Raw genomic sequence first — 111,627 nt, forward strand, 5'->3', positions numbered from 1 at the left:
GCTTCGAGCTGGACCTGTTCGGCCGCGTGCGCAACCTCAGCGAGGCCGCGCTCGAGCAGTTTCTGGCTACCGAGGAGGCACAGCGCAGCGCGCAACTGGCGCTGATCGCCGAGGTCGCCAACGCCTGGCTGACGCTCGGCGCCGACCGCGAGCTGCTGGCGATCGCCAACGAAACCCTGGCCAGCCACCAGGCATCGTTCGACCTCAACACCCGGAGGCACGAGCTGGGTGCGATCTCCGGGCTCGACCTCAGCCAGCTGCGCACGCGGCTGGAGACGGCCCGTGCCGACGCCGCGCGCTACCAGGGCCGGGTCGCGCAGGACATCAACGCGCTGACCCTGCTGGCGGGTGCGCCGATCGACCCGGCGCTGCTGCCTGAGCGCTTCACCCCGCAGGTCAGCGGCCTCGCGCCGCTGCCGGCCGGCCTGCCATCGGAGGTGCTGCTGCGCCGGCCGGACGTGCTGGCCGCCGAGCACCTGCTGCTTTCGGCCAACGCCAACATCGGCGCGGCGCGCGCGGCCTTCTTCCCGTCGATCACGCTGACCGCCGGCATCGGCAGCGCCAGCAGCGAGCTGTCGGGACTGTTCGACAGCGGCACGATCGGCTGGAGCTTCATGCCGAAGCTCAACCTGCCGATCTTCCAGGGTGGCCGCCTGCGCGCCGGACTGGGCGTCGCCAGCGCCGACCGCGATATCGCGCTGGCCCGCTACGAGCAGGCCATCCAGGCCGGTTTCCGCGAGGTCGCCGACGCGCTGGCGCTGTCGCGCAGCCTCGCCGACCAGCGGACGGCGCAGGAGGCGCTGCTGGACGCCGCCACCCGTACCCACGAGCTGTCGCAGGCGCGCTACGACGCCGGCCTCGACAGCCACCTTGTGCTGCTCGACGCGCAGCGGACGCTGTACGCCGCGCAGCAGGCGGTGGTCGCCACCCGCCTCGCCGAGCAGGCCAACCGGGTCACGCTCTACAAGGCGCTGGGCGGAGGCTGGACGGAAGGACCATGAGCGAGCCCACCGACAAAACGCAGGACCGCGCCGAGAAGCAGCGTGGCCGCATCCTCGACGCGGCCCAGCAGTGTTTCATCGAGCATGGATTCCACGGGGCGAGCATCGCCAACATCGCCGAGACGGCCGGCATGAGCGCCGGCCTGATCTACCGCTATTTCGAGAACAAGAGTGCGATCATCCTCGCGATCGTCGACCGGCAGCTGCAGTTGCTGCGCGAGGACATCCGGCTCAACCGGCGGGTCGACCTGGCCGGGGAGATGGTGCAGAACTACGGTCGCTCCTGCACCGCCGACGCGCGCGGCATGAACGCCGCGCTGCTGCTGGAGATCTCCGCCGAGGCCACGCGCGACCCGCAGGTGGCCGCGGCGCTGGACCACTACGACGCCACCGTCCGCGCGGCACTGGTCGACTGGCTGACCCGCGGCACCGCGTCCGGCGGCCACGGCCTGCCCGCCGCCGTGGCGCCCGAACGCGCGCTGCTGCTGCAGTGCCTGTTCGAGGGCCTGAAGCTGCGCGAGACCCGCGAGCCGCAGCTGGACCGGCAGATGCTCGCCAGCGCCCTGCGCTACATCGTGCCGCTGGTGATCGAACCCTGAGCCGACCGCGGCGACGGGGCCGGCCGGCGCGTCCTGTTTCCCCCCGGTTTCCGCGTTAAGCCGGATATCCGGGGGAGCCGGAGACCGCCATGCACCACCCGGAACGCCGCAAGACGCCTCCCTCCAGCGCCGAGCAGATGCGCGAGCGGCTCAATCCGCCGCAGCGCTCGGTGCTTCGCCTGCTGGAATATTTCGGCTGGGAGTTGCGCTTTGTCCGCCAGCCGCCGTTGCATCCGCCGGTACCGGTGATCTTCGCCGGCGACGCGACATGGGCGGTGATCGCCCCGGACGGCAAGGTCGACGATTCGACCCGCCTTCGCGTGCGCCACCCCGGCTTCGAGCGCCGCCAGCGGCCGCCGGCTGGTCAGGACGTGGGCAGCGACCAGCGACCCAGCTCCGTGTAGCGGCTACGCGCGCCACCCACCACGCTGTGGATCAGCACGAAGCTGTCGACCCGCCACGGGATCGGTGTGACCGCGATGGGCGACAGCGGCCGCGCGGCGTCGCGGACGATGGTCACGTGCGGCACCAGTCCCTTGCTCGACCGGACCCGCACGCCGCCACGCGCCAGCGCGTCGCCGAGTTGCCGCCACAACTGCTGCAGGCCCGCCGGCACGTGTTCGCAGCCGACCCACCACGGGATCGAACGGTTGCGGAAGCTGCCCGCGCGGTTCAGCACGAGGTCGAACGCGGGCGCCCGCACCGATGCCGCGGCCGCGCACGCCTCGCCCGCCAGCGAAGGTGGCAGGGCCTCGAAGTCGCCGAGAAACTGCAGTGTCAGGTGGTAGCGGTGCGGGCCGATCCGGCGGCCGCGGGGTGTGTGTTCGTCGACGATCCGGTCGGCCGCGGCGGCGATGTCGCGGCGCAGGTCGTCACCCGGCCACAGGGCGAAGAACAGCCGTTCGATGCCCGCGGAAGGTGTGCCGAAGCCGAGGCCGGGCTGGTGCACGACTCAGCGCGCCCGGCGCAGCGAGGCGGCGCTGGTCGCGTCATCGGGAGTGAGGTCGCAGTACATCGTGTCTCCGGTCGGTTGCGGCACAACCCGTGTGCGATACGGAAGATCGCATGCTCGCCTCCGGGGAGTGCGCCGGACAATCATGATTGGTGATGGCATTCAAACGCAGCCGCCGGGTGACGCGGGTGGCTCCCGCTCAGCCGTCCAGCTCGCCCCAGCGCAGGTAGGCGGCGTCGAGCGTGGCCTGCGTTTCGGCCAGGACGCGGTTGTGCTCGGTGATGCGGGCGCTGTCGCCCTGGTAGAACACAGGGTCGTTCATCTCCGCGGTCATCGCCGCGATCCGGGCCTCGAGCGCCTCGATGGTCGCCGGCAGCTGCTCCAGCTCGCGCTGCTCCTTGTAGCTCAGCTTGCGGGCGGCGGTCCTGGGCGGCGCCGCAGCCGGGACAGGCGCCGGCACGGCCACGCCGGCCACCGGTTCGAGCTTGCCCGCCGCCGGGCGCGGATCGCTTGCCGGCCGTTGCCGCAGCCAGTCGCTGTAGCCACCGACGTACTCGCCGACCCGCCCCTCGCCTTCCATCACCAGGGTCGAGGTCACCACGTTGTCGAGGAAGTCGCGGTCGTGGCTGACCAGCAGCAGGGTGCCGGGGTAGTCACCCAGCAGCTCCTCCAGCAGCTCCAGCGTCTCGACGTCGAGGTCGTTGGTCGGTTCGTCCATCACCAGCAGGTTGGACGGCTGGGCAAACAGCTTGGCCAGCAGCAGCCGGTTGCGCTCGCCGCCCGACAGGCGGGTGATCGGCGCGCGGGCGCGCTCGGGGGTGAACAGGAAATCCTGCAGGTAGCCGATCACGTGCTTCTGCTTGCCGCCGACCTCGACGAACTCGCGGCCCTCGGCGACGTTCTCGATCGCGTTCCAGTCCTCGCGCAGGGTCGCGCGGTACTGGTCGAAGTACGCGACCTGCAGGTTGCTGCCGAGCTTGACCTCGCCGCTGGCCGGCGCGAGTTCGCCGAGCAGCGCCTTGAGCAGGGTCGTCTTACCGCTGCCGTTGGGGCCGATCAGGCCGATGCGATCGCCGCGGAACACGGTGGTCGACACGTCGTCCAGCAGCAGCCGGCCGCCGTAGCCGAAGGTGACGTGCTTGGCCTCGATCACCTTCTTGCCCGAATTCTCGGCCTGGGCGAACTCCATCCGGACGTTGCCGGTGCGCTCGCGTCGCTGTGCACGCTCCTCGCGCATGGCCTTGAGCCGGCGCACGCGGCCTTCGTCGCGGGTGCGACGGGCCTTGATGCCCTGCCGGATCCAGACTTCCTCCTGCGCCAGCAGCTTGTCGAAGCGCGCGTTCTCCTGCGCTTCGGCGTTGAGGCGCTCCTCGCGGCGGCGCTCGTAGTTGGCCCAGTCGCCGGGCCAGCTGGTCAGCTGGCCGCGGTCGATTTCCACAATCCGCGTCGCCAGCGCGCGCAGGAAGCGGCGGTCGTGGGTGACGAAGATCAGCGCGCCCTGCCAGGACTTCAGGAAGGCCTCGAGCCAGTCGATCGACTCGATGTCGAGGTGGTTGGTCGGCTCGTCCAGCAGCAGCAGGTCCGGCGCCGAGACCAGCGCGCGGGCCAGCAGCACGCGGCGCTTCATGCCGCCGGACAGGCCGGAGAACGGCGCATCGCCGTCGAGGCCGAGCTTCTCGAGGGTCTCGGCCACGCGCTGGTCGGCGCTCCAGCCCTGGGCGGCGTCGATCTTCGCCTGCACCGCGGCCATCGCGTCGGCGTCGAATTCGTCGGCATGGCTGAGGTGGTGGAACTCGGCCAGCCACTTGCCCAGCTCGCCCATGCCGTCGGCGACCACGTCGAACACGTCTCCGTCGGCACCGGCCGGTACTTCCTGCTCCAGCCGGGCGATGCGCGCCCCGCCCTCGCGCCGGATCTCGCCGTCGTCGGGGTGGATGTCGCCGGACAGCAGCTTCAGCAGGGTCGACTTGCCGGCGCCGTTGCGGCCGATCAGCGCAACGCGCTCACCGGGTTCGACCGCGAAATCGACGCTGTCGAGCAGCAGCGGGCCGCCGACGCTGTAGTCGACGTTGTTCAGGGTGATCAGGGGCATCCGGCCATTCTACGTGGCCGGCCGGCACACTCAGTAGCGCGATCGCACGTCGATCTCGACCCAGATGCGCTCGGCGATCCAGTCGTTGCCATAGGGCCGGGCCTGGATGCGGATCACGTCGCCCGGCTCCAGCGCGTCGGGGCGCAGCAGCCGGCCGCGGTGCTCCACCCGGGTGCGGCTGTCGTAGCGGACCCGTTCCTCGCGACCGCTGTAGCCGCCACGGGTAATGCCGATCACCTGGGCGCGCGGGTCGACCCAGCGCACCGAGCCGCGCAGGTCGCCGCCGTAGTAGTTGCCGCCGTAGCTGTCGCGGACGTTGTGGACGACCTCGATGTTGCGCGCCCACAGTTCGCCGCCCGAGCGCACGGCCTCGACGCTGATGCGGTCGCCTCGCTCCAGCCCCGCGGGGTCGTGCAGCTGGCCCTGGTAGACCAGCCGGGTGTTGCGGTCGTAACGGATCGCGACCTGCGAGACGCGGCCGCCGTAGCCGCTGTCGGCCGTGAGCACGATCCGGCCGTAGCGCGGGTCGACGTCCTGCACGGTGCCGAGGACGCGCTCGCTGCCGTAGCCGTAGCCTTGGCCGTAGCCACCCTGCCCGTAGCCACCGGGCGTTCCGTAGCCGGTCACGCAGCCGGCCAGCAGCAGCGCCGCCGCGGCGAGCAGCAGCCAGCGGACGGGGTTGCGCCAGCGCCGCGGGGAATCGGTCGGGATGGTCATGGCTCGGCTCCTGATCGCAGGGCTCCGAGCATCGTTGGCGGGAGGTGAACCGGGGGTTATCGGGGCGGGAGGTCGTTCAGCGAACCGCTGGTTGCTTCAGGAGCTGCACGACAGCATCGAGCAGCCTGCCCGGGTCCGGGCCCAGTCGGGACGCCGGGCGGCAAACCGCTCCCGGCCCGGCTGGTCATCATACGGACGGCGCATCACGTCGAGCAGTTCCATCACCGCCTCCGGCTCGCCTGCGGTGGCGCGGTCGATCGCCTGCTGGGCGAGGTAGTTGCGCAGCACGTAGCGCGGGTTGGCCAGCCGCATGCGCTCGCGGCGCCCGGCCGGAGCCAGCGGGTTGTCGCGAAGGCGCCGGGCGTAGCGCGCCAACCATTCGTCGAACGCGGCCGCAGAGGCATCGCGCTTCCCGGCGTCGTAGAACGCCGAGTCGAAGGCGTCGGTGAACGTATTCGACTGCGGGCCCAAAGCGTCCTCGGCACCGGAAACACCACCGGGCTCGAAGGCGAGCAGTGCGCGGAACATCAATGTCATGTCGACCTCGGCCACCCGCATCAGGTCCTGCAACGCCTGCATCAGCTCGACATCGTCGTCGCGGCATTCGGCCAGGCCGAGCTTGCGGGCGGTGTTCTCGCGATCGGCGGCGGTGTACGTGTCGATGTAGCGCTGCAGCCCGTCCTGCAATCGCTCCACGCCGTCGAACAGCGGCGACAGCGCGGCGGCCAGCCGGCCGAGGTTCCAGTACGCCACCGCCGGCTGCTGGCCGAAGCGGTAACGGCGGTGCTGGCGGTCGGTGGTGTTGGGGGTCCAGTCGGGGGCGTAGTTGTCGATCCAGCCGTACGGCCCGTAATCGATGGTCAGGCCGAGGATCGACATGTTGTCGGTGTTCATCACCCCGTGGACGAAACCGACCCGCATCCAGTGGCCGATCATCACCGCGGTGCGCTCGCAGACCTCGGCGAACCACGCCCCGTACAGCGCCTCGCCCTCGCCCTCGCCGCGAAGCTGCGGATGGTCGCGGGCGATGCAGAAGTCGGCCAGCCGCCGCAGCAACTCGAAGTCGCCGCGCGCCGCCGGCAGTTCGAAGTTGCCGAAGCGCAGGAACGACGGCGCCACGCGGCAGACGATCGCGCCGGGCTCGGGCGCCGGGCGGCCGTCGTAGAACATGTCGCGCACGACCGCCTCGCCAGTGCCGACCAGGCTGAGCGCGCGGGTGGTCGGCACGCCGAGGTGGTGCATCGCCTCGCTGCACAGGAACTCGCGCACCGACGAGCGCAGCACCGCGCGGCCGTCGGCGCTGCGCGAGTACGGCGTCGGGCCGGCGCCCTTGAGCTGCAGCTCCCAGCGTTGCCCGGCGGCGTTGACGGTCTCGCCGAGCGTGATCGCCCGGCCGTCGCCGAGCTGCCCGGCCCAGTGGCCGAACTGGTGGCCGCCGTAGTTGGCCGCGTACGGCTGCATGCCCGGCAGCAGATCGTTGCCGGCGAAGACGCGGGCGAAGCGGTCGGAGGCGACGTCCTCGGCAGTGAGGCCGAGCGCGCCAGCCATCTCCGCGGAATGGGCGAGCAGCCGCGGCGCCGCGACCGCCGTCGGCTCGACCGCGGACCACGCCTGCGCGACCTCGCGCACGCCCGGCCCGATGCGCGGATCGCCGGGGAGCTCGCGGATCAATGCGTTGTCGAAGTCGAATCGCAGCATCGTCAGATCGTAGCGCTACAGCCGTAATGGCCCCGTTCGCTGGCCGACCCGTTGCAGGAGCGACGTCAGTCGCGACCGCGCAACGCGATCGGAAGGCGAACAACCCGGAGACCGGCGCTACGTCCCGAGCCTGCCTGCCGCAAATGGTCGGAACATCTCCCCGCTCGCGACTTACGTCGCTCCTACAACGGCAGGCAGCCGTGGCAGCAGCAGGTTCACGGCGGATCGAGCATTTGCGACGCCCATGACAGGCGGACGGATACAATTGCCGCCCCCCGACCGGCCTCGCCGGCGCCAACGAGAGTAGCGATGAGCGCCGAAACGCCCGCGACCCCCAACACCCCGCCCGCCGACGACCCGGCCGCCGACTCCATCAGGTTCACCGACCTCGCCCTGCCCGAGCCGCTGCTGCGCGCGCTCGCCGACGTCGGCTACGAGTCGCCCTCGCCGATCCAGGCCGCCACCATCCCGCCGCTGCTGGCCGGCCGCGACGTGCTCGGCCAGGCGCAGACCGGTACCGGCAAGACCGCCGCGTTCGCGCTGCCGGCACTCGCGAACATCGACCCCGCGCAGAAGACCCCGCAGGTGCTGGTGCTCGCGCCGACCCGCGAACTGGCGATCCAGGTCGCCGAGGCGTTCCAGAAGTACGCCCACCACCTGCCCGGCTTCCAGGTGCTGCCGATCTACGGCGGCCAGAGCTACTACCCGCAGCTGCAGGCGCTCAAGCGCGGCGTGCAGGTCGTCGTGGGTACGCCCGGCCGCGTGATCGACCATCTGGAGCGCGGTTCGCTGGACTTGTCGCAGCTGCGCTGCCTGGTGCTCGACGAAGCCGACGAAATGCTGCGCATGGGCTTCATCGACGATGTCGAGGCGGTGCTGAAGAAGACGCCGGAGACCCGCCAGGTCGCGCTGTTCTCGGCGACCATGCCGCACCAGATCAAACGCATCGCCCAGACCTACCTGAAGGATCCGGTCGAGGTCTCGATCAAGGCGAAGACCAGCACCGCGGCCAACATCCGCCAGCGCTACTGGTCGGTCAGCGGGGTGCACAAGCTCGATGCGCTGACCCGCATCCTCGAGGCCGAGCCGTTCGACGCGATGATCGTGTTCGCCCGCACCAAGCTCGGCACCGAGGAGCTGGCCGACAAACTCGCCGCGCGTGGCATCGCGGCGGCCGCGATCAACGGCGACGTGCAGCAGGCGCAGCGCGAGAAGACCATCCAGAACCTCAAGGACGGCAGGATCGACGTGCTGGTGGCGACCGACGTCGCCGCCCGCGGCCTCGACGTCGAGCGCATCAGCCACGTCCTCAATTACGACATCCCCTACGACACCGAGAGCTACGTCCACCGCATCGGCCGCACCGGCCGCGCCGGACGCAAGGGCGAGGCGATCCTGTTCGTGACCCCGCGCGAGCGCGGCATGCTGCGCGCGATCGAGCGCGCCACCCGCCAGCCGATCGAGCCGATGGAGCTGCCGAGCATCGAGACCGTCAACGAGCAGCGCGTCTCGAAGTTCCTCGGCCGCATCGACGAGGCGCTGGAGAGCGACGAGCTGGCGCTGTACCGCGAGCTGGTCGAACGTTACGAGCGCGAGCAGAACGTGCCGGCGGTGGAGATCGCGGCCGCGCTGGCAAAGCTGGTCCAGGGCGACAACCCGTTGCTGTTGACCGCACCGGCCCGTCCCGAGCGCAAGCCGTTCGAGCGTCCCGGGCACGGCAAGGGGTTCGAGCCGCGCGGGCGGCCGTTCGACCGCGAACCGCGCGACGACCACCGCGCCACGCGTTCCGCCGCCGCACGTCCGCCGCGCCGCGATGACCGCGGCACCGCGCCGCCAGCCGCCACCGGCAACGCAGGCGAGATGCTGTTCGACGACGCGCCCGCACCGCACCACGAGCAACGCGAGCGCCCCGCCCGCGGCCCACGCGAGGCCGATGTCGGCATGGAAACCTTCCGCATCGAGGTCGGCCACCGCCACGGCGTGCAGCCCGGCAACATCGTCGGCGCGATCGCCAACGAGGCCGACCTGGAAAGCCGCTACATCGGCCGCATCGACATCCGCGACGAATACAGCCTGGTCGACCTGCCCGAAGGCATGCCGCGCGAGCTGATGGAGCACCTCAAGCGCGTCTACGTCGCCGGCCAGCCGCTGAAGATCCAGCGCGCCGGGCCGGGCGATGCGGAGGGTGGTCGCGGACGCCCGGGCGGACGGCCCGGAGGTCACCGCGCGGGCGGTCCCGGCGGCCCGCGCCGCGGTGGTCCGCACGGCGCGGGGCCGCGCAAGCCGTTCAAGCCGCGCTCGCCGCGCTGAGGTCGCTCCTACAACAGCCCGGCGTCGACGACACCGGCGTCGCCACGCCACTCCAGCGATAGCCCGCTCTTGAAGTGCCGCGCCTTCCCCGACAGGGGATCGTCGAACGACAGCGAGCGGGCGAGCAGCTGCAGTGGCCGCGCCGGGTCATCCTCGCCCTGCTCCCGCAGCCGCGGATAGAACGGGTCGCCGACGATCGCCGCGCCGAGCGCCGCCATGTGCACGCGCAACTGGTGCTTGCGCCCGCTCACCGGCTGCAGCGCGTAACGCCAGCACGCGTCGCCGCGCTCCAGCACGTCGATCCGGCTCTCGCTGTTCGGCTCTCCCGCCACCTCGCCCATCCGGAAGAACGGCTCGCCGCGCTCGAGCCGGCTGCGGCGCACTAGCGGGAATGACCGCCCCGGCAACGGCGGGGCCAGCGCCTCGTAGGCCTTGTCGATCCGCCGTTCGCGGAACAGCGCCTGGTAGGCGGCGCGCGTGCCGGGGTTGGCCGAGAACATCACCAGCCCGGCGGTGCCACGGTCGATCCGGTGCAGCGGCACCAGGTCGGGGTTCCCCAGCCGCCGCACCAGCCGCCCGAGCAGCGTTTCGGTCACGAAGGCGCCGGCCGGCATCACCGGCAGGAAGTGCGGCTTGTCGGCCACCACCAGGTCCCGGTCGACGTGCAGCACGGCCTCCTCGAACGGGATCCGCGGCTCGTGCGCCACCTCGCGGAAATAGCGCACCTCCAGCCCGGTCCGGTAGGCCGCGTCGGGCGCCAGCGCCACGCCGCGCGCGTCGGTCACCCGGGCGCGCGCGAACCGGTCCAGCCAGCGCTCCCGCGACACCCGCGGGAACCGCGCGCACAGGCCCTCCAGCAGGGTCGTCCACGGCCCCGGCGGCAGCTGCAGGCGACTGGCGGGGACGGCGTCCGGCGGCGGGTTCGAGGTCATCCGCACACGCTAGCAGCCCTGATCCATGTCATGGCGGGCGCGGCGGCGCGGGCCGACAGTGGGCGTCCCACCCGCAAGGAGCCCGTCGATGGCCGACGCATCCGATCGCCCTGCCAGCGGCGGCAAGTACACCACCCCCGAGGGCATCCGCGCGGTCAAGGGCGGCATCCGCCCCAACGCCGAAAGTGGCCGCGGCGACACCGGCGCCAAGCCATCGTGGTTGCGCGTCCGGCTGCCGGCTGGCGAGCGCTACCAGCAGGTCCGGGACATCGTCTCCGAGCACAGGCTGCACACCGTCTGCGCCGAGTCGCGCTGCCCCAACATCGCCGAGTGCTGGGGCCGCGGCACCGCCACGCTGATGCTGATGGGCGAGGTCTGCACCCGCGCCTGCCGCTTCTGCTCGGTCAGCACGGGCAACCCCAACGGCTGGCTCGACCCGGCCGAGCCGCTCAACGTCGCCCGCGCGGTGGAACTGATGGGCCTGCGCTACGTGGTGCTGACCTCGGTCGACCGCGACGACCTGCCCGACGGCGGCGCCGGTCACTACGCCCAATGCATCCGCGCGATCCACCACCGCGTGCCCGAGGCCGCGGTGGAGGCGTTGACACCGGACTTCGCCGGCGTCCACGAGCATGTCGCCACCGTGCTCGACGCCGGCCTGGTCACCTTCGCGCAGAACATCGAGACCGTCGAGCGCCTGACCCGCCGCGTGCGCGACCCGCGCGCCGGCTACCACCAGACCCTCGACGTGCTCGCCTTCGCCAAGCGCCACGCACCGCAGACCCGCACCAAGACCAGCCTGATGCTCGGCCTGGGCGAGACCGACGACGAGATCGAGCAGGCGCTCGACGACATCCGCGCCGCCAACGTCGACATCGTCACCCTGGGCCAGTACATGCGCCCGAGCGAGCATCACCTGCCGGTGGAGCGCTGGGTCCACCCCGACGGGTTCCGCCGCTACCGCGAGCTGGCGCTGTCGAAGGGCTTCGTCGAGGTCGTGGCGGGGGCGCTGGTGCGCTCGAGCTACCGCGCCGAGCGTGTGCTGGAAGGCAACAACGCCGGCCTGCCGGGATAGAACCCGCACGTGCCCCATCGCGGGCACGCCACCGTTGCAAATGCTAACAATTCGCATTTACGATACGGGACTGCCGGCCATGCCGGCTCCAGCCCGTTTCGCAGCGCACGCCGCCGCCAGCTGCCGCGATCCCCCGAGACGTCCCGACGGTTCCCGTCGCGGATGCAGACGAGATCACCGCAGATGCCCTTCCGCACCACTCCCGCCGGCCCGCGCCGGCGCTCCGCCGTTTCCGCCGTTTCCGCCGTCCTGCCGCGCACCGCGCTGGCCCTGGCCCTCGCCGCCGCGCTTGTGCCGCCAGCACTTGCCGACGAAGCCGCGACGGCTGCCCTGAACGCCACCGACCTCGATACCGTCCACGTCACCGGCAAACGCCGGGAGCAGACCTCGGCCAGCGCAACCCGGCTCGACCTGACCCCGCGCGAGACCCCGCAGTCGGTCAGCCGCGTCACCCGCGAGCAGATGGACGACTTCGGCCTCGACAGCGTCAACGAGGTGCTCGCCACCACCACCGGCGTCACCGTCGAGCAGGTCGAGACCGACCGTACCTACTACACCGCGCGCGGCTTCGACATCACCAACTTCCAGGTCGACGGACTGGGCATCCCGCTGCCGTACGGCATCCAGAACGGCGATATCGACACCGCGGTGTACCAGCGCGTCGAGGTGTTGCGCGGCGCCAATGGCCTGCTGTCGTCCACCGGAAATCCGTCGGCGACGGTCAACTTCATCCGCAAGCGGCCGACGGCGACGTTCCAGGGCGACGCCGGCCTGACCGTCGGCAGCTGGAACCTGCGCCGGATCGACCTCGACCTGTCCGCACCGCTCAACGCCGCCGGCAGCGTGCGCGGCCGCGCGGTCGCGGCGTGGCAGCAGGACGAGAGCCACCTCGACCGCTACAGCCGCGACAAGCAACTGCTGCACGCGGTGATCGAGGCCGACCTGTCGCCGACCACGCTGCTCACCGCCGGCGCATCGCGGCAGGAGAACCGTCCCAACAGCCCGATGTGGGGCGCGCTACCGATGTACTACAGCGACGGCAGCCCGACCGCTTACGACACGTCCACCAGCACCGCCGCCGAGTGGTCGTACTGGGACACCGACCACACCCGCGCCTTCGTCGAACTGCAACAGGCCCTCGGCGGCGACTGGAACCTGCGCGCCGCGTTCAACCATGAGGACAAGCGCGAGGACAGCGAGCTGTTCTACACCTTCGGCGTGCCCGACCCGGTCACCGGCGAGGGTCTGATGGCCTACCCGTCGCAGTACGGCGGCCGCTTCAAGGCTCGCTTCGCCGACGTCTACGCGACCGGCACGATGGCGCTCGGCGGGCGCCGGCATGACGTGGTGCTTGGCGGCAGCTGGGCGCGCGGCGAGAACCACGAGCTGTCGTGGTACGGCGACGACATCGGCACCCCGATCGGGCGGCTGGAAGACTTCGACGGCCGCTATCCGAAGCCGGCGTTCGACGCGTACGCCGACGGCTCCGACTTCGACTACGCCCGCGAGAGCGTCTACGCGACCGTGCGCTGGAACCTGCACGACCGCTTCAAGCTGATCACCGGTGTCAACCGCAGCCGGGTCGAGACCGTCGGCGCGAGTTACGGCGAGCCGGTCGACACCGAGGAGCGGCGCACCCTGCCGTTTGCCGGCGCCGTGCTGGACCTGGGCGCCCACTACTCGCTGTACGGCAGCTACGGCGAGATCTTCAGCCAGCAGGGCGAAACCGGTATCGACGACCGGCCGGTCGGCCCCGTCACCGGCAGCAACGCCGAGATCGGCCTAAAGGGCGAGTGGCTGGACGGTGCGATGGACGTTTCGCTCGCCCTGTTCCGCGCGCGCCAGGACAACCTGGCCGAGTACGCCGGTTTCAACCCCGACACCGGCCGCAGCTACTACGCGGGCACCGACGCGGAATCAGCCGGCTTCGAGCTGGACGTGTCCGGGCGGATCCGCCCCAACTGGTGGATCGGCGGCGGCTACACCCGGTTCGATCTGGAGGACGCGGCCGGCAACGAGGCCCGTACCTACGTGCCGCGCCAGACCCTGAGGCTGTCCACCAGCGTGCGCGTGCCACGGGTCGACGGGCTCAAGCTCGGCGCGTCGCTACGCTGGCAGGACGGCATCCACCGCGACATCGCCATCCTCGACCCGGCCGGCAACCCGTACCGGATCGAGCAGGATGCCTACGCGCTGCTGGGCCTGATGGCCGGCTACGACTTCAGCCCACAGTGGAACGCCACCCTCAACATCGACAACGTCACCGACGAGAAGTACATCCCGAGCCTGTACTGGGAGCAGGCGTTCCACGGCGCGCCACGCAACGTGTCGCTGTCGATCAACTACCGGTTCTGAGCATGGCGACGACGACGATCCAGACACTTCGCGGCGCCCGTTGGCGCGTACGCATGGCGGTGGCGGCGCGGGTTGCCGCGGCGCTGTTCGCCGGCTACTTCCTCGCCCATGCCGCCACCGCGTTCCTCACCCTCGCGTTGCCGCTGGCCAAGGCCGACCGCGTCATCTTCGCCAGCCTGTTGTCGTTCGTGGTCTGGACCGTCGCCGCGATACACGCGTTCGCCGCGCCGTCTGCCTGGCGCGCATGGTGGCTGCCGCTGCTCGCCGGCGGCGTCCTGCTGGGCATCACCCTGCTGTTCCCCGGCACGGCCGCACGCCCATGAAAGAGACCTTCCTCAAGTCGATGGCCTGGCTCCATACCTGGGCCGGCCTGCTGGTCGGCTGGCTGCTGTTCGTGATCTTCGTCGGCGGCACCATCGCCTGCTTCGACGCCGAGCTGGACGACTGGATGCGCCCTGCACTGCACGGCAGCACCGTGCCGACGCAAACTCGGTTCGACGACGCCTTCGCGATCTCCCGCGAGCAGGCACCGGACGCGCACGTCTGGTGGGCCCATCGCGGCAACGAGCGCGACCGGGCGATCGAGTCGTACTGGACGCTCGACGACGGCACCGGGGGCCGGACCACGCTCGACCCCGCCAGCGGCGAACCGATCCCGGGCACCGCCGGCGGCGACTTCTTCTTCACCCTGCACTACAACCTGCACGCGGGCTTCCCGGGCATGTACCTCGTCGGCCTGGCGGGGATGCTGATGCTGGTGGCGCTGGTCGCCGGCGTGCTGATCCACAAGCGGATCTTCAAGGACTTCTTCACCTTCCGGCCGGGCGCGCGCGGCCAGCGGGCATGGCTGGACGGCCACAACATCACCGGCGTGCTGGGCCTGCCATTCCACCTGATGATCGCCTACACCGGCGTGGCGATCTTCACCGCCAGCTACATGTTCGGCGGCATCAACGCGGCCTACGGCGGCGATGTCGAGCGTTTCTTCGAGGATGCGGGCGACTTCTACGAGCGGCCCGAAACCGGCGAGCCGCTGCAGCGCCTGCACTCCACCGACGCACTGGTGGCCGACGCGGAACGGCGGCTCGGGGTGCCGGTGGACTGGGCGGCGATCCACCATCCGGCCGACTCCAGCGCGGTGATCGCCTTCGGCACCGACCACAGCCGGCGGGTCGCCTGGGACATGCGCCAGGTCAGCTACGACGGCGCGACCGGCGAGTTCCTGCACCTCGGCCGCGAGCCGGGCGCCGGCTACGCCAGCTACGCCTACCTCGGCGGCATGCACATGGTGCAGTTCGGCGGCAGTGCGCTGCGCTGGTTGTACTTCCTGATGGGCGTCGCCGGCTGCGTGATGATCGCCAGCGGCATGCAGGTCTGGGTGCGCAAGCGCGAGAAGCGCGTCGCCGCGGCGGGCGTGCTGTCGGGTTACGGGCTGGTGCTGGGGCTGAACGTCGGCGTGGTCGCCGGGATGCCGCTGGCCACCGCGGCAATGCTGCTGGCCAACCGCCTGCTGCCGGCCGACCTGCCCGACCGCGCCGGCGCCGAGGTCACCGTGTTCTGCGCGAGCTGGGCCGCCGCGGCGTTGTGGGGAGCCTGGCGCAGCCGCGTCGGCCGGGGTTGGCGCGAGCTGTTCGGCGCCACCGCGGTCGCGTTGCTGGCGGTGCCGGTGGTCAACCTCGCCGCCACACCGTACAGCGCCCTGCCCGCCACCCTCGGCCGCGGTGAACTGGCGCTGGCGGCGGTCGACCTGACCGTGCTCGCGTTCGCCGCCGGGTTCGGCTGGCTGGCCCTGCGCGACCGGCGCGCCGCCACCGTCGCCCGCCTGCAGCCGCAGACGGAGGGCAGACGATGATCGCGCCGGTGATCCTCGCCAGCCTGCTGGGCTGGGCGCTGCTGAGCCTCGGCCTGCCCCGGCACCACGTCGCGGTGTTCGGCAGCGAGCCCGGCCCCGCGCGTTCGCGCCGCCTGCGCGGTACCGGCTGGGTGCTGCTGGCGCTCGGCCTGCCGGCCTGCATCGGCGAGTACGGCTCGGGCCAGGGCCCGGTTTTCTGGGCCAGCGCGCTGGTGGTCGCGGCGATCGCGTGGGTGCTGCTGATGACGTGGCTGGGCGAGCGCCGGGCGCGGACCGCTTCCGCCGTGCGCCGCTGAGGTCGTCCCGAACGGCACGCGTTGCGGACGATCCGCCACGACCGTGCTAGGCTCGCCGGCCGAAGGGGAGTAGCTCCCGCGCTGTCGCCGTCAATACGGGTCCAGACCCCGGTGCAGCGGTGTCTCCACAGGAGGCACGAGCAAGACCTTCGCGAGGCGCCGGCATTCCGCCGGCGTCGTCCATATTCGCGAAGGAAAAACCGATGGAAGCGCTTGCAAACCCCGAGATCTGGGTCGCCCTGGCCACCCTGACCGCCCTGGAACTCGTCCTGGGCATCGACAACATCATCTTCATCTCGATCCTGGCCTCGCGCCTGCCCGCGCACCAACGCGACCGCGCCCGCAAGCTGGGCATCCTCGGCGCGGCGGTCACCCGGCTGGGGCTGCTGTTCATGATCGCCTGGATCATCGGCCTGACCGCGCCACTGTTCACTGTCTTCGGCAACGCGTTCTCCTGGCGCGACCTGATCCTGATCGGCGGCGGCCTGTTCCTGATCGGCAAGGCAACCCACGAGATCCACCAGAAGCTGGAAGGCGCGTCCGAGCACGTGCCGCAGGGCACGGCGGCGGCGAGCTTCATGGGCGTGATCGCGCAGATCATGGTGCTCGACATCGTGTTCTCGCTGGACTCGATCATCACCGCGGTCGGCATGGTCGACGAGCGCTGGGTGATGGTCACCGCGATCGTCGCCTCGATCGTCTTCATGCTCGCTTTCGCGCGGCCGATCAGCGAATTCGTCGAGCGCCACCCGACGGTGAAGGTGCTGGCGCTGAGCTTCCTGATCATGATCGGACTGGTGTTGATCGCCGATGGCTTCGACCTGCACATCCCGAAGGGCTATGTCTACGCGGCGATGGCGTTCTCGGTGTTCGTCGAGATGATCAACCTGTGGATCCGCCGGCGCGAGGCGCGCAAGACCCCGCCGGTGAAGCTGCATGAGAAGTACGTCGAGGCCGGCGACACCGGCGTGTCGTCCGACCGCGCCTGACCCCCGCTCCGCCGCCCGGCCACCGCGCCGGGCGGCCGGATGCCGGCGACGCGCTAGACTGCCCGGCTTTCCCGTCCGGCACCGCGCATGGCCCTCAACTCCACCGTCGTCAAAGCCGAGCTCCAGGTCAGCGACATGGACCGGCACTACTACGCCACCCACAACCTCACCCTCGCCCAGCACCCGTCGGAGACCGACACGCGGCTGATGGTGCGGCTGCTGGCGTTCGCCCTCTACGCGGACGAGCGGCTGGAGTTCGGCCGCGGACTCAGCGACGAGGACGAGGCCGCGCTGTGGAAGCGCGACTACACCGGCGAGATCGAGCTGTGGATCGACGTCGGCCACCCCGACGAGACCCGGATCCGGAAGACCTGCGCGCGTGCGCGCCAGGTGGTGGTGCTCAACTACGGCGGCCGCGCGTCGGACCTGTGGTGGGAAAAGATCGCCAACTCGCTGACGCGGCTGAAGAACCTCACCGTGCTCGACCTGCCGGCCGACGTGGTCGACGCGCTGCCGGGCATCGGCGAGCGTGGCATGCGGCTGAACGCCCTGATCCAGGACGGCGAACTGCAGCTGATGGGCGAGCGCGGCAGCATCGAGGTGCGACCGGCCGTGCGGATGGCCGCGGCCGACTGAGCCGGGCCGCCACGCCGTGACCACGCACGCCGACGTCATCGTCATCGGCGCCGGCGCCGCCGGACTGATGTGCGCGCTGACCGCCGGCCAGCGCGGGCTGCGCGTGCTGGTGATCGAGCACGCCAACAAGGTCGGCAAGAAGATCCTGATGTCCGGCGGTGGGCGCTGCAATTTCACCAACACCGGCACCACGCCGGACAATTACCTGTCCGCCAACCCGCACTTCTGCAAGTCGGCGCTGGCGCGCTACACGCCGTGGCACTTCATCGACATGGTCGAGCGCCACGGCGTTGCGTATCACGAGAAGGAACTCGGCCAGCTGTTCTGCGACGTTTCGTCCAAGCTGATCGTGAAGATGCTGGTGGACGAATGCGAGGCGGCAGGCGTGCGCATCGAGACCCATTGCGGGGTCGAGCGCGTGGTGCATGCCGACGACGGCGGTTTCCGCCTGCACACCACACGCGGCACCTTCGCCTCACCCGCGCTGGTGGTGGCCTGCGGCGGCCTTTCGATCCCGTCAATGGGGGCGTCCGGGTTCGGGTACGAGCTGGCGCGGCAGTTCGGCCACGCGCTGCTGCCAACCCGCGCCGGGCTTGTGCCGCTTACCCTCAGCGGCCGGCACCAGGAGCGGCTGGCCGACCTCAGCGGGGTCGCGCTGCCGGTCACCGCGTCGTGCAACGGGCAATCCTTCAGCAACCGGATGCTGGTCACCCACCGCGGTGTCAGCGGCCCGGCAATCCTGCAGATATCGTCCTACTGGCAACCCGGCGACGACCTGCGGCTGGACCTGCTGCCCGGCACCGATGCACTCGGGACGCTGCAGCGTTGGCAGGCCGAACGACCGGCGGCGGAACTCAAGACCGTGCTCGCCGAAGTGCTGCCCAAGCGCTTTGCCCAGCGGTTGTGCGAGGCGTGGCTGCCGAACCGGCCGATGAAGCAGTACAACGCACCGCAGCTGCGGGAGATCGCGGCGGTACTGCAGGACTTCGCGCTGGTCGCCAGCGGTACCGAGGGCTACCGCACCGCCGAGGTGACGCTGGGCGGCGTGGACACCGACGGTGTGTCGTCGGCCACCATGCAGTCGCGGCGGGTGCCGGGCCTGCATTTCGTCGGCGAGGTGCTGGACGTCACCGGCTGGCTGGGCGGCTACAACTTCCAGTGGGCGTGGGCGTCGGGGCACGCGGCTGGCATGGCGGTGTGCGACGCCTGACGCCGGTCAGGACAGGATCCGCTCGATCTCGGCCAGCGGCGTGTTGGTCAGGGTCTTGGCGACCTCGCCGCGCAGGCGGCCCTGGACTTCCTTGTGCAGCAGCGGGCGCATCTCGCCGAGCGTCCGCTCGTCCGCCACCAGCACCAGGTCGCGGTACTCCTGCTTGAGCGCGGCGTCGTTGAGGCGCAACGCGAGCTGCTTGGCGAAGGTCGCCTTGTCGATGCGGTAGCCGTCCGAGCCGTCGGGCATCGAACCGGCGGGGCCGTCGTCGTTCATGTTCATCAGCTCGAGCAGGTCGTACTGGTGCAGCGAGACCCGCCGCTCGTCGCCGCGGTTGCGGAACACGCGGGCGCCTTCGCCGTCGGCGACGATGACCAAGGCTTCGTTGGGGATCTGCATGGCGGCTCCTTGTGGGGTGGAGGATTCGGGGCGGATGTTCAGGGGCGATGCCCGCACGGTAGGTCGATCGCGGTTACGCACGCGTGTGTCCGCCGTCAACGCGCCGACGCGCGGGGCGTATCGGCTACGCTTCCGCCTCCTTCCCGCCGGACCCCGCCATGCGCAAGCTACTGACCGCCCTGCTCGCCCCGCTGCTGCTGGCCGCCTGCGCGGAGCCGGGCCCGCCGCCGGGCGGCCGCGTCGACGAGCTGCAGCGGATCGACATCGTCGAGGGCGACGGTGCGCTCGCCTCGCCGGGCGACGAAGTCGACGTCCACTACACCGGCTGGCTGTACGACGAGGACGCGCCGCAGCAGCGCGGCACGGAGTTCGACAGTTCGCGCGGGCGCGGCGAGCCGTTCACGTTCCTGCTCGGCGCGGGGCGGGTGATCCGCGGCTGGGACGACGGCGTGGCCGGCATGCGCGTCGGTGGCACCCGGGTGCTGATGATCCCGCCGGAGTACGGCTACGGCCGCAAGGGCGCCGGCGGCGTGATCCCGCCCGGCGCGTCGCTGGTGTTCGAGGTCGAGCTGGTCGCGGTGCGCGAGGGTGGTTGAGCCCCCTCCCACGCGGCCTGCAACAGGATCGGGGCGCGTGTCACAACGGCCGCGGCAGCCCCAGCATCGGTGCCAGCAGCCAGTACACGCCGAACAGCACCAGCGCCCACATCGCCAGCCTGAGCGCGAAGCCGGCGACCTTCAGCGCCAGCCACAGACCGACCACGATCAGGGCGATGCCGACCCAGCTCATGCGCCCTCCCCGGCGTCATCGGCGTCGACCGGCACCAGCCGCAGGTGATGGAAGTCGAAGCTGAAGTCGGTCAGCGGCGAGATCGCCTCCATCCGGGCCGCGCGCACCTCGCCGTCGGGGTCGAGGTCGAAGGTCAGGAACGCGTCGGCGTTGAGCCAGCGCTGGTCCCAGCGCACCACGAAGGTGTCGTGCTGCCAGTGCGCCAGGCGGCCGACCAGCGCCGGGCTGCGGGTGAAGCGGATGCGCAGGCCGTCGTCGCCGCGCTCCACCACCACGTCGCCGTACCACGGGTCGCGGTAGGTGGCGGCGTAGCCGTCCAGCGGCAGCGACGGCTTTGAGCCGGCATCGCGCGCGGCGACGTGCCTGCGCCAGTCCTCGTCGGCCTCGTCCTGCTGGTTGCCGCGCGAGGCGAGGTAGGCCGCGGTCCAGTCGGTGGCCGGCGCATCCAGCATCGCGTCGAGCGCGCGCATGGTCACCGAATTGAAGGCGCCGTCGACCTCGGCGCTGGTCAGCACGATGATGCCCAGCTCCTGCTCCGGTACCAGGGTCACGCGCGAGAAGAAGCCCGGCCAGCCGCCGGTGTGCCAGACCAGCCGTTCGCCGCGGTAGTCGGAGACGTTCCAGCCCTGCGCGTAGCCGCGGAAGTTGGGCGCGGCGGCGGCGAGTTCGGGCACCTTCGAAGGTTTGCCGAGCGGGATCGGGGTCAGCACGTTCCACATGTCGCGCTGCTCGTCCTCGCCGAACAGGCGCCGGGCATCCTCGCCCTCGCCCTCGATCACGCCCTGGTCCAGCTGCACGCGCACCCACTCGGCGAGGTCGTGCACGCTGGAGTACAGCCCGCCGGCGCCCGACACGTTGCCCCACGACATCCGCGGCGCGGCGACGAGGTCGGTGAAATCCGCCTTCGAGTAGCCGGTGGCGACGTTGTCGCCGGCGCGCAGGTGGTCGCTGTTGAAGCGGGTCTCGTCCATGCCCAGCGGCTGCAGGATGCGCTGGCGCAGGAACGCCTCGAAGGTCTGTCCGCTCGCCGCCTCGATCACCAGCTGGGCGACGCCGAACAGGATGTTGTCGTAGGCGTACTGCTCGCGGAAGCCGCCGTCGACCGGCACGTGTGCGAGCCGGCGCGCCACCTCCTCGGTGGTGTAGTCGGTGCCCGGCCAGTACAGCAGGTCGCCGGCACCCAGCGCGAGGCCGCTGCGGTGTGCGAGCAGGTCACGGATGCGCATCTCGCGCGTGATGTACGGGTCGGCCATGCGGAACCACGGCAGGTGGTCGATCACTCGGTCGTCCATCGCCAGCTTGCCGTCGCGCGCCAGTATCTGCAGCGCGGTCGCGGTGAAGGCCTTGGTGTTGGAGGCGATCGCGAACATGGTGCGGGCGTCGACCGGTTCGCGCGATTCGAGGTCCTTGACGCCGTAGCCGCGCTCCAGCACGACCTCGCCGTCCTTGACGATGGCGACCGCGATCGCGGGGACGTCGAACTGCTCGCGGGCGTTCTCGACGTAGGCGTCGAACCCATGCAGCGGGGTGGTGGCGGGTGCGGTGGTCGGCGGCTCAGGAGCTGGCGCGGGCGATGGGTCGGCCGCGGTCGAAGCTGGCGGCGTTGTCTGCGCAGCTGTGGCGGCGGTCGAGACTGGTGCCGCCGCCTGGGCGACGGCGGCAGTGGCCAGCGACAGGCCGAGCGCCAGCACGGTCGCGCGCACGAGGGTGATGTTGGACATGGAGGATTCCCCTGGAGCGAAGCGCCGACATTACCGCAGGCTGGCATCCCGCCGCCCGCGCCGGATGCCGCCCGTAGGAGCGACGTGAGTCGCGACACACTGACCACCGGAGCACACGTTGACTCGGGCCCACCAGCCGCCGCGGTCGCGCGAACGTCCTTCGCGCGTTCACCGCGCCAGGACCGGTCTGTCAGCGGGTCGCGACTCACGTCGCTCCTACACAACGCCCCGTTCGGCCGGGCGTGCGATGCTTTGCGGTCGCACAACACACGCACGCCCATGCCCGACCCCACCACCCTCCCCGGCCTCGCGATCATCGGCGGCGGCCCCGCCGGCCTGATGGCGGCCGAGGTCGCGCGGGCGGCCGGGATCGAGGTCGACCTGTTCGAGGCCAAGGGCTCGGTCGGGCGCAAGTTCCTGATCGCCGGCAAGGGCGGGCTGAACCTCACCCACGGCGAGCCGCGGCCGGCGTTCGATGCGCGCTACCGCGAGCGTCGCGCCGAGGTCGCCGACTGGCTCGACGACTTCGACGGCGAAGCGCTGCGCGAGTGGGCGCGCGGACTCGGCGTCGGCACCTACGTCGGCAGTTCCGGCCGGGTGTTTCCCGACGACCGCAAGGCCGCGCCGCTGCTGCGCGGCTGGGTGCGGCGATTGCGCGACCAGGGCGTGCGCTTCCATGTCGGCCACCGCTGGCTGGGCTGGGAGGCGGACGGCGCGCTGAAATTCGTTGCGCCCGACGGCGAACGGTCCGTCCATGCCGCGGCCACCGTGCTCGCGCTCGGCGGCGCCAGCTGGCCGCAACTGGGTTCCGACGGCGAGTGGCAACCGTGGCTCGCGGCGCGCGGGGTCGACGTGGCGCCGCTGGTGCCGGCCAACTGCGGCTTCGACATCGGCTGGAGCGAGCACTTCGCCACACGTCATGCCGGCGCACCGCTGAAGCCGGTCGTCGCCCACTGGCACGAGGACGGCCGCGAGCACGCGTTGCAGGGCGAGTGCGTGGTGACTGCGACCGGCATCGAAGGCAGCCTGGTGTACGCGTTGTCGGCGCCGCTGCGCGAAGCGATCGCCCGCGACGGCGTGGCGACGCTGTGGCTCGACCTCGCCCCGGGCCGCGACCTGTCCCGGTTGCAGCGCGACCTCGCGGCACCACGCGGCGGACGCAGCACCAGCGAGCACCTGCGTCGTCACGCCGGCCTTGCCGGCGTGAAGGCGGCGCTGCTGTACGAGGTGCTGGGGCGCGACGGGCTGGGCGATGCGCAACACGTGGCCGCGACGATCAAGCGGTTGCCGCTGGTACTGAAGCGCGCGCGCCCGGTGGCCGAGGCGATCAGCAGCGCCGGTGGCGTGCGGCTGGAGGCGCTGGACCGGCAACTGATGCTGCAAACGATGCCGGGCGTGTTCGCCGCCGGCGAGATGCTCGACTGGGAGGCGCCAACGGGGGGTTACCTGCTGACCGCGTGCTTTGCCAGCGGGCTGCGCGCCGGACGAGGCGCAGTGGAGTGGCTGCGGCGATAGCGGTGGCGGCGATAGCGGTGGCCTCATCCCTCCCCCGCGCCGCTCCGGGCGTCTGTAGTAGCGACGCAAGTCGCGACCCACTGACAAATCGACCCGGTCGCGTTCAACGCGAAGCTCCCGTTTCGGCGGTTCCAGCGCGGCGGGATTCGCGTTGAACGCCAGTGAGTCGCCGGGTCAGTGGGTCGCGACTTACGTCGCTCCTACGGAATCCGGCCCCGCCAGGTCATCGAGGATCGGGCAGTCCGGCCGGTCGTCGCCGTGGCAGCGGCGCGCCAGTTGCTGCAGGGTGCGCTGCATCGCCTGCATCTCGGCGATCTTCCGCCCCAGTTCCTCCGCGTGCGATTCGGCCAGGCGCTTCACCTCCGAGCTGGCACGCTCGCGGTCGTCCCACAGGCCCAACAGGATCCCGATCTGCTTGACCGGGAAGCCGAGCGAGCGGCTGCGCTTGATGAAGCGCAGCCGGTGCAGGTCGGCGTCGGAGTAGATGCGGTATCCGGCGAAGGTGCGGCCGGCCGGAGGGATCAGGCCGATCGCCTCGTAGTGGCGGATCATCTTGGCCGACACGCCGCTCAGCCGCGCGGCATCGCCGATGTTGTGCAGGCCGTCGGCCAGTGCCTCGGCCAGCTCGGGTCGCTGGGTGCGGGTCATGACGCCACCTCCTTCGTCGCCTGCGGCGTCCAGCGCCGCAGCAGCAGGGTGTTGGTCACCACGCTGACGCTCGACAGCGCCATCGCCGCGCCGGCCACCACCGGGTCGAGCAGGCCGGCGGCCGCCAGCGGCAGGCCGACCACGTTGTAGACGAACGCCCAGAACAGGTTCTGCCGGATCTTGCCACTGGTGCGTCGCGAGATCGCGATGGCGTCGGCCACCAGCCGCGGGTCGGGGCGCATCAGGGTGACGCCGGCCGCGTGCATCGCTACGTCGCTGCCGCTGCCCATCGCGATGCCGACATCGGCCGCCGACAGCGCCGGCGCATCGTTGATGCCGTCGCCGACCATCGCCACCCGGCCGTGCGACTTCAGCCCCTGCACCGCCTCGACCTTGTCGCCGGGCAGCACTTCGGCGCGCACGTCGTCGATACCGAGCGCGTCGGCCACCGCCTGCGCGGCTCCGCGGTTGTCGCCGGAGATCATCGCGGTGCGGATGCCGAGTGCGTGCAGGGTCGCGACCGCGGCGCGGGCCTCGGCGCGCGGGGCGTCGTGGAAGGCCAGCAGGCCAAGCAGGCGGACACCGTCGTCGCCTTGCTCGGCCAGCCACGACACGCTGTGGCCGCTGGCGGCAAGCGTCGATGCCTCGTCCTGCAACGCGCCGGCGGCGGCCAGCGCGCCCTCCTCGTCCATCCAGCGGCTGCTGCCGAGCATCAGCCGGCGGCCCTCCACCGTGCCGGCCACGCCACGGCCGGTCACCGCACGGGTGTCCTGCGCCGCCGGCAGCGAAAGCCCCGTGGCGGCCTCGCGCACGGCGACCGCGAGCGGGTGCTCGCTGCTCGCCTGCAGCGCCGCGGCCAGCCGCAGCAGCGCCGCGTCATCGCCGTCGAGCGCGACGTGCCGGGCAAGCTTCGGCCGTCCCTCGGTCAGGGTGCCGGTCTTGTCGAACGCCACCACGTCGACGCTGCGCGCGGTCTCCAGCACCTCGGCGTCCTTGATCAGGATGCCGGCCCGCGCGGCGACGCCGGTGCCGGCCATGATCGCGGTCGGCGTGGCAAGCCCGAGCGCGCACGGGCAGGCGATCACCAGGACCGCAACCGCGTGCAGGATCGCCGCGCTCCAGTCACCGCCGATGAGCCCCCAGCCCAGCAGCGTCAACACTGCGATGCCGACGACCACCGGCACGAACACCGCGCTGACCCGGTCGACCAGCCGCTGGATCGGCGCCTTCTTCGCCTGGGCGTCCTCGACCAGCCGGATGATCCGCGCCAGCGCGGTCTCGGCGCCGACCGCGACGGTGCGCAGCACCAGCCGGCCTTCGCCATTGAGCGCACCGCCGGTGACGCGGTCGCCAGGCTCCTTCGCCACCGGCAGCGACTCGCCGGTGATCAGCGATTCGTCGGCGTGGCTACGGCCGTCGACCACCTCCGCATCGACCGGGATCCGCTCGCCGGGCCTCACCACCACCTCGTCGCCAACCACCACCTCGGCCAGCGGCAGTTCGCGCTCAACGCCGTCGCGCAGCACCCGCGCGGTTGCCGGGCGCAGCGCCTGCAGCGCACGGATCGCCTCGGTGGTCTGGCGCTTGGCCCGCGCTTCCAGCCACTTGCCCAGCAGCACCAGCGTGATCACCACCGCCGACGCCTCGAAATACAGGTGCCCGCTGCCGGCCAGCAGGTGGTACACGCTCAGGCCGTAGCCGGCGCTGGTGCCGAGCGCGACCAGCAGGTCCATGTTGCCGGTGCGGGCCTTCAGCGCCGCCCAGCCGCCGCGGTAGAAGCGCGCGCCCAGCCAGAACTGCACCGGCGTCGCCAGCGCCAGCTGCACCCAGCCGGGCAGCATCCAGTGCACGCCGAACGGCATGAGCAGCATCGGCAGCACCAGCGGCGCCGACAGCACGATCGCGATGACCAGGTGGCGCAGCTCGCGCGAGCGGCGCGGGTCGGCGGCCGGCGCGGCGGCCGCCTCCGCGGCAGTCTCCGCCTGCGGCAGGCGCGCGGTGTAGCCGGCCCTGGCGACGGCGGCGATCAGTTCGCCCTCGATCCCGTCTCGCCGGACCGCCCGAACCTGCGCGCGCTCGGTGGCGAGGTTGACGCCCGCCTCCAGCACGCCGGGCACCGCGGCCAGCGCCTTCTCGACGCGGCCGACGCAGGACGCGCAGGTCATGCCCTCGATCGCAAGATCCACGGTCGCGGTCGCGACCTCGTAACCGGCGCTGCGCACCGCCTCGGCCAGCCGCGCCAGCGGTACGTCGCCGGCGGTGTGGACGTCGGCGCGGCCGGTGGCCAGGTTGACGCTGGCCGACTCGACGCCCGGCACCGCGGCCAGCGCCTTCTCGACGCGGCCGACGCAGGACGCGCAGCTCATGCCCTCGACCTCGAGGCGGACCCCGTCGGGGGCTTGCGTGGGGGTGGCGACGGCGTTCATGCGAGTCTCCGGAGCGGGCCAGGCCATCATGCTCCGGCTTCCCATCATGGGAAGGTCAAGTCGCCCGCCTGTTCAGCCCGCGGCGTCCCCGTGCCCGTCTCCTTCCGCGGCCCCGGCGTCCACCAGCGGCCGCAACGACGGGTCCAGCGCGACCCGTTCGTCGAACACGAAGCAGTGCCCGTCGTAGCCGAAGCCGCCAACCTGCTCGAAGTAGCCGAGGATGCCGCCGTCGAGCTGCAACAGGTTGTCCATGCCATCGGCCTGCAGGTGCAGCGCGGCCTTCTCGCAGCGGATGCCGCCGGTGCAGAAGCTGACCACGGTCGCGTCGGCCAGCTGCGAGCGGTGCGGGGCGAGCGCTTCCGGCAGTTCGGTGAAGTTGTCGATGGGCAGGGTCAGCGCGCCGGCAAAGGTACCGTGGCCGACCTCTTCGCGGTTGCGGGTGTCCAGCAGCACCAGCCGGCGACCGGTATCGTCGTGACCTTGCCCGATCCAGCGTCGCAGGTCGGACGGGGCGACCGTCGGCGCGCGGCCCGCCAGCGGCGAGGCGTCGGCGCGGCGGAAGCTGATGATCTCGGGCTTCACCTTCACCTTGAGCCGCGCGAACGGCTGGGCCCGGCTATGACTGGCCTTGACCACGATGCCGGCAAAGCGATTGTCACCGCGCAGCCAGTCGACGAAGCGTCCGATCGCGTCCTCCGCACCAGCCAGAAACAGGTTGATGCCCTCGCCCGCCACCAGCACGGTGCCGCGCAGGGACGCCGCCCCGGCGCGTTCGCGCACGGCGTCGGCCAGTGCGGACGGGTCGTCGACGGTGGTGAAGTGGTAGGCGGCGATGTTTAGGACCATCCGCGGATTTTACCGGCGCCGGGCGCCTTCTCGCGGCGTGGATACGGCCGGCGTTAGCGTTGGGGGCGACCCTGATCCCACCGCCTGGAGGCCGTACCGCATGAAGGTCCTGCTCAACACCGACAACCACGTCCAGGGCGACGAAGCGCTCGCGCAGCATGTCGAACAGGTCGTGGCCGACGCCCTGCAGCGCTTCGGCGACCAGGTGTCGCGGGTGGAGGTGCACCTGGCCGACACCAACGGCCAGAAGTCCGGCGACAACGACAAGCACTGCACGATGGAGGCGCGGCTGGAAGGCCGGCCGCCGGCGACGGTCACCGCCGAGGCGCCGACCATGCGCGGGGCGATCGGCGAGGCCAGCCGGAAGCTGGTGCGGTTGCTGGACAGCTCGCTGGGCAAGCTGGCGCGCTGAACTGCGCGCGGCTCAATCCGCGTCGGCGTGCCCGTCGGCAAGCGGGACGCCGGGGTTGCGCTCCCGCCACGCCTGCAGCGCCTTCCGGTAGCGCTCCACCGCCTCGTCGTGGACGTCGTAGATGCAGCGCACGCAGCCCTCGCCGCAACAGTCGGCCGGGTCCGGCTCCTCCGGCGGGCGCGGCGGCGGGTCCAGGCGCGTGATGTCGTCGCCGGTCATGTCGAGCCGTGTCATCGCGGCAGCTGGGCCTGCGCCCAGGCGACGATGCGGCTGCGCGGCAACGCGCCGGACTGGCGGGCCAGCTCGCGGCCCTCGTGCAGCAGCACCAGGGTCGGGATGCTGCGGATCGCGAACCGCGCGCCCAGCCCCGGTTCGGCCTCGGTGTCGACCTTGGCCAGGCGCAGGCGCGGTTCCAGCTCCGCCGCGGCGGCCTCGAACTCCGGCGCCATCGTCCGGCACGGCCCGCACCACGGCGCCCAGAAATCGACCAGCAAGGGCAACCCGCTACGCACCGCATGGCGATCGAAGTCGGCGGCGGTCAATGCCAGCGGGCGGCCGTCGAACAGCGCGCGATGGCAGCGCCCGCACGACGGCGACTGGCCCAGGCGCGTGGCCGGGACACGGTTCATCGCGCCGCAGTGCGGGCATGGGATGAGAAGCGGGGTGTCGTTCATGCGTGCGGTCCTGCGGGGATGACAAGCATCGCGCATGTGGCGTGGCATGCGCGTGGATGCGGCCGGTCCGCGCGGCGCGGGTGACCGTTATTCCGGTTCCTTCGCCCGCGCCTCCCGGTCGGCGCGGTAGCGCTCCACGTGCGGCATCGCCCGCAGCACCTTCGACGCCGGGTCGACGGTGAAGACCTGCCCGTCCGGCAACGCCACGTGGCCACGCCCGCCGGTCATCGCCACCTCGACCACCTCGCCGCCGGGCGGCCCGACCCGCACCTGCAGCGGCATCGGGAACGGCCGGTCGCCTTCGGTTTTCCAGCGCAGGTCGAGCCGGCCGGCAGCGCGCTCGACCACCAGCTCCGGCAGCGCCGCCGAGTACAGGTAGACGTCGAAGAACCAGCCCAGGTCGTCGCCCGTCACGTCGTTGACGATGTCGATGAAGTCCGGGGTATCGGCGTAACGTGGCGCGAACCGGCCCGGCTGCGGGGAATCGGTGCCGTAGACCAGCCGGCGGGTCGCCTTGAAGAACGCCTCGTCGCCGATCAGCCCGCGCAGGGTATGCAGCACCAGCGAACCCTTGGCGTAGATGTCGCCGCCCGGGCCGGCCTGCTTGTCGTAGACCTCGTGCTCCAGCATCGGTCGGCCGGAGACGATCGGGTGCCGGTTGACCAGCCCGAGTCGCTGGTCGTGCAGCTGTGCGTGATAGGCCATGTCACCGAGCAGGTACTGCGCGTACAGCGGCTGCATGTAGCTGCCGAAGCCCTCGTGCAGCCACATGTCGTCCCAGTCGTGGTTGGTCAGCTGGTTGCCGAACCACTCGTGGGCGAACTCGTGCTGCAGCAGCCAGTCGTAGCCGAACTCGCCTTTCCGGTACCCGTTGCCGTAGGCGTTGATGGTCTGGTGCTCCATCCCGAGGTGCGGGGTCTCGACCACGCCCATCTTCTCGCCGGCGAACGGATACGGACCGATCGTGGCCTCGAAGAAGTCCAGCATCCGCGGGAACTCGGCGAACAGCTCGCGCGCCTGTCCGCCGCGGTCACGCAGGTGCCAGAAGCGCAGCGGGATGGTGTTGCCGTAGCGGCTCCGGTACTCGTCCTGCCGCAGTTCATACGGACCGATGTTGAGCGCGATGGCGTAGGTGTTGGGGTTCCCGGTGCGCCAGTGCCAGGTGCGCCATCCGTCGTGTTCGTCCACGCCCAGCAGCACGCCATTGCCGGCGGCCACCAGCGGAGCGGGCACGGTGACGTGCTGGGTGACGACCTGCGGCTCCGCCATCGGGTGGTCGATGCAGGGCCAGAACAGGTCACAACCCTGCCCCTGCACCGCGGTGGCGATCCACGGTTCGCCGGTCGGTGCGGTCGACCAGACGAAGCCGCCGTCCCATGGCGCGCGCTCCGCGACGTGGGGCGCGCCGCCGTACCGGACGCGCAGGGTCACCGTTTCGCCGGCAGCGAGCGGCGCGGGCAGGTCGATGGTGAGCCGGCCGTCGGGGTTGCGCCAGCGGTTGGCCGCCAGCGCAACCCCGTCGAGATCGATTGCCGAGATGGGGAGGTTACGGTCGAGGTCGAGCACGAGCCGCTCCAGCGGCGACTTCGCCTTGAACACGAGGGTGGCGTCGCCCTCGATCCGCTGACGCTCGGGAAACACGCGGATACCGAGGTCGGCCGACTGGAACACCACCGCACGCTGCTCGGCCGTCAACGGCACGCCGGACGCGTAGGTGTGATCGGTGAGGTTGCCCTGACCCGGCCGGTCCTGCGCGCTCGCGGCGCATCCGCAGAACACGAGCGCGAGACCGGCGTACAGGGCGGTCTGGCGACGAGTGATGCTCATTGCGTAACCCCCTGCGCGTCTCATCCGGACGCCCGACAATCGCACAGCCGCGCCGGCACGGCCACCGGTCGCATCCTCGTGGAAAAGGCCGCCACCGCGTGTCGGGTGGCGGCCTTCCGGTCGCTCGGCATCGTGGTCGACCGCAGTCGGCCGCGGACGTCTGGATCTCTGCTGGATCAGCCGCGCTCGGCCTCGTCGTCGACGTCAACATCGACTTCGGTGCCGGCCGGCGTCAGCAGGTACCACTCGCCCCAGTCGTCGGTCAGGTCGTGGCCGGTTGGCGCCTGGGCGCCCATGTCGCGCGTGTAGTAGTACAGCGGGTGGCCGTTGTAGGTGAGCTGGGCGGTACCGTCGGCGCGCTCGATGGTGCCGAGCAGGTCGGCCTGCAGATCGGCGGCGACCTCCGGAACGGTCTCGGTGGCGATCACCGGCGGCCACAGTTCCAGGCACGGTCCGGTGCAGGTGCTGCCATCGGCGTCACCTTCGAGGAAATAGATCGCGCGGCCGTCGGCGTCCGTGAGGTACGGCCCCGGCGCGCCGGTGCTGGCGACCATCAGGGTGGTCGGCGCGACGATCGCGCTGGCGTCGGCCATCGTGCCCGGGTCGTTGACCGGGTCGACGGCGACGTCGGGTTCGTCCACCGGCAGGGTGTCGTCGACGCTGCCCGGCATCGCGGTGTCGTCGGTGGCGCTGCCGAGGGTGTCGGTCTCCACGTTGTTGTCGCAGCCGGCGAGGCCGAGGGCCAGCAGCGCGGCGGCGAGGGTCGAAATCTGGATGGTGCGCATTTGGATTGCTCCGTGGCGGGCAGTGCCCGTGGGTGCGCCCATCGTCGGGGTGGGTTCGTAAACTGCGGGTCGTCGGCGCGTGCGGAGTGTGTGAGGACCGGCGCGTCCGTTCAGTTCATGAATCGCGCGGCTGCGCCACCGGCAGCCGCCAGCCGTGGCGGATCGCCATGTAGCGCAGACCGAAGCACAGCACCGCGCCCACCACCGCGACCGGCATCACCGGAAGGCCCAGCCAGTGCCCAGCGACGACGGTGGCCGCGGCGGCCAGTGCCGCGACGGCGTACAGTTCGGCCTGGAAGATCACCGGCGTGCGCGCCACCAGCACGTCGCGGGCGATGCCGCCGCCGATGCCGGTCAGCATGCCCAGCAGGGTCGCGGCGATCGGGCCGAGGCCGTGGTCGAGCGCCTTCACCGCGCCGCTGACCGCGAACAGCGCCAGCCCCATCGCGTCGAACACCTGCACCGGGTTGCGCAGCCGTTCGACGTGGTCATGCCAGCGGAAGGTCAACAGCCCCGCCAGGCACGCCACCACCATGTAGCTCCAGTTGACCACCGCCACCGGCGGGGTCGCGCCGATCAGCAGGTCGCGCATGATGCCGCCGCTGGTGGAGGCGGCGAACGACAGCACCAGCACGCCGAACAGGTCGAGCCGGTTGCGCACGCCGACGGTCGCGCCGGAGATGGCGAAGACGAAGGTGCCCAGCAGGTCCAGGGCGATCAGCAGGGTGTCCAAGGCATGCGGCCGGTCGTGAACTGCCGGACAGGATGCGAGCCGCGCCCGCCGCCGGCAACTCCCCGCCGCGGCCCCGGCTACATCATCGCCAGCTCGGTGTTGCTCAGGGTCCGGTTGTACTGCTCGCGCAGGCGCACCTTGCGCTCCAGGTCGGCGATGATGTGGCCGCTGAAGTCGGTCCCGGTGAGCTCCTCGGCCATGTTGATGCCGCCGGGGGTGTCGACGTTGATCTCCATCATCTTGTCGCCAACGATGTCGAGCCCCGCCAGGTACATGCCGTCGCGCATCAGCTTGGGCGCGACGATCTCGGCCAGCCGCAGCGCGTCCTCGTCCGGCACCGCCATCTCCACCTTGCCGCCGGCGGTGATGTTGCTGCGCGCGTCGCCGCTGTCGTTGAAGCGGCGGAAGCACGCGTACTGGCCGTCGACGCACAGCGGCCGGCCGTTGAGGGTCAGCAGGCGCAGGTCGCCGTCGGCCGCCTTGGGCAGGTACTCCTGCACGATCGCGTAGCCGTCGCGGGTCACCGCCTCGATCATCTGGTTGAGGTTGGCGCCGCTGTCGGGCGTCACCACGAACACGCTCTGCCCGCCCGAACCCTGCAGCGGCTTGATCACGCCGTAGCCGTCGTGCGCCTTGATGAACGCCTTGATCTCTTCCGCATCCAGGGTGATGCAGGTGACCGGCCGCACCTCCTCGGGGAAGTGCTGGAAATAGGTCTTGTTGGACGCGTCGGTCAGGTGGGTCGGGTCGTTGAGCACGATGACGTGCTTGAGCGCCGCCAGCTGGGCGAACAGCAGCCCGCTGTTGGGCGCCCACGGCCGGTCGACGACCTCCTCGGCCGGGTCGCTGCGCAGCATCAGCACGTCGAGGTCCTCGACCGAGATGCGGTGGCGCTCGCAGTCGGGCCCCTGCAGGTCGGCCAGCAGCGCGTCGTCGTCGGCGTAATGCGACTCGCGCGGTACGTGGGCGTGGGCGCGCACGGTGCCGTTGGCGTCGTAGATGAAGTCGCCCAGGCCGATCAGCGCGACCTCGTGGCCGCGGTTCACCGCCGTGCGCGCGAGCCGGATGGTGGTGTAGTTGTTCTTCTCGGTCGCCATCTCGTTGATGACGAAGCCGAGTTTGATCGGGCCACGCGTGGCGGGTGCTGCGTTCATGCGGTTTCCTCTGGTGCGGGCGCGCGGGCCACGTTGTCGGGTTCGGTGTGGAACAGGCGCTCCACCGGGGTCTGGCGACAGCGGGCCAGCCGTTCGGCGGCGTCGGGCGCGGAGCAGTAGCGCGGCAGCAGGTCCGGGGCGACCGCCCAGCCCTCCTCCACCAGCTGGTCGAGCACGACGCGGTGCGACAGCGCGAACTTGCCGGTGAACAACGGTTCGAACTCGCCACCGCCGGCGAGATACTCGACCAGGTCGCGCAGGCCGCTGAGGTAGACCGCGTCCTTGGTCAGCCCGCCGCCGCGACGGGCACGCACGGCCACGTCGAAGGCGTCATCGGTCGGGATGCCGTGGGTGTTGTGCAGCAGGTCGAAGATGGCCGGCACCTCCTCGCGGTGGATCGCCATCTCGGTGGCGACCACGCGCGCAGCCAGCACCCGCAGCCGCTCGCCGGGCAGGTAGCCGGCGAGGAACTCGCCCAGCACACCCAGGCCCTCCTGCAGCGGGTCGTAGTGCGCCAGCCCCACGCGGAGCTGCTGCAGCGACTGCCGGCTGCCGTTGTGGCGGGTGACCAGGTGGGTGCCGATCTCGTGCTGGATCAGCGGTTGCACGCGCGCCCGCGGCAGGCGCACGTCGCCGTCGATGTAGAAGCGCCCGTGCGAGACCATCATCAGCGAGTTGAGGTCGGCATCGACCACCACTTCGGCGGTGAAATCCGGCGAACGCTCGCGGTACCAGTCCAGCTCGTCCTCGACCGCTTCGAGCACCTCGTCGATGCCGGCCTCGGCCTCCAGCGGCACGCTCGGCCCGACGGTGCCGAGGATGCGGTTGGCCAGTTCCAGCAGGCGCGGTTCGACGCCACCGAACAGGTCGAGGCTGGCGTTGATGAAGCCGTCGGTGTCGCGCAGGCGGACCAGTTCGATCTGCCGGTCCAGCTCGCGCTGCTTTTCCGCCAGCAGGCCCGACAGCAGCGGCGATTCGATGTCCTCGACCGGCAACGCCAGCAGGCGCTCGCGCACCGCGTGCAGGTCGGTGTCCAGGTCGATGTAGCGCAGCGGCGGTATCCGCGTGCGCCCGCTCTCCTCGAACCCCACCCACAGGGCGTCGTTGTGGATCGGCGACAGCGCCAGCAGCCAGTCGACCTCGCCGTCCATGCGGGCCAGTTCGGCGTCCACCCGGGCCGCCACCGGCGGCAGTGCGCGCGCGGAACCGGCAGCAGCGGCGCTCACCGGCATGCCAGGAACTCCCCGCGCACCGCGTCGACCGCATCCCGCAAGCCGTTGCGGAACTGCTCGATCACCGCGATGTCGGCCTGCGCGGTCCACTCGTCCATGTAGACCTTCTTGTATTCCAGCGAGATCGTGCAGACGCGCTCGCCGTAGGTCGCGTACAGCCACTCGGGGAAGTGCCCGCCGCCGACGTAGCGCACGTTCTCGCGGACATCGGGGCGACGCCCGGCGACCTCGTGGCTGCGCAGCGCTTCGGCGAAGCGGTCGGCCACGCGGCCCCAGCGGCGCGGGTCCAGCGTGGTCACCCCAAGGTCGATGTCGGGGTTGCGATGCGGTTCGGCCGCCGCGGCGTCGGCGCCGTCGCGGCGGTGGTTGTAGCTGTGGATGTCGAGCACCAGCACGCAGCCCCACTGCGCGAGCAGTTCGTCCACCAGTGCGCGGACCATTGAATAGAAGCGGTCGTGGGTGGCGAGCGAGCGTTCGAGCTCGGCGGGCGGCAGGTCGCCCTTCCAGACCCGCAGGCCCCACGTGTCGGCCGGGTCGGTCGACAGCGCCTTGGCGCGCGGACGGTTCAGGTCGACCTCGAAGCGCGAGGTGCGCACCACCAGCCGGACATCGCCGACCGCGGCGAGCATTCCGGTCAGCGGGTCCTCGTCGCGACGGCGCTGCTCTTCGGTGAACGCGAGGTAGGGCCGCAGCGAATCGCGCATCGCGTGGCCGTCGTGGATGGCGGTGGCGACGACGGGGCCGTCGCCGAGCACGACGTCCCAGTCGTCGGAGGGTTGCTCAAGGACGAGTTGTTCGTCGCGCGAGAAGTGCGGTGTCGCGTCGTTGTGGCTCTCCATGCCGGCGATGCTCCCATCGCCCGCATGAGGCATCCGTGATGCGCGCGCCGGTCAGTCGCCGCCCAGCAGGTCCAGCGGGTCGCCCTTGGGTTCGTCCTGCCGCGCCTCGGGCAGGCGCTCGACGCGCTTGGCGCGGTAGCGGGCGATGGCCTCCCGCGCGATCTTCGTGCGCAGCTCGTCCGACAACAGGAACTCGGGTCCGTAGACCTCCGCCATCAGCATCGCGATCGACTTGCCGACGGCCTGCTGCTGCTCGTCGGGCGGCACGTCGGCGGCCATCAACCGCAGCATGGTCCGGCGCGCGACCTCCAGCCCGCTGGTGACGGTCAGCGCGTGCGCATCGGCATCGGTCGGGTCGCGCCGCAGCACCTGTTCGGCCGCGGCCAAGGCGTCGACGTGGCGGCCCTGCGCCTGGCGGATGCGGGCGATCTCCAGCCACGGTTCCTTGCTCGCCGGGTCCAGCGCCGCCGCCTGCTCGAACGCCGCCGCCGCAGCACTGTCCTGCCCTGCGGCCAGGTACACATGTGCGGCCGCCATCGACCCGGCGAAGTCGGGCGTTTCGGCCGGGCGCAGCGTGGCGCATGCCGACAACGCGAACAGCGCGACGACGCAAACAGGGATGGCAAGGCGGCTCAACGGCATCTCCTTCCGCGGGGCGAGCGCGAACGTAGCAGTAGTGGTGTAAACGGAATGAACAGCGACGTGCGGCACCGTGAAGCCTGCGCCGACGAAAATGAACGCGGATTGTCACCCGAAACCGCCGTCCGGAACGGTGACCGGGGTTGCGGTGCCGCGCCACCGCTCCTAGGCTGGACCGGTGTCATGTCATCGCGCCGTGGGTTGACCGGCGCACCACCACTCCCCTTCCTTTACTGCCAGTGAGGTTTCCCATGGAGATCGCCGATGGGCGTGTCGCCACCATCCATTACACCCTGACCAACGACGCCGGCGAGGTGATCGACAAGTCGGCCGCCGACGCGCCGCTGAGCTACCTGCAGGGCGCCGGCAACATCATCCCGGGGCTGGAACAGGCGCTGGCCGGTCGCAAGGCCGGTGACAACCTGACCGCCGACGTCGCCCCCGAGCAGGGCTACGGCCCCCGCCACGACGGCCTGGTCCAGGTGGTGCCGCGCGGCGCGTTCGAGGGCGTGGAGTCGGTGCAGCCGGGCATGCAGTTCGAGGCGCGCACCGCGCAGGGCCCGCTGCTGGTCACCGTCACCAAGGTCGGCGCCGAGGAAGTCACGGTCGACGGCAACCATCCGCTGGCCGGCCAGAACCTGCATTTCGAGGTCGAGGTCGCCGGGGTGCGCGAGGCATCCGAGACCGAGTTGAACCAGGGCCACGTCGACGCCGCCTGAGCGCCCGCCGACCTGCCACCGGAAAGCCCGCGGCCGCGGGCTTTCTTTTCCAACCGGTACCGAACTCAAACCACCTGCGCCATCACCGAGATGTAGTGGCAGATACTGCCGGCGACGACGAACAGGTGCCACACCGCGTGCGAGTACCGCAGCGCCGGCCGGTGGTAGAAGAACGTCCCCAGCGTGTAGCAGGCGCCGCCGGCCAGCAGCCAGCCGAGCGTCCAGCCATCCAGCGCATCCAGCAGCGGCCGGATCGCGACCAGCACCAGCCAGCCCATGGCGACGTACAGCAGCGTCGACAGCAAGCGGAAGCGGCCGGTGTAAAACAGCTTGAACACCACGCCCGCTAACGCCAGCGTCCAGATCCCCGCGAACAGCCCCCAGCCCCACGGTCCGCGCAGCCCGACCAGGGTGAACGGCGTGTACGTCCCCGCGATCAGCAGGTAGATCGCGCAGTGGTCCAGCACCTTCAGCCGGGCCTTGGCCACCGGGTTGTTGACCGCGTGGTACAGCGTGGACGCGAGGTACAGCAGCAGCAGGCAGACGCCGAACACGATCGCGCCGGCCAGCTGCCAGCCGTCGCCGAACAGCGCGGCCAGCGTGATCAGCACCGCACCGCCGGCCAGCGCGGCGGCGGCCCCGAGCCCGTGGGTCAGGACGTTGGCGAGCTCCTCGCCGAAGTCGGACTCGACGGCCTGGTCTGTACGGGTGCGCATGGTCCAATCCTACCGCCTCCGGGCCCCGGTTCCACCGGCGATGTGGCGGGCGGTGATGTTCATCGCAGGTTGGTCCGGCCCCGCGGTGCGTGCCCTAGACTGCATTGAACGTCGCCGGCCCCGCCCGGCCGCCCGCCGAGAGGACCCCGATGCGCGCCAGACTGCTCCCGCCCCTGCTGCTGTGCGTGGTGCTGAGCGCGTGCAATCCGGCCCCTCCGGTGGAGCAGCCGGTCATCATCGAGACCACCAGCGGCGACGGCGAGACCAACTACGGCGCGGTGTCGGTGGACGAGCCGCCCGTGCCCGAGCCGCCGGCCGACCTCGCCAGCACCACCGATTGGCCGGCCGAGCAGCTGACCTCGGGCGAAGCGAAGATCAGCTGCGAGGTCGACTACGAAACCGCCGGCGACGGCCTGCCACTGGCCGACCTGGGCTTCGAGCCGGTGGCCGACGCGATGGCGCCCTGCCAGGACACCGGCGTGCTGCGGCTGAGCTACGCCGGCAAGATCGCGCCGGACTTCAGTGCGCTGGTCGAGCGCGTCGGGGTGATGGCCGACCGCATGGGACTGGAGGACCGCATCCTCGACATCGACTCCAGCGGCGGCCAGGTGGAGGCCGCGATCCGCGCCGGCGACATCATCGCCGAGGATGGCTGGACCATCTGGGTACGCGAGGACGCGGTCTGCCACAGCTCCTGCGTGCTGGTGCTGGCCGGCGGCGACAACCGGTTGATCTCGGGCAAGGTCGGCGTGCACCGCATCATCCGGCTGCAGTCCGAGGCGACCTCCCGCGCCGAGCTGAGCCAGGAGCTGCAGGACGTGCACTCCAACATCGAGCAGTACCTCGCCCGCAACGGCGGCGCGGTGGCGCTGGCCGACATGATGATGACCGTGCCCAACCGCAGCCTGCGTCTGCTGACGACCAACGAGCTGGAGGAATTCGGCATCGTCGGCATCAACGCCGCGCAGGACGATCTCGATCGCATCCGGTTGGCGCGCAAGTGCGGCGAGGACTTCGTGCGCCGGCGCGACGATTTCTTCCGCAGCTTCGACCGCAAGTGCGCGACGCCGGGCGAGGACGTCGAGGCGATGAACAGTTGCGGCCTCGAACTGCGCGAGCGCTTCGGCTTCCCCGACGGCAAGTGCCGGGTCGACAGCCCGTTCTCGGAGTTCGACCAGGCCATTCATGCTTCGACCGGCGCGGCCGACGAGGCGATGACGGAAGCCACGCCGGCCGGTTGACGGTGCGGTAACGCGGGCCGGCTGTCACCCCGCGTGGACGCGGCCCCGGCGAACATCGCCCCACCCCCACGAGGAGCCGCGAGATGACCCACCCCATCAAAAAGACCGCAATCCTGGCGTTCGCGCTGGCGTCCACCTTTGCACTGGCCGCGTGCGACGTCGACCAGACCCAGGAAGGCGAGCTGCCGGACGTCGATGTCGAAGTGCAGGACGGCCAGATCCCCAAGTACGACGTCGACGCGCCCGATGTCGATGTCGACACCGAGGAAGTCACCGTGCCGGTGCCGGACGTGGACGTCGAGCCGGCCGACGAGGACGAGAACGACGACCCGAACACCTGATCGGTCGTCGCGTTCAAAGTGGAAGGGCAGCCCGGGTGGCTGCCCTTTTTCATTTCACGGGAGCGAACCTCAGTCCAGCCTGACGATGCCGCGGCCCGCGCGCTTGGCGGCGTACATCCGGGCGTCGGCCTGCTCCAGCAGTTGCGCGATTGTGTCGCCGGCGCGGTACTCGGCGACACCGGCCGAGAACGAGAGCGCTTCGTCGGCCATATACGGCAGGTGGCGCACCTTCCCGAGCATGCGCTGCACGCTCGCCAGCGCCTGGTCGGCCGCAGTGCCGGGCATCAGCAGCAGGAACTCCTCGCCGCCCCAGCGCCCCATCACGTCCTGCCCGCGCAGGCCGGCAACCGCGGTCAACGCGAACGAGCGCAGTACCGCATCGCCGGCGGCATGGCCGTGGCAGTCGTTGATGCGCTTGAAGTGGTCGAGGTCGATGAGGGCAACGCTGAACACCTGCGGGCTGCGCTCGTGGCGTGCATGCTCACGGTCCAGCAGCTCCTGCATGTGGCGGCGGTTGGGCAGACCGGTCAGCTCGTCGCGCGTGGCCAGGCGCTGCACCTCGCCCAGTGCCTGCTTCAGCGCGCGGCGCTCCAGCCGCAACTTGCCCCGCAATGACGACAGGCGCGCGGCAACCAGCGACGTCGCGGGCAGAAGTACCGTGGTCATGCCGAGATTGAACAGGTCGATCCGCAGCCCTTCGACTTGGGGCCGCCCCGAGTCGGCACCGACTGCCCCGTTGCGGATGACAATCGCCGCCACCAGCGCCAGCAGCGCGAACCCGGTCACCGCCATGATCCGCCGCCAGCCCAGCGAGAAGGCGCCATAGACGAGGGTGAGCAGCAGCGCGAGCAGCACCGCGGTGCGGAACGGGCCGGCCAGCACGTAGGCCCAGCAGACCGCGACGACGCCCATCACGATCTGCACGGTGGTCAACCCCGCGTCCTGGAACCGCGCGCTCCAGCCCGTACGCAACGCGATGTAGACGGCGACGAGATTCGACGCGACGAACACGCACCAGGCCAACGCCGGGCCCCCGACGCTGACCCAGTCGCCATGCACGGCGAGGCCGAACACCAGCCCGCAGCCGGCGTAGACGATCACCGTGATCAGCCACTGCGTGACCCGGATCCGCAAGCGGTTATCGGCGCCGAGCACCGCGTCCGCCAGGTGGCGGACACGCCGCTGCGCGCGCGCCCGGAATCGGGCACCCGGCAGGGTGGCAACGCGGGCTTCGTGGTCCAAGAGGATGGATTTCCGGGAGTGGTCGTCTCGGATATCGGCCGGCGCGCGGAGAACTTCAGAAGTCGCCGGCCCGCCGGTCCGGCCACGCTGCGGACGCCGCTGCCGGCTTCACGCACGCTCGCCGGCGGCGCTGCTAGCGTCGACCCGTCAGACCGAGGAGAACGCGCCATGCAACGTCGCAATCCCGTCCGAACCCCCGCCCTGCCGCTGCTCGCCGTGGTGCTCGCGCTGGCGCTGTCCGCCTGCGCGACCGGCCCGCGCGTGGCTACCGACGCCGACCCGACCGCGGATTTCTCCGCTTACCGCACCTATGCGTTCTACCAGCCGATCGCGATGGAGCAGTCGGGTTACACCAGCTACCTCTCGGACCGCATCAAGCAGTCGGTCCGGCGCGAGATGGACGCGCGCGGCTACCGCTTCGACGCAGAGGATCCGGACCTGCGGGTCAACTTCCAGGGCTACATCCGCGAGGAGCAGGACGTGTACAGCGTCCCGCGCAGCGACGTGCAGTACTTCTACAGCTACCGCGCGCGCACCTACTTCGCGGTACCGGTCTGGTACGACCAGACGCGCGTCAGCCGCTACACCGTCGGCACCCTGACCATCGACCTGGTCGATGCCGAGCGCAACCACCTGGTCTGGACCGGCGACGCGATCGGCCGGGTCACCCAGCGCACGCCCGAACAGCGCGCGACCGCCGCCGACCAGGCGGTCGCCGCGATCTTCGCGCAGTACCCGTTCGTCGCCGGGTCCGGCGCCACGAGGCCGTGACGCGCGGCGCAGGCGCGCAGGCCTCAGCCAGCGCCCGCCGCACCGATGGGCCGCACGACAAGGCGAAGACTCAGCGCAGCTGGCTGTCCTTGCTGCCGCGGCGGTTGTAGCCGGACGCGGCCGCCTGCTCGCGGTCCTGCGCCTCCTGGCAGGCCACGCACATGCGGACGCCGGGCACGGCCTTGCGCCGCGCCTCGGGGATCGGCGCGTCGCACTCCTCGCAGTGGGTCAGGCCCGGGCCTTCGCGCAACTGGCTGCGCGCCCGCTTGATCGCGTCCTTCACGGTCGCGTCGATCTGGTCCTGTACGGCGCCGTCGCCGGCCCAGCCGGTGGCCATCGCATTTCTCCGGTTGACTGGATGAGCCCGTTCGCATCGCCAAGGATAGCGGCGGCCGCATGAACGGCCACGCCGTTATCCTTGTCGGCCCCAAACGACCGGCCCCGACCATGCGCGAACAGCTGCCCCCGTGGATCCAGGAATGGCTGACCGTGGTCGTGCCACTGGGCCAGGTGGCGCTGATCCTGCTGGCCGCGTGGCTGCTGCGCGCGCTGACCCGGCGGATGTTCGACCGGCTGTGCCGGCGCCGCGGGCTGCCGCCGGAACTGTCGGTGGTGGGCCAGCGGGTGACGGGCTTCCTGATCTATACCGCGGCGATCCTGCTGGCACTGGGCCGGCTGGGCGTGTCCGGCACGGTGCTGTGGACGGCCTTCACCGGCTTCGCGGCGGTTGGCGCGGTGGCGTTCTTCGCAGCCTGGAGCGTGCTGTCCAACATCTTCTGCACGGTGCTGATCCTCACCACCCGCCCGTTCCGGCTGTACGACCACATCGAGATCCTCGAAAACGGCGAGAAGCCCGGCCTCCGCGGCCGCGTGATCGACGTCAACCTGGTCTACACCACGTTGCAGGAGCAGCGCGGCGACGGCGAGGACACGGTACTGCGGGTGCCGAACAACCTGTTCTTCCAGCGCACGGTGCGGCGCTGGCGCGGCACGCCGATGCCGCTGCAGGCCGCCGCCGACGCGCGCGACGCCGAAACGGCGGGCTGAGCCGGGGCACGGTCACGGTTCCGGCCGCCGGCCACGCCGGTTCAGCCCGGTGCCGCGAGCCGCGCGGTAGTCTTTGCAGCCCGTACTCCCTCACCTCCGGATTGTCCCGATGACCCGATCCACCGCCCTGTTGTCCGCCACCGCCCTCGTCGCCCTCGCCCTGGCCGCCGGGCCGGCTTCCGCATCGAGCTTCGGCGGGACTTCGGCCGGCGCCTCCTCGGCCGGTTCGTCGGGGTCGTCGGGCAGCACCTCGGGCGACGACAAGGTGGTGCTGCAGGCGCGCGACGATGCCGCCAGCTTCGTCGCCAGCAACGGCCACATCCGCGGCGCGCAACTGGAAGCCGCCCTGCTGCGCCTGCGCGAACACCGTGCCGACGCGCGCCAGGCCAGCGACATGGAACTGGCCCGGGCGATCCTCGCGTTCTGATCCGTTCCACGATGCGCTGGCGCTGCACGCTGGCGGCGCTGGCGCTCGCCCTTGCCGGACACGCACACGCCGCGACCGGCGACGCGGACACCGGTCCGCTGGTGATCGCCCCCGGCCTCGCGCCCGACGAGGCCGCCGCCACCCGCGAGCTGCTCGACAACGTCCTCGGTCGCCTCCCCGCCCGCTGGCGCGGGTCGCTCGGTCTCATCGAAGTCCAGTGGCGCGAAGACCTCCCGGAACACATCGACGGCCGCGCGCTCGCATCGCGCCTGTTGCTGGACCGCGCGCTGCTCGATGACTGGATGCAGCGTCCCGCGTCGGCCGACATCGACCACCCGGCCACGCGCGCGGCACTCGCCGCGGTGATCCACGAACTCGCCCACTTCCACGACCGCAGCCCAACCGGCGGTCTCTCGCGCGACCCGCGGCTGCTCGACCTCGCCGGCTGGCAGATCAGTCCGATGCGGCTGGGCCTGCGCCACCCACGCAACGCCTTCACCGACCGCAGCCCCGACCGCTACGAGCTGGAAAGCCCGGCCGAGTTCGTCGCGGTCAACCTCGAGCACTTCCTGCTCGACCCGCAGTACGGATGCCGGCGCCCCGCGCTGCACCGCCACTTTGCCGCCCATTTCGAGGGTGGACCGATGCCGGGACCGTGCGCGCCCGACGTGGTGTTCCTACGGCCCGGCACCGATGCCGACACCCCGGTGCGGCAACTCGACCCCACGCGCGTCTACCAAGTCGACTACCTGCTGGCCGAGGGCAACGACCGCTTCATGAGCCGCTGGGGCCACAGCATGCTGCGGCTGGTGGTGTGCGCGCCGGGCCGGCCGCCGGGCCCGGAGTGCCGGCTCGACCTCGACCACCACCTGGTGCTGTCGTTCCGCGCCTTCGTCGACGACATGCAGATCTCCAGCTGGCGCGGCCTGACCGGCTCCTACCCGTCGCGGCTGTTCGTGCTGCCGCTGGCGCAGGTGGTCGAGGAGTACACCCGAGTGGAGCTGCGCGGGCTGCAGTCGATCCCGCTGCGACTGGGGCCGGCCGAGATCACCGGGCTGGTCGAGCGCGCGGCGCAACTCCACTGGAGCTACGACGGCCGCTACTACTTCGTCAGCAACAACTGCGCGGTCGAGACCTTCAAATTGCTGCACGATGGCGTCCCGCGGCTGACGGGGGAACCGCTGGCCAGCATCACGCCGACCGGTCTGCGCCGGCGGCTGGTCGAACAGGGAATCGCCGATGCGGGCGTGCTCGACGATCGCGACGAGGCGCGGCGCCTCGGGTACTACTTCGAGGCCGCCGACACGCGGTACCAGGCGATGTTCGACATCGCGCGCGAGTCGCTTGGGCTGCCGCAGGCACGGGTGACGGACTGGCTCGACCTCCCGGCGGCGCAGCGCACGCCGTGGCTGGCGCGCAGCGACCTGCGCAGCGGCGCGGCCCTGCTGCTGCTCGAGAATGCCGCCCTGCGCCGCCGGAACCTGCTGGCGCGCGACGAGCTCAAGCGACGCTTCCTCGGCGACGACGGTGCCCCGCGGGCGCGCCAGTCACTCGACGAGGTGTTGCAGTTGGAAGGCCTGCTCGGACGGCCGGCTGCGATCCTGCAGCAGTCGGGCGTGGAGACCGGCTACGGCCTGCCGCAGGCCACCGAGCGCGATGCGCTGGAACGCGACGGTGCGCAACTCGCGGCGACCTGGCGCGCGCAGAGCGAAGACCTGCGCCGCGCGGGCCGCGCCCTGCTGCCAGCGGAAATACGTGCGGACATCGAGGCCACCGAGGCCAACATCGCCCTGCTCGGCGACCGGTTGCGGGAACTGCATCGGGACGAGGGCGGGCTGCGGCTGGATTCGCCCGGCGCGCACTGAGCGCGGCGCCGCAGCACCCGTCCCGCGTGGGTCACTCCGCCTGCGGCGACTCGTCGCGCTCGGGCGTCGCGCCCTGGTTCGCGGCTGCCTTGGCCGCCTGCTTCTTCGCCTGCTTCTCGTCCTGCTTTTTCTTCTTGGCGAGTTCGCGCTGGCGCTTCTCGAACGAGTAATTGGGTTTTGCCATGGGCTGTTCCGCTCCAAACGTGGGAGCCCCAGTCTAGCCCCCCATGCCCCCACCCGCTTCCCGCCGCTCGATCGCCACCGGTGCGGACGGGGTGGAAGCCCCGGCGCTGCGGCTTCGCGCACGCTTGTTGCGATACATCGCGGTATCGGCCACCGCCAGCAGCGCGGTCGCGCTGGAGCGGCCGTCGTACAGCACCCAGCCGACGCTCGCGCGGATGCGCAGCGGCACACCATCGACCAGCCGCGGTTCCTCCAGCGACGACACCAGTCCCTTGGCGATCACCGGCAGGTCCCTCCGACCATCGCGCAGCGAATCCAGCAGCACCACGAACTCGTCGCCGCCCAGCCGCGCGATCACGTCACCGGCGCGCAGGCGCGAGCGCAGCACCGCGGCGGTCTCGCGCAGGACCGCGTCGCCCAGCGCGTGGCCGTGGGTGTCGTTGACCTCCTTGAACCCGTCGAGGTCGAGGAACAGCACCGCGAACCGGCCGGCTTCGTCGCCGCGCCGGCACGCCGCGTCCAGCCGCTCCATGAAGCGCGCGCGGTTGGGCAGCCCGGTCAGCCCGTCGTAGTACGCCGCGTCCTGGTACTCGCGGGCACGGGCGCGGGTGCTTTCGAGCGCCGATTCCAGCCGCGCCAGCAGGCGTGCGTTGTCGTCCAGCGCGATCTGCCGGCCGAGCGCCCCGCCCAGCGCATTGCCGATCAGCGCGACCGCCTGGGTGTCGATGTCGTCGAACGCGCAGGCGACGCTTGAACACACCTCCAGCACGCCCAGCACCTGGTCGCCGAAGCGCAGCGGCGTGGCGATCAGCGAGGCCAGCGTGTGGTCGGCGCGAGCATCGCCTTCGATGCGTGCGTCCGACATCGCCGCTTCGCTGTGCAACACCTGGTGCGAGGCCAGGCATGCGCGGGCCAGCGTCTGGCCGTTGTCGAACGCGGCGCGCCCGACCCGCCGCATCTGCCCGCGTGCCGACGCCACGCGCAGTGCGCCGTCGTCGCCGGCCATCAGCACGGCGGCGCCGGTGGCGCGGGTGAGCTCCATCGCGGTGGCGGTCGCCACGCCGAGGAAGGCGCGAGTGTCGCCGGGATGCTCGGCCACGCGCACCAGCGCATCGACCACGCTGCGCAGCCTCAGGTATTCACTCCGGCCATGCGCCGCGCTCGTCCACTGAAGCATCCGCGGCTGCGCCTGCCGGCCACTGCCTGGAACCATCCACCCGCCCTGCACGTTGCGAAGACCCTGATCCTCCGCGTCGCGCGGTAAAGCGCCGGTGATTTGGCCGGACGCAAAGCGTGACCGCCGCCACGACTCCGACAATCCGTCCGTCCCCGGTATCAGCCGCTGCAACCGCCGCAGCAGATCGACGGCAACTGGTGGACGTCGCCCGGCGCCAGCGTCATGCCGGTGGCCGTCAGCAGCCGCTCCAGCTCGCCCGCGTCGAGCGCCGCGGCCACGCGCAGCACGCCGTCGGCATCGATGTCGACCACCGCGGCGGGGTCGATGTCGAGGATCGCGTCCTCGATCGCGGGCAGCCGGGTGCCCGCATCCTTCGCGGTGACATGGAACTCCATGATCGCCTCCTCGGGCGGAGTAACAGACCGCCTGCCGCAAGCATGGCCGGCGACCGCGGTACGCGCCCTGACCCCGGTCAAGTACGCCGCACCCGGCCGCCAGCGCGTCGGCGCCCTACACTGTCCAGCCGCACCGACAGCCGCGCCATGTCCGATCCAGAAGCCCCCGTCCGCCTCGACCGGCACGTCGCCGACCTGCTGCGCTGCTCGCGCGGCGAGGCTCGCCAGTACATCGCGGGCGGGTGGGTGCGGGTCGACGGCCGGGTGGTCGAGGATCCCCAGGCGCCGGTCACTGGCCAGGCCGTCGAGCTTGATCCCGACGCCCGCCTGGACCCGGTCGAGCCCGCGACGATGCTGCTGCACAAACCCGCCGGCATCGCCACCGCTGCGACCCCGGCGCTGGTCGGGCCGGGCACGCGTACCGGGGGCGATGCCTCCGGCATCCGCACCCTGCAACGCCACTTCCTGCACCTCGCGCCACTGATGCCGCTGGACGACGAAGCCAGCGGGCTGCTGGTGCTGACCCAGGACGGCCGCGTGCGGCGCCGGCTGACCGAGGACTACGCGTCGATCGAGCAGGAGTTCATCGTCGAGGTCGACGGCGACCTGCCGCCGTGGGGCATCCCGCGGCTCGCCCACGGGCTCTCGTTCGAGGGCCGGCGGCTGCCGCCGTGCAAGGTCAGCTGGCAGAACGAAGTCCGCCTGCGCTTCGCGATCAAGGACGTGCGGCCCGGCCAGCTGCGCCACATGTGCACCGAGGTCGGGCTGGGCGTGGTGGCGATCCGGCGCATCCGCATCGGCCGCGTCGCCATGGGCAGGATGCCGGTCGGCGAGTGGCGCCACCTGCCGGTGGGCGAGCGCTTCTAGCCGCGCTCAGTCCTCTTCGGCCGCGGCCTCCCGGCCCTGCTGGCGGATGATGGCTTCCTCGCGGGCCTCGTTGATCGCGTCGCGCACGCTGTCGAGATCGACCCGGCGGGTGTCGTGCACGAACCGGCCGGTCAAGGCGCTGTCGGGCCGCAGCTCGCCGGCCTCGTACAGCGCCCACATCTCTTCGCCGTACCAGGTGTCGAACAGCTCCGGCGCCGACCGGCCCAGGTAGGCGGTGAGGTTGTTGACGTCGCGCAGCAGCATGGTGCGTGCGGCGTTGTTGCCGGCCGCGCTCACCACCTGCGGAAAGTCGATGACCACCGGGCCATCCGGGCCGACCAGTACGTTGTAGGGCGACAGGTCGCCGTGGATCAGGCCGCTGCACAGCATCCGCACCACCTGGCGGACCAGCACCGCGTGGAAGTCGCGGGCCTGCGCGGCCCCGAGCTCCACCTCGCCCAGCCGCGGCGCGGCGAAGCCCTCGGCGTCGGTCACCAGCTCCATCACCAGCACGCCGTTGAAGTAACCGTGCGGCTCGGGCACGCGCACGCCGGCGTCGCGCAGCTGGTACAGCGCGTCGACCTCGGCGTTCTTCCAGGCGGCCTCCTGCTGTCTGCGGCCGTATTTGGTCGCCTTGCCGATCGCGCGGGCCTCACGGCTGCCACGCACCTTCCGGCCCTCCTGGTACTGCACGCGCTGCTGGAAGCTCCGCTGCGCCATGTCCTTGTAGACCTTGGCGCAGCGGACTTCGCCGCCGCTGCGGACGACGTAGACAGCCGCCTCCTTGCCGCTCTTGAGCGGACGCAGCACTTCGTCGATCACGCCGTCGTCGATCAGCGCCTGCAGGCCGTTGGGGGTCTTCATGCGGTCCTTTTGCGATGCCGACGGCAGGTCGCCGCCGGTCCACGCGTATCTTCGCAGGCCCGCCGCCAGGCCGGTCAGTCCACGCCGTGGCGCAGTCGCTCCCAGATCGCGGCGGTCGAGCCGCTGCGGGGCTCCACCGTCGCCAGCGCCGGCAATGCCGCGGCGGCATCCAGCCGGGCCTGCCGCGACAGCAGCGCGAGCCCCCCGGCCAGCCGCCCGAAACGCAGCGAGCGCCCGAGCGGGCTGATCTCCGCCGCGGGGCCGGCGGTCTGCTCGGTCAACGCCCGGGTGATCCGGTCCGACAGCTCCCACTTGCGCGACAGCCGCGCGGCGGTCGGTGCCGCCCATTCGTCCAGCAGCGTCGCGGCGACCGACGCGTTCGGGATCACGCCGCGCCGGCGGGCGTACTGGTCGCGCACCACCCGGGTCACGACGGTCGCCCCCAGGCCGTGCAGCAGGCCGAGCAGTTGGGCCGCGAACGCATCGTCGCGCTCGACCAGCTTGGCGTGGTCGGCGGCCGCGGCGGCGGACAGCAGCGTGTACTCCCAGGTCACCGGCGCGAAGCGGCCGAACACGCCGCCGCCGGCGCCCATCACCGGCTGCACCAGCACCGCGGCGATGATCTGGCGGATGCCGTCGGTACCGACCAGCGCGACCGCGCGTTCGATGCTCTCCACCGGCTTGGCCTGCACGCGATAGAGCGCGCTGTTGGCGATCCGCAGCAGGTTGCCGGCCAACGCCGGGTCGCGCGCGATGATCGCCGCGATCGCCTTGCCCGACGCCTCCGGGTCGTTGACCTTGCGCATCAGCTGCGGCAGCAGGTTGGGCCGGCGCGGGGTGTAGTGCGGCTGGGTTTCGATCTTCTCCAGCACCTCCACCGTGGCGGCCGCCACCTCGGCGTGGCCGGCCTTCGACACCGGCGCCTTGCCGCCCAGCGCGATCGCGTGGAACCGCAGCAGCAGCTCACCGGCCAGCGCGGCCGGGTCGGCGGCGTCGACCGGCTGCACCGGGCCCGGGGACTCCTCGGCCGGCGGGGCCGCGTCGTCGTAGGTCACTTCGGGCGCGACCAGCGACCGCGAGGCGTTCGCCGCAACCGGCGCCCGCGCACGCCACCACCACGCCATCGCCCCCGCGACCGCCAGCAGCAGCACTGCAGCGGCGATTCCGATCCCGGTCATTCCGTCCCCTTTCGTCCCTTTCCCGGCGCTTCACGCGCGTGGGCACGCCCCGGTAACGGCCGGCGCGCTAGAACCTGAAGCCTCCCCCCGACCACAGGACCCGCCATGCCCACCCCACAGGAACTCGAATCCCGCCTCTGGAAGGCACTCGACAAGGACCGCACCGTGATGCTCGGCATCCACGACGCCGGCGGCCACATCCACCCGATGACCGCGCTGGTGGAGAACGACCGCGCGCCGATCTGGTTCTTCACCTCCCGCGACACCGAGTTGGCGCGGCAACTGGCCAGCCCGCGGCCGGGTTTCGCGACCCTGGCCTCGAAGGACCACGAGCTGTTCGCGGTGATCCAGGGCGAGCTGCGCATCGACAACGACCGCGCCGTCATCGACCGCCTGTGGAGCCCGTTCGTCGCCGCGTGGTTCGACGGCAAGGACGACCCGAAGGTCACCCTGCTGCGCTTCGACGCCGGTCCGGCCCAGGTCTGGGAGAACGAACACAGCCTGATCGCGGGGGTGAAGATGCTGCTCGGCGCCGACCCGAAGAAGGACTACCAGGACAAGGTCGCCGACGTCGACCTGCGCTGACCCCCGGCGCGCGACCGCCCCCGGCTTGACCTGGATCGCCTGCCGGGCGCGGGCGGGCGGGCTAGCATGCGGCCATCCCTCAAAGGAGGCGCCCATGCACGGCGAGTACAAGGTCCCCGGCGGCAAGCTGGTGGTGGTCGACCTGGAGGTGGTGGACGGACGGCTGGCCGCGGTGCAGGTCAGCGGCGACTTCTTCCTGCATCCCGACAGCGCGCTGGACACGATCAACATCGCCCTGCTCGGGCAGCCGGCCGATGCCGTCGAGGAGCAGCTGACCACCGCGGTCGACGCCGCACTCGGGCCATCGGTCAGCCTCTACGGCGTGAACCCGCAGGCAGTGGCGATCGCCGTGCGCCGCGCGCTTGATGCCGGCGACGGCGGCGGCCGCGGCCCGCAGGAGGCCGCGCCATGAGCCGCAGCCTCTGGACCGACCACGACTGGCAGCTCATCCACGATGCCCCGCAGCCGCCGGCGCTGCACATGGCGCTCGACGACGTGCTGGTCGACGAGGTCTCCGCCGGCCGCCGCCGCCCCACCCTGCGGATCTGGGAGTGGGCGTCGTCGGCGGTGGTGATCGGCCGCTTCCAGTCGCTGCGCAACGAGGTCGACGCCGACGCCGCGCGCCACCACGGCATCGAGGTGGTCCGGCGCATCAGCGGTGGCGGCGCGATGTTCATCGAACCGGGCAACACCATCACCTACTCCATCGTCGCGCCGGTCTCGCTGGTGGACGGCATGAGCTTCGAGCAGGCCTACGCCTACATGGACGAGTGGGTGCTGGCGGCGCTGGCCGAGCTCGGCATCGACGCGTGGTACCAGCCGCTCAACGACATCACCTCGGCCGCCGGCAAGATCGCCGGCGCGGCCCAGGCCCGGCGCGGCAACGCGGTGCTGCACCACGTCACCATGGCCTACGACATCGATGCGGCGAAGATGCTCGACGTGCTGCGGATCGGCCGCGAAAAGCTGTCCGACAAGGGCACCACCAGCGCCAACAAGCGGGTCGACCCGCTGCGCAGCCAGACCGGACTGCCGCGCGAAGCGGTGATCGCGAAGATGCTGGAGGTGTTCCGGCAGCGCCACGGCGGCACCCGCGACACCCTGGGCCCGGCAGAGCTGGAGCGCGCCGAGGCGGTGGCGGCCGGCAAGTTCGGCAGCCCGGCCTGGACCGGCCTGGTGCCCTGACGCGCAGCGCCCGCGTTACAGCGAGCGGCTGACGGTGAAGCTGCCGAACGACGGGCGCTCCCGCTGCCCCTCGAACTCGCGGGTCCGGAAGTAACGCGCGAGCGCGAACTTCCAGCCGCCCACCGTCACCGCCGCGCCGACCGCGAGGTCGGCCACCATCGCCCGCTTGTCGACCGAGTGGCTGTCGCGGAACAGGGTGCCGTCGAGGCTGACGTCGTAGATCGACCAGTAACCGTCCACCGCGGCAAAGGCGTGCCAGGCCCAGCCGGCCGGCAGGCGGCCGTTGGCCGGCGGCGCGGTGTTGTCGCCGGCCGGGCGCACCGGGCTGGAGCCGAAATCGTCGGGCAGCCGGTGGCCCAGCCGCACCTCGTAACCGGCGTTGAGCCGCGTCATCGGGCTGCCAAGCGCGCCGCCCCAGTGGCTGATCGCATCCACCTGCAGGCCGCCGTCGCCGACCGACCACTTGCCGTCGCGGTGCGTGCGCTCGTAACGGATGCCGAGCACCGGCTCGTTCGGCAGCTGGTGGTCCCAGCCGCGGAACTCCTCGGAGCCGGTCAGGTCGTGGACCCAGCCCTGCACGTCCTCGGCCATCGACGCCGGCCCGACCACGCCGGCACCGACCAGCACGGTGTCCAGGGTGTCGTCGCGGCGCAGGTTGTAGCCGGCGATGCCCATCAGCAGGCCGGCGTATGGGCGGTCCTCGACCATCAGGTCGGTGCGGAACGGGTCGGTCGGCGTGTAGATGTTCTGGCTCAGCCGCACGACCATGTTGAGCTGGTCGACGCCCTCCGGGTGGCGCGCGCCGACCCGCGTGTTGAGCCATCGCGCCAGCCACGGCAGGTTGGGGTCGTCGGTGAAGTCGACCAGGTTGGGCGACACCAGCGTCAGTTGCAGGCCGTTGGTGTAGCCCTGGTCCTGGCTGGCCAGCAGGTCGTTGTCGACACGCAGGCTGACCACCGGCGGCGACAGCGTGCGCGCGCCGGGCACGGACGCCTGGTCGCCGGCGGCGAGCGCGGGCGTCGCGGCGGCCGCCAGCGCAGTGGAAAGAAGCAGGGAGGCGAGGGTGCGGGTTCGCATCGGCATATTCTGTTTGTCCCGGAGCGGGCGATAAACAGCCGTTCCATGCATTTACTGTTTCCGCATTGGAACAATTGGCGGACCCCACCGACGGTGCCGGGGCCACTCCCGCGTGTCTTGGGCGCGTCGCTGGTGCTGGCGCGGGTCGGCGGCTAGCGCGCGGCCGCCTTGCGTTCGCTGTAGCGGTCCACGAGGTAGTCGCTGCGCCCGCGCACCATCAGGGTGAACTTCACCAGCTCCTCCATCACGTCCACCACCCGGTCACGGTAGGACGACGGCTTCATCCGACCGTCGTCGTCGAACTCCTGCCAGGCCTTCGGCACCGACGACTGGTTGGGGATCGTCACCATCCGCATCCAGCGGCCGAGCAGCCGCAGCGTGTTGACCGCGTTGAACGACTGCGAGCCGCCGCATACCTGCATCACGGCCAGCGTCCGGCCCTGGGTCGGGCGGATTCCGCCCTGCTCCAGCGGCAGCCAGTCGATCTGGTTCTTGAACACGCCGGTCACCGTGCCGTGGCGTTCCGGCGACACCCACACCTGCCCTTCGGACCATTGCGACCACTCGTTGAGGCGCCGCACTTGCGGATGATCCCGCCCGACGCTGTCGACGACCGGCAGTTCGTGCGGGTCGAACACCCGGGTCTCGGCACCTAGGTGGCGCAGCACGCGTTCGGCCTCCAGCGCGAGCTTGCGGCTGTAGGACTGGGGACGCAGCGAGCCGTACAACAGCAGGATCCGCGGCGGATGTCCGGGGTCGTCCGCGGCGCGCAGATCCGCGGCGCGGGGTGTTGGCAGCAGATCGGTATCGACCAGCGGCTCATCGATGGCCATGGATTGTTGATGGATATTCATTCGATTATTCTAGAACAATGGAAACAACCGCCGCCATCCAGTCGCTCAACGCACTCGGCCACGCCACCCGCCTGCACGCTTTCCGCATGCTGGTGGAAGCCGGCCCGGCCGGACGCATGGCCGGCGAGATCGCCGAGGCGTTGTCGGTGCCGGGCGCGACGCTGTCGTTCCACCTCAAGGAGCTGGTCAACGCCGGCCTCGTCCACGGCGAGAGCCGCGGCCGCAACGTCTGCTACCGCGCGGATTTCGACGCGATGCAGGCGCTGATCGGCTACCTCACCCACAACTGCTGCGCCGGGTCGGCCGCCGCGGGTTGCGGGCCCGGCGCGACGGGCGGCCGCGGCTGCTGACCTTCCCTGCCCACCACGAGCACCCAACCATGAAACCCCGCGTCCTGTTCCTCTGCACCGGCAACTCGGCCCGCAGCGTCCTCGCCGAGGCCACCCTGCGCGCCTGGGCCGGCGACCGCTTCGAGGTGCACAGCGCCGGCAGCCACCCCTCCGGCACGGTCAACCCGTTCGCGCTGGGCCAGCTGGCGGCCGAAGGCATCGCCACCGCGGGGCTGCGCAGCAAGTCGTGGGACGAGTTCGCCGGCGCGGACGCGCAGCCGCTGGATCTCGTGGTGACCGTCTGCGACGCGGCCGCGGCGGAGGCCTGCCCGGTGGTGTTCGGCGACTTCATCCGCACCCACTGGGGCCTGCCCGATCCGGCCGCGGTGGACGGCAGCGACGACGACAGGCGTGCCGCCTTCGCCGAGGCGCACCGCATCATCAAGGCACGCCTGCTCGCCTTCCTCGCGATCCCCGCCGCCACCTGGGACGACCGCGAGGCGCTGAAGCCGGCGCTCGACCGCATCGGCTTCGTGCAGCCCGAACCGGAAACCAGCGGAGGCGATGCCGATGTCTGACGCCATTTCTGCCGCCGACACCCCGCGGATCGGCTTCTTCGAGCGCTACCTCACCCTCTGGGTCGCGCTGTGCATCGTCGCCGGCACCGGCCTGGGCTACCTGCTGCCCGGCACCTTCGCCCGGCTCGGCGCGATGGAGGTCGCCAGCGTCAACCTGCCGGTCGCCGTGCTGATCTGGCTGATGATCATCCCGATGCTGCTGAAGGTGGATTTCGGCGCGCTCGGGCAGGTCGGCCGGCACTGGCGCGGCATCGGCGTGACACTGTTCATCAACTGGGCGATCAAGCCGTTCTCGATGGCGCTGCTCGGCTGGCTGTTCGTGCGCCACGTGTTCGCGCCGTGGCTGCCGGCCGGCCAGGTCGACTCCTACATCGCCGGGCTGATCCTGCTGGCCGCCGCGCCGTGCACGGCGATGGTGTTCGTGTGGAGCAACCTGTGCCGCGGCGATGCCAACTTCACCCTCAGCCAGGTCGCGCTCAACGACGCGATCATGGTGGTCGCCTTCGCGCCGCTGGTGGCGCTGTTGCTGGGGCTGTCGTCGATCACCGTGCCGTGGGCGACGCTGGCGCTGTCGGTCGGGCTGTACATCGTGGTGCCGGTGGTGGTGGCGCTGCTGCTGCGGCGCTGGCTGCTGGCGCATGGCGGGCCGGCGCGGCTGGACGCGTGGCTGGCGCGGCTGGCGCCGGTGTCGCTGGTCGCGCTGCTGCTGACGCTGGTGCTGCTGTTCGGCTTCCAGGGCCGGCAGATCATCGACCAGCCGCTGGTCATCGCCATCCTCGCGGTGCCGATCCTGATCCAGGTGTACTTCAACTCCGGCCTGGCCTACTGGCTCAACCGCCGCCTCGGCGTCGCCCACTGCGTGGCGGGGCCGTCCGCGCTGATCGGCGCAAGCAATTTCTTCGAACTGGCCGTCGCGACCGCGGTGAGCGTGTTCGGCGTGCATTCCGGCGCCGCGCTGGCGACGGTGGTCGGCGTGCTGATCGAGGTGCCGGTGATGCTGTCGGTGGTGCGGATCGTCAACCGCTCACAACGCTGGTACGAGGGCGCTCCGGTGCGTCCCACCGCTACACAGGCGGACCGGGCATGAGCGACATCCGCGCCGTTCCGCCTACGGCCTCGTCCGACTACCTGCGCAAGGACCTGTCCTGACCGCAGGCCACGCGAGCCGCGCCCGTTGACCGCCGGCTGCGGCGTTCAGCGCGATGCCTCCGCATGCCGGGCATGGGCGCGGGCCAGGGTCGCGTTGAGCGCGTCGCGGTCGGGGATGAAGCGGCGCAGTTCCTCGTCGAGCGCGGTCACGCGCTGCTCGGCGGCGACCAGCCGGGCGTAGAGCTTCTCGCGGTCGGCGGCGTAGGCCGCGTCGTCCAGCGCCAGGTACTCGCCCGCCAGCTGCCGCAGGTTGGCCACCATGCTGCGGGCCTTGCCCTTGTCGCTGGTCAGCGAGGCGATGACGGTGACCAGCAGGATCGCGCCGATCACCCACAGCGAGGTCGTTGTGCTGATCTCGATCACGTTGACCGGCGCGCCATCGTTGATGAACGGCAGGTTGTTCTCGTGCAGCGCGTGCAGGATGAGCTTGGCGCCGATGAAGGCGAGGATCGCCGCCAGCCCGTACGGCAGGTACAGCAGCCGGTCCAGCAGGTGGTCGATCAGGAAGTACAGCTGGCGCAGCCCCAGCAGCGAGAACGCGGTGGCGGTGACCACCACGAAGGTGTCCTGGGTGAGGCCGAAGATCGCCGGGATGGAGTCCAGCGCGAACAGCAGGTCGGTGCCGCCGATCACCACCATCACCAGCATCAGCGGGGTCATCATCCGGCGCCCGTCCTGCACGGTGAAGAGCTTCTGCCCGTCGTAGCGTTCGCTGGTGTGCAGCCAACGCCGGGCCAGCCGCATGACGATGTTGTCGTGGTCGCCGGATTTCGGTGTGAGCAGGTGGCCGGCGGTCACCAGCAACAACAGGCCGAACAGGTAGAACACCCAGGCGAAGCGCTCCAGCAGCGCCGCGCCGATGAAGATCAACCCGATCCGAGCGACCAGCGAGAACACGATGCCGAACAGCAGCACCTTCTGCTGATACTGCCGTGGCACCGAAAAGCTGGACATGATGACCAGGAACACGAACACGTTGTCGACCGACAGCGCCTTCTCGGTGATGTAGCCGGCGAAGTACTCGGTGCCCATGCCGTCGCGGCCCCACAGCACCGTACCGATGCCGAACAGCAGCGCGACGGCCACGTACAGCGTGGACCACACCGCCGACTCGCGCAGCGTCGGCACGTGCGCCTTGCGCACGTGGAAGATGTAGTCGAACAGCAGCAGGCCGACGATCAGTACGATCGTCAGGGTCCAGACCGTCGGTGACACGTGGGGAGGCGTGAGGTCGGGCGGCGCCAGCATGGGGTCGAGGCTAGCGCGGCACCCGTTAGCGGAGCATCACGCGGCCGACCCGGATGGCCAGCCACGCTATCGGCAGGTAGGCGGCGAGCAGATCGAGCGCGATGAACCACGCCGGCGCCGGAATCATGTACGCCGCGGCGATGCCACCGAGCAGGAAGAAGCCGCCGACCACCCACGCCGGCACCGCCTTGCGGCCAATGGCGACGAGGTACGCGACCAGCGCACCGGCGAACGTCCCGAGCGCGTGCGCAAGGAACGGCGCGAGGAAGTGCTTCGGTTCAAAGAGATGGATGCCCGCCGCGAACCCCTCGGCGGTGGTGACGTCCACGCCGGCAGGCGGCGGGACCAGCGACGGGCCGACGGTGACGATCGCCATGTTGACGGCACTGCCGACGACGACCCCGCCGACCACGGCCAACACGTTGCGCAGCAGCTTCGGCATGGCGTTCCCCTTGTTTGACGGCATCCCCCGATGCCCCTCCCATCTGCCGCCGCGCCCCGGGCGATGTCAACCGCCCCTGGGCGTGCCGCTAACGCCCGCAGGGGTAGACGTAGGTCAGCGCGTACATCCGCTCGGTGCTGTCGAACAGCCGCACGCAGATGCGGACATCGGCCAGGCGGGCGCGCTCCCGCGCCTGCGTCAGCGCGGCGCGCCATGCGGGGACGAACGCGGGGTGCCACTGGTCCCCGGCCGGCAAATCGATGACCTGTCCGTCCTGGGTGTGCTCGCGCAACTCGAATCGGTACGTCATGGGGGGACCTGTCCGGGGGGAGGCGCCGCGCTGCGGCGAAGCCCAAAGGCTTGCATGGAGGCAACGGACGCGGCATCGACAAACATCCCGGATGGGGGTAGGAGTTTTCCGACAGACGACGCCCTGCGATCCCCCTGCGCCGCCGAGGCTCGGCGGCGGCCTATTACCGGCGGGTGGATGGAGCGTTAGCCCGGCGTTCAACAGCGACGGTGGTCACGTATTTGCCGGCAGGACGGATCCGCGGGGACTGGCGCACCGGCCGGCGGGGTTCCGACCTCGGCGCGCGGGCCTTTTTGCTCCGCCGGTGGAGTGTTGGAGCTCCGCGGTTGGACAAAATTTGTCCAACGCCCGGGAAAAAAGCTGCGATTGCGAAGCTTTTTGCTTCGAGGGCGGAGAAAAATGCTCCGACGGCGGAGAAAAACACTCTGGCGGTGGAGCAAAAAGCCCGGATGGCGGAGCACAAAGCTCGGCGGTCCGGGCTTTCTGCTCGGCCGGACACGAAAAAAGCCCCGTCGCCGGGGCTTTTTTCTCCGCATGCCGCGTTTTTTTCTCCGACCGTGGCGCGATCTACGGCGTCGGTGCCGGTTCACGGGCCGGCGTCGAGCGGGCGAAGCGCACCGACAGCGCCGCACTCAGCCCCTCCAGCCCCTTGTTGCGGCCAGTCACCTTGAGCAGCGCGTAGCCCTCCAGCGCGGTGTTCATCGCGTCGCTGCCCAGCGCCATCTCCGAATCGGACACCCGCTCGACCAGCCGCCGCAGGCGCGCCAGCAGCGGGCGCAGCGCGTCGACCGCACGCAGGTCGGCCTGCGCTTCCTCCAGCCGCAGCGCGGCCGGGACAATGTCGGGGTTCTGCTCCAGCACCATCAGGGTCTGCCGGACGAAGGCCTCGGACTTGTCGCCCATCTTGGTGATCCGGCGGCGGGTGTGGCTGTCCAGCGCGACCAGCCGGCCGGCCAGGCGCGACTCGATGTCGGTCAACGCGGTGTTGATGGCGGTGATGTCGTCGGCCGACAGATCGAGGGACAGCAGGTTCTGGCTCACGACGTGCTCCTTGTCATTGATGCGCCCGGCCCGATGCCGGGCGCGTGGGTGCTCCGCCGCGTCCGTGTGGCGTTTCCGGTGCCGTGGGGCGGCCGGAGCGGGGGCGATTGTGGCAGAGGCGGCGCCGGCAGACGACTAGGCCATCACCGGGCTGCAAATACCGAATCCAGATACAAGGACACGGACGAATGCGACACCGGCGGATGCGCCCGGAGCAGCTCGGGGCAAAACCGCTCAAGCCAGGAAAACTCGATATGGCCGATCACCGCCGACCGCTCCCTGTCGTACGGAAGGTCGGCGAGCAGGTAGTTGGTCGCCCGCTTCAACACCTTCAACTCCAGGGCGAAGTCCTGCACGCCCTCCTCGTAGCACGCATTGAAGAAGCTCAGCCGCAACAGGCTCTTTCCGCTCTTCAGCGGCTCGACGCGCCGAATATGGATGGGTGAGAAGTACGGCGTCATGCGCTCGCCGAAATAGCCCGGAAACATCTGCCACGAACGCCAGGTTCCGGGATGCAGGCTGAAGCGGTCCGCGTATTCCAGACTCATCACTACATTTCCGGCGTCGAGGCTTCGATCACCTTGATCGCCTCGTCGGCGCGCCGTTGCTGCTCGCGCAACTCTTCTCGGGTGTAGCGGCGCGGTGTGGACGGCGGCCGCGACGAGGCTTTGTCAGCACGGACGGCAGCGTGGCCTACAGCCGCCTGCGGCACTGGCACTTGCGGCTGAGTCACCGGGACGTGTGTCCGGCCGGTTGCGGGGCGATCACCCAGTGAACCGCTGCCCGAACACTGGCGAATGGCAATCACCAGCGCCAAGACGATGGCTCCGGTGATCCAGATCGCCGGAACCGCATCGGGGTCACGGTTGTGCCGACTGTCCCGCACCGTTTTACGAAACGGCGTCGGCTTGGCATTGGGAATCGAAAGCGAGTAATCCTTCCCCCCAGCGCTTAGCATTCGCGGTGAGCCGCCCGCGACGACGCCGGTTTCCGAGAGCCCCGGAACCGGCTGCGCCAGCTCCGGAAGCATCCGCCGAAGCTCCGCGCCGTCGATCAACTCCAGCTTCGAGTTCTTGGCCGCGACTTCCCATGCGTACCGCGTGTATTCACCCGTGTTAACGAGGATGCAGCGGTCGGCGCCTTCCGTACCTGCGACGCCGAGCAGTTCGTGTACCGGGTTGTGGGTTAGTTGATAAGCGTTGTGCCGTTTGCACTGCACCACGACGTACTCGCCATTGCCGCGGAGCTTCAGGTCGATACCGCCGTCGAAGCCGCGGCCGGTGCCACCCGTGCCGCATTCCTCTACGTCGTAACCCTGTTTGCGGTAGTAGTCCGCCACGACGCGCTCGAACTCGAGCGGGTCGAGATTGGCCAGCTCATCGTCCCGACGCGTCCGCACGTGCCGCGCGCCCCACTTCCCCCTGCGCGACGTCATGTGTGTCAGACCTCGAGCGATTCCGGCCACAGAAAGTACGGGCCAAAACGCGGACTCATGCGGAACTCGCCGCCGGCGGCCTTGCCGGCGTCGGTCAGCGCGTGTGTATCGTCCTTGGCTACCAGATACCCCTTCGTCACGAGTCGGTCGAGGAACTCAGCCGTCTTCATGCCGCACTTCCGGGCGAGCTTGGATGAAGGCAGCTTCCCAATATCCCCCGTCTCTTCCTGACTGCCGTCCTGCTCTGCCTCAGGGGCACTCTCCGACGCAGCCACGCGCTCCATCGAGATACGGACCTCGTCGCTGATGCGGATGATCCGCTGCGCCTCCTCGTAAGCCTCGCGGTACAGCTCCGCGTCGTCCGCGCGGCGGATGAGGATGCCCATCTCGTTGTTGTTGACCTGGCTGAACTCGTAGAGGTTGAGGCTGGTGATGATGCACAGCTCCTCGTTGAGGTAGCACTTGGCGTGCAGGTTCTTGCAGAAGCTGGTGCGGATGTAGGTCTGCTCGCGCAGCCAGCTGATTTCCGCCGGCTGCAGCTCACTCTTGCCGTAGACCATCCGCACGTCGATCTTCAGGCGGTTCTTGTCCGCCAGCAGTTCCTTCACCCGGTCGTTGAGCTTCAGGTACGGGCTGATGAGGATTAGCCGGTCTTTGGCGTCCTTGATGAGTTCTTCAAGGAAATAGTTGGTTGCGCTGGTATTGAGAAACTTAGCCATGCTTAATCACCGCCACGATTCCTTTAGGTTGCCACGTGCCTGTCGATCGGTTCAATTTTCAACAAACTCAAACCAGTACTAACAATATCAAGCCCTAGGTCCTCACGAATGGAGTTCCTGATTTCTACAGTTAAATCAGTATGGGTGGCCTTGCCAGTTTCGGTTATATCTTGCACGAACTTTTCACATAGGCGGATCTGCTTGACATTGCCGTAAAGATGAATGCGATTGACCGCCCGCTCCACATCTCGATGGTTAGGAACGATATTTATGTTCCGCCCAAGCTCAAGCAAGACATCGTAAATTTCTGCAAGATTCTGAACCCTTATCTCTCGCTGCTTATTCCTTACATCGCGCGCCGCGTTTGATTTGTGCGCCACTATCCACCCAGCGACCGCCACTACCGTTGCGATCGTCGTCGGAATCAGTATTTCCCAGTTCACGCATTCGCCTCCTGTCAGCTTGCGATATAAACGCCGTCCTTCTCCTGCGCCCTACCCAGCGCCACCAGCATTTCCAGCAGCTTCGGCAGGCGCTTCTTCCACGGGCCGCGGGCAGTGAACCGCGCGGCGATCTCGTCGATTGAGAGCGGGACGGGGCTGGCGGCGAGGAGGTCGGCGACGGCGCGGACCTGGTCGACGGTGTCCTTGGGCCACGGCTGCGGTTTGGTGTTGGGCGGCAGGGGTGCGGGGGTGGTGTCGGGGTCGGGCTGGTCGTTGCCGGCGGTGTCGGTGTCGAGGCGGGCCTGTTCGGGGTCGCGGTCGCGGGCGGCGTCGGGGTTCTGGAACCCGGGGCGGAGCCAGCGGATTTCGCCGCGGGCTTCTTCGGCGGCGCGGTCGGCGTTGAGGGCGACGAGGCGTTCGAGGATGGCTTCGTCGAAGGCGCGTTTGGCGTCGTCGCGGGTCTGGCCTTCGGGCGCGGGGTCGTTGCCGTGGGCCACGCGCAGCGCGGGCAGCAAATCGCCCCAGCCGTAGGCGTGGAGCACGGCGTCGTCGAGTTCGTCGTGCAACTGGCGCAGGACGGAGACGAGGCCCTGTTCGTGGACGGTGCGCTCCTTGGCGGTCAGGGGTTCGCCGCTGCGCAGTTTCTCCAGCACGTTGTACATGCCGGTCAGGGTCAGGCCGGGGTGGGCGGCCTGCTGGCGCTTGCGGTGGGCGTCGAGTTGCTCGCCGAGGGCGCGGATTCGGTCGGAGGGGTATTCGCCGTAGGTTTCAGTGGGGCCGGCGCGGCCGTTGTCGTCGACGACGGCGACGCCGATCGGACCGGCGAATTTGTCGGCGGCGTGGAGGTCGGGGAATGGGAATTTCTCAAAGCAGCTAGTTTTGATGTAGCGAGGCCGATCTTCGAGGGTGGAACCAGTTCCGAGAACCCAAGCCACATGCACCGCGCTACTCAGCACACCGAGGTGCTGTGCATCTGACGAGGCGACCACCATCAGGGCATCATCAGGGAGAATCTCGCTCTCGAGGAACTGAAAGACGCGATGTTTCGCGGTGACAGGTGTCACGATGTATCTGTTCAGCGACCTCAAGGCGGGACGAAAGGAACCACGAGGCTCGCCATGTACCCACCAGTTTTCGCGATAGCTATCACGACTATTTTGATCTCGCTCTGGCTTTACATACTCAAAGACGTGCTGATAAACCTCGGGAAACCTGACGCGCACCTCGTTGGCGCTCAGACCATATAGATCAATCACGCGCACGTCGCGCGGCGAGTCCGTGAGGTCGCGCCCGTTTCTATACGGACGAACATGCTGATCAAGTCCGGCAACAACACCCAACCCAAGCGTTCTCGCGGCGTCCGTAGCCACAATAAAACCAGAGCCGTGCAGCTTGACCCCCGGACAACTAACTCCGAGGTTGGCCTTTAGCGGCAGCGCGTTGTTTACGGCGACGCCCACTCTCAGATCGGGAAAGACAACGCCCCTTCGATCTCGCAGCGACACATCCGTCTCCCCATGTCGCGCTTCTCGTTCACCCGTCACTTCGCGCACGACCCCTTCGGTTGCCGCTCTTGTGGCCACCGTCATCGCGATCCGAACCGCCGCCCCATCCGCCGAATCCACCCACGGGTGATCCGGAATCGCGAACACCAGCGACAGGGGCTGCTTCTTGTCACCGAGGTGCGGCTCCAGTACGCGGCGGTTGAAGGACTGGCGGATCGAGTTGGTGGTGATGAAACCGAAGCGCTCCACCGCGCCGCGGCGGGTCAGCTGCGCGGCGTGGTGCCACCAGTACATGACGAAGTCGGCAGACTCGGGCATCTCCGGCCATGCGCCACGCAGCGCCTCGACGTAGCCATCGCCGAGCGCGGTACGCATCCGCTTGTTGCCGATAAACGGCGGATTCCCAACGATGAAATCCGCCTCCGGCCACGCCGCCTTGCGCGGTTTGACGTACCGCTCCACCGGCTTGCGGGCGTGCTCGTCGGGCACCGGCTCGCCGGTCACCGGCGACACCTTCATGGTCTCGCCGTCCCAGCGGGTCACCGGCCTGCCCTGCTCGTCGGTCACGAACTCCACGCCGTCGTAGGCCAGCACCGCGTCGCGATTCTCGATGTTGCGGAAGTCGCGGATCACCGGCTGCGGCGGGTGCACGTCGCCGCGGGTGCGGAAGTGCCATTGCAGGTAGCCGATCCACAGCACCACCTCGGCGATGGCGGCGGCGCGGGGGTTGAGCTCGATGCCCAGCAGGTTGTGCGGGTCGACGGTCTCGCCGGCGGTGGCGTCGGCGCGCTCGCCGCCCAGGGCGAGGTCGGCCTGCTGGTAGCCCAGCTCGTCCAGTGCGTTGAGCACTTCGCCTTCCAGCCGCTTGAGGTGCTCCAGGGTGACGTACAGGAAGTTGCCGGAGCCGCAGGCGGGGTCGAGCACGCGCACGGTGCACAGGCGGTGGTGGAAGCGGCGCAGCTCGGCGATGGCGTCCTTGTCCTTGCCTTCGTCGGCCAGGGTGCCGGCGGCGGCCTGTGCTTCGGTCCACTCCTTGCGCAGCGGCTCGATGACGGTGGGCAGGACGAGGCGCTCGACGTAGGCGCGCGGGGTGTAGTGGGCGCCGAGCTTGTGGCGGTCCTTCGGGCTGAGGGCGCGCTCCAGCAGGGTGCCGAAGATGGCCGGTTCGACGTGCTGCCACTTGGCGTGGGCAGCCTCGGCGAGCAGGGCCACTTGGTCGCGGTCCAGCGGCAGGATGTCGGGCTGCTTGAAGAGCTTGCCGTTGAAGCGCAGCACGGTGTCCTTGACCACGGCGGAGAACTCGGTGCCGGCATCCATGTCGATCCACAGCTGACGAACCATGCGCATGGCGACGTCTGGCTGCTCGGCGTGGGTCACCAGCAGGTCGCGGAAGGCATGCTCGGGCAGCAGCTTCACGTCCTCGGCAAACATGGTGAACAGGCAGCGCATCAGGAACTGGGCGACGGCCTCGGGGGCGTGGTTGGCCTGCTCCAGGCTGCGGGCGAGCCGGGCGAGGCGGTCGGCGATCTCGCGGGTGACGCGGGCGGATTCGCGGCTGGGGTCGAGGCCAAGCGGGTCCAGCCACACCTTGCGCAGGCGCTCGCGGACGTCGGGCTTGCGCAGGTCGGCCAGGGCGATGCGGTGGCTGCGCGGGTCCGGATACGGGACGTAGGTGCCGCCGGAGCGGCTGAACTCGGAATACAGCTCGATGCGGTGGCCGACGTCCACCACCACCACGAACGGCGGACGGCCTTCGGCGGCGGGCAGCGCGCGGGCGTAGTTCTCGGCCTGGCTGCGGGCGCGCAGCAGGGCGTCGTCGAAACCCTTGGCGTGGCGGCCGAGCTTGAGCTTCTTGGACTCCAGCACGAACGCGCCGCGGCGGTACAGGTCGATACGGCCGGCGCTGGTGCTGCCATCGCCGTGGGCGAAGGTGATCGGCCGCTCGAACATGTAGTCCTGCTCGGCCGTGGGGTGCGGGGTGTCGACGCCGAGCAGGTGGCACAGGTCGATCAGGAAGGTCTGCGAGGTCGACAGCTCGGAGGCGGTGACGCCCTGCCATTTGTCGATGAAGGCCGCCGCGGCGGTGTCGCCGGCGCTGGTATCGGGTTGCGTTGCGGAGTCTGCGTCTGCCACGTCCGGGCCCCCTGCCCTGCGGTTTGTGCGTGCTGTGCCGAGCATACGGCAGGCGGTCGCGGGGGGAGAGCGGAGCTAGACTGCGCGTGTCCCAATGGACAAGGAGACAACATGACAAGGATGTGGATCGTGCTGGGGGATGCGACCTCCAGCGGTGGGCAGGTTGTCAGCGGCTCACCGTTTACCGATATCGATGGGAAGCCGGTAGCCCGGGTCAACGACAAGGCAACTTGCCCGACGCACAAGGGCACGTTCCCGATCGTGGATGGCGACCCGACCACCATCATCGATGGCGAGGCGGTTGCACTGCATGGCAGCGCGCTGGCCTGCGGCTGCAAGGTGCTGGCGGTGCAGCAGGTGCGGGTATTGCAGCAGGTGGGCGGTGGTGGTGCGGGAACACGCGGCAGCGGGAGCGGCCCGGTAGCCGGCGGCACCGTCGCATCCAGCCAGTCGGACGTTTACAGCGAAGCGTTCGTACTGAGATCAGCAGAGACCGGCAAGGCCTTGTGCAATCGCGACTACCGAATCACTACCGAAGCCGGTGAAATCATCGAAGGTCGAACGGATCAGGAAGGAAGAACAGCGCTCGTAACGACCAGGGAGCGGCAGCTCGTTCGCGTGGAACTCGGGGAGGAAATCCCCGCATGAGCAAGTTCATCGACGTGGGACGCGCAACCACGACCGCGGTCGCTGGCAAGGACCCGACAGAACTCCAAGTGGCCAGTTATGTCGACGAGCGCGGTTACATCCAGAACGCGGGTTTCATCCTCCGCCCCATTCCAGCGCTGGAAAAAGGAAAACTGACGGGGCCCCGGGCCATCGTCCTCCACCGTACCGCCGGAGACTCTCTGGCCAGTGCACTGAACGCCGCCGGACCCAGCGGCACCCACTTCTACGTCGACAAGGATGGCAGCGTTTACCAAGTGGCGAGCCTGCATAGAAAGACGTATCACGTCGGTCTCATCAAGTCGAAATGCATGGCCGAGGACACATGCCCACGGACGGAGCAAAAAACCATCAGCAGTTGGGGGTGGGCGCCGCGCCGAATCCACGACCATGAAAAGGCGAAGCCCTACCCTGACCGGTACCCGATGAACGAAGACAGCGTCGGCATCGAGGTTGTCTCGCGCTGCCTGCGCGAATGCGGTCCCGGGGACTCGGACAGTGCCGTCTGGGAAGATCCGACTGCCGAGCAACGCGATTCAATCTCCCTCCTGGTCAGGCTGCTGCAGCGAATCTACGGACTCTCGGACGACGACGTCTACGAGCACGACAAGGTGTCGTACAAGAAGGGTGGTGAGGGGGCTGGGCTTTACGGGAGTACCGCCAATGAATAACCGCAATGCGTGGGGGCTGCTCCTGGCCAGCGGACTCGCAGTTGCCTGCGCGCCTGTGACTGCTCCCGAGGCTCCGCAGGTCGTCGTCGAACGCGTTGACGCGCCGCGATATTCGGGGTCGTCCAGCGACCCGCTGGAGAGTGCGTGTAACGGATGGAGACTCTCGCCGGCGCAGGTGAAAGAGTTCTTCCGTCACAGCAGCGCATTTGACGCGCCGCCGCTGGGGGAGTTCTACCAGGTCCCCTGCTCCATTTCGGGTGCGTTGCGCGTGGATGGCGAGCGGTGGGAGTTCGTCATTGACGGCGGTGCCACGGCGACATGGCGGAACGACAAACGTGCGCGCTACTGGGGTTGCAAGGCCCGACGTTGTGAAGCGCTCGTCCTGCTGCCGTATGACGGCATGAGCAGCGGCTGGTGACCATCGCGAAGGTGCCACCTGCCGCCGGCCATATCGAAGACGGCCACAGGTGGCGGCGCGTTTCACACGTCATCGGCGCGGCGTCGCTGCTCGTGCCCGCCGCGTGCCTCCTCGCGCTGCGCGCTGGCGTCCTCCAGCTGGACGGTGAGTTCTGCGGGATGTCCGCGTTGGGAGTGGTGCTGCTGTCCTACGTGGCCTGCTTCGCGTTGTCGGTCCTCGCAGTGACGTTGGGGGCAATCGGGTACCGGTCGCTGCCCATGCCGCGCCCGCGCTGGCGTGGCGTCGAGCTGTTGCTGACCGGATTGCCGGCACTGGCAATGGCCGGCATCGGGCTCGCGGTGGTGATCCTCGAATGATGTGAGGCAACCGGCCGGGGCGACGCTCCGCGACCACCACAGCCGCGCAACACCGCCGTCGTCTGTTCAACATCACGCAGTCATGAAGTATCCGCAGGCTACCCGCGTCGTGGAACCGGGGGGATCCGCATGGCGCGGGCTTGGGTGTGTGTGGCGGTGTTGCTGCTGTCGGCCTGCGGGCGGTCGGAGCCGGGGGATGTGGCGGGTGTGACGGACGCTGCGGCGCCGGTCGTGGCGGCGCCGCCGGATGATTCGACCGAGACGCTGCTGGCGCGGGCGGTGGCGGCGATGCAGGCCGGGCGCATCACGCGGCCGGTGGGCGGCAGCGCGCTGGACCTGCTGGTGACGTTGCACGGGCGCGAGCCGGGCAACGCGGGGGTGCAGGCGGCGCTGGTGGAGTTGCAGCCCTACGTGCTGCTGGCCGGGGAGCGGGCGATTGCCAGCGGGGACCTCGAAGACGCCGAGCGGCTGGTGGGGGCGCTGGCGATGTTCAACCCGGACGCAGTGCCGCTGCCGCGACTGCGTGGGGGCCTGGAGCAGTTGCGACGGGAGGTGGCGCTGGCGGCGGCGGGGGGTGGCTCCCCGGCTGCGGCCGTTGTGGCGGACCCGGGGACCGTGGCCGCGACGGACCAGGCGCCGGTGGCCACGGCCGTGGCGATGGACCCCGCGCTGCCGGTCGCGCCCGGTCCGGTGGATGTCGACGCCGACGCCACGGCGGCCGTGCCCGATCCCGCCCCGGCGCCCCCGGCCGCGCCCACGGTCGCGGCGCCCTCCCCCACGCCGGCCACCGACACGCCACCGGTGCTGGTCCGCGACGCGATACCCGAATACCCGTTGTCGGCGCTGCGCCGCGGCCTGTCCGGGCGGGTGCGGCTGGGGTTCACCGTGCGGGCGGACGGCAGCGTGGCCGACGTGGCGGTGCTGGCGGCGTCGCCCGAGGGGGTGTTCGAGGAGGCGGCGATCACGGCGGCGCGGCGTTGGCGGTTCGAGCCGCGCGCGGCGCCGGTCGGCACCGAACGCGCGTTGCGCTTCGACCTGCCGCGACGCTGAGCGGTCGCGCCCCGCTCAATGCTCCGGACGCGGCGGCGGACCTTCGGGTTCGCGCAGCGGCGGCGGTGCGGTCGGGTCGACCGGACGCGGCGGCCGCGGATCGACCGGACGCGGCGGCACCGGGTCGGTCGGGCTGGGGACGACCGGGTCGTGCGGCTGGTCCGGGACGGGATCGTGGGCGGGGTGCGGCGCCTGGCCGGGCACCTCACGCGGGTCCTCGGCGCCGGGGCGGGCGATGGGTGGGGTCATGCGGCCTCCGCGGGCGGGATGTGGGGCCACCGTAGCGGCGGCATGATGGAGCGCGCGTGACGCGGCTTCCGCACAAGGTCAGCAACCCGGATCAACCGGGCGGCGGGACGATGGCGCCGCGGCACCCACTTGGAGGCACCGATGCAGCACCCCCGCACCCGTATCGGCCACGCCGCCCGCATCGAGCGGGTGGTCGCCTACATGGTCGGGCGACTCGATGCACCGCCGACGCTGGAGCAACTGGCGGCGGTCGGCCACTTCTCGCCCTGGCACTTCCACCGCATCTACCGCGGGCTGATGGGCGAGACGGTGGCCGACACGCTGCGGCGCATGCGGCTGCATCGCGCCGCATCGGAACTGCTGCATGGCACCGCGCCGCTGGCGACGGTCGCGCGGCGTTGCGGCTACACCGCGACGGCCGCGTTCAACCGTGCCTTCGCCGCCGCCCACGGCCTGCCTCCGGGTGAGTACCGCCGCCGCGGCGGGCTGGGCAACGCCCCGCCCGCCTTCAAGCCACGCCAACAGGAGTCCAACCCCATGAGCGCGCCATACAGCGTCACCATCGAACAACGCCCGGCGATCGACGTCGCCGCCCTCGCCCACGCCGGCGACTACGAGCAGATCGCCACCACGTTCGAGAAACTCGCCGCCTGGGCGGCCGGCCGGGGACTCCCGCAGCCGCGCTCGTTCGGCGTCTACTACGACGACCCGGCAACCACCGAAGCGGCGGCGCTGCGCTCGGACGCCTGCATCCAGATCGAGCCGGGCGTGGAGCCCGACGGCGCCGTCCGCCGCACGCAGGTCCCCGGGGGCCGCTACGCCGTGCTGGTGCACACCGGCCCGTATGCCGAGCTTCCCGACCCGTACCGCTGGCTGTTTGGCGAATGGCTGCCCGACAGCGGCGAGGAAGCCGCCGACGGGCCGATGGTCGAGGAGTACCTCAACGACTGGCACCGTCTGCCGCCGTCGGAATGGCGCACGGCGGTATGTCTGCCGTTGAAGTAGGGGTGCCCGGATATCTTCGGGGCTCGCCTGGACACGGGGCGCGTCGACCGTGGATCGGCCGGTTGTCAGGGGTCGCGACTTACGTCGCTCCTACAAAAAGCCCCCGGGGGTGCCGGGGGCTTTCGGGTTACCAGTTGGGTTACCAGATGCGGACGCGATCTTCCGGGGCGATGTACAGCGGGTCGGCCTCGGTGACGTTGAACGCCTCGTACCACGCGTCGATGTTGCGCAGCGGGGCGAAGGCGCGGATGTGGCCCGGCGAGTGGGTGCCGTTGACCAGTTGCTGGCGCAGGGCGTCGTCGCGCCACAGGGTGCGCCAGACCTGCGCCCAGCCCATGAACAGCCGCTGCTCGCCACTGAAGCCGTCGATCACCGGCGCCGGCTTGCCATCGAGCGAGCGGCGGTAGGCCTCCAGCGCGATGGTCAGGCCGCCGAGGTCGCCGATGTTCTCGCCCATCGCGACCTTGCCGTTGATGTGCATGCCCGGCAGTTGCGGGAACTCGTAGCTCTCGTACTGGGCGCCGAGCTTGGCCGCCTCGGCCTCGAACTGCTTCGCGTCCTCGGCGGTCCACCAGTCGCGCAGCAGGCCGCTGCCGTCGGACTTGCGGCCCTGGTCGTCGAAGCCGTGGATGATCTCGTGGCCGATCACGCCGCCGATGGCGCCGTAGTTCACCGCCGGGTCGGCGTCGGGGTCGAAGAACGGCGGCTGCAGGATCGCGGCCGGGAAGACGATCTCGTTCTTGACCGAGCTGTAGTAGGCGTTGACGGTCTGCGGGGTCATGCCCCACTCGGCTTCGTCGACCGGCTTGCCGATGCGCACGCGGTCGTAGTCCCACTCGAACTCGGAGGCGCGCTGGATGTTGCCGAACACGTCGCCGTTGCGGATCTGCAGCGCGCTGTAGTCGCGCCACTCGTCCGGGTGGCCGATCTTGAGGCCGAAGTTGGCCAGCTTCTTCGCAGCCTCGGCCTTGGTCGCCGGGCTCATCCAGTCCAGTTGCTCCAGCCGCGCACCCATCGCCGCCTTCACGTTGGCGACCAGGTCGTCCATCTTGGCCTTGGCGTCGGCCGGGAAGTACAGCTCGACGTAGTCACGGCCGATCGCCTCGCCCATCGCCGACTCGGCGTAGCCCACCGCACGCTTCCAGCGCGGGCGCTGCTCGGGCGTGCCGGACAGGAACCTGCTGCGGAACTCGAACTCGGCGTCGACGAACGCCTTGGACAGGTACGGCGCGGCGTTGTCGGTGGTGTGGAAGGCCTGCCAGGCCTTGAGCGTATCGAGGTCGGTGTCGGCGAAGACCCTGGCGATCTGCGGGAATGCGCTGTCCTGGCGGATCACGGCGCGGTCGGCGTAGTCGACGCCGGCGGCCTTGAAGAACGTCGCCCACGGGAAGCCCGGCGCCGTCTGCGGCAGGTCGGCCAGCGCGACCGGGTTGTAGGTCTTGTCGCGGTTGCGGCTCTCGGCACGGGTCCAGTGCGCCTGCGCGATCTTCGTTTCCATCGCCATGATGTCCTTCGCGCTGGCCTGCGGCGCATCCCAGCCGGCCAGTTCGAGCATCTGGGCGATGTATTCCACGTAGCGCTCGCGCTGCGGGGCGAACTTGTCGTCGAGGTACATCTGGCGGTCGCCGAGGCCGAGGCCGGACTGGCTCAGGTAGAGCGCGTAGGTGTCCGGGTTCTTCTGGTCGTCGGAGACGTAGGCGCCGAAGAAGCTGCCGCCGAAGCTCTCGTTGCGCTGGCCCATCAGGGCGGCGATGGCGTCCTTGTCGGCCGCGGCGCGGATGGCGTCGAGGTGCGGCTGCAGCGGCTTGGCGCCGAGCGCTTCCACCGTCGCCTCGTCCATGAAGCCGCGGTACAGCGCGGCGATCTTGGCGGCATCGCCGCCGGTGGCCGGGTCGCCCAGCGCGTAGCCCTCCAGCAACTGGCGCACGCGGGCCTCGGACAGGTCGCGCAGGACCAGGAACGAGCCGTAGCTGGAGCGGTCCGACGGGATCTCGGTGTTGGCCGCCCAGGTGCCGCTGACGTAGTCGAAGAAGTCGGCGCCGGGGTCGACGGCGGTGTCCATGCCGGCGGTGTCGATGCCCCAACTGCCGAAGCGCTGGGCCGGGATGGCTTCGACGCTGCCGCCGCCGGCGTCGTCCGCGCCGTCGAACAGCGCGATGGTGTCGCATGCGTCGTCGACGCAGGTGTCGTGGGCGTGGGCGGCCGGCGCGGCGGCCAGTCCGAGGGCGACGGCGGTCGCCAGGCTGAGCAGGGTCTTGGTCAAGGTGGTTCCCCCGGGAACGGTGTGTGGTGGTTCGACCGTCCGTTTTACCCTGCTTCGGGGGTGCAGCGCAGTGTCCCAAGTTGGCCGTTGGCCCGGCGGGGCGCGTTCAGGTTGAACGGCCCCGTCGAGCCGGGGCGCGCCGGGTCAGCGGCCCAGCCGGCCGAGGATGTCGTCCAGCGGGTTGCCGTCACCGTCGGCATCGAGCAGGCCCGACAGCGCGCCCAGACCACCGCCCGAAGAACCCGCGGAACCGCCGCCCATCAGCCCGCCGAGCAGGCCACCCAGCCCTCCGGCCGGCTGCGCGCCGGCGGCGCCCGAACCCTGCCGCGCCATGTAACCGGCGGCGAGCATGGCCAGCATCGGCAGCATCTTCTTCAGCAGCGAGGTGTCCATGCCGGTGCGTGCGGCGGCATCGCTGGCGACGGCGCGGCTGACGTCCTTCGAACCGAAGATCTGCCCCAGCACGTTGTTGCCGCGACCGACATCGGTCGGCTGCGGCGACAGCACGTCCTCCAGCAGGCCACTGCCGCCGAGTTGCCCGAGCAGCCCGCCCAGCCCCGCGCCGCCGGCCGGCGCGCTCTGCGCCTGCTTGCGGAAGCCGCCCATGATGGCCGGCAGCAGCGCCGAGGCGCCGGTGGCCGCCTGCTGCTCGCTGATGCCCAGCTCGCGTGCAATCGAGGAGAAGCCGCCCGCCTGGGCGATGAGGTCGTTGATCTGCATGGCGATGTCCTTGCGCAAGGGAAAGACCGGACATTAGCGCACCGCGTGTCGGCCGGAACACCGTTCAGCGGCGGCAACCGGCCGGGCGTAGGATGGCCGTGTCCGGCCTGCTGCCCGGCCCCGCCCACGGAGCGAAGCCATGAAACACCTCAAGACCGCCCTTCTCGGTGCCGCCTGCGCCGCCGCGTTCGCCAGCCCCGCCCTGGCCGAGCTCAAGCCCGGCGACACGGCCCCCGCCTTCACCGCGCCCGCCTACCTCGCCGGCGAGGCCTTCACCTTCAAGCTGGCCGACGCGCTCGCCAAGGGTCCGGTGGTGGTGTACTTCTTCCCCGCCGCCAACACGCCGGGCTGCAACGTCGAGGCGGCGCTGTTCTCGCAGGTGATCGAGAAGTTCCGCACGCACGGGGCCTCGGTGATCGGCGTGACAGCCGGCAATGTCGACCAGCTGGCCGAGTTCTCCAGCAACACCGAGACCTGCGCGGGCAAGTTCCCGGTCGCCGCCGACACCGGCGCGAAGATCGCCGCCGAATACGACGCGGTGCTGGACAAGAAGCCCGAGTGGGCCGACCGGACGTCCTACACGGTCGCGCCCGACGGCACCATCGCCGCGGTGTATTCCGACGCCAACCCCAACCGCCACGTGCGCGAGATGCTGGCGGCGGTGGAGGCGCTGGAGAAGTAACCGCGCCGCCGGCCGCAGGGGCCCGGATCAGCCGCGGAAGGTCTGCAGGTGGACGCTGGTCTCGCTGCCGCTGATGCCGGGGATGCCGCGGATGCGCTCGAGCGCTTTCGACAGCTCGGCGAGGTCGGCCACGCGCAGTTCGGCGACGAGGTCCCAGCGGCCGTTGGTGTCGTGCAGCTCGGCGACGCCGGGCTCGCCCAGCAGCGCGCGGATCACCGAATGCTGGTTGCCCTTCACCGCAAGGCTGGTCCAGGCGCGGATCTCGTCGGGTGCGGCATCGGGCCGCAGGCGCACGGTGTAGCCGGTGATCACGCCGTCGCGCTCCAGCCGCGCCATGCGGTTGGTGATGGTGCCGCGCGACACCCCGAGGGCCTGCGCGAGGGTGGCGACGGGGGCGCGCGCGTCGTGGCGCAGCGCGGCGATCAGGCGGTGGTCCAGGTCGTCCATCTGTGCGATCCGTCAACAGGAACTGCCACTTTGCCAGCTTTCTGGCGGATCCGTCGCATTCCTGCCGTTTCGCGCTGACGCGCAGGTCGGGACAATGGTCGTGTCCCCGGTGCCCCGCTGGCGCCGACGCACGAAAGGAGCCCCACATGACCACCCTGCTGACCACCCACGACGTCGCCAAGATTGTCGCCACCCATGGCCTGCCGCAGATGTTCTCGCGCCTGGTGGACTACCTCGAAGCCGACTTCGCCCGCTGGAACGACTTCGACAAGACCGCCCGCACCGCCGCCCACTCCGACGTCGGCGTGATCGAGCTGATGCCGGTCGCCGACGACAGGGAGTACAGCTTCAAGTTCGTCAACGGCCACCCGCAGAACTACAGGCACGGCCTGTCGACGGTGATGGCGTTCGGCGCGCTGGCCGATGTCGAGACTGGCATGCCGACCGTGCTCAGCGAGCTGACCATGACCACCGCGATCCGCACCGCGGCGACCTCGGTGATGGCCGCGAAGAAGCTCGCGCGCAAGGACGCCAGGGTAATGGCGCTGATCGGCAACGGCGCCCAGAGCGAGTTCCAGGCGCTGGCCTTCCACCAGATGCTCGGCATCGAGGAAGTGCGGTTGTACGACGTCGACCCGGCCGCCACCGACAAGCTGGCCGCCAACCTCGCCGCCGCGGCGCCGAAGCTGCGCGTGGTCCGCGCCGCCGACACCCGCGAGGCCGTGCGCGGCGCCGACATCGTCACCACCGTCACCGCCGACAAGAAGAACGCGACCATCCTCAGCGCCGACATGATCGAGCCTGGCATGCACATCAACGCGGTCGGCGGCGACTGCCCGGGCAAGACCGAGCTGGACCCGGCGATCCTGACCGCCGCCAACACGAAGACCTATGTCGAGTTCGAGCCGCAGAGCCGGATCGAGGGCGAGCTGCAGCACATGGCCGATGACTTCAAGGTCACCGAGTTCTGGCGCGTGGTCGCCGGCGAGGCCGACGGCCGCACCGCCGATGACCAGGTCACCATCTTCGACTCGGTCGGCTTCGCGCTGGAGGACTACTCGGCGCTGCGGCTGGTGCGCGACCTGGCCAACGAGTTGAAGCTTGGCAGCAAGACCGACATCGTGCCGGTGATGGCCGACCCGAAGGACCTGTTCGGCCACCTGGTCGGCACGAAGGCGCGGCAGCAGGCGGCGTAACCGCCACGGTCGATGTGATGAACAACGCCCGCCGCGGGGATCGCGGCGGGCGCACGCCTGGCGGCCGGGGCCGAGCGCATACTGCGTTGCGCTGTAGGTCCCACCCGGCTTTTCCAGCAAGCAGGAAGTCAACGCGCGCATGACCACGAAGTGGACCAGCCCGACGGTCGAGGTGTTCGAGATGTACGGCCCGGGGCCGGACGGCAAGGAGCACAAGATGATGGAGATGACCTACACCAAACGGTGAGGCATCGAAGCCGGCGAACGACACGGCCCGCGCGCAGCGATGCGTCGCGCGCCGTTGCGTTGCCGGGCGGCGGAGCCTACGCCGCGGCCAGCAGTTCGGCGTCCTTTTCGGCGGCGCGCTTGAATGCCGGGCGCGCGGTCGCACGCTCGATATAGGCGGCGATGACATCGCTCTTTGGCACCAGCCCGAACTGGGTGGTCCAGTTCAGTGCGGCCGCCCACAGCACATCGGCGGCACTGAACCGCTCGCCGAGGATCCACGGCCCGCGGGCCAGCTGCGCTTCCAGCGTGGCCAGCATGCGCTCGTAGTCGCCGTACGGGGAGGTCGACGGGTCGGCACCTTCGCGCTTCATCGAGCGGTCCACCACCGCCGGTTCGAAGCACGAGCCGTAGAACACCATCCAGCGCAGGTATGGCCCGCGCAGCGCGTCGCCGATCGCCGGGGCGAGGCCGGCTTCGGGGAAGCGGTCGGCCAGGTACAGGTACACCGCGGCCTGCTCGGTCACCACCACGTCGCCGTCGACCAGCGTCGGCAACTTGCCCATCGGGTTGAGCGCGAGGAACTCGGGGCGGCGCTGCTCCCCGGCCTGCAGGTTGACCAGCTCGATGCGGTAGTCGACGCCGAGCTCCTCCAGCAGCACGCGGGCGCCGGCGGAACGGGAATGCGGGTGGTGGTAGAGCGTGATTGCCGGTTTGCTGGACATTGCAAATGCTCCTTGCATGGAATGGAAAGTGGACTCGCCCGACCGAGCCTAACGGCCTTTGCGGGCGGATCCTGCCCTGTATGCTCCCGGCGCTGCACTGCATCGCCGGCGGTTCCGCGGCGATCACCGCCAAGGGGCGCATCATGGGTTCGTCATGCTGGTCCTGATCCTTGCCTACCTCGGCGGTGTGCTGACCATCGTCAGCCCCTGCATCCTGCCGGTGCTGCCGTTCGTATTCGCCCGTGCCGACCGCCCTTTCATGCGCGAGGGCCTGCCGTTGCTGGGGGGCATGGGCCTGACGTTCGCGCTGGTGGCGACGCTGGCCGCGGTGGGCGGGCACTGGGCGATCCGGTTCAACCAGACCGGCCGGTGGCTGGCGATGGCGGTGCTCGCGCTGATGGGGATGGCGTTGCTGTGGCCACGCCTGTCCGATGCACTGGCGCGGCCGTTCGTCGCCCTCGGGCGACGCTGGTCACGGCAGGCGGATGCCGGGTCGCCCTGGTCAGCGGCCGGCCTCGGCGTGGCCACCGGGCTGCTGTGGGCGCCCTGTGCGGGGCCGATCCTGGGTCTGGTGTTGACCACCGCGGCGTTGCAGGGCGCCAGCGTCACGACAACGATCCTGCTGCTCGGGTTCTCCGCGGGAGCAGCGACCTCGCTAGCGCTGGCACTGGTGTTGGGCGGCCGGTTCCTCGCATCGATGAAGCGCGCGCTCGGGATCGGCGCATGGCTGCGCCGCGCGTTGGGCGTGCTGGTGCTGGCCGGGGTGGCCGCCATCGCTCTCGGTGTCGACACCGGGCTACTGACGCGCCTGTCGCTGGCCAGCACCGCCCGCATCGAACAACGGCTGGTGGACGCGTTCGCCGACGATCCGGCGCCGCCCTCGCCGGTCCCGCAGGCCGGCGTACCGTTGCCGGTGGAAGGCTGGATGCCCCCGCTGGATGGTGCCACCGGCTGGTTCAACAGCCCGCCGCTGACCCGTGCAGGGTTGCGCGGCCGCGTGGTGCTGGTCGACTTCTGGACCTACTCCTGCATCAACTGCCTGCGCGCCATGCCCTACGTGAGCGCCTGGGCCGCCAAGTACCGGGACCACGGGCTGGTAGTGCTGGGCGTGCACACGCCGGAGTTCGCGTTCGAGAAGATTCCCGGCAACGTTGCCCGCGCGATCGAGTCGATCGGCATCGAGCATCCGGTCGCGCTCGACAACGATTACGCGATCTGGCGCGCGTTCGACAACCGCTACTGGCCGGCGCACTACTTCGTGGATGCGCAAGGGCGCATCCGCTACCACCACTACGGCGAAGGCGGATACGAGCGCAGCGAGGACGTCATCCGCCGGTTGCTGGCCGACGCCGGCGCGACCGGACTGCCCGGCGGCTATGTCAGCGGCGACGGTCACGACGCGGCCGCGCCGGCCTCGACCGATTACACGCGCACGCCGGAAACCTACCTGGGCCACGCGCGCGCCGAGCGCTTCGCCAGCGGCGAGCTTGCCCCTGGCGTTGCCACGGACTACCGCGCGCCGGAGCAGCTGCCGCTGCACCACTGGGCGCTGCAGGGGCGCTGGACGGTGACGGCCGAGCACGCCCGGCTGGAGCGCCCCGGCGGCAGCGTGGTCATGCACTTTCGTGGCCGTGACCTGCATCTGGTCATCGCGCCCACCGCGGGCGACCGGCCGGTCCGGTTCCGGATCACGCTGGACGGCGCCGCGCCCGGTGGCGACGCCGGCAGCGATGTCGATGCGCAGGGTTACGGCACACTCGATACGGACCGGCTGTACCAGCTCGTCCGCCTGCGCGATGGCAGCGGCGAGCGCCGCTTCGAGATCACCTTCCCCGACGGTGGCGCACGGGTCTACGCATTCACCTCGGGCTGAGGGTCAGGCGGTGCGCACCCGGGATCCACGCTTCGCCTGGCCGCCCAAGGTGATGACCGCCACGCCGGCCAGGATGACCACCATGCCGAGCATGTCCCACGGCCCGACGACTTCGCCGGCCAGCAGCACGCCGAACAGTACCGCCACCGGCGGGTTGACGTAGGCGTAGCTGGTCGCCACCGCCGGCCGCGCGTGCTTGAGCACGTACAGGTAGGCGCTGAAGGCGAGGATCGAGCCGAACAAAGCCAGGTACACCAGCGCCAGCGTCGACTTCAGCGTCGGCGACGCCGGCAGCGCCTCGCCGGTGCCGAAGCCGACCAGCAACAGCGCGACGCTGGCGCAGAGCATCTGCGCGGCGGTGTTCATCGGGCCAGCGGGCATCTCCTGGCGCTTGCTCCAGACCGAGCCGAAGGCCCACGCGGCCGCCGCCGTCAGCAGTGCGATCGCGCCGATACGCTCGCCCGACAGGCTGCTGCCGAGGTTGAGCACGACCACGCCGGCAAACCCGACCAGCAGCCCCACGATCTCGCGCCGGGTCGGCCACTGCCCGTACATGCCGGAGAACGCCGCCGCGAACAGCGGCATGCTCGACACCGCCACCGCGGCGATGCCGGAGCTGACCCGCTCCTCGGCGAAGCACACCAGCCCGTTGCCGAAGCCCAGCAGCAGCACGCCGGTGATGGCGGCGTTGCGCCACTGCAGGCGCGTCGGCGTGGCGTGGCCGCGCCAGCGCAGGAACGCGTACATCGCCACGCCGGCGCCGAGGAAACGCATGCCCGCCAGCAGGAACGGCGGGTAGCTCTCCAGCGCGAACAGGATGCCGAGGTAGGTCGAGCCCCAGACGACGTAGAGCGTGAGCAATGCCAGCGGGATCATCACCCGCGGGTCGAGCGAGGCACCGGCTGCGGGCGACGCGACCGCGGTCGCGGCCGGGGTGGAACCGTCTGACATGGAGGGTGGCCGGGGCGGAACGGGCACCGATTATCCGCCCGTGCGGCGGCCGGCAGCAGTGCCGATCGTGGCGCACTGTGTCCCGCAGGTGGAGGCAGTCACCCCGCCCGGACCGCTCAACGCGCCATGCAGCGCCGGTAACGCGCGTCGACCCGGGTCGCGAACCACGCGGTGGTCAGCTCGCGGGTGATCTTCGGGCTCTCCAGCGTGATGCCGGGGATCATCGCCCGCGGCAGCGGCTTGCCGCCACGCGCCTCGGCCAGCGCGAACACCCGGACGAACAGCGCGGATTCGTTGAAGTCGAGCCGGTCGCCGCGCGCCAGCGCATCGCGGATGTCGCCGTCATCCATCCCCAGCTGAGGCTCCAGCGTGCGGACCGCGCGCTCGGTCTCGCCGGGCCGCTCCAGCGGCGCACCGGGCGCCAGCAGGTCGCCGTCGAGCGCGAGCGTGCGCCCGGTCGCCACCGCCACCGCGTTCTGGAACGCGGCGTTGCGGCTGGCGTACCAGCCGGCGTTGAAATCGGCGAAGCGGTGCACCTTGCGGGTGTACGGCGTGGTGTACCCCAGCAGGTGGGCGATGCCGAAGTACAGGCCGCCGCGTCGGCTGAACACCTCGTCGCGGATGCTGCCGTCGACATCGTATGGATAGTCGCCGGCATGCGCCTCGGCGAAAGGAATCGACACCTGCATCGGCCCGCCGGTCTGCACCGGGTTGTAGCCGTCGAACAGCCGCCCGCCCAGTGGCACCCGGCCGGTCAGGTCCTCGTACAGGGCGCTCAACTCGCGCTCGGTGCGGACGCCGCGCAGGCGCTCGTCGTAGCTGCGGCCGTCGGTGGAGCGCAGCTTCAGCGCGGCGTCGACCACGAAGCCCGGCACGTGCAGCGCCTCGGCCCGGCGCTTGATCTCGCCACGCGCAATCGCCGGCAGGTTGGCCACCGGCGGGTCGGCCTTGTAGCCGGACTCCTGCTCGATCACGGCCAGGGTCGCGCAGATGTTCTCGGGCATGGGGTCGATGCCCTGCGCGGCGAACGCGGCCTGGATGTCGGCCGCCCATCCGGCGCGGTCATCGACCGTGGCCGGCATCCGGCGGGCGATCTCCGCGCGTACGGCCTGCGGCGACGGGCCGGGCGGCTCCGGCGCGGTGGTGGCGCAGCCGGCAAGCACCAGCATGGCGAAAGAGGCGAGCGCGGTAGTCAGGCGCATGTCAGAACACCGACAGTCCGGTCAGCTGGGTGAAGCGGTGCAGCGCGTACTTGCCCAGCTGCGAGTTGCCCTTCCCGTCCAGCCCCGGGTACCAGACGCACAGACTCATGACGTGCGGCACCACCGCCACGATGCCCCCGCCCACCCCACTCTTGGCGGGCAGCCCGACGTAATAGGCGAAGTCGCCGGCGGCGTCGTAGGTGCCGGCGGTCATCATCAGCGAGTTGATCCGGGTCGACATCTGCGCGCTGACCACCTGCTTGCCCGACATCCCGCAGTACCCGCCACAGGCGAGGAACTGCATGCTGCGCGCAAGCTGGACGCAGTCCATCTTCAGCGAGCACTGCAGGAAGTAGAAATCCAGCACCGCGTCAACGTCGTTGTGGATGTTGCCGAAGCTGCGGATGAAGTTGGCGGTGGCGATGTTGCGGAAGCCGCTCTCGCGCTCGGACCTGGCCACCACCTCGTCACCGCCGACGTCGGTGCTGCCGGAGCGGGCGCGCATGAACTCCAGCAGCACCTGTTCCGGCCGCTCGTGCGCCGACAGCAGCACGTCGGCCACCACCAGCGCACCGGCATTCATGAAGGGGTTGCGCGGGATGCCCTTTTCGTACTCCAGCTGGATCAGCGAGTTGAAGGGGTCGCCCGAGGGCTCGCGGTCGACCCGCTCCCACAGCGCGTCGCCGATCGCGTCCAGCGCCATGGTCACCGTGTGGACCTTGGAGATGCTCTGGATCGAGAACCCCTCGCGCGAGTCGCCGACCTCGTGCACGGTGCCGTCGCGGGTCACCAGCGCCATGCCGAAGCGGTCCAGCGGCACGTTGGCCAGCGCGTCGATGTAGCTGGCCGCCCTGCCCTCGCCGAACCGCTTGCGCACCTCGGCGTCGATGGTGCCGAGGATGTCCGGCAGGTCGAGCTGGCCGATGTCGAACTGGATCTGGATCGGCTCGCGCTGGCTCTGCTCGACCATCGCTCAGCGCGCCCCCTGCTCCAGCACGAAGTCGATCGCCGCGCGCACCGCCGCCACCTGGGCATCGTTGCACTGCTGCGGGGTCGCCTTGGGGCTGTCGGGGTAGACCTCGGTGGTGGTCACGTAGCGCGCATCGGTGACGCCGGCGCACAGGCCCAGCGACTTGACCGGATAGTTGATGACGCCCGGGGCGACCACCTCGGAGCCGATGATCTCGCCGTTGGCATCGGCCGGCGCGATGTGGGTCACCTTCGCCACCGCCTCGATGATCGCCTGCTGGAACGCGGGCTGCGGGTTGTCGCTGTCGCCGACGAGGTAGAAGCCATCGGGGATCTCGCCGGGCTCGTACGGCTTGCCGTCGCGGGCCGCAAGTGCGGGGCGGAACTCGGACTCGTCGCTGTCGGTGGTTTCGTGCAGGTCGATGTGCATCACCACCTCGTCGCGGAACGGCTCGACCAGCGCCATCAGCGCGCGCGACTCGGCCGCGGGGCTGTCATCGGTGAACGAGCGGTTGGGGTCGACCGCATGCATGTTCCAGCGGTGGACGCGCTCGTATCCCCACGGGCTGACACACGGGGCGACGACGAGGTTCACCCGGCCGGCGTAATCGGCCGCGTCGCGCGCCAGGAACTGCAGCGCGCCGTGCACGCCGCTGGTCTCGTAGCCGTGCACGCCGCCGGTCACCAGCATCACCGGCAGGTCGTCGCGCCAGTCGCGGCTCTTCAGCGCGAACAGCGGGTAGTGGTCGGCGCCGTAGTGCAGTTCGCCGTACTGGCGGACCTCGAAGCGGTCGCGCAGGCGCTCGATGGCCGCCACCACGTCGTCGCGGTAGCTGCGCTGGACGGACTGCCGCGCGAGCCACTGCGCGCGCTCCGCGTCGCCCCAGGCAACGCCGGGGGTGCCGATCGGATAGAAGGATGCGTGGTTCATGGCGGGAGTCCGGTATCGATACAGGCCGTTGATGATGGGGCCGCAGCGGGCTTGCGCCAACCCGCGCGGTCAGTCACCCGGCATCGCGCTGTCCGCGTCCCCGCCCAACAGCCGCACCTCGCACTGCGGGAAGGGAACGGAGATGCCGTGCTCGCGGAATGCCCGCCAGATCGCCAGGTTGATCTCCGAGCGCACGTTGTTGACGCCCTGCTCCGGCGCGACCACCCACACGCGTAGTTCCAGTTCGAAGCCGCTGTCGCCGAAGGCCATCAGCCGCGCCGCCGGGGCCGGGTCATCGAGCACCCGCTGGCGCCCGTGGGCGGCCTTCTCCATCAGCGCCATCGCCTCTTCGGGGTCGTCGGCAAAGCTGATCCGCACCGGCAGCTTGAGCCGCACGCTCTCGCCGCCGTAGCTCCAGTTGACCACCGGATTGATGATCAGGTTTTCGTTCGGCATCAACGTGTCGACGCCGTCGCGGTCGCGGATCACCACGTAGCGCGCGCGCAGCTCCTGCACCCAGCCGTAGCGGCTGCCGGACTGGTCCTCCACCGTCACCACGTCGCCCGGCTTGATCGAGCGGTCGGCCAGCAGGATGAAGCCCGAGATGAAGTTGCTGACGATGCGCTGCAGGCCCAGGCCGATGCCCAGGCCGAGCGTGCCGCCGATCACCGCCAGCGCCGAAAGATCCAGCCCCACCACCTGCAGCGCCACCACCACGCCCAGCGCCATCAGCAGCAGCTTGATCACCTTGCTGATGCCGACCCGGGCGCTGGCCGACAGGTGCGGCGACTCCATCACCCGCCGCTCGGACAGCCGCGACAGCCACGCCGCGACCACCAGCACCAGCAACGCCACCGCCAGCGCGCGCAGCGCCAGCAGCGCCGACACCCGGGTGTCGCCGACCATGATCGCGGCGCGGTCGAGCGCGGCGACCACCATCGGCAGCAGCCCAAGCAGGTACAGCGCCAGCCCGACCCAGACCACCGCGACGATCAGGTTCTCCGAGGCACGCAGCAGCGGCCCCGGCTTCAACGCGTTGGACAGCAGGAACACCACCAGCCGCACCAGCCCCAGCGCGACCACCAGCCCCAGTGCCACCCGCAACACCCCGGCCGGCAGGCCGAGCGCGGTGAAGCCAGCCCACGCCGCCAGCAGCAGCACCCACGCCACCGCCGGGAACACCAGCGCGCAGCCGAAGGCGATGCCAACCCGGCGCAGTTGCGAGTGCGGTTGTTCCGACAGCTCGCCACGCTGCCACGCGCGGAAGCGCCGCCCGACCAGCCAGGCCGCCACCACGCACACCAGCAACGCCAGCGCCTGCCAGCCCAGCGAGGCGGCATCCAGCCCGGCCAACCAGCCGGACGTCGGGCGGGTCAGTCCATCGCCCATCGATCACCTCCCTGCGACACGGTCGGCCATGCGGTTGCCCCGGTTCGGTTGCCGTCCACGCTAGGCGGCGCGTGGTCCAGAGCGGGTGAATCACCAGGCCGTGACCTGCGCCGGTCGCGGGATTCACCATACCGGCACGGGTCGCCCGACCGACGGAAACACCATGCGATAGTGGCCCGCCTCGATCGGGAACACGACCATGCGGAAGACCCTGACCACGTTCTGCCTGTCGCTCGGGCTGGTCCTTGCGGGCAGCGCGCAGGCCGCTGTCGACCTGTCCACCCTCGACGCCGGCATGGCCGGCCCGCGCACGCAGGTGCTGGTACTGGGCAGCATGCATCTGTCGCAGATGCCGGACGGCTTCGACCCCGCGACGCTCGACCCGTTGCTGGACCGGCTGGCCGCGTTCAAGCCCGACATCATCACCATCGAGTCGATCGCGGGCGAAGGTTGCGACCTGATGGCGCGCCACCCCGCCGTCTACGACCCGGAAGGTATCGCGCCCTACTGCAGCGTGCCCGACGCCGCCCGCGTGGCCACCGGCCTGGACGTGCCCGCCGCGATCGCCGAAGTGAAGCGCACGCTGGCCGACTGGCCGGCCGAGCCGCGCGACGACCAGCGCCGCCACCTCGCTGCGCTGTTCCTCGCCGCCGGTGACAACGCCTCGGCGCTGACCCAGTGGCTGCAACTGCCGGAAACCGCGCGCCTCGCCGGCGACGGTCTCGATGACACGCTGGTCGCGCAACTGGAACGCGCCATGGAGCAGAACGGCGAGGATTACCGGATCGCCGCGCGCCTGGCCGCCCGGCTGGGGCTGCAGCGCGTGTACCCGACCGACGACCACACCGGCGACAGCTACGACGTGCCCGGCAACGACGTCGAGGCCTACGCCACCGCCATCCGGCAGGCCTGGGACGCCAGCGCCGCACTGCATGAGCCGCTGATCCGCCGCAAGCAGGAACTCATCGAACGCGGCGACATGCTGGGCCTGTACCGCTACATCAACAGCCCGGAGCACCTCGCCGACCACATCAACGGCGACTTCGGCGCGGCCATGCGCCACGCCTCTCCGCAGCACTACGGCCGGATGTACGTCGGCGGCTGGGAGACCCGCAACCTGCGGATGGTCGCCAACATCCGCGCGACGTTCGTCACCCGTCCCGGCGCACGCGTGCTGTCGATCGTCGGCGCCACCCACAAGCCGTGGTTCGACAGCCTGCTGGGGCAGATGCAGGGCGTGGAGATCGTCGATCCCGCCAGCGTGCTGGGGCCGCCGGAGGGCTGAGGGCGCAACGATCCTTTCACGCGATGCAGGGGCGGCGGGTTCATCATGTGCCGCACCCCAGAAGGAGGTTGTATCCGTGAAGACAAGGCTTCCCCTGCTCGCCGCCGCCTGCGCCCTCGCACTCGCCGCCTGCGGCAACGACACCGCCCCCGCCACGCCGGACACCACGACCCCGGCCGACACCACCGCGGTCGACACCGCTCCGGTCGACACGGCGCCGGCCACCCCGCCCGACGCCACCGCACCCGCCGCCGACACCGCGGCAACGGACACGCCCGCGGCCGCCCCGGCCGGTGGCGACAAGCCGGCCGCGACCGTCGCCAACTGCAGCACCGAGATCGAAGGCAACGACGCGATGCAGTTCAACGTCGGCTCGATCACCGTGCCGTCCTCGTGCACGGAGTTCACCATCAACCTCAAGCACGTCGGCCAGATGCCGGTCGCGGCGATGGGCCACAACGTGGTGGTCAGCAAGGCCGCCGACCGCGAAGCCATCGCGTCGGCAGGCATGGCGGCCGGGGTCGACGGTGATTACGTCCCCGCCGACGACGCCCGCGTGATCGCCCACACCGAACTGGTGGGCGGCGGCGAAACCACCTCGGTGACCTTCCCGGTCAGCGCGATCCAGGGCGACGGCCCGTACGAGTTCTTCTGCAGCTTCCCGGGCCACTGGGCGGTTATGCGCGGCTCGATCGCAGTCGGCTGAGCGGTCCAGCACGCGCCACGGGCGGGCGGCGACCTGCTGCCCGCCCCGCATGACCGGAACGATTGAGATGCCGCCGCGATGGCGGCCCGATGGAGAACGCCATGCGCATCCCCGCGATTACCCTGACGCTGCTGTTCGCCGCCGGCTGCAGCGCGGACACCGACCCGACTCCCGCGCCCGCCCCCGAACCGGCGGCCGCCACCCCCGCAACCCCGTCGCCCGACCGGGCCGCGACGCCCGCCGACATCCCCGCGCCACCCGACGCGGACGACCCGACCACCGGCGTCCCCGTGCGCTTCCAGGGCGACTACGCCGCCAACGCAGCGGCCTGCACGACCGCCGGCCACGTCAGCCACCTGTCGGTCACCGCCACCCGGATCGAGTTCCACGAGAGCAGCGGCGACATCACCTCGGCCGAGGCCGCCGGCAACGACATCGAAATCACCGCCCGCGTCACCGGCGAAGGCGAGACCCGCGACGTCGGCTACAGCTTCGCCCTGTCCGACGACGGCGGCACGCTGACCGACACCGTCAACGGCATGGCCCGGGTGCGCTGCGGGGACGAGGCCAGCCCTGTTGCGGCGCAATAGAAACACCCGCGGCAGGCAAGAATCATGACAACTGCGAGCGCCGGAGCTACCGTTCGTCGCCGTAGACAAACCGCCCATCGCCAGAAACCGTGTTCCCGTCCGTCGTTTCCTCCCTGTTCATCCAGCGAGCGCCCCGCCAGCACGGGGTTTCCGCCGATCCGGCGGTGCGCGCCGTCGTCAACCGTGACTTTCGCCACCCCTGCTAGGTTCCGGAACCTGCGGAGAACGGGGCACATGGACGACCGATGCCCGACCTTCTTTCATATCGGGGAGCAGGATCGATGAAGCAAAGCACACTCGTCCGGGCCTTGGGCCTGGGTCTGGCGATGGCGCTCGGCAGCAGCGCCGCGGTGGCTACGGATGCACCGGACCCGGACCGCGTCTGGGTGAAGTTCAAGCCGGGCACCAAGGCCCAGGTGGCGCGCGCCCTGCGCGGTGCCGGCGGCCAGGTGCACCACACCTTCGACAGCCTCGATGCCTTCGCCGTCAGCCTGCCCCCGCAGGCGCTGCAGGGCATCCGCAACAACCCCAACGTCGAGCTGGTCGAGCCCGACGCGCCGCGCTACCCGGCCTCGCAGACACGGCCCTACGGCATCGACATGGTGCAGGCACCGCAGGTCTGGTCCGGCGGCGTGACCGGCGACGGCATCACCACCTGCATCATCGACTCGGGCATCCACGCCGCGCACGAGGACTTCCAGGGCCTCAACCTGGCCGGCGGCTACCCGAGCGACTGGAACACCGACACCTGCGGCCACGGCTCACACGTGGCCGGCACCATCGCCGCGCAGGACAACGCCAGCGGCGTGGTCGGCGTCAACACCGGCAACAACTCGCTGTACATCGTCAAGGTGTTCGACGGCGAAACCTGCGGCTGGAGCTACAGCTCCGACCTGGTCGACGCGGCCAACCGCTGCGCCGCCGCGGGCGCGAAGGTCATCAACATGAGCCTGGGCGGCAGCTTCAGCAGCCAGACCGAGGCCACCGCGTTCCAGAACCTGTACGACAACGGCGTGCTGAGCATCGCCGCGGCCGGCAACGACGGCAACACCCGCCACAGCTATCCGGCGTCGTACAACAGCGTGGTGTCGGTGGCCGCGGTCGACCAGAACAAGGTGGTCGCGGACTTCTCCCAGCAGACCGACCAGGTCGAGCTGGCGGCGCCCGGCGTGGGCGTGCTGAGCACGGTGCCGCAGGTGTCGGCGACGGCCTCGGTCGACGGCGCGTCGTACATCGTCTCGGGGCTGGAGTTCACCCACCAGGGCAGCGCCAGCGGCGCGCTGGTCAACGGCGGCCTGTGCACCAGTGCCGGCAGCTGGGCCGGCAAGGTGGTGCTGTGCGAGCGCGGCGACATCAGCTTCGCCGACAAGGTCAACAACGTGTACGCCGGTGGCGGCGCCGCGGCGGTGATCTACAACAACGCCGCGGGCGGCTTCAGCGGCACCCTCGGCACCGCCGGGCCGGCGATCCCGGCCGTCAGCATGTCCCAGGCGGACGGCCAGTACCTGGTGGCCAACAAGCTCGGCGTCAACGGCACGGTCAGCACCGTTCCCGACAACCAGGGCAACGGCTACGCGTACTACGACGGCACCTCGATGGCGACCCCGCACGTCGCCGGCGTGGCGGCGCTGGTCTGGAGCGCCAACCCGACCTGGAGCAACCAGCAGGTGCGCGAGGCCCTGGCGGTGACCGCCCAGGATCTCGGCGCCGCGGGCCGTGACAACGCCTACGGCTGGGGCCTGGTGCAGGCCAAGGCCGCGCTGGACGAGCTCAACGGCGGCGGCACCGATCCGGGCCCGGACCCGACCTTCGCCGTGACCGGCAACGCCTACAAGGTGAAGGGCCGCGTCAGCGTCGACCTCGGCTGGAGCGGCTCCAGCGCCGGCAGCTTCGACGTCTACCGCAACGGCAGCCGGATCGCGACGGTGAACGGCTCCAGCCACACCGACAACACCGGCCTGAAGGGCGGTGGCAGCCTGCAGTACAAGGTCTGCGAGGCGGGTACGGCGACCTGCACGGCGAGCATCACGGTCAACTACTGACCGCCGCTCGTAGCGATACGGAAAGGCCCGGGCGACCGGGCCTTTCCCATGGGCGCCCCGGACCGGGACTGAGGCGCGCTAGCCCCGCCAGTTGGCGTGCGTGCGCCAGAACGCCACGCTGCGCCGGTACGCCTCGCGGTCCAGCGGCACGCCCGAGCCGCCCTCCTCCACGCCCAGCGCGTTGCGCAGCATGGTGATCGGCGCCATCGGCGTCTCCTCCGGTTCCGCGGTGTACATGCAGCCGACCACGCCCCAGTCGGCGTCGACCGCGGTGCCCTCCTTCGCCAGCTGGTCGCGGCTGTAGAGGATCACGACCAGGTAGTTCGCGACCGGCGGCTGCAGCCCCTCGAACCAGCGCACCAGTACCGGCAGCTCGTCGTCGGTGCGCGCCTCGTAGTCCGAACGCAGCAGGTGCCGGTTGTCGTCGGTGATCGGCACCGCGAGGCAACGCGTCGAGGTCCAGTTGCGATGCACGTGCAGCTTGCAGAACGGCGCGTAGCCGTCGAGCACCGCGAGCGGCGCGGTGTCGTTGAGGTGCCGCTCGAACGCCTCGGGCGTGATGTCCTGGATGGTGTTGCGGCGGTTCGCGCGGAACAGCCGGGAGCGGGCGAATTCGGTCAGGACGATGGACATGCGGTCACTCCGGGGCGATGGGCGGGCGGCTGCGGCGGCCGCGCGGCAGGTGGCCGCCGCACCCTAGTCGATCCGGCCGGCGATGTCGTCGGCAGCGTCCGCACCGGGCGGTTGACCGGGACTGCCCCGCGTTGGGGCGCCCACCGGCCCCGTCGCGCACGCCCGGCCGCGCCCCGTTACCCTATGCGGCCCGCGACGGCCCTCTCGCCGTCGCCCTCCCCGCAACGGAACCCCTACATGCGCAAGATCGGATGCGCGGCGCTGTTCGCCGCCTGTATCGCCGCCGCCCCCGCGGCCTCCGCCGGTGACTTCTTCATCAACGGCCAGGCCGGCCGGTTCGACCTCGACAACAGCGGCTTCGACGACGAGAAGAGCAGCTTCGTGCAGGCCAGCGCCGGTTACCGCTGGGGTATCGGCATCGCCCAGGTCGGGCTGGAGGGCGGGCTCGGCAAGTTCAACGAGATCGACGGACAGGACCGCATCGAGTACGTCGACGGCTACGTCGAACACGCCTATGGCTGGTCGGCGCGCTACGCCTTCGCCGGCGTCAACGCGCGGATCAAGCCGCCGCTGCTACCGGTGTACGTGATCGGCCGCGCCGGCTACCTCGGCATGGAGCGCACGCTCGACCAGACCTCGGTCGAGCACCCTATCGACACCACCCCGGTCACCAGCCGCAGCACTTTCGAGCAGAACGACGGCGGCACCTACCACGGCGTCGGCGTGGGCACGTCGATCCTGCCGCTGCTCGACGTCACCCTGATGTACAACCGCTACCGCTACGCGCAGGTCCACTACGACGCGGTCAGCGACGAGTACCGGCTGTCGGATGACAAGCGCGACGCGCAGAGCGTGAGCCTGGCGGTGGAATACCGGTTCTGAGGTGCCGCCGGGCCGGCGACATGCCCGGCACACCCATGGAAAAGGCCGCCCCGGAGGCGGTCTTTTCCGTTGTCGAGAGCCTGGCGGTCCGACGCGCGTGACCGCTCAGAACCGCACTTCGGCACCCAGCATCAGCGTATCGGCACGGTTGAAGTCGTAGTGGTAGCCGCCGTTGTAGTAGCCGTAATCGCTGAAGTACACGTGGTTGGTGTAGACCGCCTTGAGGTTGAAGTGGCGGTTGATGTCCACGCCCAGCCCGACGCCGACGTAGCCGCCATCAACGGTGCCGCCGTACAGGACGTCGTCCGCCTGCCAGTAGCCCGCGCGAACGAGTGCGAAGACCGGGTTGCCGGCACCGAAGTTGAAGCGCGCGTTGGCGCCGATGCTGGCGTAGTCGAGGCCTTCGATCGACATACCGCCCTCGTTGGCGTCGTCCAGCCGCCCGGCGGCCGCCTCGATCCCCACCAGCGTGACGGAGCCGGCCTGCCAGCGGTAGCCGGCATTGACCAGCAGTGCGGACTGGTCGATGTCGTCGAAGACCCAGCCCTTGCCGCCCTGCACGCCAAGGAAGAGGCCGCCGAGGTCCGGGGTGGCCGGCGCGGTGTAGTACGGCTGCGCGGGCGCGACCGGCACCGCCACGGAGGTCGCGGGGCCGGTCGGCGTCGCGGTGTCCGTGGCCGGTGCCGGGGCCGGGATGCGGCGGGCGGGGTCGGCCTCGCCCTGCGGCGGCTGCCAGACTTCGATCGGCTGGTTCTGGGCGAGCGCGGTGGCGGGTGCCAGGACGGCACCCCCGACGACGGCGGCCAACGCCGCCATCAGGCTGGTCTTCTTCATGTGGTCCCCTGTTATGGATACAGGCGACCGCATGCGTTGCGGCCGCCAATCTGTGACGCAGCGCAAATTGTCGGCGGCCACTCCGCAGGATTCAACCGCGCGCCGTTGCGGCTACAGCGTCGACGTGACCTCGCCGCCCTGCCCGCGCAGCAGGTCCGCCGCCTGGTCGGCCTGCGCGGCGGTGAACGCGTGCACCACCACCGTGGTGCGGCCGTGGTCCATCGCCTCGCGGGCGGCGAGCACGTAGCGGTCGTGGTCGGGGCGCAGCGATACCAGCCCGCCCATGAACAGCCCGGCGACGGTGCCGAAGAACAACAGCACCAGCGCGGTTGCCACCGGCGAGCTGGTCACGTAGCGGATGCCCATCGCATAGGCGATCGCGAACGCCACCAGCCCCAGCACCGCGCCGACGATGCCCAGCTTGATGTGGGCGAGGACGATGGTGTGCCAGATGCCGCGGCTCTCGGGCTCCAGCTTGCGGCCCGGGTGCGGTTCGGACGGCGTGATCACCTTGACCTGGCCGGCATCCAGCGACAGCGCCGCGACCACTTCTCGCGCGGCATCGCGGGCCGCGGTGGTGGTCGCAAACACCGCCGCGACCTTGCTGTTGCTCGATTCGCCGGTGATCGGTGTCCCGGACATGGCGGCCTCCACGGTCGGATGGTGGAGAGCGTCGCAAGCCCGTGGTGCGCGCGACGTGAGCAGCCCTCAGCCGGCCAGCAGACGCTCCATCTCGGCGTCCTTCTCGCGCCACAGGCCGTTCATCCACTGCTGGAAGCGGGCGCGGAAGGCGCGGTCGTTCTGGTAGTCGCCGTGCAGCAGCTCGGCCGGGATGGCCCGCTGGCGCACGCTCACCCGGATCTCCGCGACCCGGTCGGCCAGCAGGTCGATCATCGACGGCCGCCCACCCGGATAGGCGATGGTCACGTCGAGGATCGAGTGCAGGCCCTTGCCCATCGCGTCCAGCACGAACGCCACCCCGCCCGACTTGGGCTTGAGCAGGTGGCGGTACGGCCCGCCCTGCCGCGCGTGCTTGGCCGGGGTGAACCGCGTGCCCTCGACGAAGTTCATGATCGCCACCGGGATCTCGCGGAACTTCGCGCAGGCGCGGCGGGTGGCCTCGATGTCGCGTCCCGCCAGCTCCGGCCGGCGCGCGATCTGCTTGGGCGTGTGGCGGCCCATGAACGGAAAATCCAGCGCCCACCACGCCAGCCCCAGCAGCGGCACCCAGAACAGCTGCCGCTTCAGGAAGAACCGCATCAGCGGGATGCGCCGGTTGAAGGCCTTCTGCAGCACCAGGATGTCCACCCAGCTCTGGTGGTTGGCCAGCACCAGGTAATGGCCGTCGTGCCGCAGGTCCACCTCGCCGTGCTGCTGCACCGCCACCCGGGTGTGCAGCAGGCCGTCGATCACACGGTTGTTGACCGCGATCCAGCTCTCGGCGATGCCCGCCAGCACCGGGTTGGCCGCCTTGCGCAGCCGGTCCAGCGGCAGCAGCGCCTTGACCAGCGCCACGGCCAGCAGCGGCCCGACGTGGACGAGGATATTGGCCACCAGCAGCAGGACGACCAGGGCGACGCGCAATGGGAGCATGGGTTCGGACGACGGCGAGAAGGGCGCCCATTGTCGCATCGGCTTGATGGACAATCCGCCCATGCGAACCTTCGTCCTGCGCGCCCGCGCCGCCCCCACCGACAGCCACCGGCTGCTCGCCGCCGTCGGCACCGAGGCCCACACCGAGATCCTCGCGCACACGCTGATGAACGCCATCTTCGTGGCGCAGTCGCACCGGCCGGACGTTGTGGTCTACCTGGTACTGGAAAGCACACAGGACTTCTCGCGCACGGTGCGGTTCGACGCCAACGCCATGCACGCCATCGGCGGTTTCGACGAGCAGTCGTTGCTGGGCAAGGTCGCCCGCGCGCTGGACGCCTCGCGCGGCATGGGCAAGGAGGAGACCCGCCCGGTCGAGTCCGGCGTCACCGTGCAGACGATCAGCTTCGAGCGGCTGGTGCAGCAGCTGGCGGGCGACCACCAGCTCTACGTGATGGACCGCAAGGGCACGCCGATCGGTGCGGAGTCGTTCGCCGGCAACCCCTGCTTCCTGCTGACCGACCACATCCCGATGCCGAAGAAGACCTTCGGCAGCCTCGAACGGCTGGGCGCGAAGAAGATCACCCTCGGCCGGACCATGCTGTTCGCCTCGCAGTGCGTGGTGCTGATCCACCACGCGCTGGACCAGCACGGAACCGGCCCCGGCAGCTGAGCGGCCACGACCGGGCGGATCGGCGGTAGGGTTCAAGGATCCCCGTCAACGCAGGAACGCACCACGCATGTTCGTGATCGACCAGATCCTCCTCCTGGCCGCCGTGCTGATCCTGCTGGGCGTGGTGTCCAGCAAGGCGTCCGCGCGTCTGGGGCTGCCGGTACTGGTGCTGTTCCTGATCGTGGGCATGCTGGCCGGCGAGCGCGGCATCGGCGGCATCGCCTTCGACAACCCGACCGCGGCGCATGCGCTGGGCACGCTGGCACTGGCGGTGATCCTGTACGACGGCGGCCTGCAGACGCCGGTCGCGTCGATCCGCTCGGTGTGGAAACCCGCCTCGGTGCTGGCGACGCTGGGCGTGCTGGTGACCGCGGTGGTCACCGGCGTGGTCGCCGCGTACGTGCTCGACTGGCCGCTGCTCAACGGCCTGCTGATCGGCGCCATCGTCGGCTCGACCGACGCCGCGGCGGTGTTCGCCCAGCTGCGCAACGCCAACATCCACATCCGCCCGCGGCTGAAGGCCCTGCTGGAGGTGGAGAGCGCCTCCAACGACCCGATGGCGATCTTCCTGACCATCGGGCTGATCGAGGTGATCGCCAACGACGTGCCGCTCGGCGTCGGGCTGCTCAAGCTGTTCCTGATGCAGATGGGGCTGGGCGCGGTGGTCGGGCTGGGCGTCGGCGCGGGCGCGGTCGCCCTGTTGCGGCGCATCCGGCTGCAGGCCACCGGCATGTATCCGGTGCTGGTGACCGCCTGCGGCCTGCTGGCGTTCGGGCTGGCGGCCAACATCGGCGGCAGCGGCTTCCTGGCGATCTTCATCGCCGGCGTGGTGGTCGGCAACAGCCACTTCGCCTTCAAGCGCACGGTCTTCCTGTTCCACGACGGCATGGCGTGGCTGGCGCAGATCACCATGTTCGTGGTGCTGGGCCTGCTGATCGACCCGATGGCGCTGCTGGACGTGTGGATACAGGGGCTGCTGATCGCGCTGGCGCTGATGTTCGTCGCGCGGCCGCTGGCGGTGGTGCCGGTGATGCTGCCGTTCGGCTTCAGCACGCGGGCGACCGCACTGGTGTCGTGGGTCGGCCTGCGCGGCTCGGTACCGATCGTGCTGGCGATCTTCCCGCTGCTGTTCGAGCTCCCGGGCGCGCCGGTGATCTTCAACGTGGTGTTCTTCGTGGTGCTGATCTCGGCGGTGATGCAGGGATCGACCCTGGCCTCCGTCGCCCGCCGGCTCGGCCTGGCCGAGACGCCGCCGCCCCGCCCGCCGGCGACGCTGGAGATCACCTCGCTGGGCAACGTCAACGCCGACATCGTCGAGTACACGGTCGCCGCGGACTCGCGTGCGGTCGGCCGGCGGCTGTCGCGGATGGCGCTGCCCGAGGACACCGTCATCGCCATGATCACGCGCGGCGACGAGGTGATCCCGCCGCGCGGCTCGACCGTCCTGCGTGCCGACGACCACCTGTTCGCGGTGCTGCGGCCGATCACCCGGCCGTTCGTGGACCGCACGTTCTCGCAGGCCGGCGACGCCGCGACCGAGCCGCTGCCGCGGGTCGAGCTGCGGCTCAAGGGCGGCACCACGGTGGAGGACCTGCGCAACTCCTACGGCGTGCATCTGCCCGGCGCGGACGAGGACACGCTGGAGCAGGTGGCCCGGCAGAACCTCGACCGCGACCCGGCTGTCGGCGCCGCCGTCATGCTGGACGGCACCCGGCTGCGCGTGTGCGGGATGCTCGGGTCACGGATCGCCACCGTCGGCATGCTCGCGGCAGAAGCCGAGGGCGCGGCAGAACCGGCCGACTAGCCGGCGCTACGTCACCCGCTCACCGGCGGCCACCCGTACGCCGGTCTCGTCGGCCGGCGCCGGCTTGATCGCCAGGCGTGGCCACCCGCCCTCCCGCGCCAGCCGCAGGCCGCGGTAGCGGACCAGGTAGCCCACCGCCACCGCGGTCGCCGCGACCCCCGCCAGCGCCGCCACCCCCATCGCCCAGCGCGCGCCGAAGCGGTCCACCACCCAGCCGACCAGCGGCGCGCCCAGCGGCGTGCCGCCCATCACCACCGCGATCCGCAGCGCCAGCACCCGGCCGCGCATCGTCCGCTCGGTGGTCAGCTGCATCATCGAGTTGCTGGCGGTCATGAAGGTCAACGCCGCCAGCCCGACGAAGAACAGCGCCACGCCGAACGACACCGCCCCCGGCATCACCGCCGCCAGCGCCACGCTCGCGCCGAAGCCCGCGGCCGACACCGCCATCAGCACCATCCCCGGCACCGGCCGGCGCGCCGACAGCAGCGCCCCGCTCATCGTCCCCGCGGCCATCGCCGAGGTCAGCAGGCCGTACTGGCTGGCATCGCCGCCGAACACCGTCACCGACATGGTGGAAATGAAGATCGCGAAGTTGAAGCCGAAGGTCCCCAGCAGGAACAGCATCACCAGCACCGCCATCAGGTCCGGCCGCCGCCAGACGTAGCCGAAGCCCGCCAGCAGGCTGCCGCGCGAGTGCTCCGGCAACGCCTCGCCGTGCAGCTCGTGCACCCGCAGGAACCACAGCGACACCAGCACCGCCGCGTACGAGCCGGCGTTGACCACGAACAGCCAGCCCTCGCCGATCGCCGCGATCAGCACGCCCGCCACCGCCGGCCCCAACATCCGCGCCGCGTTGAACGACGCCGAGTTGAGCGCCACCGCGTTGGCCAGGTGCTCATCGCTGACCAGGTCCGACACGAACGCCTGCCGCGCCGGCGCGTCGAACGCGGTGACGCAGCCCAGCAGGAACGCGAACCCGTACACGTGCCACAGCTGCACCACCCCGGCCAACGTCAGCACGCCCAGGCCCAGCGCCAGCAACCCCGCCGCGGCCTGGGTGGCCAGCAGCAGCAGGCGGCGGTCCCAGTGGTCGGCCACGTAGCCGGTCACCGGCAGCAACAGCAGCGGCGGCCCGAACTGCAGCGCCATCACCACGCCCACCGCGGTGGCGTTGTTGTCGGTCAGCACCGTCAGCACCAGCCAGTCCTGCCCGATGCGCTGCATCCACGTGCCGACGTTGGAAACCAGCGCCCCCGCCGCCCACAGCCGGTAGTTGTAGTTGCGCAGGGACTGGAAGATGGTGCTCAAGCGGTGCTGTCGCCTCGACGGAAGGTGCCGCCGTGGCGACAGGAGAGCCATGCTAACGCGGCGGCGACGCGCGCCCCGCCTGCGTCCCCCGGCCGGCGGGACGCAACCGGCCCAGACGGCGGAACGCGTCGCCGACAAGCCGGGCATGCGCGGGTTGCCGTAACTGGAACGCGCGCAGGAAGTCCCGCTCGCCGTAACCCGGCGCCGCCGCGTGCAGCCGCGCCAGGTTGCGCCGCGCCTCCGCCTTGCGCTCGGCCGGCGCGTCGCACACGGTGGCCATGGCGACCAGGTGGTAGTGCGCGTTGGGCTGCCGTACCGCCAGCGCCATCACGTCGGCCGCCTCGTCGTGGTGGCCGTCCAGCGTCAGGCTGAAGCCACGCACGCCGATCATCGCGAAACCCATCGGGTCGTACGGGCTCAGCCGCCGCGCCCGGCCGGCCCGCTCGATGGCATGCGCGGTGTCGCCGGCCTGCATCAGCGCGAAGCCCAGCGTGTACTGGCCGACGGCGAAGCTCGGGTTGAGCACCGTCGCCTCGTCCAGCGCGGTGATGGAGTCGCCCATCTCGCCGCGCAGCAGGTGCGCCCGGCCCAGCGCCCAGTGGGCCAGCGGTTCGTGCGGGTTGATGGAGTAGCTCTGCAGGGCCAGTTCGAACGCCCGCTCGACCTCCCCGGCGCGGTCCGGCGACAGGTCGAAGAACGCCCGCTGCCAGTGCACGAACGACAGCCCGGCGAAGGCGCGCGCCGAGCCCGGATCGAGCCGCGCCGCCAGCTGGAAGTACCGCTCCGCCTGCTCGTAGTCCTGCGGGGTGAAGCGGTACATGTGCCAGCAGCCGCGGTGGTAGGCGCTCCACGCCCCCAGGTTCGCGGGCGCTTCGAGCAGGGCGCGCTGCCGCTCCGCCAGTTCGACCTCCATCGCGATCGCGCCGACGACCAGGTCGGTGATCTCCTCCTGCGCGTCGAACACGTTGTCCAGCCGGCGCTGGAAGCTGTCCGCCCACAGTTCCCTGCCCTCGACCGCATCGGCCAGCGCCACGTTGATGTGCATGGACGAACCGGCCACCCGCACGTCGCCTTGCACCACGTAGCGGACGCCAAGTGCACGCGACACCTCGCCCGGGTCGTGCGCCCCCGGCGCGAAGCGGAACGCCGTCCCCCGCGCGATCACGAAGAACGCACGGGTCCGTGCGACGCGGGTCGCGATGTCGTGGGTCAGCCCGAGCGCGATGTCGCGGTGCCCGGCGTCGCCGTCGGTATCGAACGGCAGGACGACGATCGACGGCTGCCCCGGCAGCGACAGGTCCATGTTGTGGACAAGGCCGGTCACGCTCTCGGCCGCCGCCGGCACCGGCGACGACGCGGCCCGCCGCACGCGCACCGGCGGGATGATCTGGCACCCCAGGCCGCGGACCACGCGCAGGTAGCGCGGGTTGCCGGCGTCGTCACCCAGTGCGCGCCGCAACAGCAGCACGCGCTGCGCGATCGTTTCCGGCGTCACCAGCCGTCCGCGCCAGACCTGCCCGGCGATGTCGTCATGGGTGAGCAGCGCCGGTGCCGCCTCGACCAGCGCGCGCAACAGTTCGTAGGTCAGCCTGGGCAGCGGAATGCGCGCGGCACCGCGGAACACGGCGTGCTGGCGCGTGTCGAGCGCCAGGTCCGCGAACTCGAAGATTGCCGGCGGGCAAACGGCCGCCGCCTTCGCGCTGTCCATCGTCGTCCTCGAACCGTCGCCCTCGAACATCCGTCCCGGTGCCGCGGGACCAGCTTACTCCGGCCCCGGGGAATCTTCGGGGAATCTTCGGGGAATCTTGGTGGAACCTTCATGCAGGCCGCGGGGACCTGCGGATACTGGATTCCAGGGCGACCGGGGGGAGCAACCGACAGGAGAACAGCCATGAAATCCATGAAGCGCGAAAACCTCCGCAACGCCATGACCATCGCGGCGGCGGCCGGCCTGATCGCGGTCGCGGCGCCGGTGGCCGCCGGAACCGTCCTCGGCGGCGCCACCGTCACCAACGGCGCCCGCGGCGTCGCCGACGGCTCGGTGATCGACGGCCCGGTGAAGGTCGTCATGCCCGGCGACCCGAGCGGCCGGCAGTTCGACGCCATGGCCGCCAACATCAACCTCCCGGCCGGGGTCGGCGGCATCGACTGGCACATCCACCCGGGCCCGACCTTCGGCATCGTGACCGGTGGCACCCTCACCATCATCGATGACGACTGCGTGGGACACGTCTACGCGGCGGGCGAGGCGTTCGTGGCACCGCGCAACCCGCACACCGCGCGCAACTTCAGCGACTCCCAGGTAACCGTGCGGGCCACGTTCCTGCTGCCGCACACGTCCCCCGCGACCGCGCCGACGGTGTTCGTGTCAGCAAGTGAGGACGACGTGCTGGACGCCTACTGCAACCTGGCGGAGTGAACCGGGGCGGTGCACTGTCGATCCCGGCCCCCCTCGCCCGTCGACAGTGCACTGGCGGCTGCGACCGCCCACCCGAGGAGACTCCGCATGACCCCCAAGAACACCATCTGCCTGTGGTTCGACGGCGACGCGCTGGACGCCGCGACCTTCTACGCGAAGACCTTCCCCGACAGCTCGGTCGACGCCGTCCACCATGCCCCCGGCGACTACCCCGACGGCAAGCAGGGCGATGTGCTGGTGGTCGACTTCACCGTGATGGGCATCCCGTGCATGGGCCTCAACGGCGGCCCCACGTTCAGACACAGCGAGGCGTTCTCGTTCCAGGTGGCGACCGACGACCAGGCCGAGACCGACCGCTACTGGGACGCCATCGTCGGCAACGGCGGCCAGGAGAGCGAGTGCGGCTGGTGCAAGGACCGCTGGGGCGTGTCGTGGCAGATCACCCCGCGGGTGCTGACCGACGCCTGGACCGACCCCGACCGCGCCGCCGCCAAGCGCGCCTTCGACGCGATGATGACGATGCGCAAGATCGACGTCGCCGCGATCGAGGCGGCGCGGCGGGGGTAGGCCCCGTCAGCCCGACTGCGCCGGCTTCCAGTCCGGGCCGGGGATCGTGTTGACCATCCACGGCACGCCGAAGCGGTCGGTCAGGCTGCCGTAGCCGGGCGACCAGAAGGTTTCGGCGAAATCCATGCCGACCTTGCCGCCCTCCTTCAGCGCATCGAACCAGCGGCGCGCCTGCGCGGCGTCCTCGGTGTGCAGGGTGACGTCGAAGCCGTTCTTCGGCTTGTCGACGTTCGGCGCCCACTCGACGTCCATATCCGCGCCCATCAGCGACTGGTCGCCGACCTCCAGCCAGCAGTGCATCAGCCAGTCCTTGTATCTGGCTCTGTGGCGATGCCTCAGTGGCGCAGCATCCCGCGGGCGGCGGTGGCGGCGGACTGCAGCACGCGGGCGTAGGCGGTGCGGCCCCTCGGGGCGTTGCCGGCGGCACTTTCCAGACCGTCGACCAGCGCCTGCATCAGGGTCGCTGCGTTGTACTGGTCGGCCAGCTCGGCCATCGAACGGGACACCGCGTCGCGCACGTGCCAGTCCACGTTGACGCCCTTTTCGGCTTCATTGGCGAGGTCGATGACGCGCAACAGGTGCGGGGTCACCAGACCGACGACGGTGGCTCTCATGGTTCGGACCAGGGGTTTCGGGGGACGGGAAGGCTACCGCAGCCGGCGTGGGCGGTCAGCACGGGGCGCCTTGCTACGCGGCGATCCGCGCGATCCGATCGACCGCCGGCCCCAGCGCGCGGTGCGCCTCCTCGAGGTCGTAATCGGCCTGCAGGCCCAGCCAGAACCGCTCGCTGGTACCCAGCGCGGCGGCCAAACGTACGGCGGTATCGGCCGTTACGCTCCGCTTGCCCAGCACGATCTCGTTGATGCGGCGCGGCGGGACACCGGTAGCACGGGCCAACGCGTTCTGGCTGATGCCCAGCGGGACGATGAACTCCTCCAACAGGACTTCGCCGGGGTGGATATTGGGCAGGCTCTTCATGGCAGGCTCCGTTGCATCAGTGGTAATCGACGATTTCCGATCGAGCGCCCCGCGCGCCGGGCGGGCTGGCGCTCAGCCAGCGTCGCGCTCCAGCTCCCGGCGCTGCTCGCGGCTGACCCCCTCCGGGGCGCGGCGCGCCGCAGCGGCATTTCAGTGGCAGGTTCAATCCCTTTGCGCTCCAGACGTCGAAAAGTGGATCCTGCCAGACCGTTCCGGCTCCGGCGGTTCATTGACGGGACGTACCTCCGCCGGCAGTCTCCGCGCTTCGCCAGCAGGAAGGCATGAGGCCTTCCCGGCCACCGGCGATCTCAGGGAGATGAGTAATGAGTACGTTCCGCCATTTGGCCATCGTGGCCCTCGCCAGCGTCTGCGCCGCCTGCGCCACCACCGGCAACAGCGACAGCGCCGCGGCCGCCCCGCAGACCGCAGGCGCCGGGGAAGTGCCGGCCGACGCGATCGTCGGCACGCCGGCGCCGGGCAGCAAGTTCACCCGGCTCACCATCGGCATGGACATCCAGGCCGTGCAGCAGGTCATGGACCGCGTGCCCGACCGCCAGCACAGCTACGAATCCGGCAAGCGCTGGATCCCGTTCTACTTCGGCAACGACGCGCGCCGCATGCAGGTGCTCTACAAGGGCCAGGGCTGCCTGATCTTTGCCGACGGCAATGCCTGGGGCGCCGGCGGCGGCGAGCTGATCCGGATCGAGCACGACGCCAGCGGCGCCTGCTACCAGCCGTAGGCCAGGCCGCCGGTTCAACCGGCCACCGGTGCCTTACAGGAAGAACCCCGCATCGCGCGGGGTTTTTCTTTGGGCGACCGCGGCTCCTACAGCGGAACCGCGTACCGCCCGCGCTCGCCGTGGGCCAGGCCATCGAACACCACCGATCCGCTGGTCGCGTCCCACTTGAACGGGGCGCCGTCATACGGACCACGCAGCGTGGCCGCGCGGAGGGCCGCTGCTGCCGCATCCGGGCCAACGCCCTGCCCGCGCAGGTCGGCGGCCAGCAGCGCGGCGCGCCGCACCCCTTCGAGGTCACCCGCCCGTGCGATGTAATCGCCATAGGCGGGTTCGACCGCCGCCGGATCGAGCATGGCGCCCACCGGGTTGTACACCTGGAGCCTCGGCCCGGCGTGCTCCGGCGGCGTTGCAAGCCCCGCCAGCGCCGGCGCGAGCTCCGGGTACGGCAATTCCGACAGCGCGCCCAGCCGGACCATGCGCGCCGCGCCCCGGTTGAGCGTCGCCTGCTCCTGGTACAGCGGCCGCAGCAGCCGGTCGCCGATACCCGCGTCGGAGACGGCTGCGGGCGACAACCACGCCCGCGTCGAGTTGGCGATCAGCTGCCACTCGCCGGCCAGCGCCCTCGCGAGGGAGCGCTCGGCCACCGTCACCGGTTGCCGCCAGGACGGCGGGACGGCCGCCGCGGCCTCGCCCGCAGGCAACGCCCGCAGGGCGAGAGTGCCCAGCGCGAAGTGATGCCGGACGGCCGCGGCCGCGATCATCTTGGTGACCAGCAGGTCCGACGAGGCCAGCACCTGCCGCCAGAACAGCAGGTCCCGCTCCAGCAGGTCGCGCACGGCCGCCGGCTCACCCGCCAGCGCCAGTCGCCGTGCATCCAGCAGATGCAGCTGCTGGGCATCCATGGCCGGCTGGTACGCCGGCAACTGCGCGGCAAGGTCCTCGGGGACCTCCTCCCGCCAACCCTCGGTCGCCAGCATGCGGCGGTAGCGCGCCAGCAGCCACTGCTCCGCGTCCAGCCACTGCGCGGGCACCGCGGGATGGGCGTCCAGCGCCTCCGCGCAGGTCGCGGCCTGCCTGCACGCCTGGGCGAGCGCCGTAACCGCGGGGCTGCGCGCGGCCCGGTAGTCGGCGACCGCCCCCGGCCCGGTGGCCAGGTCGCGCGCATGGACATGGCCGTTGGCGGCGTCGGCCAGCGCCGGGCCGGACTGGTGCAGCGCGACCAGCCGCGCCACGTCCGCGGAGGGCGGCTCGTCGTTGCGGTTGATGACCACCAGCGCCAGGTAGGCGAGCGCGGGCACCCCCACCAGCACTGCCAACGCCCACCCGATACCGCGCTTTATTCCTGTTCTGCTCATCCGTAGCTCCTGTCGCGTGCCGCAAGTGTGGCACCGCGTCGGCGAGGGGCGAGGTGCGGGACGTCATGAGCGAGGTCGTCGACCTCGTGCGCGAGGTCCGGAACCCCGTTGACGAGGTCGCGGACCCCGGCGATGAGGTGTGGGACCTCGATGACGGGGTCCGGGACCTGACGCATGAGGTCCGCGACCTCGCGCACGAGGTCCGGAACCTCGCGAATGAGGTCCGCAACCTCGTCGATGAGGTTCGGGACCTCGTTTTAGGCGGAGATGACCGCATGATCGGCACCAGATGCGAAAAAGCCGCCCGGAGGCGGCTTTCCCGTCCACGCTGCGCGCGGGCTCAGACCGGCGCCATGTCCGGCACCGGCGCCGGCTCGGCGGCCTCGCGGCGGCCGCGCTTGAAGCGGGTGCCAAGCTGCCGGCGCAGCTCGTCCAGGCCGTGGTCGCCGCCGGACAGCTTGAGCTGCGCGTAGCCGTCCAGCGCCACGTCCATCGCGTCGCTGCCGAGCAGGTCGATGGTGTCGGCCAGGCGCGCGACCAGCTTCTGCAGGTCCTCGTGCAGCGGGCGCAGCTGGTCGAGCGTGGCGAGGTCCGCCGACGCGCCGGCCAGGTCGAGGCTCGGCGGCACGATCTGCGGGTTGGCCGCCATCACGCGCAGCGTCTGCCGGACGAACACCTCCGAGCGCGGCCCCATGTACATGAGGTTGCGGCGCTCCGCATCGGGAATGGCCACCAGCCCGGCCAGCGCGGTGGCCATCTGGTCGAGGCCGGCACGCGCACCGGTGACCTGGTCGGGGGTGAGGGTGAGGGAAACGAAGTTCTGGGACACGGTGATCTCCTTGTCGGTCCATGTGTCGACCCGGCGGGATTGCCGGGTGCGTCCATGCTCCGCCGCGTCCGTGTGGCGTTGGGTGATCGCGGGTACGGGGCGACCGGAGCGGGGCGAGTCTCGCAGCGCGGGAGCGATGGTGCAAAGGCCGTTGCGCGCCCGACAGCCCGTCGCAGCGGGCGCGACGGTGATTGCCGACAGTGCGTCGCGGCGTTGTCCTACATGGATGCGGGAAGTTTTCTGACCCCGAGTTAGAGGTCGCAGTTGGGGGAAAGCGTCACGTCCCAGCGGTTGGCGGCGGCGCGGAAGCGTTTGACGAGGTCGGGCAGATCGCCCGCGGGCGGTAGAGATAGGTCGGCGGGGGTGGCGGTGCGGAGGCGGACGAACTCGTGGTAGGCGTGGTCGAGGTCGGATGGGCCGTCGCCAGTGGACTCGAAGTGTTTGGGACAGAGCGACGGCACGCCGACTTGCTCGGCGACGAACTGGTCGGCCCATTCGAGGGAGTTGCGGATGGTGGTGTCGGCGTCGTCAGAAGCGCCGGTTAGCAGCAGCGTGCCGGCGGTCTTCCAGTTGCCGGCGTCGCGGTACTGATACTCGAAAACGGAAAATCTCTGATGCAACGGAGAAGGCTTCACGTTGAATGTTCCTTTTGGTCCGATGCTTCAAACCTAGTCCCGCCGCGTCGCCCAGGTCGCGACATACGACTGCTGCGACGCGGCCACGAGGTCGAGACCAATGCTAGCCTGGCGCAATGACCGACCTCCATCGTGGCCTGTACGAGCAGCTCGTAACCGAGGCCCTTGAAACCCAACTCAAAGAACTCGATACGAAGCACAGAGCTCTCCGTGGACGCATCCACGGCGAGGAGGCTGCAGACCGAATAGCGCTGCACTTGGGGACGTTGGTCCGGCGAGTCATATCAGGGCTCGACACCAAGCAGCGCACGGAGGTCGGGCTGGACCTCGCTCGGCAAATTATTCGCTTACTCGACGCTTCCAGCAGGGAAGTCGACTTGAGCGATGCCCCCTCTCCGGCGGGCGACATGCTTCACGCGGTCGCACGACTACTCCCTGACGGGACACCGGAACATGTCGGACTCCCTGCGACGCCGCTGCTTGATACAACGCTACTTACGAATGCGCCGGGCGAGCCCCGAATTGGCTTTCAGCTCCAATCCGAGGTTCCGTCAGCGGATCGCATCGACATCCTCATGGCTTTTGTCCGAATGTCGGGAATCCAGCCGTTGCTGGACCTCCTCCAACGCCACAAGGATGCCAGCCGGCCATTACGGCTGCTGACAACGACATACACCAACTCCACGGAACTAAGCGCGCTTCGAGCGCTGCGTGATCTCGGCGCCGACATCCGCGTCTCATATGACACTTCGAGCACCCGCCTACACGCCAAGGCTTGGCTATTTCATCGCGCGTCAGGCTACTCCACGGCATATATCGGTTCCTCAAACCTCACCCACTCAGCCCAAGTGACGGGATTGGAATGGAACGTGCGTATATCAGGCGCACGGAACCCGGACGTAATCGACAAGTTCTCAGCGGTCTTTGACAGTTACTGGAATAACGAGGACTTCCGACCTTTCGACGAGTCCGAGTACCGCGAGCTGACTCGGGCACCTGTTGGAAGTCCCCGGATTTATCCGAGTCCGCTTGAAATTCGGCCTGAGCCCTTTCAGTCCCGTTTACTGGAACAAATCGAGCTTGCTCGATTGCAGGGCCGCCACCGCAATCTCCTCGTGTCCGCCACCGGCACCGGCAAGACCGTCATGGCGGCATTGGACTACCAGCGCCTGCGGAGCCGACTGCCGCGTGCGCGGCTGCTCTTCATTGCGCACCGCAAGGAGATCCTCGAACAAAGCCTCGCGACGTTTCGCCACGCTTTGCGAGATGCGGCGTTTGGTGAACTGTGGGTGGGCGGCGATCGGCCGACACTATTCGAACACGTGTTTGCCTCGGTACAGAGTCTTACTGCTGCCGGAATCACCAACATCGACCCCGACCATTTCGATGTAGTGATCATTGACGAGTTTCACCACGCGGCAGCACGCACCTACAAGGCGCTGCTCGATCACCTCTGCCCTGTCGAGCTGCTGGCACTTACCGCTACGCCAGAACGTGGTGACGAGGAACCAATCCTGCAGTGGTTCGACGGAAGGATCGCCGCCGAGCTGCGTTTGTGGGACGCGATCGACCAACACCGGCTGTCCCCATTTGCCTACTACGGCATCAGCGACGGAGTGGACTACCGCGGCGTGAGCTGGCGGCGCGGCCGTGGCTACGACCCGCAGGAGCTGAGCGCACTAGTGACAGGTGACCATGCTCTAGCTCGCCTGATCGTGGCGAACGTCGCAAAGGTGGTCCCGAATGCCGTATCGATGCGAGCGCTGGCTTTTTGTGTCTCTGTCGCCCATGCGCGATTCATGGCTGATCAGTTCAATGCTGCCGGGTTGCCGTCCATCGCGGTCTGGGCAGAAACGCCTGAGCAGAGCCGCCGCGGCGCTCTGTCTTCACTAGCTGCCGGGGATCTGCGTGTCGTGTTTTCCGTCGACCTCTTCAACGAAGGTGTAGACGTTCCCTCCGTCGACACCCTTCTGCTGTTGCGACCGACGGATAGCCCGACCGTGTTCCTGCAGCAGCTCGGTCGCGGGCTGCGGCGTGAACCGGGGAAGTCCGTCTGCACTGTCCTGGACTTCGTCGGCCAACACCGCAAGGAATTTCAGTTCTATCGCCGGTTTGGCGCGTTGCTGGGCGGAACCCGCAAACAACTGGAAAAGCAGATCGAAAGCGGGTTCCCGTTTCTCCCCAGTGGCTGCCACATGCAACTCGATGCTGTGGCTACGGAAACCGTGCTCCAGAACATCCGACAAAGCCTGCCATCCACGTGGCCCGCGAAAGCGCGAGAGTTGCAGAGGGTGGCAGAGACCACTTCCGAAATAACGCTCAAGAGGTTCCTCGACGAATCGGGGTTAAGCCTTGAGGACGTCTACTCCAACAATCACTGTTGGTCGGATCTACTCGAAGCCGGCGGTCTTCCCACGCTGCCGGTCGGTCCGGAAGAACGTGCACTACGCCGCGCGCTCGGCCGACTGCTGCATCTCGACGACGAGGCACGGATCAAGCAATACCGCGCCTTTGCCCAAGCGGTGCAGCCTCCCGACATCCGTACAGAGGACCTGCGTACTCGACGGCTGTTCCACATGCTGGCAACGGTGCTCACTGAAAGCGTCCGCGCTGTAGACGAAAGCCTCGATGACGCTGCCTCGTTGATCTGGAAGCACCCGCAGGTGCTACAGGAGCTCAACGAGCTGATGCAGGTTCTCGCGCAGCGAATCGACCATGTTCAAACCCCGCTCTCGACGCACCCAGAAGTGCCTCTATACGTCCATGCCCGCTACACCCGCCGAGAGATCCTCGCCGCATTCGGGGATGGGGAAAACCTGAAGGTGCCTGAGTGGCGCGAAGGCGTGCGCTGGCTCCCAGACGCGCAAGTGGATCTATTGGCGTTCACCCTGGACAAGGCGAGTGGACATTTCTCACCCACCACCCGCTACCGCGACTACGCGATCAGCCGCGAGCTGATTCATTGGGAAAGTCAGTCCGGCACTCGGGCCGACAGCGACACCGGACTGCGCTATCAACAGCACGAAGTGAACGGAAGTAGCGTGTTGCCGTTTGCTCGCCTGATCACGGAGGACCGGGCGTTCTGGCTACTTGGCCCCGCCTCCTACGTCAACCACGAAGGCGATCGCCCGATGGGTATCACCTGGCGACTTCTCCATGAGCTGCCCGGCGACTTGTATGCGCGATTTGCTGCTGCTGTTTCCTAACGCCGACAGGACCGCAGGTACCACGGCAAACAAACCAGCCGATTTTGCCGAGATGCGGCCGGCACATCAGCCGGCCGTGATGGGAACCCAGGAAAGTAAACTGACCCCGTTTGTTGAACTTTTTATTTTCGTTTCTTTTGCCGTCACTTGGCGCGAGGTCTCTGCTCACGAGGAAGATCAGGACGGATGACGAGCTTTCTACCCTCAAACTCCAACCCATTTGCACCTATGGCCTTTGCGGCTGCCGTCTCGTCACCAAATTCAATAATTGCATAACCCTTGGATCGGCCAGCTATCACAGAAAATCTGATCTCGGCGATCTCACCAATAAACGAAAACGAATCAAATAACTCCTCACGAGTCATTGCCTCAGGCAAGTTCGCTACAAAAACTCTGCAGGACTGTTTTCGAACATCGTCAGCATTTGTAAGCTCTTGTGTGGGATTTCTTGCGGGAACAGCCTCTACTCTAGAGTGTTCCTTTTTTGCAGAAGGAACGGTTATCGCGTAGCGAGGAAACTCCCTAAAAGGAATCTTCTTTTTACGCGCAGCCTTCTTTGCGGCATCCGTTCCGATGGTCTTAATGAGAGCGCCGCCACGCATCAAACCGTCCACGAGCTTTCGGTAGTGTTCCGTGTCAACGATGCCTACCGCATCCCAGATTTGTTGAACCGAAAAGACCCGCCCATCACGCCCAAGGAGGATGACGGCCTTCTGCTCCCGGTCCAAATCCATTTGATCGAATTGACTTAACCAAAGTTGATCGCGCTCAGAGTAGAGCGGGCGATGAGTCAGGACAATCTTGAACCCGCTAGATGAACTGGAAATATTCGGGGGAGCCAATTCATTGACGTTCATCAACTCATAAATTCTTCGCATCCCCTCGCCGAGTTCACGCATATAACCAAGCTCACGGAGAACGCGAGCAATATTGGTGTTTCTCGACTGATGAGTTCCCTTTCCAGCCTGCAAATCATCCACCCGAATCGACGAAAGTAGCGCGCCCGGATTTACGAATTCAAGATGCGAGTCGAAGATATATATCTCGACTCCTCGGCCTTCGTCGGAGTAGTCGCGATGTGCGATAGCATTCAGTAGCGCCTCGCGACAAGCCAGCTCCGGATAAATGGAGCGCTGTTCGAATCGCGCCGCTTTGTCAAACTTCGTTTGTACGAGGTGCGGGCGCAGCGCCTCCCAAGACTTATCGATCAAGGTAAGAATGTTATCGGAAACAACTTGATCCGGACCGACATTGTAGGCCTCACCAGTCTTTAGCGTGTCGCCATCGACTTTCAAGATTCGGACTTGAATTCGGGGATGCCAGCGAACCGCGTCCTTTGCAAACAGGAGCAGCGCACCTCTTCTTATCCGCAGATGCGATAGCCCGTACTCGGCGAGCCCTAAATACTGCAAACATTTCTCAACACTCATACCGCGCATCACCTGATCAGCGACTGCGCGCACAAGATCAAGATTTAAGTCATCCGCAGAAACACCGTCAACAAATTCTCGATCATATTCCCGGGACTTTTGCTCTTGTCTATCGAACTGAATTGCCTCAGCCGCAACAGGAACAGTTTCAAGATCACGCCGCTGGAGACACCTACCATCGGATGTGACGTGGATATACCGAGTGCTTTTTGGCACCGAGAAATAAAGTACTTTCCGCCCATCAAGATCAAGGAGAGATCTCCTTACCTCTGGCAATGGAGTATCGCGATGAACATGGGTGACGGGCGCCGCCTGTAGTACCTCTAGGTCTGCCGGACTGCATTTATCGACCCCAGTGATTTCGCCCGAATCCTCAACACCGACGAGCAACTCGCCCCCATCGGCATTTGCAAACCCCACTAGGGTCTGACTGATGTCAATAGAAATTTCGCGGAGTGTCCGCAGCGTCTTTTGACCCGGAGCCCCGTGCAATGCACTTTTGAACTCTCTGAAGTGACTTTCACCAAGGCTGATAGCAGTTCTAGCCCGATCCACAACTGCAATAGCGGCCATCTCTTCCCCCAATCAAATACGCGCCAACACGGAGCCGCACAACCACATCATGTAGCGCGCGGACATGTTTCGAGGATATACATCTTCAAAGCCTTGAAGAAGCCTAGGGCATCGAAACGCGAGAAACAAAGAGACCGCCGTGTGGGTGGCCTCCCAAAGAAAGTTACAAGGCAAAAACCTCACATATTCCGCCGATACTCCCCACCCACGTCATACAACGCATGACTGATCTGCCCCAGGCTGTGCGTCTTCACCGCCTCCATCAGCGCGGCGAACACGTTCTGGCGGTCGCGGGCGGTCTTCTGTAGCGCGCGCAGGCCCTCCCCGGCCAGTGCGTTGCGGTTGTCCTGGTAGCCAGCCACGTTCTCGATCTGCTGGCCCTTCTCTTCCGGGGTCGAACGGATCAGTTCGATCTCGGTGGCCACGTCGCTGTGGCCGTCCTTGCCCAGGAAGGTGTTGACGCCCACCAGCGGCAGGCTGCCGTCGTGCTTCTTGTGCTCGTAGTACAGGCTCTCTTCCTGGATCTTGCCGCGCTGGTACATGGTGTCCATGGCGCCGAGCACGCCGCCGCGCTCGCTGATGGCCTCGAACTCCTTGTAGACGGCTTCCTCGACGATGTCGGTGAGCTTGTCGACGATGAAGCTGCCCTGCCAGGGGTTCTCGCAGTAGTTCAGCCCCAGCTCCTTGTTGATGATCATCTGGATGGCGACGGCGCGGCGCACGGACTCTTCGGTCGGCGTGGTGATGGCTTCGTCGTAGGCGTTGGTGTGCAGGCTGTTGCAGTTGTCGAACAGGGCGTACAACGCCTGCAGCGTGGTGCGGATGTCGTTGAACTGGATCTCCTGCGCGTGCAGGGAGCGGCCGCTGGTCTGGATGTGGTACTTCATCATCTGGCTGCGGGCGCTGGCGCCGTAGCGCTCGCGCATGGCGCGGGCCCAGATGCGGCGGGCGACGCGGCCGATGACGGTGTACTCGGGGTCCATGCCGTTGCTGAAGAAGAACGACAGGTTGGGCGCGAAGTCGTCGATCTTCATGCCGCGCGCCAGGTAGTACTCGACGATCGTGAAGCCGTTGGACAGCGTGAAGGCGAGCTGGCTGATCGGGTTCGCCCCGGCCTCGGCGATGTGGTAGCCGGAGATCGACACCGAGTAGAAGTTGCGCACGCCGTTGTCGACGAAGTACTGCTGGATGTCGCCCATCATGCGCAGGGCGAACTCGGTGCTGAAGATGCAGGTGTTCTGGGCCTGGTCCTCCTTGAGGATGTCGGCCTGCACGGTGCCGCGCACGGTCTTGAGGGTGTCGGCCTTGATGCGGGCGTAGGTCTCGGCATCCACCAGCTGGTCGCCGGTGACGCCGAGCAGGCCGAGGCCCAGGCCGTCGTGGCCCTCGGGCAGGTTGCCGCTGTACTGCGGGCGCTGGCGGCCTTCGAAGAGTTTCTCGATCTGGTCGTGGGCGGCGTCCCAGCGGGCCTGGTCGGCTCGCAGGTACTTCTCCACCTGCTGGTCGATGGCGGTGTTCATGAACATCGCCAGGATCATCGGCGCGGGGCCGTTGATGGTCATCGACACCGAGGTGGTGGGCGCGCACAGGTCGAAGCCGGAGTACAGCTTCTTCATGTCGTCCAGCGTGGGGATGTTGACGCCGGAGTTGCCGATCTTGCCGTAGATGTCCGGGCGCGGCGCCGGGTCCTCGCCGTACAGGGTGACGGAGTCGAACGCGGTGGACAGGCGCGCGGCGGGCTGGCCGAGGCTGAGGTAGTGGAAGCGGCGGTTGGTGCGCTCCGGCGTGCCCTCGCCGGCGAACATGCGGATCGGGTCCTCGCCGGTGCGGCGGTACGGGTACACGCCGCCGGTGTAGGGGTAGGCGCCGGGCAGGTTTTCCTTCTGCAGGAAGGTCAGCAGCTCGCCCCAGGACTTGTAGGTGGGCGCGGCGATCTTGGGGATCTGCTGGTGCGACAGGGACTCGCGGTAGTTGTCGACGCGGATGGTCTTGTCGCGGACCTGGTACTCGTTGACCTCGTCGGTGATGGACTTGAGGCGGGCCGGCCAGTCGCGCAGGAGCTTGAGGGCCTCGGAGGAGAGGGACTGGACGGCGTCGTTGTAGCGCTGGCGGAGGGTGAGGAGGGTGCGGTCGGGGGCGGATGCCGGGACCCCGGTGGATACGGGGGAATCCCCATCCGTCGTGGGGCTGGAATGCCCCTTCGTTGTAGGAGCGACGTCAGTCGCGACCTGTACATCGTTCCCATCGTTCTGCACGGTCGCGACTGACGTCGCTCCTACAGCGGAGGGGGTGCGGGAGTCGGGGGACGACGGCCGTTGCAGGGCTTCGGCGGCGTAGAGGTCGAGCTGCTTCGGCAGCTGTGGGTCTTCGAGGTCGTGCAGGCTCTGCCAATAGCTCTGCGCGCGGTCGGCGATCTCGGCCTGCGTCTCGATCTGGCGGTTGATGCCCCTGCCCTGCTCGGCGATCTCGGCGAGGTAGCGCACGCGGCTGCCGGGGATCAGCACGGTCGCGCGCGGCTCCTTCAGCGTGGTGTCGATGTCGGGCTGGAAGTCGCAGCGGGAATTCCCCTTCGCCGTAGGAGCGACGTGAGTCGCGACCTGTACATCGTCCCGGGGGCCCTGCGCGTTCGCGACTGACGTCGCTCCTACATCGGAGCCGCCGGATATGTCGGTGCCGTCGGGTACGTCGGGGCGGCCATCGGGATTGGAGCCGCCGCCGACGCCGAGCTTCTCGCGCAGCAGGCGGCACAGGTTGGCGAACATCCAGCTGATGCCGGGGTCGTTGAACTGGCTGGCGATGGTCGGGTAGACGGGGACGTCCTCGTCCTTGGTCTGGAAGGCGACGCGGTTGCGCTTCCACTGCTTGCGGATGTCGCGCAGGGCGTCCTCGGCGCCGCGCTTGTCGTACTTGTTCAGCACGATGAGTTCGGCGAAGTCGAGCATGTCGATCTTTTCCAGCTGGCTCGGCGCGCCGAAGTCGCTGGTCATGACGTACATCGGGAAGTCGACCAGGTCGACGATCTCCGAGTCGCTCTGGCCGATGCCGGCGGTCTCGACGATGACGAGGTCGTAGCCCAGGCCCTTGAGGAAGCCGATCGAGTCCTTCAGCACCGCGTTGGTGGCGGCGTGCTGGCGGCGGGTCGCCATCGAGCGCATGTAGACGCGCGGGCTGCGCAGCGAGTTCATGCGGATGCGGTCGCCCAGCAGCGCGCCACCGGTGCGGCGGCGGGTCGGGTCGACCGAGATCACGGCGATGCGCATCTCCGGGAAGTTGGCGAGGAAACGGTTGAGCAGCTCGTCGGTGACGGACGACTTGCCGGCGCCGCCGGTGCCGGTGATGCCGATGACCGGGGTGCGGCTGCCGGCCAGTTGCCACTGCTTGCGCAGCCTGGACAGCTGGGCGTCGTCGAAGTGGTCTTCCTCGATGGCGCTGAGCATGCGGCCTATGGCGATCTCGTCGTCGATCGACGGCTGGGTGTCGGTGGCCTCGCCCTCGACGCGGCCGTCGGCGGCGCGGCGCACCACATCCTCGATCATCGCCACCAGCCCCATGTGCATGCCGTCGTTGGGGTGGTAGATGCGCTCGACGCCGTAGTCCTGCAGCTCGCGGATCTCCTCCGGGGTGATGGTGCCGCCGCCGCCGCCGAACACCTTGATGTGGCCGGCGCCGCGCTCCTTGAGCATGTCGACCATGTACTTGAAGTACTCGACGTGGCCGCCCTGGTAGGACGACAGCGCGATGCCGTCGGCGTCCTCCTGCAGCGCGGCGCGCACCACGTCCTCCACCGAGCGGTTGTGGCCGAGGTGGATGACCTCGGCGCCCTGCCCCTGGATCAGCCGGCGCATGATGTTGATGGCCGCGTCGTGGCCGTCGAACAGGCTGGCGGCGGTGACGAACCGCAGGGGGGTCCGGGCGGTCTCGGCGTCGGTGCCTGGAAGGTTGCTGGCAGGGGTGCTCATGGCGCACTCGTCTTGCGTGAACGGGATTCCATCGATTGTAGCGCGGGGCCCCGCGGCGGCCTTTGCGTTCACCAATGGAACATCCGGCCGCGGCCGCGGGCCGGGGAGCGGCGCGTTGGTCTGGGCAATGACGCCTGTTGCCGCCCTCGCCGCCATCCCCGATTGCCCGGTCGACGCCGCCCCTGCCGAAAGGCACGACGCGGACGACCGGCAGCCCATGCGGGCGCTGTTCCGCAAGGCGGCGCAGGGCGGCCACACCGGGGCGCAGGTGGCGTACGCACGGATGCTGCTGTTCGGTCTTGGCGGTGCGCCGGAGCGGCGGCAGGCGCTGGGCTGGCTGCAGCGCGCCGAAGCCGCGGGCAACTGCGTGGCCGGTTACTGGCTGGCGTGGCTGGCACTGGGCAGCGTGCTGCTGCCGCGCGACGGGCGGATCAACCAGCGGATGCTGGCGGCGGTGCACCACGGCCACCCGCCGGCGCTGCGGGCGGCGGCCGTGCACATGGGCCGCAAGCGCGACCCGGCCGACCAGCGCCTGTGCGTGCACCTGCTGGAACGCGCCGCGACCGGCGGCGACCTGCTGTCGGCGCTGCTGCTGGCGGAACGGCTGGAACGCGGCGAGGGCTGCGAGCCGCGACCAATGGCCGCGGCGGCGTGGCGGACGCGGCTGGTGGATGCGGGCGCACCGGTGCTGCCGGTGATCGACGCGCCGCCGCCGGCACCGCGGCCGGCACGCGGACCGTGCTCGCGGGGGACGCTGGCGTTCGAGGAAGCACTGGTGCCGCCGCCCCTGCAATGGCTGTCGGAGCATCCACGGCTGGCGCAGATCGACGGTCTGCTGACCTCCGACGAGTGCCGCCTGCTGGTCGCCCACGCACTGCTGGACGGCCACGGCGACGCCCTGCACCCGGCGTGGCGCGTGCAACCGGCGTCCGAAGACTTCGCCCTGCGCGTGCTGCAGTTGCGGCTGGCCCGCGCCGCCCGCAGCGAACTGGCGCATGCCGAGCCGCTGCAGGTCGAATGCCGCCGCCCCGGCCCGATCGGCGCCGCCCACCACGACTACCTGCCGCCCGACCGGCTGGTGGCCGACCACGTGCTGGCCGGCAACCGCCACCGCACCCTGCTGGCGTGCCTGGCGGCGGCCGACGACGGCGGCGGCGAGTCCTTCCCGCTGGCCGGGCT

General features: G+C 69.8%; 114 protein-coding genes (2 of these 114 only partly in view). 51 read left to right on the top strand and 63 right to left on the bottom strand.

The genetic code is table 11. From position 1 onward, the window contains the following. The 3 genes from N799_RS00755 to N799_RS00765 form a co-directional block, all read left to right on the top strand. A protein-coding gene (locus tag N799_RS00755; protein WP_036206369.1) for an efflux transporter outer membrane subunit crosses the window boundary here: on the top strand, positions 1-1,001 show its 3' portion. It extends 415 nt beyond the left edge of the window; 1,001 of the gene's 1,416 nt are visible here — the last part of the coding sequence; the start codon falls outside the window, past its left edge; the stop codon is at positions 999-1,001. Then, positions 998-1,600, top strand: a complete 603-nt coding sequence (locus N799_RS00760) for a TetR/AcrR family transcriptional regulator (protein WP_036206372.1) — start codon at positions 998-1,000, stop codon at positions 1,598-1,600. The genes N799_RS00755 and N799_RS00760 overlap by 4 nt, the downstream gene beginning before the upstream one ends. An 89-nt stretch (positions 1,601-1,689) precedes the next feature. Next, complete coding sequence (locus N799_RS00765) at positions 1,690-2,004, top strand: hypothetical protein (RefSeq protein WP_052100860.1); 315 nt, start codon at positions 1,690-1,692, stop codon at positions 2,002-2,004. On the opposite strand, the gene thpR is transcribed toward N799_RS00765, so the two are convergent. From thpR to N799_RS00785, 4 genes are all read right to left on the bottom strand, one after another. Further along, the gene (gene thpR, locus N799_RS00770; protein WP_052100862.1) at positions 1,965-2,549 is read right to left on the bottom strand and encodes an RNA 2',3'-cyclic phosphodiesterase; all 585 of its coding nucleotides are present in this window, start codon (positions 2,547-2,549) and stop codon (positions 1,965-1,967) included. The genes N799_RS00765 and thpR overlap by 40 nt on opposite strands. A 202-nt stretch (positions 2,550-2,751) precedes the next feature. After that, on the bottom strand, positions 2,752-4,644 hold the full coding sequence (locus N799_RS00775; RefSeq protein ID WP_036206375.1) for an ATP-binding cassette domain-containing protein: 1,893 nt from the start codon (positions 4,642-4,644) through the stop codon (positions 2,752-2,754). A 30-nt stretch (positions 4,645-4,674) separates the two neighbouring features. Further along, positions 4,675-5,361: a DUF5666 domain-containing protein gene (locus tag N799_RS00780; RefSeq protein ID WP_036206377.1), complete on the bottom strand. Its 687-nt coding sequence runs from the start codon at positions 5,359-5,361 to the stop codon at positions 4,675-4,677. 96 nt (positions 5,362-5,457) lie between these two features. Continuing rightward, complete coding sequence (locus N799_RS00785) at positions 5,458-7,059, bottom strand: protein adenylyltransferase SelO (RefSeq protein ID WP_036206380.1); 1,602 nt, start codon at positions 7,057-7,059, stop codon at positions 5,458-5,460. A 309-nt stretch (positions 7,060-7,368) separates the two neighbouring features. Here N799_RS00785 and N799_RS00790 point away from each other — a divergent pair, with 309 nt between their 5' ends. Beyond that, complete coding sequence (locus tag N799_RS00790) at positions 7,369-9,369, top strand: DEAD/DEAH box helicase (RefSeq protein ID WP_052100863.1); 2,001 nt, start codon at positions 7,369-7,371, stop codon at positions 9,367-9,369. An 8-nt stretch (positions 9,370-9,377) separates the two neighbouring features. Here N799_RS00790 and N799_RS00795 read toward each other — a convergent pair whose 3' ends face one another. Then, the gene (locus N799_RS00795) at positions 9,378-10,301 is read right to left on the bottom strand and encodes a pseudouridine synthase (protein ID WP_052100866.1); all 924 of its coding nucleotides are present in this window, start codon (positions 10,299-10,301) and stop codon (positions 9,378-9,380) included. 88 nt (positions 10,302-10,389) lie between these two features. On the opposite strand from N799_RS00795, the gene lipA reads away from it, so the two are divergent. The 8 genes from lipA (at position 10,390) to N799_RS00835 (ending at position 18,714) form a co-directional block, all read left to right on the top strand. After that, positions 10,390-11,376 (top strand): lipoyl synthase, encoded by a 987-nt coding sequence (gene lipA, locus N799_RS00800; RefSeq protein ID WP_036206383.1) that lies wholly within the window; start codon positions 10,390-10,392, stop codon positions 11,374-11,376. A 183-nt stretch (positions 11,377-11,559) separates the two neighbouring features. Further along, entirely contained in the window at positions 11,560-13,731 is a 2,172-nt protein-coding gene (locus N799_RS00805; RefSeq protein ID WP_081974610.1) for a TonB-dependent siderophore receptor, read from the top strand. A gap of 2 nt (positions 13,732-13,733) precedes the next feature. Then, a complete protein-coding gene (locus tag N799_RS00810; RefSeq protein WP_203224996.1) occupies positions 13,734-14,054 on the top strand; it encodes a hypothetical protein in 321 nt (106 codons plus the stop codon). After that, positions 14,051-15,583 carry a PepSY-associated TM helix domain-containing protein gene (locus N799_RS00815; protein ID WP_052100869.1) on the top strand — a complete coding sequence of 511 codons (1,533 nt, stop codon included), beginning with the start codon at positions 14,051-14,053 and terminating at the stop codon, positions 15,581-15,583. The genes N799_RS00810 and N799_RS00815 overlap by 4 nt, the downstream gene beginning before the upstream one ends. Beyond that, positions 15,580-15,879, top strand: a complete 300-nt coding sequence (locus N799_RS00820) for a DUF3325 domain-containing protein (protein ID WP_052100873.1) — start codon at positions 15,580-15,582, stop codon at positions 15,877-15,879. The genes N799_RS00815 and N799_RS00820 overlap by 4 nt, the downstream gene beginning before the upstream one ends. A 203-nt stretch (positions 15,880-16,082) precedes the next feature. After that, on the top strand, positions 16,083-16,868 hold the full coding sequence (locus N799_RS00825) for a TerC family protein (protein ID WP_036206386.1): 786 nt from the start codon (positions 16,083-16,085) through the stop codon (positions 16,866-16,868). Between the two features lie 87 nt (positions 16,869-16,955). Next, positions 16,956-17,504, top strand: coding sequence for a YaeQ family protein (locus tag N799_RS00830; RefSeq protein ID WP_036206389.1), 549 nt, complete (start codon positions 16,956-16,958; stop codon positions 17,502-17,504). A gap of 16 nt (positions 17,505-17,520) precedes the next feature. Then, positions 17,521-18,714 carry a BaiN/RdsA family NAD(P)/FAD-dependent oxidoreductase gene (locus N799_RS00835; protein ID WP_036206392.1) on the top strand — a complete coding sequence of 398 codons (1,194 nt, stop codon included), beginning with the start codon at positions 17,521-17,523 and terminating at the stop codon, positions 18,712-18,714. A 6-nt stretch (positions 18,715-18,720) separates the two neighbouring features. On the opposite strand, the gene N799_RS00840 is transcribed toward N799_RS00835, so the two are convergent. After that, positions 18,721-19,113 (bottom strand): host attachment family protein, encoded by a 393-nt coding sequence (locus N799_RS00840; protein WP_036206394.1) that lies wholly within the window; start codon positions 19,111-19,113, stop codon positions 18,721-18,723. Positions 19,114-19,271: 158 nt separating this feature from the next. On the opposite strand from N799_RS00840, the gene N799_RS00845 reads away from it, so the two are divergent. After that, positions 19,272-19,709 carry an FKBP-type peptidyl-prolyl cis-trans isomerase gene (locus N799_RS00845; RefSeq protein WP_036206397.1) on the top strand — a complete coding sequence of 146 codons (438 nt, stop codon included), beginning with the start codon at positions 19,272-19,274 and terminating at the stop codon, positions 19,707-19,709. A gap of 40 nt (positions 19,710-19,749) precedes the next feature. Here the strand turns inward: N799_RS00845 and N799_RS15590 are convergent, their stop codons facing one another. Next, on the bottom strand, positions 19,750-19,902 hold the full coding sequence (locus N799_RS15590; RefSeq protein WP_160279940.1) for a hypothetical protein: 153 nt from the start codon (positions 19,900-19,902) through the stop codon (positions 19,750-19,752). Beyond that, positions 19,899-21,623 carry a serine hydrolase gene (locus N799_RS00850; RefSeq protein ID WP_203224997.1) on the bottom strand — a complete coding sequence of 575 codons (1,725 nt, stop codon included), beginning with the start codon at positions 21,621-21,623 and terminating at the stop codon, positions 19,899-19,901. Before N799_RS00850 ends, N799_RS15590 begins: the two co-directional genes overlap by 4 nt. A gap of 279 nt (positions 21,624-21,902) precedes the next feature. Between N799_RS00850 and N799_RS00855 the strand changes: the two genes are divergently transcribed. Then, positions 21,903-23,138: a TIGR03862 family flavoprotein gene (locus N799_RS00855; RefSeq protein ID WP_036206400.1), complete on the top strand. Its 1,236-nt coding sequence runs from the start codon at positions 21,903-21,905 to the stop codon at positions 23,136-23,138. 189 nt (positions 23,139-23,327) lie between these two features. Here the strand turns inward: N799_RS00855 and cueR are convergent, their stop codons facing one another. From cueR to N799_RS00870, 3 genes are all read right to left on the bottom strand, one after another. Further along, on the bottom strand, positions 23,328-23,786 hold the full coding sequence (gene cueR, locus N799_RS00860; protein ID WP_052100875.1) for a Cu(I)-responsive transcriptional regulator: 459 nt from the start codon (positions 23,784-23,786) through the stop codon (positions 23,328-23,330). Further along, entirely contained in the window at positions 23,783-26,212 is a 2,430-nt protein-coding gene (locus N799_RS00865; RefSeq protein ID WP_036206403.1) for a heavy metal translocating P-type ATPase, read from the bottom strand. The genes cueR and N799_RS00865 overlap by 4 nt, the downstream gene beginning before the upstream one ends. A gap of 72 nt (positions 26,213-26,284) precedes the next feature. After that, positions 26,285-27,058, bottom strand: a complete 774-nt coding sequence (locus N799_RS00870) for a sulfurtransferase (RefSeq protein WP_036206406.1) — start codon at positions 27,056-27,058, stop codon at positions 26,285-26,287. Positions 27,059-27,158: 100 nt separating this feature from the next. On the opposite strand from N799_RS00870, the gene N799_RS00875 reads away from it, so the two are divergent. Beyond that, positions 27,159-27,470 carry an HPF/RaiA family ribosome-associated protein gene (locus tag N799_RS00875; protein ID WP_036206408.1) on the top strand — a complete coding sequence of 104 codons (312 nt, stop codon included), beginning with the start codon at positions 27,159-27,161 and terminating at the stop codon, positions 27,468-27,470. Between the two features lie 12 nt (positions 27,471-27,482). On the opposite strand, the gene N799_RS00880 is transcribed toward N799_RS00875, so the two are convergent. The 9 genes from N799_RS00880 to N799_RS00920 all read right to left on the bottom strand — a co-directional run bounded on the left by N799_RS00880 (position 27,483) and on the right by N799_RS00920 (position 35,350). Beyond that, complete coding sequence (locus N799_RS00880; protein ID WP_052100877.1) at positions 27,483-27,704, bottom strand: oxidoreductase-like domain-containing protein; 222 nt, start codon at positions 27,702-27,704, stop codon at positions 27,483-27,485. Then, positions 27,701-28,144 carry a thioredoxin TrxC gene (gene trxC / locus N799_RS00885; protein WP_036206414.1) on the bottom strand — a complete coding sequence of 148 codons (444 nt, stop codon included), beginning with the start codon at positions 28,142-28,144 and terminating at the stop codon, positions 27,701-27,703. The genes N799_RS00880 and trxC overlap by 4 nt, the downstream gene beginning before the upstream one ends. A gap of 87 nt (positions 28,145-28,231) precedes the next feature. Further along, positions 28,232-29,971, bottom strand: coding sequence for a M1 family metallopeptidase (locus N799_RS00890; RefSeq protein ID WP_036206418.1), 1,740 nt, complete (start codon positions 29,969-29,971; stop codon positions 28,232-28,234). 176 nt (positions 29,972-30,147) lie between these two features. Continuing rightward, positions 30,148-30,756 (bottom strand): COG4315 family predicted lipoprotein, encoded by a 609-nt coding sequence (locus N799_RS14165; protein ID WP_052100879.1) that lies wholly within the window; start codon positions 30,754-30,756, stop codon positions 30,148-30,150. Between the two features lie 115 nt (positions 30,757-30,871). Beyond that, positions 30,872-31,489, bottom strand: coding sequence for a trimeric intracellular cation channel family protein (locus N799_RS00900; protein ID WP_036206421.1), 618 nt, complete (start codon positions 31,487-31,489; stop codon positions 30,872-30,874). Between the two features lie 77 nt (positions 31,490-31,566). After that, positions 31,567-32,643, bottom strand: coding sequence for an ATP-grasp domain-containing protein (locus N799_RS00905; RefSeq protein WP_203224998.1), 1,077 nt, complete (start codon positions 32,641-32,643; stop codon positions 31,567-31,569). Further along, positions 32,640-33,875, bottom strand: a complete 1,236-nt coding sequence (locus N799_RS00910) for a tyrosine/phenylalanine carboxypeptidase domain-containing protein (RefSeq protein ID WP_052100882.1) — start codon at positions 33,873-33,875, stop codon at positions 32,640-32,642. The genes N799_RS00905 and N799_RS00910 overlap by 4 nt, the downstream gene beginning before the upstream one ends. Continuing rightward, positions 33,866-34,714, bottom strand: coding sequence for an N-formylglutamate amidohydrolase (locus tag N799_RS00915; RefSeq protein WP_052100883.1), 849 nt, complete (start codon positions 34,712-34,714; stop codon positions 33,866-33,868). Before N799_RS00915 ends, N799_RS00910 begins: the two co-directional genes overlap by 10 nt. Positions 34,715-34,765: 51 nt before the next feature. Further along, complete coding sequence (locus tag N799_RS00920; RefSeq protein ID WP_160279941.1) at positions 34,766-35,350, bottom strand: tetratricopeptide repeat protein; 585 nt, start codon at positions 35,348-35,350, stop codon at positions 34,766-34,768. A 254-nt stretch (positions 35,351-35,604) separates the two neighbouring features. On the opposite strand from N799_RS00920, the gene N799_RS00925 reads away from it, so the two are divergent. Next, positions 35,605-36,072 (top strand): FKBP-type peptidyl-prolyl cis-trans isomerase, encoded by a 468-nt coding sequence (locus N799_RS00925; protein WP_036206424.1) that lies wholly within the window; start codon positions 35,605-35,607, stop codon positions 36,070-36,072. 65 nt (positions 36,073-36,137) lie between these two features. On the opposite strand, the gene trhA is transcribed toward N799_RS00925, so the two are convergent. Next, the gene (gene trhA / locus N799_RS00930; RefSeq protein ID WP_036206427.1) at positions 36,138-36,788 is read right to left on the bottom strand and encodes a PAQR family membrane homeostasis protein TrhA; all 651 of its coding nucleotides are present in this window, start codon (positions 36,786-36,788) and stop codon (positions 36,138-36,140) included. 149 nt (positions 36,789-36,937) lie between these two features. Between trhA and N799_RS00935 the strand changes: the two genes are divergently transcribed. Then, complete coding sequence (locus N799_RS00935) at positions 36,938-38,029, top strand: COG3904 family protein (protein WP_052100884.1); 1,092 nt, start codon at positions 36,938-36,940, stop codon at positions 38,027-38,029. An 83-nt stretch (positions 38,030-38,112) separates the two neighbouring features. Beyond that, entirely contained in the window at positions 38,113-38,370 is a 258-nt protein-coding gene (locus N799_RS00940; RefSeq protein WP_036206430.1) for a hypothetical protein, read from the top strand. A 69-nt stretch (positions 38,371-38,439) separates the two neighbouring features. On the opposite strand, the gene N799_RS00945 is transcribed toward N799_RS00940, so the two are convergent. After that, positions 38,440-39,612: a GGDEF domain-containing protein gene (locus N799_RS00945; protein WP_036206433.1), complete on the bottom strand. Its 1,173-nt coding sequence runs from the start codon at positions 39,610-39,612 to the stop codon at positions 38,440-38,442. 168 nt (positions 39,613-39,780) lie between these two features. Here N799_RS00945 and N799_RS00950 point away from each other — a divergent pair, with 168 nt between their 5' ends. Then, positions 39,781-40,383, top strand: coding sequence for a DUF4136 domain-containing protein (locus tag N799_RS00950; protein ID WP_036206436.1), 603 nt, complete (start codon positions 39,781-39,783; stop codon positions 40,381-40,383). 70 nt (positions 40,384-40,453) lie between these two features. Here N799_RS00950 and N799_RS00955 read toward each other — a convergent pair whose 3' ends face one another. Next, positions 40,454-40,720, bottom strand: coding sequence for a DksA/TraR family C4-type zinc finger protein (locus tag N799_RS00955; RefSeq protein WP_036206439.1), 267 nt, complete (start codon positions 40,718-40,720; stop codon positions 40,454-40,456). A gap of 110 nt (positions 40,721-40,830) precedes the next feature. Between N799_RS00955 and N799_RS00960 the strand changes: the two genes are divergently transcribed. The 3 genes from N799_RS00960 to N799_RS00970 all read left to right on the top strand — a co-directional run bounded on the left by N799_RS00960 (position 40,831) and on the right by N799_RS00970 (position 43,722). Beyond that, positions 40,831-41,430, top strand: coding sequence for a mechanosensitive ion channel domain-containing protein (locus N799_RS00960; protein WP_036206442.1), 600 nt, complete (start codon positions 40,831-40,833; stop codon positions 41,428-41,430). A 127-nt stretch (positions 41,431-41,557) separates the two neighbouring features. Next, complete coding sequence (locus N799_RS00965) at positions 41,558-41,857, top strand: DUF2388 domain-containing protein (RefSeq protein ID WP_425476937.1); 300 nt, start codon at positions 41,558-41,560, stop codon at positions 41,855-41,857. Positions 41,858-41,868: 11 nt separating this feature from the next. After that, positions 41,869-43,722, top strand: coding sequence for a DUF7844 domain-containing protein (locus N799_RS00970; RefSeq protein WP_036206449.1), 1,854 nt, complete (start codon positions 41,869-41,871; stop codon positions 43,720-43,722). Positions 43,723-43,753: 31 nt separating this feature from the next. On the opposite strand, the gene N799_RS15755 is transcribed toward N799_RS00970, so the two are convergent. From N799_RS15755 to N799_RS00980, 3 genes are all read right to left on the bottom strand, one after another. Continuing rightward, a complete protein-coding gene (locus tag N799_RS15755; protein WP_203224999.1) occupies positions 43,754-43,906 on the bottom strand; it encodes a hypothetical protein in 153 nt (50 codons plus the stop codon). A gap of 33 nt (positions 43,907-43,939) precedes the next feature. Beyond that, entirely contained in the window at positions 43,940-45,082 is a 1,143-nt protein-coding gene (locus tag N799_RS14170) for a sensor domain-containing diguanylate cyclase (protein WP_160279942.1), read from the bottom strand. Positions 45,083-45,240: 158 nt separating this feature from the next. After that, entirely contained in the window at positions 45,241-45,477 is a 237-nt protein-coding gene (locus tag N799_RS00980; RefSeq protein ID WP_036206451.1) for a hypothetical protein, read from the bottom strand. Between the two features lie 147 nt (positions 45,478-45,624). Between N799_RS00980 and N799_RS00985 the strand changes: the two genes are divergently transcribed. Beyond that, positions 45,625-46,344, top strand: coding sequence for an rRNA pseudouridine synthase (locus N799_RS00985; RefSeq protein WP_036206454.1), 720 nt, complete (start codon positions 45,625-45,627; stop codon positions 46,342-46,344). A 6-nt stretch (positions 46,345-46,350) separates the two neighbouring features. Here the strand turns inward: N799_RS00985 and N799_RS00990 are convergent, their stop codons facing one another. Then, on the bottom strand, positions 46,351-47,208 hold the full coding sequence (locus N799_RS00990; protein WP_036206457.1) for a PA4780 family RIO1-like protein kinase: 858 nt from the start codon (positions 47,206-47,208) through the stop codon (positions 46,351-46,353). 74 nt (positions 47,209-47,282) lie between these two features. Beyond that, entirely contained in the window at positions 47,283-48,386 is a 1,104-nt protein-coding gene (locus tag N799_RS00995; RefSeq protein WP_036206459.1) for an HDOD domain-containing protein, read from the bottom strand. 105 nt (positions 48,387-48,491) lie between these two features. On the opposite strand from N799_RS00995, the gene N799_RS01000 reads away from it, so the two are divergent. The 3 genes from N799_RS01000 (at position 48,492) to N799_RS01010 (ending at position 50,156) form a co-directional block, all read left to right on the top strand. Then, entirely contained in the window at positions 48,492-48,971 is a 480-nt protein-coding gene (locus N799_RS01000; protein ID WP_036206462.1) for a pyridoxamine 5'-phosphate oxidase family protein, read from the top strand. Between the two features lie 94 nt (positions 48,972-49,065). Next, positions 49,066-49,383, top strand: a complete 318-nt coding sequence (gene lplB / locus N799_RS01005) for a lipoate-protein ligase small subunit (RefSeq protein ID WP_052100891.1) — start codon at positions 49,066-49,068, stop codon at positions 49,381-49,383. Beyond that, on the top strand, positions 49,380-50,156 hold the full coding sequence (locus N799_RS01010) for a lipoate--protein ligase family protein (protein ID WP_036206464.1): 777 nt from the start codon (positions 49,380-49,382) through the stop codon (positions 50,154-50,156). The genes lplB and N799_RS01010 overlap by 4 nt, the downstream gene beginning before the upstream one ends. Before the next feature lie 15 nt (positions 50,157-50,171). On the opposite strand, the gene N799_RS01015 is transcribed toward N799_RS01010, so the two are convergent. Further along, complete coding sequence (locus tag N799_RS01015) at positions 50,172-51,239, bottom strand: lipid A deacylase LpxR family protein (RefSeq protein WP_036206466.1); 1,068 nt, start codon at positions 51,237-51,239, stop codon at positions 50,172-50,174. 146 nt (positions 51,240-51,385) lie between these two features. Continuing rightward, positions 51,386-52,060 carry an arsenical resistance protein ArsH gene (arsH, locus tag N799_RS01020; protein WP_036206789.1) on the bottom strand — a complete coding sequence of 225 codons (675 nt, stop codon included), beginning with the start codon at positions 52,058-52,060 and terminating at the stop codon, positions 51,386-51,388. Positions 52,061-52,104: 44 nt separating this feature from the next. Between arsH and N799_RS01025 the strand changes: the two genes are divergently transcribed. Genes N799_RS01025 through arsB form a run of 3 tightly spaced genes read left to right on the top strand, consistent with a single transcriptional unit; the run spans position 52,105 to position 54,081 of the window. Next, positions 52,105-52,437 carry an ArsR/SmtB family transcription factor gene (locus N799_RS01025; protein ID WP_036206468.1) on the top strand — a complete coding sequence of 111 codons (333 nt, stop codon included), beginning with the start codon at positions 52,105-52,107 and terminating at the stop codon, positions 52,435-52,437. Between the two features lie 29 nt (positions 52,438-52,466). Continuing rightward, positions 52,467-52,994, top strand: a complete 528-nt coding sequence (locus N799_RS01030; RefSeq protein WP_036206470.1) for an arsenate reductase ArsC — start codon at positions 52,467-52,469, stop codon at positions 52,992-52,994. After that, entirely contained in the window at positions 52,987-54,081 is a 1,095-nt protein-coding gene (arsB, locus tag N799_RS01035; protein WP_203225000.1) for an ACR3 family arsenite efflux transporter, read from the top strand. The genes N799_RS01030 and arsB overlap by 8 nt, the downstream gene beginning before the upstream one ends. Positions 54,082-54,188: 107 nt before the next feature. Here arsB and N799_RS01040 read toward each other — a convergent pair whose 3' ends face one another. The 9 genes from N799_RS01040 to N799_RS01075 form a co-directional block, all read right to left on the bottom strand. After that, positions 54,189-55,391, bottom strand: coding sequence for a TerC family protein (locus tag N799_RS01040; RefSeq protein WP_036206473.1), 1,203 nt, complete (start codon positions 55,389-55,391; stop codon positions 54,189-54,191). A gap of 25 nt (positions 55,392-55,416) precedes the next feature. Beyond that, a complete protein-coding gene (locus tag N799_RS01045; protein ID WP_036206476.1) occupies positions 55,417-55,833 on the bottom strand; it encodes a hypothetical protein in 417 nt (138 codons plus the stop codon). An 88-nt stretch (positions 55,834-55,921) separates the two neighbouring features. Next, positions 55,922-56,143: a hypothetical protein gene (locus N799_RS01050; RefSeq protein ID WP_036206479.1), complete on the bottom strand. Its 222-nt coding sequence runs from the start codon at positions 56,141-56,143 to the stop codon at positions 55,922-55,924. A 567-nt stretch (positions 56,144-56,710) separates the two neighbouring features. Then, entirely contained in the window at positions 56,711-57,184 is a 474-nt protein-coding gene (locus N799_RS01055) for a hypothetical protein (protein WP_036206482.1), read from the bottom strand. 143 nt (positions 57,185-57,327) lie between these two features. Next, positions 57,328-57,732, bottom strand: coding sequence for a hypothetical protein (locus tag N799_RS01060; protein WP_036206484.1), 405 nt, complete (start codon positions 57,730-57,732; stop codon positions 57,328-57,330). A gap of 2 nt (positions 57,733-57,734) precedes the next feature. After that, a complete protein-coding gene (locus N799_RS14175; protein WP_052100895.1) occupies positions 57,735-58,619 on the bottom strand; it encodes a restriction endonuclease in 885 nt (294 codons plus the stop codon). Between the two features lie 5 nt (positions 58,620-58,624). After that, a complete protein-coding gene (locus N799_RS01070) occupies positions 58,625-59,338 on the bottom strand; it encodes a phospholipase D family protein (protein WP_036206487.1) in 714 nt (237 codons plus the stop codon). A 23-nt stretch (positions 59,339-59,361) separates the two neighbouring features. Then, the gene (locus N799_RS15010) at positions 59,362-59,781 is read right to left on the bottom strand and encodes a hypothetical protein (protein ID WP_152597747.1); all 420 of its coding nucleotides are present in this window, start codon (positions 59,779-59,781) and stop codon (positions 59,362-59,364) included. A 14-nt stretch (positions 59,782-59,795) separates the two neighbouring features. Next, positions 59,796-63,419: a class I SAM-dependent DNA methyltransferase gene (locus tag N799_RS01075; RefSeq protein WP_052100897.1), complete on the bottom strand. Its 3,624-nt coding sequence runs from the start codon at positions 63,417-63,419 to the stop codon at positions 59,796-59,798. 120 nt (positions 63,420-63,539) lie between these two features. On the opposite strand from N799_RS01075, the gene N799_RS14180 reads away from it, so the two are divergent. From N799_RS14180 to N799_RS14185, 5 genes are all read left to right on the top strand, one after another. Beyond that, positions 63,540-64,067, top strand: a complete 528-nt coding sequence (locus N799_RS14180) for a PAAR domain-containing protein (protein ID WP_081974622.1) — start codon at positions 63,540-63,542, stop codon at positions 64,065-64,067. Next, complete coding sequence (locus N799_RS01085) at positions 64,064-64,756, top strand: peptidoglycan recognition protein family protein (RefSeq protein WP_052100902.1); 693 nt, start codon at positions 64,064-64,066, stop codon at positions 64,754-64,756. Before N799_RS14180 ends, N799_RS01085 begins: the two co-directional genes overlap by 4 nt. Next, positions 64,749-65,174, top strand: coding sequence for a hypothetical protein (locus N799_RS15015; protein WP_152597748.1), 426 nt, complete (start codon positions 64,749-64,751; stop codon positions 65,172-65,174). Before N799_RS01085 ends, N799_RS15015 begins: the two co-directional genes overlap by 8 nt. Beyond that, the gene (locus N799_RS01090; protein WP_036206491.1) at positions 65,171-65,530 is read left to right on the top strand and encodes a hypothetical protein; all 360 of its coding nucleotides are present in this window, start codon (positions 65,171-65,173) and stop codon (positions 65,528-65,530) included. The genes N799_RS15015 and N799_RS01090 overlap by 4 nt, the downstream gene beginning before the upstream one ends. A 150-nt stretch (positions 65,531-65,680) precedes the next feature. Then, complete coding sequence (locus tag N799_RS14185; protein WP_052100906.1) at positions 65,681-66,580, top strand: energy transducer TonB; 900 nt, start codon at positions 65,681-65,683, stop codon at positions 66,578-66,580. Between the two features lie 15 nt (positions 66,581-66,595). Here N799_RS14185 and N799_RS01105 read toward each other — a convergent pair whose 3' ends face one another. Further along, on the bottom strand, positions 66,596-66,829 hold the full coding sequence (locus N799_RS01105; protein WP_036206500.1) for a hypothetical protein: 234 nt from the start codon (positions 66,827-66,829) through the stop codon (positions 66,596-66,598). A gap of 141 nt (positions 66,830-66,970) precedes the next feature. Between N799_RS01105 and N799_RS01110 the strand changes: the two genes are divergently transcribed. Continuing rightward, complete coding sequence (locus N799_RS01110) at positions 66,971-67,834, top strand: AraC family transcriptional regulator (RefSeq protein WP_036206809.1); 864 nt, start codon at positions 66,971-66,973, stop codon at positions 67,832-67,834. A gap of 139 nt (positions 67,835-67,973) precedes the next feature. Here N799_RS01110 and N799_RS01115 read toward each other — a convergent pair whose 3' ends face one another. Together N799_RS01115 and N799_RS01120 are read right to left on the bottom strand one after the other, a co-directional pair. Next, positions 67,974-70,097, bottom strand: a complete 2,124-nt coding sequence (locus tag N799_RS01115; RefSeq protein WP_052100910.1) for a M13 family metallopeptidase — start codon at positions 70,095-70,097, stop codon at positions 67,974-67,976. 144 nt (positions 70,098-70,241) lie between these two features. Further along, positions 70,242-70,817, bottom strand: a complete 576-nt coding sequence (locus N799_RS01120; protein ID WP_036206815.1) for a DUF937 domain-containing protein — start codon at positions 70,815-70,817, stop codon at positions 70,242-70,244. 139 nt (positions 70,818-70,956) lie between these two features. On the opposite strand from N799_RS01120, the gene N799_RS01125 reads away from it, so the two are divergent. Continuing rightward, entirely contained in the window at positions 70,957-71,499 is a 543-nt protein-coding gene (locus N799_RS01125) for a peroxiredoxin (RefSeq protein WP_036206503.1), read from the top strand. 27 nt (positions 71,500-71,526) lie between these two features. On the opposite strand, the gene N799_RS01130 is transcribed toward N799_RS01125, so the two are convergent. Continuing rightward, entirely contained in the window at positions 71,527-71,946 is a 420-nt protein-coding gene (locus N799_RS01130; protein WP_036206504.1) for an Lrp/AsnC family transcriptional regulator, read from the bottom strand. Between the two features lie 146 nt (positions 71,947-72,092). Here N799_RS01130 and N799_RS01135 point away from each other — a divergent pair, with 146 nt between their 5' ends. After that, the gene (locus tag N799_RS01135) at positions 72,093-73,142 is read left to right on the top strand and encodes an ornithine cyclodeaminase (protein ID WP_036206506.1); all 1,050 of its coding nucleotides are present in this window, start codon (positions 72,093-72,095) and stop codon (positions 73,140-73,142) included. Positions 73,143-73,465: 323 nt separating this feature from the next. Here the strand turns inward: N799_RS01135 and N799_RS01140 are convergent, their stop codons facing one another. Next, positions 73,466-74,092 carry a glutathione S-transferase family protein gene (locus N799_RS01140; RefSeq protein ID WP_036206508.1) on the bottom strand — a complete coding sequence of 209 codons (627 nt, stop codon included), beginning with the start codon at positions 74,090-74,092 and terminating at the stop codon, positions 73,466-73,468. Between the two features lie 154 nt (positions 74,093-74,246). On the opposite strand from N799_RS01140, the gene N799_RS01145 reads away from it, so the two are divergent. Next, positions 74,247-75,965, top strand: a complete 1,719-nt coding sequence (locus N799_RS01145; RefSeq protein WP_036206510.1) for a cytochrome c biogenesis protein DipZ — start codon at positions 74,247-74,249, stop codon at positions 75,963-75,965. 3 nt (positions 75,966-75,968) lie between these two features. Here the strand turns inward: N799_RS01145 and yedA are convergent, their stop codons facing one another. From yedA to N799_RS01170, 5 genes are all read right to left on the bottom strand, one after another. Then, a complete protein-coding gene (gene yedA, locus N799_RS01150) occupies positions 75,969-76,916 on the bottom strand; it encodes a drug/metabolite exporter YedA (RefSeq protein WP_036206512.1) in 948 nt (315 codons plus the stop codon). 116 nt (positions 76,917-77,032) lie between these two features. Beyond that, on the bottom strand, positions 77,033-78,118 hold the full coding sequence (locus N799_RS01155) for a DUF1615 domain-containing protein (RefSeq protein WP_036206513.1): 1,086 nt from the start codon (positions 78,116-78,118) through the stop codon (positions 77,033-77,035). Position 78,119: 1 nt separating this feature from the next. Then, positions 78,120-79,088 carry a glutaminase gene (locus N799_RS01160; protein WP_052100912.1) on the bottom strand — a complete coding sequence of 323 codons (969 nt, stop codon included), beginning with the start codon at positions 79,086-79,088 and terminating at the stop codon, positions 78,120-78,122. A gap of 3 nt (positions 79,089-79,091) precedes the next feature. Beyond that, a complete protein-coding gene (locus N799_RS01165) occupies positions 79,092-80,018 on the bottom strand; it encodes a M14 family metallopeptidase (RefSeq protein WP_036206514.1) in 927 nt (308 codons plus the stop codon). A gap of 69 nt (positions 80,019-80,087) precedes the next feature. Beyond that, complete coding sequence (locus tag N799_RS01170) at positions 80,088-81,407, bottom strand: mechanosensitive ion channel family protein (RefSeq protein WP_052100913.1); 1,320 nt, start codon at positions 81,405-81,407, stop codon at positions 80,088-80,090. Positions 81,408-81,606: 199 nt separating this feature from the next. On the opposite strand from N799_RS01170, the gene N799_RS01175 reads away from it, so the two are divergent. The 4 genes from N799_RS01175 to N799_RS16030 all read left to right on the top strand — a co-directional run bounded on the left by N799_RS01175 (position 81,607) and on the right by N799_RS16030 (position 86,030). Beyond that, positions 81,607-82,692, top strand: coding sequence for a DUF5694 domain-containing protein (locus tag N799_RS01175; RefSeq protein WP_036206516.1), 1,086 nt, complete (start codon positions 81,607-81,609; stop codon positions 82,690-82,692). A 76-nt stretch (positions 82,693-82,768) separates the two neighbouring features. Continuing rightward, the gene (gene azu, locus N799_RS15880; RefSeq protein WP_036206517.1) at positions 82,769-83,398 is read left to right on the top strand and encodes an azurin; all 630 of its coding nucleotides are present in this window, start codon (positions 82,769-82,771) and stop codon (positions 83,396-83,398) included. A 101-nt stretch (positions 83,399-83,499) separates the two neighbouring features. After that, positions 83,500-83,988: a hypothetical protein gene (locus N799_RS01185; protein WP_152597750.1), complete on the top strand. Its 489-nt coding sequence runs from the start codon at positions 83,500-83,502 to the stop codon at positions 83,986-83,988. A 281-nt stretch (positions 83,989-84,269) separates the two neighbouring features. After that, positions 84,270-86,030, top strand: a complete 1,761-nt coding sequence (locus N799_RS16030; protein WP_036206520.1) for a S8 family serine peptidase — start codon at positions 84,270-84,272, stop codon at positions 86,028-86,030. 78 nt (positions 86,031-86,108) lie between these two features. Here the strand turns inward: N799_RS16030 and N799_RS01195 are convergent, their stop codons facing one another. Further along, complete coding sequence (locus N799_RS01195) at positions 86,109-86,663, bottom strand: DUF3228 family protein (RefSeq protein WP_036206525.1); 555 nt, start codon at positions 86,661-86,663, stop codon at positions 86,109-86,111. A 237-nt stretch (positions 86,664-86,900) separates the two neighbouring features. On the opposite strand from N799_RS01195, the gene N799_RS01200 reads away from it, so the two are divergent. Continuing rightward, positions 86,901-87,545 (top strand): outer membrane protein, encoded by a 645-nt coding sequence (locus tag N799_RS01200; protein WP_036206527.1) that lies wholly within the window; start codon positions 86,901-86,903, stop codon positions 87,543-87,545. A 105-nt stretch (positions 87,546-87,650) separates the two neighbouring features. On the opposite strand, the gene N799_RS14190 is transcribed toward N799_RS01200, so the two are convergent. From N799_RS14190 to N799_RS14195, 3 genes are all read right to left on the bottom strand, one after another. Then, a complete protein-coding gene (locus N799_RS14190; RefSeq protein WP_052100915.1) occupies positions 87,651-88,379 on the bottom strand; it encodes an outer membrane beta-barrel protein in 729 nt (242 codons plus the stop codon). Between the two features lie 111 nt (positions 88,380-88,490). Continuing rightward, positions 88,491-89,021 (bottom strand): hypothetical protein, encoded by a 531-nt coding sequence (locus tag N799_RS01210; RefSeq protein ID WP_036206829.1) that lies wholly within the window; start codon positions 89,019-89,021, stop codon positions 88,491-88,493. Positions 89,022-89,087: 66 nt separating this feature from the next. Beyond that, positions 89,088-89,972, bottom strand: coding sequence for an acyltransferase (locus N799_RS14195; protein WP_052100919.1), 885 nt, complete (start codon positions 89,970-89,972; stop codon positions 89,088-89,090). Between the two features lie 61 nt (positions 89,973-90,033). Here N799_RS14195 and trmY point away from each other — a divergent pair, with 61 nt between their 5' ends. Both trmY and N799_RS01225 read left to right on the top strand, forming a co-directional pair. Then, a complete protein-coding gene (trmY, locus tag N799_RS01220; RefSeq protein ID WP_036206834.1) occupies positions 90,034-90,645 on the top strand; it encodes a tRNA (pseudouridine(54)-N(1))-methyltransferase TrmY in 612 nt (203 codons plus the stop codon). Between the two features lie 67 nt (positions 90,646-90,712). Further along, positions 90,713-92,449, top strand: a complete 1,737-nt coding sequence (locus N799_RS01225; protein ID WP_036206530.1) for a potassium/proton antiporter — start codon at positions 90,713-90,715, stop codon at positions 92,447-92,449. A 6-nt stretch (positions 92,450-92,455) separates the two neighbouring features. Here the strand turns inward: N799_RS01225 and N799_RS01230 are convergent, their stop codons facing one another. Beyond that, entirely contained in the window at positions 92,456-93,757 is a 1,302-nt protein-coding gene (locus tag N799_RS01230) for an MFS transporter (protein WP_036206534.1), read from the bottom strand. Positions 93,758-93,809: 52 nt separating this feature from the next. After that, a complete protein-coding gene (locus N799_RS01235) occupies positions 93,810-95,465 on the bottom strand; it encodes a winged helix-turn-helix domain-containing tetratricopeptide repeat protein (RefSeq protein WP_052100921.1) in 1,656 nt (551 codons plus the stop codon). A 183-nt stretch (positions 95,466-95,648) separates the two neighbouring features. On the opposite strand from N799_RS01235, the gene N799_RS01240 reads away from it, so the two are divergent. Both N799_RS01240 and N799_RS01245 read left to right on the top strand, forming a co-directional pair. Next, positions 95,649-96,176, top strand: coding sequence for a cupin domain-containing protein (locus N799_RS01240; protein WP_152597751.1), 528 nt, complete (start codon positions 95,649-95,651; stop codon positions 96,174-96,176). Between the two features lie 87 nt (positions 96,177-96,263). Then, positions 96,264-96,743 carry a VOC family protein gene (locus N799_RS01245; protein WP_036206537.1) on the top strand — a complete coding sequence of 160 codons (480 nt, stop codon included), beginning with the start codon at positions 96,264-96,266 and terminating at the stop codon, positions 96,741-96,743. A gap of 6 nt (positions 96,744-96,749) precedes the next feature. Here N799_RS01245 and N799_RS01250 read toward each other — a convergent pair whose 3' ends face one another. From N799_RS01250 to N799_RS01260, 3 genes are all read right to left on the bottom strand, one after another. Beyond that, positions 96,750-97,043 carry a VOC family protein gene (locus N799_RS01250; protein ID WP_238978675.1) on the bottom strand — a complete coding sequence of 98 codons (294 nt, stop codon included), beginning with the start codon at positions 97,041-97,043 and terminating at the stop codon, positions 96,750-96,752. Positions 97,044-97,078: 35 nt separating this feature from the next. Continuing rightward, positions 97,079-97,357, bottom strand: a complete 279-nt coding sequence (locus N799_RS15025) for a hypothetical protein (RefSeq protein WP_036206539.1) — start codon at positions 97,355-97,357, stop codon at positions 97,079-97,081. A gap of 73 nt (positions 97,358-97,430) precedes the next feature. Further along, complete coding sequence (locus N799_RS01260; RefSeq protein ID WP_036206541.1) at positions 97,431-97,721, bottom strand: HigA family addiction module antitoxin; 291 nt, start codon at positions 97,719-97,721, stop codon at positions 97,431-97,433. A gap of 323 nt (positions 97,722-98,044) precedes the next feature. Between N799_RS01260 and N799_RS01265 the strand changes: the two genes are divergently transcribed. Next, positions 98,045-98,461: a hypothetical protein gene (locus N799_RS01265; RefSeq protein ID WP_036206543.1), complete on the top strand. Its 417-nt coding sequence runs from the start codon at positions 98,045-98,047 to the stop codon at positions 98,459-98,461. An 86-nt stretch (positions 98,462-98,547) separates the two neighbouring features. On the opposite strand, the gene N799_RS01270 is transcribed toward N799_RS01265, so the two are convergent. The 3 genes from N799_RS01270 to N799_RS01285 form a co-directional block, all read right to left on the bottom strand. Beyond that, positions 98,548-99,816, bottom strand: coding sequence for a hypothetical protein (locus tag N799_RS01270; RefSeq protein WP_152597752.1), 1,269 nt, complete (start codon positions 99,814-99,816; stop codon positions 98,548-98,550). 340 nt (positions 99,817-100,156) lie between these two features. Continuing rightward, positions 100,157-100,645: a hypothetical protein gene (locus N799_RS01280; protein WP_036206550.1), complete on the bottom strand. Its 489-nt coding sequence runs from the start codon at positions 100,643-100,645 to the stop codon at positions 100,157-100,159. A gap of 251 nt (positions 100,646-100,896) precedes the next feature. Further along, positions 100,897-101,280 (bottom strand): hypothetical protein, encoded by a 384-nt coding sequence (locus N799_RS01285; protein WP_152597753.1) that lies wholly within the window; start codon positions 101,278-101,280, stop codon positions 100,897-100,899. Between the two features lie 116 nt (positions 101,281-101,396). Between N799_RS01285 and N799_RS01290 the strand changes: the two genes are divergently transcribed. Together N799_RS01290 and N799_RS15030 are read left to right on the top strand one after the other, a co-directional pair. Next, on the top strand, positions 101,397-104,486 hold the full coding sequence (locus tag N799_RS01290; protein ID WP_036206556.1) for a DUF3427 domain-containing protein: 3,090 nt from the start codon (positions 101,397-101,399) through the stop codon (positions 104,484-104,486). Beyond that, positions 104,458-104,676, top strand: coding sequence for a hypothetical protein (locus N799_RS15030; protein ID WP_152597754.1), 219 nt, complete (start codon positions 104,458-104,460; stop codon positions 104,674-104,676). Before N799_RS01290 ends, N799_RS15030 begins: the two co-directional genes overlap by 29 nt. Here the strand turns inward: N799_RS15030 and N799_RS14530 are convergent. Both N799_RS14530 and N799_RS01295 read right to left on the bottom strand, forming a co-directional pair. Next, a complete protein-coding gene (locus tag N799_RS14530) occupies positions 104,630-106,489 on the bottom strand; it encodes an ATP-binding protein (RefSeq protein ID WP_081974617.1) in 1,860 nt (619 codons plus the stop codon). The two genes, N799_RS15030 and N799_RS14530, sit on opposite strands and share 47 nt — an antisense overlap. Before the next feature lie 179 nt (positions 106,490-106,668). Beyond that, complete coding sequence (locus tag N799_RS01295; protein WP_036206559.1) at positions 106,669-110,448, bottom strand: methylmalonyl-CoA mutase family protein; 3,780 nt, start codon at positions 110,446-110,448, stop codon at positions 106,669-106,671. A gap of 127 nt (positions 110,449-110,575) precedes the next feature. Between N799_RS01295 and N799_RS01300 the strand changes: the two genes are divergently transcribed. Beyond that, positions 110,576-111,627, top strand: partial view of a 2OG-Fe(II) oxygenase gene (locus N799_RS01300; protein WP_152597755.1) — the 5' portion only. The gene runs 160 nt beyond the window's last position; 1,052 of the gene's 1,212 nt are visible here — the first part of the coding sequence; its start codon is at positions 110,576-110,578; the stop codon falls past the right edge of the window.

The organism is Lysobacter arseniciresistens ZS79, from assembly GCF_000768335.1.
Taxonomy (GTDB): Bacteria; Pseudomonadota; Gammaproteobacteria; order Xanthomonadales; family Xanthomonadaceae; genus Novilysobacter; species Novilysobacter arseniciresistens.

Coding starts and splice junctions, on each gene's coding strand:
- N799_RS01160 (WP_052100912.1), bottom strand. CDS start 79,088: ATGGTCGAGCAGAGCCAGCGCGAGCCGATCCAGATCCAGTTCGACATC.
- N799_RS01250 (WP_238978675.1), bottom strand. CDS start 97,043: ATGCACTGCTGGCTGGAGGTCGGCGACCAGTCGCTGATGGGCGCGGAT.
- N799_RS00935 (WP_052100884.1), top strand. CDS start 36,938: ATGCGCGCCAGACTGCTCCCGCCCCTGCTGCTGTGCGTGGTGCTGAGC.
- N799_RS00820 (WP_052100873.1), top strand. CDS start 15,580: ATGATCGCGCCGGTGATCCTCGCCAGCCTGCTGGGCTGGGCGCTGCTG.
- N799_RS01195 (WP_036206525.1), bottom strand. CDS start 86,663: ATGTCCATCGTCCTGACCGAATTCGCCCGCTCCCGGCTGTTCCGCGCG.
- N799_RS00805 (WP_081974610.1), top strand. CDS start 11,560: ATGCCCTTCCGCACCACTCCCGCCGGCCCGCGCCGGCGCTCCGCCGTT.
- N799_RS01010 (WP_036206464.1), top strand. CDS start 49,380: ATGAGCCGCAGCCTCTGGACCGACCACGACTGGCAGCTCATCCACGAT.
- N799_RS01050 (WP_036206479.1), bottom strand. CDS start 56,143: ATGACGTACCGATTCGAGTTGCGCGAGCACACCCAGGACGGACAGGTC.
- N799_RS00925 (WP_036206424.1), top strand. CDS start 35,605: ATGGAGATCGCCGATGGGCGTGTCGCCACCATCCATTACACCCTGACC.
- trhA (WP_036206427.1), bottom strand. CDS start 36,788: ATGCGCACCCGTACAGACCAGGCCGTCGAGTCCGACTTCGGCGAGGAG.
- N799_RS00980 (WP_036206451.1), bottom strand. CDS start 45,477: ATGGAGTTCCATGTCACCGCGAAGGATGCGGGCACCCGGCTGCCCGCG.
- N799_RS15755 (WP_203224999.1), bottom strand. CDS start 43,906: ATGGCAAAACCCAATTACTCGTTCGAGAAGCGCCAGCGCGAACTCGCC.
- N799_RS00785 (WP_036206380.1), bottom strand. CDS start 7,059: ATGCTGCGATTCGACTTCGACAACGCATTGATCCGCGAGCTCCCCGGC.
- N799_RS00985 (WP_036206454.1), top strand. CDS start 45,625: ATGTCCGATCCAGAAGCCCCCGTCCGCCTCGACCGGCACGTCGCCGAC.
- N799_RS00865 (WP_036206403.1), bottom strand. CDS start 26,212: ATGAACGCCGTCGCCACCCCCACGCAAGCCCCCGACGGGGTCCGCCTC.
- N799_RS14175 (WP_052100895.1), bottom strand. CDS start 58,619: ATGACGTCGCGCAGGGGGAAGTGGGGCGCGCGGCACGTGCGGACGCGT.
- N799_RS01155 (WP_036206513.1), bottom strand. CDS start 78,118: ATGCGCCTGACTACCGCGCTCGCCTCTTTCGCCATGCTGGTGCTTGCC.
- N799_RS01060 (WP_036206484.1), bottom strand. CDS start 57,732: ATGAGTCTGGAATACGCGGACCGCTTCAGCCTGCATCCCGGAACCTGG.
- N799_RS00910 (WP_052100882.1), bottom strand. CDS start 33,875: ATGCCGGTGAGCGCCGCTGCTGCCGGTTCCGCGCGCGCACTGCCGCCG.
- N799_RS00765 (WP_052100860.1), top strand. CDS start 1,690: ATGCACCACCCGGAACGCCGCAAGACGCCTCCCTCCAGCGCCGAGCAG.
- N799_RS01210 (WP_036206829.1), bottom strand. CDS start 89,021: ATGTCCGGGACACCGATCACCGGCGAATCGAGCAACAGCAAGGTCGCG.
- N799_RS15590 (WP_160279940.1), bottom strand. CDS start 19,902: ATGAGCTGGGTCGGCATCGCCCTGATCGTGGTCGGTCTGTGGCTGGCG.
- N799_RS01225 (WP_036206530.1), top strand. CDS start 90,713: ATGTTCGTGATCGACCAGATCCTCCTCCTGGCCGCCGTGCTGATCCTG.
- N799_RS01025 (WP_036206468.1), top strand. CDS start 52,105: ATGGAAACAACCGCCGCCATCCAGTCGCTCAACGCACTCGGCCACGCC.
- N799_RS01170 (WP_052100913.1), bottom strand. CDS start 81,407: ATGGGCGATGGACTGACCCGCCCGACGTCCGGCTGGTTGGCCGGGCTG.
- N799_RS01200 (WP_036206527.1), top strand. CDS start 86,901: ATGCGCAAGATCGGATGCGCGGCGCTGTTCGCCGCCTGTATCGCCGCC.
- cueR (WP_052100875.1), bottom strand. CDS start 23,786: ATGACCCGCACCCAGCGACCCGAGCTGGCCGAGGCACTGGCCGACGGC.
- N799_RS01235 (WP_052100921.1), bottom strand. CDS start 95,465: ATGGACAGCGCGAAGGCGGCGGCCGTTTGCCCGCCGGCAATCTTCGAG.
- lplB (WP_052100891.1), top strand. CDS start 49,066: ATGCACGGCGAGTACAAGGTCCCCGGCGGCAAGCTGGTGGTGGTCGAC.
- N799_RS01270 (WP_152597752.1), bottom strand. CDS start 99,816: ATGAGCAGAACAGGAATAAAGCGCGGTATCGGGTGGGCGTTGGCAGTG.
- N799_RS00810 (WP_203224996.1), top strand. CDS start 13,734: ATGGCGACGACGACGATCCAGACACTTCGCGGCGCCCGTTGGCGCGTA.
- N799_RS01000 (WP_036206462.1), top strand. CDS start 48,492: ATGCCCACCCCACAGGAACTCGAATCCCGCCTCTGGAAGGCACTCGAC.
- N799_RS00760 (WP_036206372.1), top strand. CDS start 998: ATGAGCGAGCCCACCGACAAAACGCAGGACCGCGCCGAGAAGCAGCGT.
- N799_RS00940 (WP_036206430.1), top strand. CDS start 38,113: ATGACCCACCCCATCAAAAAGACCGCAATCCTGGCGTTCGCGCTGGCG.
- N799_RS00950 (WP_036206436.1), top strand. CDS start 39,781: ATGCAACGTCGCAATCCCGTCCGAACCCCCGCCCTGCCGCTGCTCGCC.
- N799_RS01145 (WP_036206510.1), top strand. CDS start 74,247: ATGCTGGTCCTGATCCTTGCCTACCTCGGCGGTGTGCTGACCATCGTC.
- N799_RS01135 (WP_036206506.1), top strand. CDS start 72,093: ATGACCACCCTGCTGACCACCCACGACGTCGCCAAGATTGTCGCCACC.
- N799_RS01295 (WP_036206559.1), bottom strand. CDS start 110,448: ATGAGCACCCCTGCCAGCAACCTTCCAGGCACCGACGCCGAGACCGCC.
- N799_RS00915 (WP_052100883.1), bottom strand. CDS start 34,714: ATGGAGAGCCACAACGACGCGACACCGCACTTCTCGCGCGACGAACAA.
- N799_RS01260 (WP_036206541.1), bottom strand. CDS start 97,721: ATGAAGAGCCTGCCCAATATCCACCCCGGCGAAGTCCTGTTGGAGGAG.
- N799_RS16030 (WP_036206520.1), top strand. CDS start 84,270: ATGAAGCAAAGCACACTCGTCCGGGCCTTGGGCCTGGGTCTGGCGATG.
- N799_RS01245 (WP_036206537.1), top strand. CDS start 96,264: ATGACCCCCAAGAACACCATCTGCCTGTGGTTCGACGGCGACGCGCTG.
- N799_RS01185 (WP_152597750.1), top strand. CDS start 83,500: ATGCGCATCCCCGCGATTACCCTGACGCTGCTGTTCGCCGCCGGCTGC.
- N799_RS00795 (WP_052100866.1), bottom strand. CDS start 10,301: ATGACCTCGAACCCGCCGCCGGACGCCGTCCCCGCCAGTCGCCTGCAG.
- N799_RS01125 (WP_036206503.1), top strand. CDS start 70,957: ATGAAACACCTCAAGACCGCCCTTCTCGGTGCCGCCTGCGCCGCCGCG.
- N799_RS00815 (WP_052100869.1), top strand. CDS start 14,051: ATGAAAGAGACCTTCCTCAAGTCGATGGCCTGGCTCCATACCTGGGCC.
- N799_RS00890 (WP_036206418.1), bottom strand. CDS start 29,971: ATGAGCATCACTCGTCGCCAGACCGCCCTGTACGCCGGTCTCGCGCTC.
- trxC (WP_036206414.1), bottom strand. CDS start 28,144: ATGAACGACACCCCGCTTCTCATCCCATGCCCGCACTGCGGCGCGATG.
- N799_RS15025 (WP_036206539.1), bottom strand. CDS start 97,357: ATGAGAGCCACCGTCGTCGGTCTGGTGACCCCGCACCTGTTGCGCGTC.
- N799_RS01045 (WP_036206476.1), bottom strand. CDS start 55,833: ATGCCGAAGCTGCTGCGCAACGTGTTGGCCGTGGTCGGCGGGGTCGTC.
- N799_RS00880 (WP_052100877.1), bottom strand. CDS start 27,704: ATGACACGGCTCGACATGACCGGCGACGACATCACGCGCCTGGACCCG.
- N799_RS00875 (WP_036206408.1), top strand. CDS start 27,159: ATGAAGGTCCTGCTCAACACCGACAACCACGTCCAGGGCGACGAAGCG.
- N799_RS00825 (WP_036206386.1), top strand. CDS start 16,083: ATGGAAGCGCTTGCAAACCCCGAGATCTGGGTCGCCCTGGCCACCCTG.
- trmY (WP_036206834.1), top strand. CDS start 90,034: ATGCGAACCTTCGTCCTGCGCGCCCGCGCCGCCCCCACCGACAGCCAC.
- arsB (WP_203225000.1), top strand. CDS start 52,987: ATGTCTGACGCCATTTCTGCCGCCGACACCCCGCGGATCGGCTTCTTC.
- N799_RS00970 (WP_036206449.1), top strand. CDS start 41,869: ATGCGCTGGCGCTGCACGCTGGCGGCGCTGGCGCTCGCCCTTGCCGGA.
- N799_RS01175 (WP_036206516.1), top strand. CDS start 81,607: ATGCGGAAGACCCTGACCACGTTCTGCCTGTCGCTCGGGCTGGTCCTT.
- lipA (WP_036206383.1), top strand. CDS start 10,390: ATGGCCGACGCATCCGATCGCCCTGCCAGCGGCGGCAAGTACACCACC.
- N799_RS00780 (WP_036206377.1), bottom strand. CDS start 5,361: ATGACCATCCCGACCGATTCCCCGCGGCGCTGGCGCAACCCCGTCCGC.
- N799_RS01070 (WP_036206487.1), bottom strand. CDS start 59,338: ATGGCTAAGTTTCTCAATACCAGCGCAACCAACTATTTCCTTGAAGAA.
- N799_RS15015 (WP_152597748.1), top strand. CDS start 64,749: ATGAATAACCGCAATGCGTGGGGGCTGCTCCTGGCCAGCGGACTCGCA.
- N799_RS01130 (WP_036206504.1), bottom strand. CDS start 71,946: ATGGACGACCTGGACCACCGCCTGATCGCCGCGCTGCGCCACGACGCG.
- N799_RS01140 (WP_036206508.1), bottom strand. CDS start 74,092: ATGTCCAGCAAACCGGCAATCACGCTCTACCACCACCCGCATTCCCGT.
- N799_RS01015 (WP_036206466.1), bottom strand. CDS start 51,239: ATGCCGATGCGAACCCGCACCCTCGCCTCCCTGCTTCTTTCCACTGCG.
- N799_RS01040 (WP_036206473.1), bottom strand. CDS start 55,391: ATGCTGGCGCCGCCCGACCTCACGCCTCCCCACGTGTCACCGACGGTC.
- N799_RS01165 (WP_036206514.1), bottom strand. CDS start 80,018: ATGAACCACGCATCCTTCTATCCGATCGGCACCCCCGGCGTTGCCTGG.
- N799_RS00855 (WP_036206400.1), top strand. CDS start 21,903: ATGCCCGACCCCACCACCCTCCCCGGCCTCGCGATCATCGGCGGCGGC.
- N799_RS01290 (WP_036206556.1), top strand. CDS start 101,397: ATGACCGACCTCCATCGTGGCCTGTACGAGCAGCTCGTAACCGAGGCC.
- N799_RS01240 (WP_152597751.1), top strand. CDS start 95,649: ATGAAATCCATGAAGCGCGAAAACCTCCGCAACGCCATGACCATCGCG.
- N799_RS00840 (WP_036206394.1), bottom strand. CDS start 19,113: ATGCAGATCCCCAACGAAGCCTTGGTCATCGTCGCCGACGGCGAAGGC.
- N799_RS00775 (WP_036206375.1), bottom strand. CDS start 4,644: ATGCCCCTGATCACCCTGAACAACGTCGACTACAGCGTCGGCGGCCCG.
- N799_RS01120 (WP_036206815.1), bottom strand. CDS start 70,817: ATGCAGATCAACGACCTCATCGCCCAGGCGGGCGGCTTCTCCTCGATT.
- N799_RS01085 (WP_052100902.1), top strand. CDS start 64,064: ATGAGCAAGTTCATCGACGTGGGACGCGCAACCACGACCGCGGTCGCT.
- N799_RS14530 (WP_081974617.1), bottom strand. CDS start 106,489: ATGGCCGCTATTGCAGTTGTGGATCGGGCTAGAACTGCTATCAGCCTT.
- N799_RS00870 (WP_036206406.1), bottom strand. CDS start 27,058: ATGGTCCTAAACATCGCCGCCTACCACTTCACCACCGTCGACGACCCG.
- N799_RS14190 (WP_052100915.1), bottom strand. CDS start 88,379: ATGAAGAAGACCAGCCTGATGGCGGCGTTGGCCGCCGTCGTCGGGGGT.
- N799_RS14195 (WP_052100919.1), bottom strand. CDS start 89,972: ATGCTCCCATTGCGCGTCGCCCTGGTCGTCCTGCTGCTGGTGGCCAAT.
- N799_RS14180 (WP_081974622.1), top strand. CDS start 63,540: ATGTGGATCGTGCTGGGGGATGCGACCTCCAGCGGTGGGCAGGTTGTC.
- N799_RS15030 (WP_152597754.1), top strand. CDS start 104,458: ATGCGCGATTTGCTGCTGCTGTTTCCTAACGCCGACAGGACCGCAGGT.
- N799_RS00995 (WP_036206459.1), bottom strand. CDS start 48,386: ATGACCGGGATCGGAATCGCCGCTGCAGTGCTGCTGCTGGCGGTCGCG.
- N799_RS00845 (WP_036206397.1), top strand. CDS start 19,272: ATGCGCAAGCTACTGACCGCCCTGCTCGCCCCGCTGCTGCTGGCCGCC.
- N799_RS00790 (WP_052100863.1), top strand. CDS start 7,369: ATGAGCGCCGAAACGCCCGCGACCCCCAACACCCCGCCCGCCGACGAC.
- N799_RS00830 (WP_036206389.1), top strand. CDS start 16,956: ATGGCCCTCAACTCCACCGTCGTCAAAGCCGAGCTCCAGGTCAGCGAC.
- N799_RS00955 (WP_036206439.1), bottom strand. CDS start 40,720: ATGGCCACCGGCTGGGCCGGCGACGGCGCCGTACAGGACCAGATCGAC.
- N799_RS14165 (WP_052100879.1), bottom strand. CDS start 30,756: ATGCGCACCATCCAGATTTCGACCCTCGCCGCCGCGCTGCTGGCCCTC.
- N799_RS00990 (WP_036206457.1), bottom strand. CDS start 47,208: ATGAAGACCCCCAACGGCCTGCAGGCGCTGATCGACGACGGCGTGATC.
- yedA (WP_036206512.1), bottom strand. CDS start 76,916: ATGTCAGACGGTTCCACCCCGGCCGCGACCGCGGTCGCGTCGCCCGCA.
- N799_RS01265 (WP_036206543.1), top strand. CDS start 98,045: ATGAGTACGTTCCGCCATTTGGCCATCGTGGCCCTCGCCAGCGTCTGC.
- N799_RS00905 (WP_203224998.1), bottom strand. CDS start 32,643: ATGAACGCAGCACCCGCCACGCGTGGCCCGATCAAACTCGGCTTCGTC.
- N799_RS01030 (WP_036206470.1), top strand. CDS start 52,467: ATGAAACCCCGCGTCCTGTTCCTCTGCACCGGCAACTCGGCCCGCAGC.
- N799_RS14170 (WP_160279942.1), bottom strand. CDS start 45,082: ATGCTTCAGTGGACGAGCGCGGCGCATGGCCGGAGTGAATACCTGAGG.
- N799_RS00960 (WP_036206442.1), top strand. CDS start 40,831: ATGCGCGAACAGCTGCCCCCGTGGATCCAGGAATGGCTGACCGTGGTC.
- N799_RS00850 (WP_203224997.1), bottom strand. CDS start 21,623: ATGTCCAACATCACCCTCGTGCGCGCGACCGTGCTGGCGCTCGGCCTG.
- N799_RS01105 (WP_036206500.1), bottom strand. CDS start 66,829: ATGACCCCACCCATCGCCCGCCCCGGCGCCGAGGACCCGCGTGAGGTG.
- N799_RS01110 (WP_036206809.1), top strand. CDS start 66,971: ATGCAGCACCCCCGCACCCGTATCGGCCACGCCGCCCGCATCGAGCGG.